The organism is Phnomibacter sp. (genome assembly GCF_036803085.1).
Taxonomy (GTDB): domain Bacteria; phylum Bacteroidota; class Bacteroidia; order Chitinophagales; family Chitinophagaceae; genus Phnomibacter.
On sequence record NZ_DAIRUZ010000002.1, the window covers coordinates 1 to 115,343 of the forward strand.

The 115,343-nt window shown below is 46.0% G+C and carries 97 protein-coding genes (1 of these 97 running past the window's edge); 43 read left to right on the top strand and 54 right to left on the bottom strand.

The window, feature by feature from the left end:
• Positions 1-6: 6 nt before the first annotated feature.
• The 4 genes from V7Q13_RS03905 to V7Q13_RS03920 form a co-directional block, all read right to left on the bottom strand.
• Positions 7-519 (bottom strand): DUF4468 domain-containing protein, encoded by a 513-nt coding sequence (locus V7Q13_RS03905; RefSeq protein ID WP_333799370.1) that lies wholly within the window; start codon positions 517-519, stop codon positions 7-9.
• Positions 520-628: 109 nt separating this feature from the next.
• On the bottom strand, positions 629-1,345 hold the full coding sequence (locus V7Q13_RS03910; RefSeq protein WP_333799371.1) for a hypothetical protein: 717 nt from the start codon (positions 1,343-1,345) through the stop codon (positions 629-631).
• A 142-nt stretch (positions 1,346-1,487) separates the two neighbouring features.
• Positions 1,488-1,844, bottom strand: coding sequence for a helix-turn-helix domain-containing protein (locus tag V7Q13_RS03915; protein WP_333799372.1), 357 nt, complete (start codon positions 1,842-1,844; stop codon positions 1,488-1,490).
• 3 nt (positions 1,845-1,847) lie between these two features.
• Positions 1,848-2,141 carry a type II toxin-antitoxin system HigB family toxin gene (locus tag V7Q13_RS03920; protein WP_333799373.1) on the bottom strand — a complete coding sequence of 98 codons (294 nt, stop codon included), beginning with the start codon at positions 2,139-2,141 and terminating at the stop codon, positions 1,848-1,850.
• Positions 2,142-2,223: 82 nt separating this feature from the next.
• On the opposite strand from V7Q13_RS03920, the gene V7Q13_RS03925 reads away from it, so the two are divergent.
• The 5 genes from V7Q13_RS03925 (at position 2,224) to V7Q13_RS03945 (ending at position 8,277) form a co-directional block, all read left to right on the top strand.
• Positions 2,224-2,985 carry a YdcF family protein gene (locus V7Q13_RS03925; RefSeq protein ID WP_333799374.1) on the top strand — a complete coding sequence of 254 codons (762 nt, stop codon included), beginning with the start codon at positions 2,224-2,226 and terminating at the stop codon, positions 2,983-2,985.
• Positions 2,986-3,212: 227 nt separating this feature from the next.
• The gene (locus V7Q13_RS03930; RefSeq protein WP_333799375.1) at positions 3,213-4,379 is read left to right on the top strand and encodes a trans-sulfuration enzyme family protein; all 1,167 of its coding nucleotides are present in this window, start codon (positions 3,213-3,215) and stop codon (positions 4,377-4,379) included.
• 104 nt (positions 4,380-4,483) lie between these two features.
• A complete protein-coding gene (locus V7Q13_RS03935; RefSeq protein ID WP_333799376.1) occupies positions 4,484-4,873 on the top strand; it encodes an HYC_CC_PP family protein in 390 nt (129 codons plus the stop codon).
• A 9-nt stretch (positions 4,874-4,882) separates the two neighbouring features.
• Positions 4,883-7,501, top strand: coding sequence for a TonB-dependent receptor domain-containing protein (locus tag V7Q13_RS03940; protein WP_333799377.1), 2,619 nt, complete (start codon positions 4,883-4,885; stop codon positions 7,499-7,501).
• Positions 7,502-7,674: 173 nt separating this feature from the next.
• Positions 7,675-8,277, top strand: a complete 603-nt coding sequence (locus tag V7Q13_RS03945; RefSeq protein WP_333799378.1) for a hypothetical protein — start codon at positions 7,675-7,677, stop codon at positions 8,275-8,277.
• 31 nt (positions 8,278-8,308) lie between these two features.
• Here the strand turns inward: V7Q13_RS03945 and V7Q13_RS03950 are convergent, their stop codons facing one another.
• The gene (locus tag V7Q13_RS03950) at positions 8,309-10,921 is read right to left on the bottom strand and encodes an MGH1-like glycoside hydrolase domain-containing protein (protein ID WP_333799379.1); all 2,613 of its coding nucleotides are present in this window, start codon (positions 10,919-10,921) and stop codon (positions 8,309-8,311) included.
• 94 nt (positions 10,922-11,015) lie between these two features.
• Here V7Q13_RS03950 and V7Q13_RS03955 point away from each other — a divergent pair, with 94 nt between their 5' ends.
• The 3 genes from V7Q13_RS03955 to V7Q13_RS03965 are packed head-to-tail and all read left to right on the top strand — an operon-like array spanning position 11,016 to position 12,752.
• The gene (locus V7Q13_RS03955) at positions 11,016-11,405 is read left to right on the top strand and encodes a protease inhibitor I42 family protein (RefSeq protein ID WP_333799380.1); all 390 of its coding nucleotides are present in this window, start codon (positions 11,016-11,018) and stop codon (positions 11,403-11,405) included.
• A complete protein-coding gene (locus V7Q13_RS03960; protein ID WP_333799381.1) occupies positions 11,402-12,016 on the top strand; it encodes a class I SAM-dependent methyltransferase in 615 nt (204 codons plus the stop codon). The genes V7Q13_RS03955 and V7Q13_RS03960 overlap by 4 nt, the downstream gene beginning before the upstream one ends.
• A gap of 58 nt (positions 12,017-12,074) precedes the next feature.
• Entirely contained in the window at positions 12,075-12,752 is a 678-nt protein-coding gene (locus tag V7Q13_RS03965; protein ID WP_333799382.1) for a hypothetical protein, read from the top strand.
• 28 nt (positions 12,753-12,780) lie between these two features.
• Here V7Q13_RS03965 and V7Q13_RS03970 read toward each other — a convergent pair whose 3' ends face one another.
• Entirely contained in the window at positions 12,781-15,564 is a 2,784-nt protein-coding gene (locus tag V7Q13_RS03970; protein WP_333799383.1) for an outer membrane beta-barrel protein, read from the bottom strand.
• Between the two features lie 223 nt (positions 15,565-15,787).
• Here V7Q13_RS03970 and V7Q13_RS03975 point away from each other — a divergent pair, with 223 nt between their 5' ends.
• The gene (locus tag V7Q13_RS03975; protein WP_333799384.1) at positions 15,788-16,834 is read left to right on the top strand and encodes an outer membrane beta-barrel protein; all 1,047 of its coding nucleotides are present in this window, start codon (positions 15,788-15,790) and stop codon (positions 16,832-16,834) included.
• Between the two features lie 59 nt (positions 16,835-16,893).
• On the opposite strand, the gene V7Q13_RS03980 is transcribed toward V7Q13_RS03975, so the two are convergent.
• The 4 genes from V7Q13_RS03980 to V7Q13_RS03995 form a co-directional block, all read right to left on the bottom strand.
• Complete coding sequence (locus V7Q13_RS03980) at positions 16,894-18,366, bottom strand: RtcB family protein (RefSeq protein ID WP_333799385.1); 1,473 nt, start codon at positions 18,364-18,366, stop codon at positions 16,894-16,896.
• Between the two features lie 72 nt (positions 18,367-18,438).
• Positions 18,439-18,615 carry a hypothetical protein gene (locus tag V7Q13_RS03985; protein WP_333799386.1) on the bottom strand — a complete coding sequence of 59 codons (177 nt, stop codon included), beginning with the start codon at positions 18,613-18,615 and terminating at the stop codon, positions 18,439-18,441.
• Between the two features lie 15 nt (positions 18,616-18,630).
• Entirely contained in the window at positions 18,631-18,885 is a 255-nt protein-coding gene (locus tag V7Q13_RS03990) for a hypothetical protein (protein WP_333799387.1), read from the bottom strand.
• A 463-nt stretch (positions 18,886-19,348) separates the two neighbouring features.
• The gene (locus V7Q13_RS03995; RefSeq protein WP_333799388.1) at positions 19,349-20,065 is read right to left on the bottom strand and encodes a 3-ketoacyl-ACP reductase; all 717 of its coding nucleotides are present in this window, start codon (positions 20,063-20,065) and stop codon (positions 19,349-19,351) included.
• 163 nt (positions 20,066-20,228) lie between these two features.
• On the opposite strand from V7Q13_RS03995, the gene V7Q13_RS04000 reads away from it, so the two are divergent.
• Positions 20,229-20,888: a carbonic anhydrase gene (locus tag V7Q13_RS04000; protein ID WP_333799389.1), complete on the top strand. Its 660-nt coding sequence runs from the start codon at positions 20,229-20,231 to the stop codon at positions 20,886-20,888.
• 4 nt (positions 20,889-20,892) lie between these two features.
• Here the strand turns inward: V7Q13_RS04000 and V7Q13_RS04005 are convergent, their stop codons facing one another.
• Positions 20,893-21,363, bottom strand: coding sequence for an Lrp/AsnC family transcriptional regulator (locus V7Q13_RS04005; protein WP_333799390.1), 471 nt, complete (start codon positions 21,361-21,363; stop codon positions 20,893-20,895).
• Positions 21,364-21,510: 147 nt separating this feature from the next.
• Here V7Q13_RS04005 and V7Q13_RS04010 point away from each other — a divergent pair, with 147 nt between their 5' ends.
• Positions 21,511-22,671, top strand: coding sequence for a histidine decarboxylase (locus tag V7Q13_RS04010; RefSeq protein ID WP_333799391.1), 1,161 nt, complete (start codon positions 21,511-21,513; stop codon positions 22,669-22,671).
• A gap of 94 nt (positions 22,672-22,765) precedes the next feature.
• Here the strand turns inward: V7Q13_RS04010 and V7Q13_RS04015 are convergent, their stop codons facing one another.
• A complete protein-coding gene (locus V7Q13_RS04015; RefSeq protein ID WP_333799392.1) occupies positions 22,766-25,231 on the bottom strand; it encodes a PKD domain-containing protein in 2,466 nt (821 codons plus the stop codon).
• Between the two features lie 489 nt (positions 25,232-25,720).
• Here V7Q13_RS04015 and uvrA point away from each other — a divergent pair, with 489 nt between their 5' ends.
• The 4 genes from uvrA to V7Q13_RS04035 all read left to right on the top strand — a co-directional run bounded on the left by uvrA (position 25,721) and on the right by V7Q13_RS04035 (position 30,895).
• Positions 25,721-28,621, top strand: a complete 2,901-nt coding sequence (uvrA, locus tag V7Q13_RS04020) for an excinuclease ABC subunit UvrA (protein WP_333799393.1) — start codon at positions 25,721-25,723, stop codon at positions 28,619-28,621.
• Between the two features lie 58 nt (positions 28,622-28,679).
• The gene (locus V7Q13_RS04025) at positions 28,680-29,333 is read left to right on the top strand and encodes a hypothetical protein (RefSeq protein WP_333799394.1); all 654 of its coding nucleotides are present in this window, start codon (positions 28,680-28,682) and stop codon (positions 29,331-29,333) included.
• Positions 29,334-29,444: 111 nt separating this feature from the next.
• Positions 29,445-29,996: a DUF4230 domain-containing protein gene (locus tag V7Q13_RS04030; RefSeq protein WP_333799395.1), complete on the top strand. Its 552-nt coding sequence runs from the start codon at positions 29,445-29,447 to the stop codon at positions 29,994-29,996.
• A gap of 11 nt (positions 29,997-30,007) precedes the next feature.
• Complete coding sequence (locus V7Q13_RS04035) at positions 30,008-30,895, top strand: hypothetical protein (RefSeq protein WP_333799396.1); 888 nt, start codon at positions 30,008-30,010, stop codon at positions 30,893-30,895.
• A 101-nt stretch (positions 30,896-30,996) separates the two neighbouring features.
• Here the strand turns inward: V7Q13_RS04035 and V7Q13_RS04040 are convergent, their stop codons facing one another.
• A complete protein-coding gene (locus tag V7Q13_RS04040; protein ID WP_333799397.1) occupies positions 30,997-33,303 on the bottom strand; it encodes a tail fiber domain-containing protein in 2,307 nt (768 codons plus the stop codon).
• Between the two features lie 87 nt (positions 33,304-33,390).
• On the opposite strand from V7Q13_RS04040, the gene V7Q13_RS04045 reads away from it, so the two are divergent.
• Positions 33,391-34,194 carry a LuxR C-terminal-related transcriptional regulator gene (locus tag V7Q13_RS04045; protein ID WP_333799398.1) on the top strand — a complete coding sequence of 268 codons (804 nt, stop codon included), beginning with the start codon at positions 33,391-33,393 and terminating at the stop codon, positions 34,192-34,194.
• Between the two features lie 69 nt (positions 34,195-34,263).
• Here the strand turns inward: V7Q13_RS04045 and V7Q13_RS04050 are convergent, their stop codons facing one another.
• Both V7Q13_RS04050 and V7Q13_RS04055 read right to left on the bottom strand, forming a co-directional pair.
• Entirely contained in the window at positions 34,264-35,088 is an 825-nt protein-coding gene (locus V7Q13_RS04050; protein ID WP_333799399.1) for an alpha/beta fold hydrolase, read from the bottom strand.
• Positions 35,089-35,144: 56 nt separating this feature from the next.
• A complete protein-coding gene (locus V7Q13_RS04055; RefSeq protein WP_333799400.1) occupies positions 35,145-35,606 on the bottom strand; it encodes a GNAT family N-acetyltransferase in 462 nt (153 codons plus the stop codon).
• Positions 35,607-35,706: 100 nt separating this feature from the next.
• Here V7Q13_RS04055 and V7Q13_RS04060 point away from each other — a divergent pair, with 100 nt between their 5' ends.
• Entirely contained in the window at positions 35,707-37,140 is a 1,434-nt protein-coding gene (locus tag V7Q13_RS04060) for an ATP-binding cassette domain-containing protein (protein ID WP_333799401.1), read from the top strand.
• Between the two features lie 115 nt (positions 37,141-37,255).
• Here V7Q13_RS04060 and V7Q13_RS04065 read toward each other — a convergent pair whose 3' ends face one another.
• The 7 genes from V7Q13_RS04065 to aspS all read right to left on the bottom strand — a co-directional run bounded on the left by V7Q13_RS04065 (position 37,256) and on the right by aspS (position 45,438).
• Entirely contained in the window at positions 37,256-38,533 is a 1,278-nt protein-coding gene (locus V7Q13_RS04065; RefSeq protein WP_333799402.1) for a replication-associated recombination protein A, read from the bottom strand.
• Between the two features lie 146 nt (positions 38,534-38,679).
• Positions 38,680-39,630, bottom strand: a complete 951-nt coding sequence (locus tag V7Q13_RS04070) for a transglutaminase family protein (RefSeq protein ID WP_333799403.1) — start codon at positions 39,628-39,630, stop codon at positions 38,680-38,682.
• Between the two features lie 86 nt (positions 39,631-39,716).
• Positions 39,717-40,661: an alpha-E domain-containing protein gene (locus tag V7Q13_RS04075; RefSeq protein ID WP_333799404.1), complete on the bottom strand. Its 945-nt coding sequence runs from the start codon at positions 40,659-40,661 to the stop codon at positions 39,717-39,719.
• 75 nt (positions 40,662-40,736) lie between these two features.
• On the bottom strand, positions 40,737-42,173 hold the full coding sequence (locus V7Q13_RS04080; protein WP_333799405.1) for a circularly permuted type 2 ATP-grasp protein: 1,437 nt from the start codon (positions 42,171-42,173) through the stop codon (positions 40,737-40,739).
• Positions 42,174-42,535: 362 nt separating this feature from the next.
• Positions 42,536-43,027 carry a hypothetical protein gene (locus tag V7Q13_RS04085; protein WP_333799406.1) on the bottom strand — a complete coding sequence of 164 codons (492 nt, stop codon included), beginning with the start codon at positions 43,025-43,027 and terminating at the stop codon, positions 42,536-42,538.
• 10 nt (positions 43,028-43,037) lie between these two features.
• Positions 43,038-43,586, bottom strand: coding sequence for a hypothetical protein (locus V7Q13_RS04090; protein WP_333799407.1), 549 nt, complete (start codon positions 43,584-43,586; stop codon positions 43,038-43,040).
• Positions 43,587-43,599: 13 nt separating this feature from the next.
• Entirely contained in the window at positions 43,600-45,438 is a 1,839-nt protein-coding gene (gene aspS, locus V7Q13_RS04095) for an aspartate--tRNA ligase (RefSeq protein ID WP_333799408.1), read from the bottom strand.
• Between the two features lie 300 nt (positions 45,439-45,738).
• Between aspS and V7Q13_RS04100 the strand changes: the two genes are divergently transcribed.
• Positions 45,739-51,543, top strand: coding sequence for a carboxypeptidase-like regulatory domain-containing protein (locus V7Q13_RS04100; protein ID WP_333799409.1), 5,805 nt, complete (start codon positions 45,739-45,741; stop codon positions 51,541-51,543).
• Positions 51,544-51,687: 144 nt separating this feature from the next.
• On the opposite strand, the gene V7Q13_RS04105 is transcribed toward V7Q13_RS04100, so the two are convergent.
• The gene (locus V7Q13_RS04105; RefSeq protein WP_333799410.1) at positions 51,688-52,080 is read right to left on the bottom strand and encodes a hypothetical protein; all 393 of its coding nucleotides are present in this window, start codon (positions 52,078-52,080) and stop codon (positions 51,688-51,690) included.
• A gap of 105 nt (positions 52,081-52,185) precedes the next feature.
• The gene (locus tag V7Q13_RS04110; protein WP_333799411.1) at positions 52,186-53,337 is read right to left on the bottom strand and encodes an acyltransferase family protein; all 1,152 of its coding nucleotides are present in this window, start codon (positions 53,335-53,337) and stop codon (positions 52,186-52,188) included.
• A gap of 341 nt (positions 53,338-53,678) precedes the next feature.
• Here V7Q13_RS04110 and V7Q13_RS04115 point away from each other — a divergent pair, with 341 nt between their 5' ends.
• On the top strand, positions 53,679-54,008 hold the full coding sequence (locus V7Q13_RS04115; RefSeq protein WP_333799412.1) for a hypothetical protein: 330 nt from the start codon (positions 53,679-53,681) through the stop codon (positions 54,006-54,008).
• Positions 54,009-54,035: 27 nt separating this feature from the next.
• Here the strand turns inward: V7Q13_RS04115 and V7Q13_RS04120 are convergent, their stop codons facing one another.
• Positions 54,036-54,359, bottom strand: coding sequence for a rhodanese-like domain-containing protein (locus V7Q13_RS04120; RefSeq protein WP_333799413.1), 324 nt, complete (start codon positions 54,357-54,359; stop codon positions 54,036-54,038).
• A 218-nt stretch (positions 54,360-54,577) separates the two neighbouring features.
• On the opposite strand from V7Q13_RS04120, the gene V7Q13_RS04125 reads away from it, so the two are divergent.
• Positions 54,578-55,315, top strand: coding sequence for a 3-keto-disaccharide hydrolase (locus V7Q13_RS04125; protein ID WP_333799414.1), 738 nt, complete (start codon positions 54,578-54,580; stop codon positions 55,313-55,315).
• Positions 55,316-55,586: 271 nt separating this feature from the next.
• On the opposite strand, the gene V7Q13_RS04130 is transcribed toward V7Q13_RS04125, so the two are convergent.
• Positions 55,587-56,675, bottom strand: a complete 1,089-nt coding sequence (locus V7Q13_RS04130) for a serine hydrolase domain-containing protein (RefSeq protein ID WP_333799415.1) — start codon at positions 56,673-56,675, stop codon at positions 55,587-55,589.
• Positions 56,676-56,817: 142 nt separating this feature from the next.
• Complete coding sequence (locus tag V7Q13_RS04135) at positions 56,818-60,468, bottom strand: amidohydrolase family protein (RefSeq protein WP_333799416.1); 3,651 nt, start codon at positions 60,466-60,468, stop codon at positions 56,818-56,820.
• Between the two features lie 193 nt (positions 60,469-60,661).
• On the opposite strand from V7Q13_RS04135, the gene V7Q13_RS04140 reads away from it, so the two are divergent.
• On the top strand, positions 60,662-61,930 hold the full coding sequence (locus V7Q13_RS04140) for a NupC/NupG family nucleoside CNT transporter (RefSeq protein WP_333799417.1): 1,269 nt from the start codon (positions 60,662-60,664) through the stop codon (positions 61,928-61,930).
• 12 nt (positions 61,931-61,942) lie between these two features.
• On the top strand, positions 61,943-62,470 hold the full coding sequence (locus tag V7Q13_RS04145; RefSeq protein WP_333799418.1) for a hypothetical protein: 528 nt from the start codon (positions 61,943-61,945) through the stop codon (positions 62,468-62,470).
• Between the two features lie 76 nt (positions 62,471-62,546).
• On the opposite strand, the gene V7Q13_RS04150 is transcribed toward V7Q13_RS04145, so the two are convergent.
• The 3 genes from V7Q13_RS04150 to V7Q13_RS04160 form a co-directional block, all read right to left on the bottom strand.
• Positions 62,547-63,533 (bottom strand): pyruvate dehydrogenase complex E1 component subunit beta, encoded by a 987-nt coding sequence (locus tag V7Q13_RS04150; RefSeq protein ID WP_333799419.1) that lies wholly within the window; start codon positions 63,531-63,533, stop codon positions 62,547-62,549.
• 132 nt (positions 63,534-63,665) lie between these two features.
• Complete coding sequence (locus V7Q13_RS04155) at positions 63,666-64,742, bottom strand: fasciclin domain-containing protein (RefSeq protein WP_333799420.1); 1,077 nt, start codon at positions 64,740-64,742, stop codon at positions 63,666-63,668.
• 31 nt (positions 64,743-64,773) lie between these two features.
• A complete protein-coding gene (locus V7Q13_RS04160; RefSeq protein WP_333799421.1) occupies positions 64,774-67,470 on the bottom strand; it encodes a TonB-dependent receptor in 2,697 nt (898 codons plus the stop codon).
• Positions 67,471-67,624: 154 nt separating this feature from the next.
• On the opposite strand from V7Q13_RS04160, the gene V7Q13_RS04165 reads away from it, so the two are divergent.
• Positions 67,625-68,551: a phosphoribosylaminoimidazolesuccinocarboxamide synthase gene (locus V7Q13_RS04165; protein WP_333799422.1), complete on the top strand. Its 927-nt coding sequence runs from the start codon at positions 67,625-67,627 to the stop codon at positions 68,549-68,551.
• 223 nt (positions 68,552-68,774) lie between these two features.
• On the opposite strand, the gene trhO is transcribed toward V7Q13_RS04165, so the two are convergent.
• Both trhO and V7Q13_RS04175 read right to left on the bottom strand, forming a co-directional pair.
• The gene (gene trhO / locus V7Q13_RS04170) at positions 68,775-69,812 is read right to left on the bottom strand and encodes an oxygen-dependent tRNA uridine(34) hydroxylase TrhO (RefSeq protein ID WP_333799423.1); all 1,038 of its coding nucleotides are present in this window, start codon (positions 69,810-69,812) and stop codon (positions 68,775-68,777) included.
• 2 nt (positions 69,813-69,814) lie between these two features.
• Positions 69,815-70,021 carry a hypothetical protein gene (locus V7Q13_RS04175; protein WP_333799424.1) on the bottom strand — a complete coding sequence of 69 codons (207 nt, stop codon included), beginning with the start codon at positions 70,019-70,021 and terminating at the stop codon, positions 69,815-69,817.
• Between the two features lie 20 nt (positions 70,022-70,041).
• On the opposite strand from V7Q13_RS04175, the gene V7Q13_RS04180 reads away from it, so the two are divergent.
• From V7Q13_RS04180 to V7Q13_RS04190, 3 genes are read left to right on the top strand one after another with little or no spacing between them, the layout of a single operon-like run.
• Complete coding sequence (locus tag V7Q13_RS04180; protein WP_333799425.1) at positions 70,042-70,518, top strand: DUF1572 domain-containing protein; 477 nt, start codon at positions 70,042-70,044, stop codon at positions 70,516-70,518.
• A gap of 60 nt (positions 70,519-70,578) precedes the next feature.
• A complete protein-coding gene (locus V7Q13_RS04185) occupies positions 70,579-73,308 on the top strand; it encodes an exo-rhamnogalacturonan lyase family protein (protein WP_333799426.1) in 2,730 nt (909 codons plus the stop codon).
• 57 nt (positions 73,309-73,365) lie between these two features.
• Entirely contained in the window at positions 73,366-73,863 is a 498-nt protein-coding gene (locus V7Q13_RS04190; RefSeq protein ID WP_333799427.1) for a deoxycytidylate deaminase, read from the top strand.
• A gap of 94 nt (positions 73,864-73,957) precedes the next feature.
• On the opposite strand, the gene V7Q13_RS04195 is transcribed toward V7Q13_RS04190, so the two are convergent.
• A complete protein-coding gene (locus V7Q13_RS04195) occupies positions 73,958-75,325 on the bottom strand; it encodes an alkaline phosphatase D family protein (RefSeq protein ID WP_333799428.1) in 1,368 nt (455 codons plus the stop codon).
• Between the two features lie 436 nt (positions 75,326-75,761).
• Here V7Q13_RS04195 and V7Q13_RS04200 point away from each other — a divergent pair, with 436 nt between their 5' ends.
• Positions 75,762-77,144 (top strand): KamA family radical SAM protein, encoded by a 1,383-nt coding sequence (locus V7Q13_RS04200; RefSeq protein ID WP_333799429.1) that lies wholly within the window; start codon positions 75,762-75,764, stop codon positions 77,142-77,144.
• 45 nt (positions 77,145-77,189) lie between these two features.
• Here V7Q13_RS04200 and V7Q13_RS04205 read toward each other — a convergent pair whose 3' ends face one another.
• Entirely contained in the window at positions 77,190-79,007 is a 1,818-nt protein-coding gene (locus V7Q13_RS04205) for a MutS-related protein (RefSeq protein WP_333799430.1), read from the bottom strand.
• Between the two features lie 141 nt (positions 79,008-79,148).
• Between V7Q13_RS04205 and V7Q13_RS04210 the strand changes: the two genes are divergently transcribed.
• Complete coding sequence (locus tag V7Q13_RS04210; RefSeq protein WP_333799431.1) at positions 79,149-80,087, top strand: NAD(P)-dependent alcohol dehydrogenase; 939 nt, start codon at positions 79,149-79,151, stop codon at positions 80,085-80,087.
• Positions 80,088-80,160: 73 nt separating this feature from the next.
• Here V7Q13_RS04210 and V7Q13_RS04215 read toward each other — a convergent pair whose 3' ends face one another.
• Complete coding sequence (locus tag V7Q13_RS04215) at positions 80,161-80,454, bottom strand: heavy metal-binding domain-containing protein (RefSeq protein WP_333799432.1); 294 nt, start codon at positions 80,452-80,454, stop codon at positions 80,161-80,163.
• Between the two features lie 157 nt (positions 80,455-80,611).
• Entirely contained in the window at positions 80,612-84,010 is a 3,399-nt protein-coding gene (locus V7Q13_RS04220; RefSeq protein ID WP_333799433.1) for a vitamin B12-dependent ribonucleotide reductase, read from the bottom strand.
• A 429-nt stretch (positions 84,011-84,439) separates the two neighbouring features.
• On the opposite strand from V7Q13_RS04220, the gene V7Q13_RS04225 reads away from it, so the two are divergent.
• From V7Q13_RS04225 to V7Q13_RS04235, 3 genes are all read left to right on the top strand, one after another.
• Positions 84,440-85,498, top strand: a complete 1,059-nt coding sequence (locus tag V7Q13_RS04225; protein ID WP_333799434.1) for a sensor histidine kinase — start codon at positions 84,440-84,442, stop codon at positions 85,496-85,498.
• Positions 85,499-85,537: 39 nt separating this feature from the next.
• Positions 85,538-86,272, top strand: coding sequence for a LytR/AlgR family response regulator transcription factor (locus V7Q13_RS04230; RefSeq protein WP_333799435.1), 735 nt, complete (start codon positions 85,538-85,540; stop codon positions 86,270-86,272).
• 153 nt (positions 86,273-86,425) lie between these two features.
• The gene (locus V7Q13_RS04235; RefSeq protein WP_333799436.1) at positions 86,426-87,718 is read left to right on the top strand and encodes a M28 family metallopeptidase; all 1,293 of its coding nucleotides are present in this window, start codon (positions 86,426-86,428) and stop codon (positions 87,716-87,718) included.
• A 68-nt stretch (positions 87,719-87,786) separates the two neighbouring features.
• On the opposite strand, the gene V7Q13_RS04240 is transcribed toward V7Q13_RS04235, so the two are convergent.
• The 4 genes from V7Q13_RS04240 to V7Q13_RS04255 form a co-directional block, all read right to left on the bottom strand.
• Positions 87,787-88,290 carry a hydrogenase maturation protease gene (locus V7Q13_RS04240; protein WP_333799437.1) on the bottom strand — a complete coding sequence of 168 codons (504 nt, stop codon included), beginning with the start codon at positions 88,288-88,290 and terminating at the stop codon, positions 87,787-87,789.
• Positions 88,287-89,066 (bottom strand): Ni/Fe-hydrogenase, b-type cytochrome subunit, encoded by a 780-nt coding sequence (gene cybH, locus V7Q13_RS04245; protein WP_333799438.1) that lies wholly within the window; start codon positions 89,064-89,066, stop codon positions 88,287-88,289. The genes V7Q13_RS04240 and cybH overlap by 4 nt, the downstream gene beginning before the upstream one ends.
• A gap of 109 nt (positions 89,067-89,175) precedes the next feature.
• Positions 89,176-90,900, bottom strand: a complete 1,725-nt coding sequence (locus V7Q13_RS04250) for a nickel-dependent hydrogenase large subunit (protein WP_333799439.1) — start codon at positions 90,898-90,900, stop codon at positions 89,176-89,178.
• Positions 90,901-90,926: 26 nt separating this feature from the next.
• Positions 90,927-92,051: a hydrogenase small subunit gene (locus V7Q13_RS04255; protein WP_333799440.1), complete on the bottom strand. Its 1,125-nt coding sequence runs from the start codon at positions 92,049-92,051 to the stop codon at positions 90,927-90,929.
• 68 nt (positions 92,052-92,119) lie between these two features.
• Here V7Q13_RS04255 and V7Q13_RS04260 point away from each other — a divergent pair, with 68 nt between their 5' ends.
• From V7Q13_RS04260 to V7Q13_RS04280, 5 genes are all read left to right on the top strand, one after another.
• Positions 92,120-92,404 (top strand): hypothetical protein, encoded by a 285-nt coding sequence (locus tag V7Q13_RS04260; RefSeq protein WP_333799441.1) that lies wholly within the window; start codon positions 92,120-92,122, stop codon positions 92,402-92,404.
• 3 nt (positions 92,405-92,407) lie between these two features.
• A complete protein-coding gene (hypA, locus tag V7Q13_RS04265) occupies positions 92,408-92,749 on the top strand; it encodes a hydrogenase maturation nickel metallochaperone HypA (RefSeq protein ID WP_157479532.1) in 342 nt (113 codons plus the stop codon).
• A 70-nt stretch (positions 92,750-92,819) separates the two neighbouring features.
• Positions 92,820-93,020: a hypothetical protein gene (locus tag V7Q13_RS04270; RefSeq protein WP_333799442.1), complete on the top strand. Its 201-nt coding sequence runs from the start codon at positions 92,820-92,822 to the stop codon at positions 93,018-93,020.
• Between the two features lie 2 nt (positions 93,021-93,022).
• On the top strand, positions 93,023-93,664 hold the full coding sequence (gene hypB / locus V7Q13_RS04275) for a hydrogenase nickel incorporation protein HypB (protein ID WP_333799443.1): 642 nt from the start codon (positions 93,023-93,025) through the stop codon (positions 93,662-93,664).
• A gap of 18 nt (positions 93,665-93,682) precedes the next feature.
• Positions 93,683-93,940, top strand: a complete 258-nt coding sequence (locus V7Q13_RS04280; protein ID WP_157479534.1) for a HypC/HybG/HupF family hydrogenase formation chaperone — start codon at positions 93,683-93,685, stop codon at positions 93,938-93,940.
• Positions 93,941-93,993: 53 nt separating this feature from the next.
• Here V7Q13_RS04280 and argH read toward each other — a convergent pair whose 3' ends face one another.
• From argH to V7Q13_RS04330, 10 genes are all read right to left on the bottom strand, one after another.
• Positions 93,994-95,289 (bottom strand): argininosuccinate lyase, encoded by a 1,296-nt coding sequence (gene argH, locus V7Q13_RS04285; RefSeq protein WP_333799444.1) that lies wholly within the window; start codon positions 95,287-95,289, stop codon positions 93,994-93,996.
• Between the two features lie 11 nt (positions 95,290-95,300).
• Entirely contained in the window at positions 95,301-96,368 is a 1,068-nt protein-coding gene (locus V7Q13_RS04290) for a M20 family metallo-hydrolase (protein ID WP_333799445.1), read from the bottom strand.
• 6 nt (positions 96,369-96,374) lie between these two features.
• A complete protein-coding gene (locus V7Q13_RS04295; RefSeq protein WP_333799446.1) occupies positions 96,375-97,031 on the bottom strand; it encodes an HAD family hydrolase in 657 nt (218 codons plus the stop codon).
• Positions 97,032-97,034: 3 nt separating this feature from the next.
• Positions 97,035-97,826, bottom strand: a complete 792-nt coding sequence (gene argB / locus V7Q13_RS04300; RefSeq protein WP_333799447.1) for an acetylglutamate kinase — start codon at positions 97,824-97,826, stop codon at positions 97,035-97,037.
• Positions 97,827-97,997: 171 nt separating this feature from the next.
• On the bottom strand, positions 97,998-98,978 hold the full coding sequence (locus V7Q13_RS04305) for an acetylornithine carbamoyltransferase (protein WP_333799448.1): 981 nt from the start codon (positions 98,976-98,978) through the stop codon (positions 97,998-98,000).
• A 168-nt stretch (positions 98,979-99,146) separates the two neighbouring features.
• Complete coding sequence (locus V7Q13_RS04310) at positions 99,147-100,301, bottom strand: aspartate aminotransferase family protein (RefSeq protein WP_333799449.1); 1,155 nt, start codon at positions 100,299-100,301, stop codon at positions 99,147-99,149.
• A gap of 62 nt (positions 100,302-100,363) precedes the next feature.
• Complete coding sequence (gene argC, locus V7Q13_RS04315; protein ID WP_333799450.1) at positions 100,364-101,365, bottom strand: N-acetyl-gamma-glutamyl-phosphate reductase; 1,002 nt, start codon at positions 101,363-101,365, stop codon at positions 100,364-100,366.
• Between the two features lie 11 nt (positions 101,366-101,376).
• Positions 101,377-101,736: a cupin domain-containing protein gene (locus V7Q13_RS04320; RefSeq protein ID WP_333799451.1), complete on the bottom strand. Its 360-nt coding sequence runs from the start codon at positions 101,734-101,736 to the stop codon at positions 101,377-101,379.
• A gap of 111 nt (positions 101,737-101,847) precedes the next feature.
• Complete coding sequence (locus V7Q13_RS04325; RefSeq protein ID WP_333799452.1) at positions 101,848-103,044, bottom strand: argininosuccinate synthase; 1,197 nt, start codon at positions 103,042-103,044, stop codon at positions 101,848-101,850.
• Positions 103,045-103,109: 65 nt separating this feature from the next.
• Positions 103,110-103,817: a GNAT family N-acetyltransferase gene (locus V7Q13_RS04330; protein ID WP_333799453.1), complete on the bottom strand. Its 708-nt coding sequence runs from the start codon at positions 103,815-103,817 to the stop codon at positions 103,110-103,112.
• A gap of 614 nt (positions 103,818-104,431) precedes the next feature.
• On the opposite strand from V7Q13_RS04330, the gene V7Q13_RS04335 reads away from it, so the two are divergent.
• The 3 genes from V7Q13_RS04335 (at position 104,432) to V7Q13_RS04345 (ending at position 106,934) form a co-directional block, all read left to right on the top strand.
• Positions 104,432-105,346: an extracellular catalytic domain type 1 short-chain-length polyhydroxyalkanoate depolymerase gene (locus tag V7Q13_RS04335; protein WP_333799454.1), complete on the top strand. Its 915-nt coding sequence runs from the start codon at positions 104,432-104,434 to the stop codon at positions 105,344-105,346.
• A gap of 109 nt (positions 105,347-105,455) precedes the next feature.
• Positions 105,456-106,025, top strand: a complete 570-nt coding sequence (locus V7Q13_RS04340; protein ID WP_333799455.1) for a hypothetical protein — start codon at positions 105,456-105,458, stop codon at positions 106,023-106,025.
• A 75-nt stretch (positions 106,026-106,100) separates the two neighbouring features.
• Positions 106,101-106,934, top strand: coding sequence for an SRPBCC domain-containing protein (locus V7Q13_RS04345; RefSeq protein ID WP_333799456.1), 834 nt, complete (start codon positions 106,101-106,103; stop codon positions 106,932-106,934).
• Here the strand turns inward: V7Q13_RS04345 and V7Q13_RS04350 are convergent.
• On the bottom strand, positions 106,909-107,109 hold the full coding sequence (locus V7Q13_RS04350) for a hypothetical protein (RefSeq protein WP_333799457.1): 201 nt from the start codon (positions 107,107-107,109) through the stop codon (positions 106,909-106,911). The two genes, V7Q13_RS04345 and V7Q13_RS04350, sit on opposite strands and share 26 nt — an antisense overlap.
• 152 nt (positions 107,110-107,261) lie before the next feature.
• Between V7Q13_RS04350 and V7Q13_RS04355 the strand changes: the two genes are divergently transcribed.
• Positions 107,262-109,538 (top strand): cation:proton antiporter domain-containing protein, encoded by a 2,277-nt coding sequence (locus V7Q13_RS04355; RefSeq protein ID WP_333799458.1) that lies wholly within the window; start codon positions 107,262-107,264, stop codon positions 109,536-109,538.
• A gap of 68 nt (positions 109,539-109,606) precedes the next feature.
• Complete coding sequence (locus V7Q13_RS04360; RefSeq protein ID WP_333799459.1) at positions 109,607-110,425, top strand: hypothetical protein; 819 nt, start codon at positions 109,607-109,609, stop codon at positions 110,423-110,425.
• Positions 110,426-110,524: 99 nt separating this feature from the next.
• Here V7Q13_RS04360 and V7Q13_RS04365 read toward each other — a convergent pair whose 3' ends face one another.
• Positions 110,525-111,280, bottom strand: a complete 756-nt coding sequence (locus V7Q13_RS04365; RefSeq protein ID WP_333799460.1) for a geranylgeranylglyceryl/heptaprenylglyceryl phosphate synthase — start codon at positions 111,278-111,280, stop codon at positions 110,525-110,527.
• A gap of 207 nt (positions 111,281-111,487) precedes the next feature.
• Here V7Q13_RS04365 and V7Q13_RS04370 point away from each other — a divergent pair, with 207 nt between their 5' ends.
• A complete protein-coding gene (locus tag V7Q13_RS04370; protein ID WP_333799461.1) occupies positions 111,488-112,396 on the top strand; it encodes a hypothetical protein in 909 nt (302 codons plus the stop codon).
• 85 nt (positions 112,397-112,481) lie between these two features.
• Here V7Q13_RS04370 and V7Q13_RS04375 read toward each other — a convergent pair whose 3' ends face one another.
• On the bottom strand, positions 112,482-113,420 hold the full coding sequence (locus V7Q13_RS04375; protein WP_333799462.1) for a hypothetical protein: 939 nt from the start codon (positions 113,418-113,420) through the stop codon (positions 112,482-112,484).
• 55 nt (positions 113,421-113,475) lie between these two features.
• On the bottom strand, positions 113,476-114,114 hold the full coding sequence (locus tag V7Q13_RS04380) for a bacteriocin fulvocin C-related protein (RefSeq protein ID WP_333799463.1): 639 nt from the start codon (positions 114,112-114,114) through the stop codon (positions 113,476-113,478).
• Positions 114,115-114,463: 349 nt separating this feature from the next.
• On the opposite strand from V7Q13_RS04380, the gene dxs reads away from it, so the two are divergent.
• A protein-coding gene (gene dxs / locus V7Q13_RS04385) for a 1-deoxy-D-xylulose-5-phosphate synthase (RefSeq protein WP_333799464.1) crosses the window boundary here: on the top strand, positions 114,464-115,343 show its beginning. 1,058 nt of this gene lie beyond the right edge of the window; only the first 880 of its 1,938 coding nucleotides appear in the window; it begins with the start codon at positions 114,464-114,466; its stop codon lies beyond the right edge, outside the window.

Genomic DNA, 115,343 nt, shown 5'->3' on the forward strand with positions numbered 1-115,343 from the left:
TTAAAATTAGACAGATACTCTAATTATTAACTGCCGAATTTTGGGTCCGCCTACAGAACAATAAGATTCAACTCTAGTAAGGAAAGCTGATTTCGACTCCATGAAAAGTTGATACGATTTCGACTTTTCTCCCAACTTATAATATTTGTAAAGTTCTGAAAGAGATACAGAATACTCCCCGCTATTTCTCCAAGGCGGACTGTAGACTAAAAAGTCGTAGAGTCGGAATCTGAACTTATTATCCTTAACATCAACTCTAATTGAAAATTTTAGATAATAAATAGCACTACCTGCAATACTTGGGGTGAGAACTTGTGATCCTTTACCTATGATGTAACCACTTTCCTTATCTGAGCTTTGAATGACTTCATTGCTACTTTGAAATGAATTTGCAAACCAAAGTTTTATGTTGTCGAAGAGTTGGTTTTTAGTAACGCTATCAGCAGCAATAACTTCTTCATAAACTATGCTGCTGTCTTGCAGAGGTAATTCTATTTGGGCAGCAGCAATTATAGACACAAAGCAGGATAGGATTGTTAGTGCTTTTTCACTGAGTAATATTTAATGAGTGTGAAGTTGAACATTACAATTGGCTGATAAGCTATTATACCATTATTAAAACCCTAAGTTAGCTATGTTGACTTTTTAAAATGGAACAAATTCTTTCGTCTTTTGGTGGAGTTAATTTTTTATGCCGAAGCAAAACTGTATATGTTTCACAAATTAATTTATTGAGATTTTCGAATAGATTGTCATCGTGATTTCTAAATGCTGGGTCATCATATATTTTTGCGAATACAGGCCAAATAATCTTTGAGTGAAACATTAGATATGCTCTTACAAGCAAATAGTTTCTAACACTCTCGTCACTCTCGGCAAGCTCCTTTATAGTAGTTATATGTATCGAAAAAGTATGTGCTATGAAGTTCAATGAGTTTACCACATTATTTGGCGTATTAGTGTGTGACTCGTTCCATGAATAAAGAGCATTAATACCTTTTTTATCGTCAAATGACAAATCATTAATGTCGTTAATTATCTGAGTATACTGAAGGTCTAAATAACGAACTTTTGATTCAAACGCCTGTAATTGAATCTGTTTTTTTTGACTCAAATAAGTTTCATAAAGCAGGTAGATTGAGATTCCTGATAAAGCAATCCCCAACGTACCTCCCAAATAGCTCCCAAAGTTTCCCCAATCACTATGATTTGATGAAAGCTTGAACGAATTGAATTTTGAAAAATAGGTAGCAACTAATAGAATAGATAAAAGCAGAACTGTTATCAAGTAAATGTTTAAGCATTTGCTAGATTTCAAATTTATTCGACCTTGCTGCTTTGTCATGTAAATAAATTTTTAGAGTATAATAACCCGAAAAAATGAAATTAAGACCCTTGCACCAGAACGCCGATTGCAAATCGGCCGCAGAAACATCGACTTTGCAAATCTCGAAGAGCTCAGAATAAATATTGAAGAACTTCACTCATCAATACGGCTGTATTAACACATCTGTTGGGATATGTAATTTTTCATGCAGTTGCCGAATCATTTCCAGCGATAGCTTCCGTTTTTTGTTCAGGATTTCGCTGGCCCTGCTTTTGAGTCCTACCACATTGGCAAGGTCAGCCTGATTATAGCCCAATTGCTCCATGCGAAATTTAATGGCCTCAATAGGGTCAGGAAATCCGATATCAACATGTTCATCCTCATATTTTTCAATCAGGATACTCAGCACTTCTAACTCATCACCTTCGGGAGTTCCTTTTTTAGCATCAAACAGCACCTCCAGTCGTTCCATAGCTTGCTGATATTCTTTTTTTGTTTTGATAGGTTTTACTGTCATGGCTTAGATTTTAGAAGCGTCAATATTGTCGTATTCGGCATGGGTTCCAATAAAGCGAATCCATACCATTTGATAATCATAATTGATTTTTACAATCAAGCGGTAATGGTTGCCTTTGATATTAAAAACAACCCTGTTACCTTCCAAAATGCTTGCCGACGGATACTCTCTTTTGATAAATGCCGGTGTCTTCCATGTGGCTTTGCTTGCTTCCTGATACCAAGCCTGTAACTGTTGCTGGCAGTCTGGATGCTTTTCCCAAAAGTCTCGTAATATTTTCTTCGCTATTACCCGCAAGCTTTCCGTTTTGACAAATGTAGCAAAAGTTCCCGTATTGGGAATTTTAATAGATGCATTACTTACGCGTTATTTTCGCCGCATGTTTTTCACCTTCTCAAAAATCCTGTACTTCCTGCTGGTGCCTTATCATTGGGTGCTGCTGTTGTTGGCAGGCATGTGGCTGCTGCGCAAAACCGTTTGGAAAAAACGATTGGGTTGGGCAGCACTCATCATTACGTTGCTGGCCAGCAATCAATGGTTGTACCAAACCGTGGCCTGGCACTGGCAACCCAAAGTGGAGCCACAAGTGCATCAGCGCAACTATCGCATGGGTATTTTACTGGGTGGCATGAGCTATGCCGATGATAGCCTGCAGCGGTATTTTGGCAGCACGGCCAGCCGTTTTATTCAGGCAGCCAGATTGTATCATACAGGCAAAGTGCAATACATTTTACTAAGTGGCGGCGATGGCAGCTTGCAACAAAACCGCCCCGGCGAAGCCCCTTTTTTACGCAAGGAATTACGGGCCCTACAGGTACCCGATTCTGCCATTTTAGTAGAAGACAAAAGCCGCAACACCTACGAAAGTGCCGAAGCAGCAAAACCTTTTTTAGTCAGCAAACAAGTGCAGGATACCAGTATACTTATTACCTCTGCCATGCACATGCCACGGGCCTTGGGTTGTTTTGCAAAAGCCGGCATTCCGGTAAAAGCGCATGTGGCCGATTACATATTGGTACGCAACCAATCCAATTGGGAAACAGTGCTCGTTCCCGACCTTTCTTTACTCAGCCAATGGCAATACCTGCTGAAAGAAATAGTGGGCCTGCAGGTGTACCGCTGGACGGGGAAAGCTAGCTAATTAGCTGATTAGCTAATTAGCCAATGTGCTAATGAAAAGGCAATAGGAAATAAGAAATAAAGAAGTAGGGAAAGCAATTACGAGGCTGTTCAACTCGTGAACCTATCGAACACTGGAACGCTCCAACTCTGGAACTTGTGAACTCTGGAACTTTCCAACCTTCCAACTTACGAACCAACCAACCATCCCACTTACCTTCGCATCCGCCATCAACAAAAACAAGCATCATGCATCCGCAAACAAAAGCCATCCGCATTCAAAACCCGCTGACAGATGAAATGGAACACAGCACTCCGCTGTTCCTCACCAGTAGCTTTCAGTTTGATACGGCGGAAGACATGCAGGGTGCATTTGAAGAAAAAAACGACCACAATATTTACAGCCGTTTTATCAACCCCACAGTACGTGAGTTTATTGATAAAGTGTGTGCCCTTGAAGGGGCAGAAGACGGCTTCGCCACAGCTACCGGTATGGCCGCCATCTTTGGCACATTCATGACTTTTTTGAGCAGCGGCGATCACATTGTGAGCAGCCCGGCTGTTTTTGGCAGCACCCATACCATCCTTACCAAATACATGGGGCGCTGGGGCATACAGTACAGCTACGCCGATTTCAGCAGCAAAGAAGCAGTAGCGGCAGCCATTAAGCCCAACACCAAAATGATGTACCTCGAAACGCCCACCAACCCCGGCCTTGACGTGTACGATTTGGAATGGATTGGTGCTTTGTGCAAACAGCATAACATTATGCTCGTGGTAGACAACTGCTTTGCTACTCCGCTGTTGCAAACGCCCATTCAGTATGGTGCCGATTTGGTGATTCACTCTGCTACCAAATGGATGGACGGACAAGGCCGTGTGCTCGGCGGCATTGTAGTGGGCAAAAAAGAACTGGTGCGGGAAGTGTATTTGTTTTGCCGCCAAACCGGCCCCAGCATGTCGCCGTTTAATGCATGGATACTGAGCAAAAGTTTGGAAACGCTGGATGTACGCATGCAGCGCCATTGCGACAATGCCGAAATACTAGCCGCTAAGCTGGAACAACATCCTGCCATCAACTGGGTAAAATATCCAACGCTGCCCAGCCATCCGCATTATGCCATTGCCAAAAAACAAATGTGCCGCGGCGGTGGTATTGTGGTGTTTGAGTTGAAAGGCGGACTGGAAGCCGGTATTCAATTCATGAACCATTTGCAATTGCTTACCCTCACCAGCAACCTCGGCGATACCCGCAGCATTGCCAGCCATCCGGCCAGCACTACTCACAGCAAACTCACCGAGGATGAACGCCTGTCAGTGGGCATTAGCAAAGGGCTCATCCGCATCAGCGTTGGTCTGGAGCACATCGATGATATTCTGGGCGACATTGTACAATCGCTGGATAAACTTGCGTAAACTTTGGAGTGAATTACCCAACATCTTCCTAAAAAAGGAATGAAAACACCCATTGAGTAAGCATTGCTTGGTGGTTTGGTAAAAGCCTGCCTACTTTTGCGCTGTTGAAAAAGCTACTCACCATATTGCTCCTGAGTTTGTACGGACTGTCGGTTTCCGGCATGTCGGTACACCTGCATTATTGCTGTGGCAAAGTAGCGGGTATGTCTATCGGTTACGAAAAGCAAACCGAAAAAGGCTGCAAGCATGGCATGAAAAAAACCATGCCCGGCTGCTGTATCGACGATCAAATCAATATCGATACAGACGACAATCAAGGCTCGGCGCATACCGTAGCCGTGCCCGAAGTACCGGTAGCTTTGCTGCAACACAGCTTTGCTACTATTACCGTTCCGGTGTACAATAGCAACAGTACAACCAACGCTGCTATTCGAGGTTCGCCTCCATTACACACAGTGCCGCTTTATCTGGCCAACTGTGTTTTCAGAAATTAATACTTGTTCATGATGCCAACCGCTCTCCCATTGGAGCAGCGGGTATTTCTATTGTTCATCATTGAACCAAGTATTATGAAAACACAAACTTATTTCCGTTATATTTTTTCTGTTGTATTAGTGCTGTTTTTTGTCGGCAAAAGCCTGGCACAAACTGCAGACACTACTGTTAATATTACCGTGCAAGGTCTTTGTGTAATGTGTAAAGACCGCATTGAGAAAGCCGCCAAAGGCAAGGGTGTTAGCCTCGCCGAGTGGAGTGCCGAAACAAAACAGTTGAAACTCACTTTCAACCCCAAGAGCACCACGCTGGATAAAATTGAAAATCGCATTGTTGCCGTGGGCCACGACATAGGCGAAAAGAAAGCCAACAACGCAGTGTACGAAGATTTGCCAGCCTGCTGCCACTACCGCGATGGCAGCGGAGAAGCTTTGATGAATGGCACTGGCAATGGTCCACTCATACAAGGTGTGGTACTGGAAGAGAATGACAAAGGCGCTTTCAAACCTTTGCAAGGCGCATCTGTGCTTTGGCTCGGTACCACACAAGGTACAGTTACGAATGAGCAGGGCGTTTTTTCTATTCATCAACTCAGCGGTGCCGACCAAATTGTAATCAGTTATACCGGTTTCAAATCAGACACCATTACCATTAATCCGCAAGAAGCCGTGATGGTTGTAATGGCCAAGAATGGTACACTGCAAGAGGTGAAAGTAACTGCCCGCCAGCGGTCGTTGTACATCAGCACCACCAATGCTTTTCGTACACAGGTAATGACGGAAAAAGAACTATACAAAGCAGCCTGTTGCAACCTCAGCGAAAGCTTTGAAACCAACCCTTCAGTGGATGTTTCTTTTACCGATGCGGTAACGGGCAACAAGCAAATACAACTACTTGGCTTGAGTGGCAACTACACACAGCTTACGGTCGAAAACCTGCCCGGGCCAAGAGGTTTGGCAACACCCATGGGCCTCAATTACATACCCGGCACATGGGTAGAAAGCATTCAGCTTACAAAGGGTGCAGGCAGTGTGGTCAATGGTTTTGAAAGCATTGCCGGACAGATAAATGTGGAAATGAAAAAGCCCGAAACGGCAGAAAAACTGTATGCCAATGTGTATGTAAACAGCATGGGCAAAACAGACATCAACCTGAACCTGGCACAAAAAGTGGGCAAGCAATGGAACACCGAATTGTTGCTGCACGATGCCTTCTTGTACAATAACATGGACTTCAATAAAGACATGTATCGTGACTTACCTACGGGCAATTTATTTACCGCACTCAACCGCTGGAAATACGAAGGCACCAATGGCTGGATGACACAGTTTGGTGCCAAAGTACTTACTGATAGAAAAGTAGGCGGCGACATGGATTTCAAAGCCAATCCGCACAGGGGTTCTACCCACATGTATGGTTTGGGTTTTAATACCGACCGCTACGAAGGCTTTGCTAAAATCGGCTATGTATTTCCGGAGAAAAAATACCAAAGCATTGGCTTGCAACTCTCAGGCTTCGACCACAAACAGGATAGCTACTTTGGCACTACCACCTACAATGCCAAACAGCAAAACTTTTATGCTAACCTCATCTATCAGTCTATCATCAACAACACCAATCATAAGTTTAGAACTGGCCTGAGTTATGTGCAAGACAAGTACCATGAAACCCTGAATGCGCAACACTTTCAGCGGACAGAAGCGGTGCCCGGCGCCTTCTTCGAATACACGTATGAATACCTCACCAAGTTTAGTGTGGTAGCCGGCATTCGTGCCGACCACAACAGTTTGTTTGGTTGGTTTGCCACGCCTCGTTTACACTTGCGTTATCAACCACTCCGCAACACAACGGTTCGGCTGAGTGTTGGTCGTGGCCAGCGTACCGCCAACATTATTGCAGAAAATACGGCTGTATTGGTAAGTGCCCGCCAGTTTGAAATACTGGGTACACAAAACGGTAAAGCCTACGGCCTCAACCCTGAAGTGGCCTGGAACAAAGGCATCAGCATTGATCAGAAGTTCAAACTGTTTAGCCGCGATGCTTCATTGGGTATCGATTTCTTCCGCAACGATTTTACCCAACAGGTAGTAGTAGACATGGAAGACCCACGCAAAACAAGCTTCTACAATCTGGATGGAAAATCTTACTCCAACAGCTTTCAAACAGAGTTGAATTTTTCGCCCTTGTACAAGTTTGACGTAAGATTGGCCTACCGTTTGTTTGATGTAAAAAGTACCTATGTTGGCAAGCTGCTCGAAAAGCCATTGCTGAGCCGCCACCGTGCATTTGCCAATCTGGCGTATGAAAAAAATGGCTGGAAATTTGACTTTACCATCAACTACAACAGCAGCAAACGCATTCCTTCTACCGCCAGTAACCCAAGCGCATTGGTGCAACCTACTCAGTCGCCAGATTATGTGCTGATGAATGCGCAAATCAGCAAAACACTGTCGGGTAAAAAACCATTGGAAATTTACCTTGGCGGCGAAAATCTGGGCAACTATTTTCAGCAGAATGCCATTGTCGACCCCATGAATCCGTTTGGCAGCTACTTCGATGCTTCGCTGATTTGGGGCCCAATCACCGGCCGCATGATTTACGCAGGTTTCCGTTTCAAAATCAAGTAAGCTTTTTTTTGCAGCATCCCTTTTAGTATGCATCGCATGTTTTCACAAAAACATGCGATGCAATTATTTTCTCTCACAACAAGATACCCTGCTAACGGTATTCAATGGTAACTGGCAATGTTATACATTAATGAAGTAGTTTTCTTGTATTCATTTCCAAAATTTCTCTTACAATGAGATTGAATATTCAAAGCAATAGCCCGTTGAAACCTGGCCAATTGAATGGCGCAAACTTGGGTGTTTACAACAGCATTGTCGGACTGCTGCTTAGTTGTTTGCTGCTGTTGGCCACAACCACAAGCCAGGCACAAACCCACCCGTTTGTAGGCTCTTATACCGTTATAATACAGTTGAAAGAAAGCCGTTTGCCCGCCAATAGCCATTTGGAACTAAGGGAGCTTTCAGTAGTATCCGATTCCTGCCGTTTTGAAACTTCACCAATACAAATACGTTTTCAAACTCCAGCCGACGTGCTCATTCAAAACCGTTACCAAAACGCCACCTGGACCCGCCAGGCAAAAGAATATGCAAAAAAAGCAGACTTCATGAAAAAAGGATACCTCGCTGTGGTACTCAACCAATCGGAAAGATATTGTATGATACCCCGAAACAATGATTACCTGTTTACGCCAAGAAGTTTTTACATAGTAATGGTAACTGGCGACACAGCTACAACCCTTGCGAAAGTACCTGCAGCAGAAGTGTTTTCGCTGAGCACTTTTCGAGGCCGATGGAATGAAATTAAGGCGATTCCATTGCAGCTTTCTCAGCATTAGCTCAACCTATGTTCATTAAAAAATTGTTTTGTTAAGCCACCAACTCACTCATCAATTCTGCCACCAACGCCGTCCAGCCGGTTTGATGGTTGGCACCCAATCCACGGCCGGTATCGCCATGAAAATATTCATAGAATAAAATGAGCTGTTGGTTTTCGGGCTTGCTGTAAAACCAGTTGTATTCTGCATGTAGTTTGCGATGCTTTTTCTCGTCGAGCTCAAACAAACTAATCACCCGCTTCGATAATTCAGCAGCAATTTGTTTCAAGTTCATTTGCACTCCAGAACCTTTGGGATATTCCATTTGCAAACTATCGCCATAAAACTCGCCATACTTTTTTACGGATTGTATCAGCAAAAAATTGATAGGCAACCACACAGGGCCACGCCAGTTGCTGTTGCCACCAAAAAAGTCGGATGTGCTGTCGCCGGGGTCGTACTGAATGCTGTAAATGTTTCCATCAATATTGACGGAGTACGGATGTTTTTTATGGTATTTCGACAAGGCACGAATGCCGCCTTCCGATAAAAATTCTGCTTCATTGATCATGCGTTCAATCAATGCCAGCAAGCGTTCTTTGGCAATGAGTGACACCAGAATTTTTTCATCTTCTGCCTTCTCTTCATTGGGCCAATACTTACCATTTCGTTTGCGGTATTTCTCAAACCAATTGGTACGGCGTGTAAAATCCGGCAGCAATTGCATCGTCTTTTTATCGATGATGGAAACTGCAAACAAAGAAGACAAACCTACCACCGATTGAATGCGCATCAGCAATGGTTCCGCACCCGGGCGGGTCAAAACATCATAGAAAAATTTGTCTTCAGGACACCATAAGCCCAGTTCGTTCAACGCTTCTGCTATCAACACAAAATGCTCAAAAAACTTGGTAGCACTGTCTTCAAAACTGCTGTCGGCTTTGGCTATTTCCAACGCAATGTCCATCATGTTTAAGGCATACATACCCATCCAGCTGGTACCATCTGCCTGGTCTAAACGTGCATCATGGCTAAGCTGAATGCTTCTATTGAACACACCAATATTATCGAGCCCTAAAAAGCCACCTTCGAAAATGTTGTTACCGTTCGTGTCCTTACGATTAATCCACCAGGTAAAATTGATGATGAGTTTGTGAAAGATTTTCTTGAGAAAATCAATATCGCCCTTCCCCGTTTTTTGCTTTTCAATATTGTACACCTGTAACGCTGCAAATGCATGTACCGGTGGATTCACATCGCTGAAATTCCATTCGTATGCCGGCAGTTGTCCGTCAGGTTTCATGTACCATTCCCGCATTAGTAATTGCAGTTGGTGCTTGGCAAACACCGGATCGACTATCGCCATGCTGATACAATGAAAAGCCAGGTCCCATGCGGCATACCAAGGATACTCCCATTTATCGGGCATCAAAATAATGTCCTGATTTTTCAGGTGTTTCCAGTCGTTGTTGCGACCTGTTTTTCTACTGGCATGCGTTGGGCTAATGCCATCGTTGCTATTGAGCCAACGTTCAATGTCGAAATGATAAAACTGCTTGCTCCACAGCAAACCAGCAAGTGCTTGCCGCTGAATGTTTTTCCAATCGGCACTGGCATTGGCTGGAAAAATACTGTTGTAAAATTCATCGGCTTCCCGCTGGCGCTTTTGAAAAATGCGTTCTGCATTGCCTTCAAACGGATCGGTTTGCAATTGATTGCTCAACCGCAGGTGATACACTTTGGTAGCACCCGCCGCAATAGTTGCCTGATACACCGGTGCAAACTTGGTACCCTTTTTTCTGCTGCGCAATGCTTCTTTGTTACTGCCATTTATTACTGCATCATGAAAAGCATCTTTAGTAAAAATGGAATCATTAGGCGTTCCATTCACCTTGTACATATTGGTGATGTTATCGGTAAATAACCACTCATCTGTTTTTTGAAAATACAGATAGTACGTACCCTGCCGTTGATGCGTCGCTTTCACCACACCCTCATCCATCCATTCAATGAGTGGTTGCTGTTCCAGCCTTTTGTTCGAATCACGATTATAAAACCACAGCGTAGGCAACAATGTTATCGGTGCTGCTTTTGCAGCCCGGTTAGTGACCGCAATTTTTATACCGATGTCTGTTTTGCTGTACTTAGCATAGGTGATACATACATCAAAATATTCATCGTAGTCGAACACACCGGTATCGAGCAATTCATATTCTGTTTCCAGCTTGCTGCGTCGTTTGTTTTCTTCCACCAACTGCTTGTACGGAAATGCCTGCTGCGGGTACTTGTACAGCATTTGCATGTACACATGCGTAGGTGTATTGTCGAGGTAATAATATAGCTCTTTTACGTCTTCGCCATGGTTACCTTCGCTATTGCCCAAGCCAAACAAACGCTCCTTCAATACATCATCTTTGCCATTCCACATGGCCACACCAAAGCAGAGGTTTTGAAAATAATCGCAGATGCCTGCAATGGCATCTTCGCCCCACTTGTAGGCACGATAATGCGATTGGCTAAAGGGCAGATAATTCCACGCATCGCCATTGGCGCTATAGTCTTCCCTTACGGTACCCCACTGTCGGTCACTAACGTATGGCCCCCATTGTTCGAGGGGCACACGGCTGGTGGCATTTACTTTCAGGCGTTGTAATTCAGCAGTCATAATCCGGCACTTGTGTTCAATAAATGAGTGCAGGCAATCGTTAAGCGATGAAATTAAGGGTTCACACTTACTTTTAACCTGTAATCATTTAAACATGAAGAAGTACAACTCAATTTTGATATTGTTGCTTGTGCTGCTTGGCTTTGAGCAGCAAGCCAGTGCACAAAAAACCGTTGCAGCTGTGGTGAAATTCACCGGCAACGATACCAGTGTAACCATACGCAAAGGCGACAACTTTTTGGTAGAGCTGTGGGTACCCAACCGCAAAGACTATGTGTGGAGCATGAGTAAAACGGCTGCCAATGTTAAATTCACCCGTTCGCAAATAGGTGAAGCGGCCACCATGCCCGGCCAGCCCGAGCAACAATTGTGGTTTTTTAAAGCCAGTGCTGTGGGTACCGACAGTAATCGATTTGTGTACAAAAGTCCTTACCAAAATGAAGCAGCGGTGGAAAAATTGCTGCGCATCATTGTAGAAAAATGAGTACCCAAATGACGGATATAGAATTGCTGCGGCATACAGATATTTACCTGATTGATCAGATTTTCAAAGGCCGGTATGTGCCCGGCCAACAGCTACTGGATGCAGGATGTGGCAATGGCCGTAACCTGCCTTGGTTTGTGCAGCATGGTTTTGAAGTAACTGCCATTGACAACAACGCTGAAGCCTTACAACAATTGCTTGCACAACTGCCCATGTTGAATCAGGAAAATGTACATTCTTGCTCCATCAACCAGATGCCTTTTGCGCCGGAAAGTTTTGACCACATTATTTGCAGTGCTGTTTTGCATTTTGCTAAAAGCGACGATGACTTCATGCAAATGATTCAGGCATTACACAGGGCACTGAAACCCGGAGGAACACTGTTCATTCGCATGGCTTCCAATTTTGGTATGGAAAAGGCCATGCCCGTAAACGTTACACAACCCATGCTGATGCCCGATGGCAGCTGGCGGTATATACTGCATCAATTTATGCTCGATGATCTTTTACAGCAGACCAGCTTTCAATTGATAGAACCTGTAAAAAGCACATTAGTAATGGGGCAAAGAAGCATGGCTACGCTACTGCTGCAAAAAACCGCTTCCACATAAACCAATCACCAGCAAGCTTCGTGGTACATTTATTGCAATACTTTCTCAAACCTTGATTATGAAAAATGCTTTGCTCCTTCTGCTCACACTGCCACTATTGGCGGCGCAGTGCAATAAAGAAACAACACCTGCGCCTGCTGCTACAGACTATCAGCCTGCCAAAGCTGGAAGTACCTGGACCTACGACACCAAGAATAATATCAGCAGCGCTACGGGTAGTTTTACATTTACCGCTACCAGCAAAGACAGCAGTTTCAATGGCCGTACTTACCGGGTAGTAAGCAGTACTGCGGGTGCAAATGTTTACTTTGGCAAAAGTGGCAGCGACTACTATCAGCTGGCCAATTTCGAGGCACTCAATCAACAATTAGAATTGTTGTATTTGAAAGACAATCTGAGTGCAGGATCCAGTTGGGAACAAAACGTAACCATTACCATTCCTGTAGTGGGCAGCACCACAGTAAAACTCACCAACACGGTGCAAGCCAGCAATATTTCGCACACAGTAAATGGTAAAGCCTACAACAAAGTGATACACATTAAAACAGTGATGGGCAATATTACCATTCCCGGTTTGCCAGTAGCTATCACTCCTGTTACAGATATCAATACTTACTATGCGGCAGGCGTTGGTCGTATTTACAATCGCTCCAAAGTAAACATTGTGATTCCTACACAGCCCACCATCAACACCGATGATGAAACTAGCTTGCGTACCTACACCATTGTTCCATAAGCAGCAATACAAAAGCGTTATATAGCCCCTAAATACCGGCAGGCTTACCTACGGCAGGTCTTGAAGTGGCTGGCCGCTGTGGTGCCTTCTTAGCACCTGCAGCAAACTTCATCAGTCTATAACTGAAGGTGAGAAAGAAGAAACGGCTCAGCCGGTTAGTGCGACTGTCTGTAATGGTAGTTTCGTTGATAATGCGATTGATGCCTGTGTTTTGATCCAACAAATCATATGCCTGAAAACGAACCGTTGCTACCTTTCCTTTCAGGAATCGATACTCGGCATATGTGTTGATGATAAAGGGATTGACAGCGCCTACACTTCCGAAACCGGAGTTGAAATTTTTATATAAATCATACCCGATTGTCAGGTCTTTAAAAAAGAAATGCTTGCCACTTACACCAATTCGATAAGTACGTGCTTCATTATTGGTGGTGTATGTACTGTACCGGGTGGTGGTTTTGTAATAGGTGAAGCCACCGTCAACATTCAGGTCAATTACATTCGGTATATCCATTCTGAAAACTAAGCCTGGCCGCAGATTCCAGTTCTGCCCTTTGTTTTGAAAACTATCGGTGAAAGAAACATTGTTATCATAGCTCATATCAAGCTTTGTTGTCACACTAAATATCCGTTTTTTAAATGGCTGTGTAAATGAACTATTGGTAGAAATTCTATAAAAGCCATCCGTATTCATGTAAGTGGTAGTTCGGCCGGTACCACTCACATTGTTGAAACGGGCACTTACAATTTTATCATCGGTAATATCATAATTCAAATTAGCAAAAAACACTTTCCCTGTTTTTCGATCTGATTTGTTGTAGCGGATGCTAAGGTTGTAGGTTGTTTCAGCATTCAAATCAGGATTCCCTTTTACAATATTATTAAGGTTGCTGCTATCGCTAATGGGTTGCAGTTGATTAAAACTTGGTTCCCGGCTGCGGCCTCCTACATTCATATTTATGGTGTGGTCTTTGCCAATATTGTACGCAAAACGAGCAGAAGGCAACCAGTTCATGTTGCGATAGTTGATGCGAATGTTTTTTTCTACAGATTCGCCATTGAGCAGGCTGGGCTGTGCCACTATGCCTATCAGATAATTGTATTTGGCATACACTCCTTTAAATGTAAGTGCGGTGCGGTGTGTGGTAAACTGATAATTCAACTCGTTGCTTTGGTTGATGTTGGGCATCGGGTCTTTGCTCGTTTGCAATACATCAAACACATTGCGATCGCTAAAGTTGGCAGAGCGGTTCCATTCATAACTCATCTCCAAAAACTTGTTGCGTTTATTATCGAGCGGTTCTGTGTACGATATTCTGGCGTTGGAAGTCAGGTTGTCGCTCAGTGTTTCGCTTTGTTGTTGTTGAATGGTATCGCGGATGCTGGGCGGCACATAACCAGAGTCAATGTTGCGATAATTGTTGAGGGTATTGCCTGCTTGAGTACGGGCACTAAAGTTGGAGCTCAACGAAATGCTCAAATTGCGTGACCGCTGATTGAATTTATGGTTGAACAAAACCGTGCCGCCGTAGTTGGGTGCATAGCTTTTGTTATCGCTTCTGCCCACATTGTATGTGTAATATTTGTTTCGCCGAAGCTGACTGTTGCTTTGGTTTTGACCTTCATTGTGGGAGTAGGAAAAGTAAGGCGTGATTTTCAGAAAATTCACCGAATCCATCCGGTAATCGAAGTTGAAGGTAAACCGATGGTTGCTGTTGCTCGATTCACTCACCCGGTTGCTTTTTGTAATGCGATTGATCAGCGGATTGATATCCTGACTTTGGTTTTCGCTAATGGTTTCGTTGCTGCTCCAGTTTACACTGTAGCTTCCATTCACACTCATTTTCTCGTTCCATTTATCGCGGTAGTTGATACCGCCAGAAATGGCCTGCGTAAGACCGTTGCCACCAAAGCCACCCCGCTCAGCGCCACCAAGATTGCCAGCACGGGCACCACCGCCCCGGCCGCCACCATTAAAGTTGAACGTAGCTACATTGGTGTTGTTGAATGAGCCGAGGAAACTAATCTGTTGCTCATTATCAAAAATATTGTACATGAGTCCGGCCATGTATCTCTCACGGGTGCCTACGCCCCCACTCATAGTGCCAAACTTGCCCTTGTTTTTATCCTTTCTTGTATTGATGTTAATGATTGTTTCGGGCTCTCCGGTTTTAATACCTGTAAGGTTTGCCTGATCGCCGTAGTCTTCAATTATCTGAATATTTTCCAACACTTCGGCAGGCAGATTTTGTGTAGCTGTTTGTACATCGCCACCAAAAAAGTCTTTTCCATTTACCCGAATCCGTTTTACCGGTTTGCCCTGGCTGGTAATGTTGCCATCTTTATCTACTTCGAGGCCGGGTAGTTTTTTTATCACTTCTTCGGCCATGGCACCTTCCCGCACTTTAAAAGCACTCACCGCATATTGTGTAGTGTCTTCCATTACTTTCACCGGTGTTTGCGCCACCACCACTACGCCTTCCAGTTCCATATCGTTTGGCAGTAATAAAATACGACCCAGTGCCAATGTCGTATCTCCTGCATTGATGCTGAACTTTTTTTGATATGCCGCAAAACCAACCATGGTAATCAGCATGTCAAATTGCGTACTACCCTGTAAGCGAAAATTGAAACTACCGTCTTTTTTGGTTTGGGTAAACAAACTGTCTTTGGCAAACTTTACTTTGATGGAGGCGTTGGGCAGCATGATGCCGGCACTATCTACCACAAAGCCTTTTACAACAACCGATGGTTGAGCAAAAGCCAACACTGAGAGTAAGCAGGCGATGGTGAGGAGTGAGCAATTTTTCATACAAGTGGCGGCTGCCAACCCAAAGTTTGTTTGATTAAGGTAAAAAAACAAGCTGACTTGTTTATTCATTTACGTACAAAGTGACGCCCGAATGAGCATATTCCATTGGTAGTGGCCGATGTATTAACCATAATTAACGAAAGCAGACAGTATAGGATAGTTCTGGTTAGTCGGAGTAAATGACTTCACTTGAAACTGAACGAGTGCAATTACCTTTACCAACATGAAATATGTTGCCCCATCAGCATTGTTTTTGTTGGCTGTATCGCATGCATTTGGACAGGATAGTATAAAGAACCATTCATTTCATTTCAGTGCATTTGCAGATGTTTACTTTCACACTACTTTCCCGCAGCAAAAGCCATTTGACAGACCCGATTTTTTATACAATCACAAACAGCAATACACCCCGGGTATCAATTTGGCCATGGCCAAAGCCAGCTACAAAGGCAAGCGGTTGCAGGTAAATGTTGGATTGATGGCCGGTGATTATGCCCGTTATAATCTGGCTTCAGAGCCGGCTCTACTCAGGCATGTTTATGAAGCCAATATTGGTTGGAAGTTTTCTTCTGCAATTTCCCTGGAAGCAGGCATACTTCCATCACATATCGGATTAGAATCAGCTATCAGCAAAGATGCCTTAACGCTGAGCAGAAGTTTTATAGCAGAAAACTCGCCCTATTACGAAACCGGTGCAAAGCTTAATGTAGCCTTTCATGCAAAATGGACAGCATCGGTATTGCTGCTCAATGGCTGGCAACGCATCAGCAATAACAATCGAAGCCTTGCCTATGGAACGCAATTACAGTTTCTCCCAAATGAAAACTGGCTTATCAATTCTTCTACTTTTATTGGCAACGAACAAAACAGCAGCCAACCGAAACAACTACGATGGTTTCACAACCTGTATGCCAACTATACGGCCACATCAAAATGGCGGTTTGCTTACATGTTTGATATAGGTACGCAACAGCAACAACAATGGTGGGGTACTGCATTGGTAGCTCAGCACAAACCAAGTACTCAGTGGGCAATAGCTGGCCGGGCAGAGTATTACAGCGATCCAGAGGGAGTAATTGTCAATCAATATTTACCCAATCATTTTAAAGCCACCGGCGCATCGCTAAACGTTGATTTTCTACCTGTAAAATGGGGCATGCTGCGCAGCGAGTGGCGATACATTCAACTTGCAAACGGCACCGCTTTATACAATGGCGTTTCAGCAACTTCAACGTTTAGCTGGCTGCTCTCTGCCAGTGTTTGGTGGTAAAAAAGAAAGCAACGATCATAGATGTATGCAAAATCCCGGACCATTTGTCCGGGATTGATTTATTCGCCTTCTACAAAATCATTGTGCCATTTTTCTCTCGGGCCTCTTCTCCAACCTCTTTGTGCATCGCCACACATTTGCACAATCTTAGGTTGAAATGAACCGATAATGTCTACCAAAGATGTTTGCTCCTGCATTACGGTATGGATGTCTTTGTAAGCAAATGGCGCTTCATCCAAATCACCACCCAGCAACTTCACACCATGCTTTTTCAGCTCGGCTTTCATGGCTTCGTGAGTAATGTTTTGCATGGCTTTACTGCGGCTCATCAGTCGGCCTGCCCCATGCGAAGCAGAATTGACAGACGCCATTTCTCCCCGGCCTTGCACTATAAAACCGGGAGCGGTCATGCTACCTGGAATGATGCCCAACACACCAGCGGCTGCAGGTGTAGCCCCCTTTCTGTGCACAATCACTTCTTGCCCGTTCCACGTTTCTTTCCAGGCAAAATTGTGGTGATTTTCTACCATGGTTAAGGGCTTGCGACCCAACTGCTTTGCTACTTTGGCATGAATGATGTGGTGACAAGCCGATGCATAATCGCCAGCTAAATTCATGGCCATCCAGTATTCGATACCAGCTTCTTCATCCAGTGTCAGCCAAGCCAGGTTGGCTGCTTCTCCGGGCAACCGCCGCTGTTGCTTGGCCAGTTTGGTATAATGTGCCGCAATGTTGGCCCCTAAAGCTCTCGAGCCACTGTGCGTCAGCAATCCGATATACGTTCCGGCAGGAACACCCGGCAAAGTATCTGCATCTACAATGTGCACAGCACCAAACTCTGCAAAGTGGTTGCCGCTTCCGCTGCTTCCCAACTGTCGCCAAGCCCTGTCTTTCAGGCTTTTGAGCAATGGCAATGCATCAAATACATCGCTATCCATCACCGCATGATTGGCAGGCTGCTTAAACTGCGCCCCGCTGCCAAACAAGGTGGCTTCCAGCAATTCCCGGGTAAAGAAATTTTCCCGCTGCGCCAGTTCTGTGGGCACAATATCAAAAATGCTCAGGCACATTCTGCAACCGATGTCAACGCCTACACCGTAGGGTATCACTGCATTGTTAGTGGCCAATACGCCACCAATCGGCAATCCATAGCCCTGATGCGCATCGGGCATCAAAGCACCGGCAACCGCCACAGGCAATTTAGCTGCTGTATACATCTGGTGCATGGCTCCTGCCTCAATACCATGGGCACCATAAATAGCAAATGGAATACCCGTGTTGTTCAGGCTGATATCACAACCTGTAGTAGTGTCTTCTACGGGTGGTTTCAGCTTCTGAGCAGCCGTCGCAAATACAGAATCGTTGTAAAAGTTTTCGGGTGCTTGCAACAAGGCTTTTAATTGTGCCTCGATGTCGGCGGATGCAGTGTGTTTCAAATGTTTTTTCACGGCCTCCAATACTACAGGAATCACGGGGCTCTCAGGAAAACCCATGGCCCGCAATGATTTGGCTGTAATGATGTTCGATTTCATACAATAGTTATTAAAGTTAAAATTTGTTTCCGCCGAAGCGGTAATCAACGCTGAGAGCAATTACCCCCAGCGTTAGTTTTCTTGAAAACGTCGGGCAAAACCCAACACAGTTAAAGGTTGAGCCAAAGCAATAGACATTTCAGCAGCGGGTTGTTGCAAAGCAGCCAGCTGTTGCACCAATTGCTTTGCCCAAGCCTGATGTTGTGGGCTGTACAACAGCTCTACATAGTTTGGGCCAATCTCAATCATCCGATTGTCAAACAACTAGATTAAGGTGATATTGAAACACAATTCTTTGGTATCCGCATCAAAATGGCTGTGCTGCCACGCCCGTTGTATGTTCCAGTTTTCTACCTCTTTCAGCATGCTTAAAGCATCGCCTCCATTGATTTGAGTGATGACCGCCATGCTGGGTAAATCATGGCACAAGTACATGAATACCGCCCGGCTATCGAGATACTGTTGGCTGAGCAAAGAAGATAGTGAACCAATCCTTCTTCGCCACAAAAATTGAAGCATAGATTCCTCCTGCTTTTGTACAGACCGCTGCAAAAGCAAACGCCCCGTGGTGATGAATATCCACGGGGCGTTGGGTATGGGCAAACCTTTACCGCATTACCACGTGGAGGTGATGATGAATGATGTAAGCAATAGCCACTGATGTATACAAAGTGTCACTTGCTTGCTGTTATGCACTGATAGCTGGTATCGCATAGGCATTCTTTTTTACTACAATAAAGCCATAAAAAAACCCCGCATGGTGCGGGGTTTTCCTACTCAGGCAGCGCTTACCTGAAATATGATAACATCCCGCAAACCCCTATGTACAAAGGGCTGTCAGCGTTGATATGTTTGAATTGTTGTAGCACTTGACGTGATCTTTTATTTTTTATTGATGCGCAAAGTTGTGTATTCATTTACATTCCATCCAAATTTTTTCTCAACTATTTTTTCAGCAGCAATACCTGCTCGTGATAGTTGCTTATGGATTGGTAGAAAACACAGTGGTTTCTTTTACCAGCATTCTCCGGTTAAGTTTCAACTGTGCAATCACCAGCTCTGCAAAGTCTTCCGGATGCATTACTCTTTCTGCATCACCCGTAATAAGATTAGCACTGTACGCCAAGTCTGTTACAATGGTGCTGGGTGCCAATGTAGTTACCCGAATGTTTTGCTTTCTTACTTCCTGCATCAAACTTTCAGACAAACCAAACACACCAAACTTAGACGCACTGTAAGCACTGGTTACCGCTGCCCCATTTTTTCCCGCAGTTGATGATACGTTGATGATATCGCCAGATTGCTGCGCTATCATTTGCGGCAACACCGCCCGGGTGCAGTAGTACACGCCAAACAAATTCACTTTGATTTGTTGCTCCCACTCATCAGGCTGCAGTTCCAAAAATTTTCCAAACTTACCGGTACCCGCATTGTTGATGAGAATGTTGATGTTACCCAATGCAGCAGTGATGTTTTGCACGGCACTTTCTACTGCGGCACGGTCACTCATGTCGGCAGTTGCATACGCTACTTTCACACCCTTGGCACTTATTTCATCGGCCAGTTTTTTCAGGTCGGCTTCTCCACGGGCAATCAAACCTACATGTGCTCCTTCTGCAGCCAAAGCTACCGCAATGGCTTTACCAATTCCTTTGCTGGCACCTGTTACCAACGCCACTTTATTCTGTAATGATTCCATACATAAAATTTTAGTGGGCAAAGGTACAGCCATTCATCGCTGTGTATTTTCGAGATACGCATTTTGTCGCCAGCTACCATCAGAACAGACATGATGCCACAACAACGGGCATACGTATTTTTACAACCGCAAACGACGTCTTGCGAAAGCCCAATACAACAACATGAATTTTTACGACCAAATATTTGACAACAACCGCCGCTGGGCTGCCAGCAAAAAAGCAGGTGACCAACATTTTTTTGAACAACTCGCCCAAAGCCAGTCGCCAGAGATTTTATACATCGGCTGTAGCGATAGCCGCGTATCGGCCGAAGAAATGACGGGCATTCACCCGGGCGAAATGTTTGTGCACCGCAATGTGGGCAACATCATTCCCAGCACCGACCCCAACTCAGCCGCCGTCATCGACTATGCGATTAAACATTTGCGGGTAAAGCACGTGGTGGTATGTGGGCATTACAATTGCGGTGGCGTAAAAGCGGCCATGCAGGCTAAAGACATGGGCATACTCAACCCATGGCTGCGCAATATCCGCGACGTGTACCGATTGCACAAAGAAGAACTGAATGCCATTGCGGATGAAGAAGAAAAATACAAACGCCTCGTAGAACTAAACGTGCAAGAGCAATGCATCAATGTGATTAAAACGGCGGCATTGCAAAAAGCCTATTTGCAACAAGGCTTTCCATCGGTACATGGTTGGGTGTTTGATATACACAGCGGTGAACTCATTGATTTGCATATCGATTTCGAAAGTATCCTTTCAGAAATACGCCAAATATACGATCTCGGCAGTGGCATGATGCAAGAGTCGAGTGAATAAAACATCAGGGCTCCATTAAAAAAGCCGTATCGTATTTTACTTCATTCAAGATAAAGTTGCTGTTGATGTTGGCAATGTGCTGAATAGGCGCCAGCCGGTTGCTGATGAAATGGTGAAACGATGGCATGTCTTTGGTAGCCACTTTTAAAATGTAATCCCAACCGCCCGACACACAAAGCACTTCCATCACTTCCTGCATTTGCGCCGTTTGTGCCTCAAAGTTTTGCTTGGTTTCGATGCTTTGCTCTTTGAGTGTAATCATGCAAATGGCCACCAGGTTTTTATCGAGCTTCTTGTTGTCGACCAAGGCTACAATTTTTTTGATATAGCCTTCCTGCTTCAGCTTTTTCAGCCGCTCAAAAGTGGGCGACTGACTCAGCCCCACCCGGGCTGCTATTTCTTTCACCCCCAGCGATGCATCCTGCTGCAGCAAGTTTAGCATCGCAATGTCTATATGATCCAATTTTACGCCCATCACTTTTTTCTGTTCGGTATTGTATAATGGCAAAAGTCCGCAATAAACTACTGAGCAAACCATGACATTCAGCATAATTTGCTGCGATGATAAACATCAGCCATAAATATTGTCTGCGAAAATAGATTTGCCCGAACAAGCAAGACCATGACATACGATTTAAGTGAGCAAGACCAGGCATGCCTCAATCATTTTACCGAACGCATGCAAGAACGCAGTGAACATTTCATTGGTTACCCATCCGCTACCGACATTGATTATTCAGAACTCTACCCGTTGCTCCGCTACCGGCTCAACAATATTGGCGACCCCATGGTAGGTTCTACCAGCCAAATCAACTCCCGCAAGTTTGAGCGGGAAGTGCTGAGCTTTTTTGCACAGCTCTTTCAGGCACCCGCACAAAACTGGTGGGGCTATGTTACCAATGGCGGCTCCGAAGGCAACCTGTACAGTTTGTACCTGAGCCGTGAGTTGTATCCCGACGGCATCGTGTATTACTCCGAAGCCACCCACTACAGCGTACAAAAAAACATTCAGTTGCTCAACCTGCGCAGCATTGTAATTCGCCAGCAGGAAAACGGCGAAATCGACTACGACGATTTACAACAAATGCTGATGCAGCATCGGGATAAACCAGCCATCATCATTGCCAATATCGGCACTACCATGACGGAAGCCATTGATGATATTCCACACATCAAAGGCATTTTAAAACAGTTAGCGATTAAGAGCCACTACATACATGCCGATGGAGCACTGGCAGGTATTTATGCAGCCTTGCTTAACAGCGGCAAGCCTTTCGACTTTGCTGCCGGCGCCGATAGCATCGCCATTAGTGGTCACAAGTTTTTGGGTGTCCCTATTCCCTGTGGTGTGGTTTTGGTTAAGAAGAATTACAAAGAACGCATTGGCAAAGCCATTCCATACATTGGCACCGTAGACACCACCATCACTGGTAGCCGCAACGGCCACAGCCCCATTTTTTTATGGTATGCCTTACGTAAACTGGGCAAAGAAGGCATGCGTCAAAGAGCCTTGGCCAGTCTTGATTTAGCGGCTTACACATTGCAGCAATTGCAAGAACTGGGCATACATGCCTGGTGCAATGAAGGAGCAATCACTGTAGTATTTGAAGCACCGTCAGAAAAACTACGGATGCAGTGGCAGCTGGCTACAGACGGCGAGTGGAGCCACATCATTTGCATGCCCGGAGTTACCAAAGCACAAATTGATGCTTTTATAGATGACCTGCGCAACGACTTGCAAAAGCCCGGCATACATACGAGTCCGTTATTGCATGTCAACTAAGAAGTGTTTTGAACCACAAAGACACGAAGGGAGATTAAGAAAATCACTTAGTGTCTTCGTGTACGCTTCGTGCCTTGGTGGTTAAATACATACGCTACCGAATCAACACACTCGTTCCTTTTTTGGTAATGATTTTTCCATCGAGGCCAATGCCTTCTACCATCCACACTACCGTTTGTGCAGGCATGGGCATGCCGCGGTGTGTGCCATCCCAACCGGGTTTGCTGTTTTGCGATTCAAACAGCAACTCACCCCAACGGCTGAATATGCGGAAGTATTTGATGGTAGCAACGCCCATGGGTACGGGACGCAAAAAATCATTGCGTCCATCGGCGTTGGGTGTAAAGGCATTGGGCACTTCAATATTGGCCTGCGACACAATTTGTACCAACATAGTATCTACGGTTTTACAACCACCAATAGTGGTGAGTACAATGGTATAATCCTGATCGGCCGCACCGGTAAAAATGGGTTTGTAAATATTGGCGTTGTTGAGCATCAACGCCGGCAGCCATTGAGCACTTACACCAATGTTGCGGGCATCCAATTGCAGTGGCACATTGCGTATAGCAAATGCTGCTGTGTAGCGTTGTGGTGTAGCAGGCCTTTCTACAACTAAATTTTTAGTAAGCGATTGTACCGGCGTGGGGCATTGTGCACTACTTACAGATAATGTAATGCTATATGTACCACTATTGGCAAACACCTTGGCATCTGGCGTACGCTTGTCTGACTCTTGCACATTGCCATAGCGCCAGCTGTACGTAATGGGCGAACCAATATTTTCATTGGTTTGATTGATTGGTACAAATGGTAAGCCAATGCAAGTAGTAACAGCATCAAATTGCGGCACAGGGTTGGGATACACCTGCACCGTAGCTACTGTACTATCAGCACATACATCATTACTATTCACCACCAGCTTTACCTGATAAGTACCTGCTGCAGGATAGCTGTAGCTCACATTGGTTGTAGTAGCCGTTGCTGCATTGCCATACTCCCAACGGTAGCGCATGGCACCTACGGCATTGCTACTATTGTTCGTAAATACAAACTGGTTACCTATTAAACATTGCGCAGCATTGGCCACAGCAAATGCTGCCTTGGGAATGCTGGCAATATCAATTACCTCATCGGGGGTGGTAGCACTGCAGCCAAACTCATCTTGCAAAAATGCCCGATACAAACCTGAAGTAGTTGGCTTGTATCGTTGGGTATTTTCTCCCGGCAGCACAACGCCATTTTTATACCATTGTATTTGCAATGCATTGTTCACCTCCAGCACGGCACTATCGCCACTGCCAATGCAATATTGTGGCTTGCCCAGCACCTGTAAGCTATTGCCCAGATTGCTGGCCGTTACTGTTACGGTATCTGTACTGATACAGCCACCTCCGGGGCTGCGTACCGTAAGCATGTAGTTGGTGGTAACGCCGGGTGTTGCAATCGGATTTGCTGCTGCCGGGTTTGATAATCCATCAGGTGGATTCCATTGATACAGTAAGCCAGGCCGGGCAGGTTCGCCCAAGCGTACGGGTGCAAGATTGCAGGATAAAGTATCGGGGCCGGCTACTGCAGCAAAATTCAGGTTGTCTTCCAACCTGGCCGTGAGTGTTTGCGGGCAACCGAAGCCTTCAAAGGGTTCGAGGCGCACCTGCAATACCGTGCCGGGCGGTGGTGGTGGCCGTAGCGTAATGGATTGGCCGGTACCAATTTGCTGCGTCATGTCGGCATTGAACCAGGTGTAGGTTTTAAAACCGAATGGAGCAGACACTGTTACTTCAGGATCTTTCGCACAAAAGGATGCTCCCGTAAACTCGCCACTGCAATCGGAAGCCACATCGATATAGGCGTAGCCAAAATGCCGGCGAAAGGTGCAATCTCCGGTGCGGAATGTGAGGCGAATGGTGCTGCCGGCATTGCCATCGAGATTGATGGTAACAGGTGTCCAATTTTTGCAATAGACAGGAGCGGTGCTCTGTGCTACCGGCGATTCGAAGAAGCCCGGCAATGTGGTGCCAAACGGGATGAAGGCAAAAGAAGCACATTCGATTTTTTCGCCCTTGGTAAGATTTTGCACTTCAATCTCCATGCGGGGTTGCTGTTGCTCTTCGTGGTTGGGGCCTTCAAACACCACGGCATAGTAATAGAGCAAACTGTAGGTATTTCTGTTGGCCGGAATGGTAAATTCGTAAGTGATAGCTTCGCCCTGGCCGCCGCCGGTATTGTTGCCAAGCATCACACAATAATCGCTGCCATTGGGGCTACGTGTCGGAAAATTACCAAACGGATCTATCCCGGCCCCGGAAGCAGGAATAATGGTATGTCGGCCATCAACCGGACCCGGCGTTTCTGTCAAATCAAAAACATTGACGCCACCCTGATCGAGCACACTTCCTGTGTAGCAGCGCCAGCCTTCGAGGGTTCCTTTTTCAAAATCGATATTGGGCGGGCAGGTTTGAGCATGAATAGCTAACTGTACAAGCATGCCAGCGCAGCAAAGCAGCCAGCGAAAGCTGTTGCTACACAACATGGATATAATACTACGAGGACTGCTCATATTTTGATGCGACAGATAGAATGGCTTTCTTTAGCTGGAGAACACGTAATGTACGCAAAAACATGTGCCAAAGGAAAGTGTGATGAGAGGAATGCTTTTGCAAGAATGAATAATTCAACTTGGCTCATGCCTGTGCTGGTGAAAAGCTTTTGCATGGATGGTTGCTCATTCCTGCACTTATGCAGAAGGGCTGCCGGGGCCGACGGGGTAGCCACGCCCTTGTGGCGGGGCCGTAGCGCAGCGAAGCCCACAGGCACCGGAACGGCTGCTGGGCTTTGTACAGGTGATGAGAGCCCCAAGGGAAATAAGGAATAGAGTGAGTAACGCTGTAACCATTGAATCGAAACCGTTGAACTTCCCTTCGACATCCTGAAAGTAAAAGGGGATGAGTGCTGCGGTGAACTTGTGAACGCTGGAACTTGTGAACTTTCAAACTCACTTTCTGCAACCTTTACTACTGCTGGTTGTTTTACATTCGCATCTCCAACTATGGCCAGCAAAAAAACTTCCCCCTCGGCTGCTGCGGCAGTCCATACCAACGACGTGATTGAGATTGTAGGTGCCCGGGAGCACAACCTCAAAAACATTGACCTGCGCATCCCTAAAAACAAACTGGTGGTGTTTACCGGGGTGAGTGGCAGCGGCAAATCGTCGCTGGCTTTTGATACCATTTACAACGAAGGCCAGCGCCGCTACATGGAAAGCTTTAGCGCCTATGCCCGCCAGTTTATGGGCGATATGGAACGCCCCGATGTAGACAAGATTACCGGCCTGAGCCCCGTGATTTCGATAGAGCAAAAAACCACCAACAAAAACCCACGCAGTACCGTGGGTACGGTCACGGAGATTTACGATTTCATGCGCCTGTTGTTTGCCCGTGCTGCCGATGCGTACAGCTACGAAACGGGCAAGCAAATGGTGAAGTTTAGCGAAGAAGAAATTGTAGAGAACATCAGCAGCAAGTATGCGAAGAAAAAAATAAGTCTGCTGGCGCCGATAGTGCGTGGCCGAAAGGGCCACTACCGGGAGCTGTTTGAAGACCTGCGCAAAAAAGGCTACCTGAAAGTGCGGGTAGATGGCGAAGTGAAAGACCTGGTGCCGAAGATGCAGGTGGACCGCTACAAAATTCACGACATTGAATTGGTGATAGACCGCCTGGCCGTAACGCCCGATATGAAAGTACGGCTGAGCCAGAGTGTGCAGAAAACACTGCAGCAAGGCAAGGGCCTGATGCAGGTGCTGGACAACGACACGGATAAAGTAACACAATACAGCAAAAGCCTGATGTGCGAAGACACGGGCATTAGCTACGACGAACCTTCGCCCAACTCTTTTTCGTTCAACAGCCCCTATGGTGCCTGCCCGCACTGCAAAGGCTTGGGCACGGTGTACACCATTGATATGGAAGCGGTGGTACCCGATGCCAGCATACCCATTGCCGAAGGCGGCATAGCGCCACTGGGCGAACAGCGGGATGCGTGGATTTACAAACAGGTGGAAGCACTGGCGAAGAAGCACAAAATCAATTTGAAAAAACCGGTTGGTGAACTCACGGAAGCTCAACTGAACATCATACTGCACGGCAGCGAAACGGCACATGAAGATTCATTGCTTGTAGTCCCGATAGCTATCGGGATTGAAGATGATGGTTTACCCAAACACAGCGGCGGCTATTACGACACGGTGTTTGAAGGTGTGGTGCCGATGATTAAGCGCTGGTTCAACAGCAGCAGCAGTGATAGCATTCGTGACTGGGCCGAAGGCTACATGAAGCTCGACACCTGCCCCACCTGCAACGGTGCCCGGTTGAAAAAAGAAAGCCTGTGGTTTAAAGTAGCGGGCAAAAACATTGCCGAACTCAGCAATATTGATTTGGATAAACTGGCCCTGTGGTTTGATGGCATTGAAACACAACTGAGCAACAAGCAAAATGCCATTGCCAAAGATGTGCTGAAAGAAATTCGGGAACGCCTGCAGTTCATGATTAATGTAGGCCTCACCTATCTCACTTTGAACCGCCCTACCAAAACGCTGAGCGGCGGCGAAAGCCAACGCATCCGGCTGGCTACACAAATCGGAAGTCAGTTACAGGGCATTACCTACATACTCGACGAGCCTTCCATTGGTTTGCACCAGCGGGACAACCACCGGCTGATTACAGCATTGCAACACCTGCGGGATATTGGCAACAGTGTGCTGGTAGTAGAGCATGATAAAGACATCATGCTGGCCAGCGATTTTCTGGTAGACATTGGCCCGAAAGCCGGACGGCATGGTGGCCGTGTAGTGGTAAGCGGCACACCGCAAGAGGTAATGCAAAACAGCAGCGAAACCGCCGACTTTTTGAGTGGTCAGCAAGCCATACCTGTGCCCGAACAGCGGCGCAAGGGCAATGGCAAAACCATTGAACTGAAAGGGGCCAGCGGACACACGTTGCAAAACGTTTCGGTGAAACTGCCGCTGGGTAAAATGATTGTGGTGAGTGGCGTAAGCGGCAGTGGCAAGAGCACTCTCATCAACGATACTTTGTATCCGCTGCTGAGCAATCATTCTTTTAAAGCCAGCCGAATGAGTGTGATGCCTTACAAGGCCATCAAAGGGCTGGAGCATATTGACAAAGTGATTGAAATAGACCAGAGCCCCATTGGCAGAACGCCTCGTAGCAACCCTGCTACCTACTGCGGTTTCTTTACCGAAATACGACAGTTGTTTGCCAGTGTGCCCGAAGCAAAAATCAGGGGCTATCAACCGGGGCGTTTTTCATTTAATGTAAAAGGCGGCCGCTGCGATGTATGTGAAGGTGGCGGTATGCGGGTGATTGAAATGAACTTTTTGCCCGACGTGTATGTGCCCTGCGAAAAATGCCAGGGCAAACGCTATAACCGCGAAACGCTGGAAATACGCTACAAAGGCAAGAGCATTGCCGATGTACTGGATATGACCGTGGAAGATGCCGTAGAATTTTTTCAGGCTGTGCCTTGGCTGTACCGAAAAATAAAAGTGTTGCAGGATGTGGGCTTGGGTTACATCACCTTGGGGCAAAGTGCCGTCACCCTAAGTGGCGGCGAAGCACAGCGGGTGAAGCTGGCCACAGAGCTCGGCAAAAAAGATACCGGCAAAACTTTTTATATACTGGATGAACCCACTACCGGCCTGCATTTTCAAGACATCAAAATGCTGCTGGATGTGCTGAACAAATTGGTAGACCGGGGCAATACGGTGCTGGTGATTGAGCACAACATGGATGTGATTAAAGTAGCAGACCACATCATCGACCTGGGCCCCGAAGGCGGCAGTGGTGGTGGCCGCATCTTATTTGAAGGCACGCCGGAAGAACTGGTAAAAGTAAAAGAAAGCCACACCGGCAAGTATTTGAAACTGGAGCTATAATTAGAAACAAGGCTTTTAAATAGGATAGTTTGTACCTACCTTGCTGCAAATTAGCCGCATGAAATACCTGTACACCCTACTCGCATCGGTTGCATTTTTAGTGGGCAATAGTCAGTCGGTGGGCATTGGCACACTTACACCAAATACCAGTGCTGTACTGGATTTGGGATCAGGCAACAAGCCGTTGATTATTCCAAGGCTTACCAATACACAAATGAATGCAGTAAGCAACGATGAATATGGTATGCTGGTGTACAACACCACACATCACCAGTTGTATGGATATATGCGGTTTAGCACCATCGTTTATAGTGGAAACACATTTGCATTAAACAGATGGCAACCAATTGCCACCGGACCGCAGATGATAGCATGGGGTACCATTGATAGTTTTGGTACAGAAAAAAATGGCAGTAATAATTTTGAAATTGCATTCGACGCTGTAAACAATTGGTACACATTAACTATGACTGGTCATCCATTTTATAGAGACAGCATGCTATTAATGATAACACCAGTTGGCAATGGCAGTTGGGATCAAACAGTGGCCATTGGAGAAATCATTGAAGGAAGCACACGTAGAGCCAGCATTAAATTTACCGATGTATCAAGGATTGCAGCCGGATGGTCGGCAACCTCGGCCCGCCGCAGAAGTTGGTTTTATTTCACCCTTTACAACATCAGGAAAAATCCCTACAATTTACCAGAATAAGCCGGATCATTGCTGCCAATTTGCTTCATAAATAATATCTACCTCTCAACTTAAAATTTATCTGGTGTGAAAACAATTGGCAATAATCTTCGCTTTCTTATATCAGCAGTTATGCTCATTGTAGCAGCTTTTTTTATTGGCAAATGGATGGGCACTCAAAAAGGTACGACCCGGTTAATTGAGAATTATGCTTTTGTAAAAAACATAGCCGAATTGGCAACTCTGGAAGTAAGTGGCACTACTACATACAAATCAACCAATGTAGATCAGCAAGCATCGTGGTGGAGTTCAGTGTCAGCATTTTTTACGGAGAAATCTGCTACCATTATGGTGCCCTACCAAGCCAAATATGGTGTAGATGTATCGAAAGATTCTATTACTATTTCACATCAAGACAGTGTACTCATTATTACATTTCCACCCGCAAAACTGCTGAGCTATGAGCTGCGCCTCGACCGCATGGAAACCAGCAATCGCAAGGGTTTATTGGTTTTTTCTGATGATGAGTTTTATACTGCTTTTCAACAACAGCTGTATGCGAAAAGCCGTACACAGCTTGAACAAAACCTCCGATACCTGCAGGCCAGTCGCGACAGAATTTGCGAGGTAATGAACCAATATGTGGCACCAACCGGATTAAAAGTGCAGTGTAAGTTTAAGTAACAGGTATTTACATGGAACAGTCACTCACCATTTTGTTTGAATACGGATTGCCCGACGACCGGCCTTTCTATGATTTAAGCGACCGCTTTTTCCAATTGTTTGACAAAAAGACCATTGGCGAATACGATGGCCATGAGATTGAAATGAACAATGCCGATGGCAGTTATTTCTTTTTCGGGCCCGATGCAAATGCCATTTTTGAAGCCATAGAACCCATACTGAAAGAATATGCATTTTTGAAAGGAGCCCGCATTATTATTCGTAACGGCGATGCCAAAGAGAATCTGCTCATCCGTGATTTTATTTTCAATGCACCTCCTGCAAAAGAGCCATCGCTGTTCAGCAATATGCACAGCATTAATCCCATACCAGATTGGGATGATGAACACTTTGCTGATTTGCGTAAATATCGCAGAGATGATGACGAAGGCGATGAGTGGAAACATCAAATGAAAGATGAACGTGCCGCTAACCTGTACAACCAGTGGCGGCAGGTGTATTCTTTGCTTCAGGCATTGGCCGCCAGTTTGCAAAAACCTGAAGCAAAACCTGGCGAAGAAACAGACGAACATCTTGCGTATGCCATCGAAAGCTTTGACGAACAGTTTATAGAAGACATGACTCACGAACTGCTAGACGACAGCATGATTATACCTGCTAAAATTCGAGGCGCCGAAGCAGCTGACATATATGTGCAACGTATGGAAAATGCAGCCATCATCCGCCAGATAGCTGCCGGCATTCAACAGTCTACTGCTAACATTGGTATGATGAAAGTAGCCAGCGATGAAGACATCGATTTGGTGCGTAATGAAATAGACAAATTCAGAGAACTGTTTAAAGAGTGGGTAGCGGGTTTTGAGAAAGATGAATTTGAAGATGAGTGGGGTTTGTTTTGAGTTGAGGGTTTTATTTCTCTTTCCAACAGTGCTGATTTGCAAATTATTGTTGTCTGCAAAAACCACTCTTAATATTCAACCAACATTTCTCAAGAGGGGAACTACTGTTTCATGTTCAAAGCCATTTGTTTTGCCAAAGCATTCACCATCTCTCTCAATGTTGCATTTTCTTCCATGAAGGCCGTTTTCAATAATTGAATTTCTTGTTTGAGTGATTCATTTTCTTTTATCAATTCTTCATATTTTCTGCTCCTTTTTTCCAAAGCTTGAATGGCAAGGGTATTAATACTTGTGAGATCGTGGGTATTGATGGTGGTATCGCTACCAATGGTACCATAGCCATCGCGGCCGAATGCTGCATAGAAATCTTGCGCCATAGGGCCGTAGTGGCGGTTTTGTTGCGCATTGTGGCCTTTCAGGTTCCAGGAACTAACAGGAACGACAACGAGTTTTTGCAACACTTCTTCTTCATTGGGCACTACAAAATTTTCCTTCAGGTTGGCATCGGAAGTAATGGTAGGAGCTACAGGAAGGTAAATGCCAACCACGGAACCGTTACCAATCGCAATAGAATTATCCCCCGCAAAAACGTTGTATCCAATGGCAATGCTATTATAAGTACACCATGCATTGCCCCCAATGGCAATGCTACCCTCGGCATGTGCCCGACTGTTTGTACCAATGGCAATTCCATAAGGAGCTTGCACTAAGACACTATTCGTAATGCTATCTCCAACCCTACTATTTTTTCCGATTGCAATGCCGAAGTTTCCTCTGTTTACAAATGCATTTCCTCCAATAGCAATAGTGCCCACATTAGCATTGCTCCAAGCCTGATAACCAACACATGTATTATCATTTCCTGTATTATAGTATCCTGCGTTAAATCCTAGATAAGTATTACGTGCACCAGTTACATTTTCATATCCAGTAAAATATCCAACACCAGTATTGTTGCTTCCCGTGGTGTTTTTGTAAAATGCGCCATTGCCAAAAAATGAATTGGCATTGCCAGCAGAATTTGATACACCAGCATAATGACCCATCATAGTATTTAAACTACCTGTGTTTGTGTTGCCGCCAGCCGAACGGCCTACAAAGGTGTTCTCACTTCCCGTGGTGCCAAATACACCTGCTTCGCGGCCTACAAAAGTGTTGAAGCTTCCTGTGGTATTGCTGTACCCTGCACCATTGCCAATAAAGGTATTACTGGAGCCGGTTGTATTGGCAAAGCCCGATGTGCGACCAAAGAAAGCATTGTTACTTCCAGTTGTATTTGTTTGGCCTGAGCCAGCGCCAACAAAGGCGTTTTCTGCACCGGTAGTATTGAATAAACCAGCCGCATGACCTATATACGTATTGAAGTTTGCGGTAGTGTTTCTTGATCCTGCGCCATTTCCAATTAAAGTATTTCCTGAACCGGTTGTATTGGCCAGGCCTGACCCTACACCAAAAAAAGAATTTTCGCCACCTGTTGTATTGGCGATGCCTGTACTATAGCCCACAAATGTATTGTTGGCACTGGTGGTTTGATACCCCGAACGCCAGCCTATAAAAGTATTGTTTACCAAATTGCTGCCAAGTAAACCTGCAGCAGTACCTATTATAACATTGTTTGATCCCGCTGTATTAACTGCACCAGCAGAGGCTCCAACAAAAACATTATCATTACCAGTAGTATTGCTTGTACCCGCTGCATTTCCAATAATGGTATTTGAAACACCAGTAGTATTTGCTAAACCAGCAGCAGACCCAACAAAAGTATGCGCTCCACCTGTCGTGTTTAACCTCCCTGCTGCTTGACCAATAAAAGTGTTATTTGTAGCAGTTGTATTAGAGAAACCAGCTTCTGTTCCAATAAAAGTATTAAAAGCACCAATGCTATTAAATTTTCCTGCGTGCTCACCCACAATAGTATTAGACTCGCCTGTAGTATTTCCCGCACCAGCTTCCGTCCCTATCACTGTATTTTTACTGCCGGTTGTATTAGAAAAGCCTGACGCATAGCCGATAAATAAGTTTCTTGAACCCGATGTAGTAGCATTTCCAGCCAAATTGCCAAAAAAGGTATTAGCGAAGCCATTAACCGAAACACCACCCTGACCGATTATAAAATTGTCGCCTTGTACCCTGGCAAATCTGGATCCTCGTAAATACAAAATACTATCCAAAAAAATATTGCCCATTACATTAATCCGCTTAAAACTACCGGTATCACTATTCACCTTGCCATCTTTGTTGATCACCATAATATTGTTGATGATAAGGCCACTGTCCAGTCGTACCATCCCCTTCACATCCAAAGGATATTGCGGGTTGGTGGTGCCTATGCCTACGTATTGGGCAGCCGTATTCAAAAAAGAAAAAGTAAGCACTACGGACAAAAGAAAGCTGATGATCGATCGCATAAAACTTTGTATTTTTCAAGACCGAAATACCCCTAAAAAAAGCATCGGCACAATAGCCCAATTGAGTCATTTTTAATAGTAGCATGTATGGCATTACCTGTAGCCCATTCTTATTGCGACCTTTTAAAACTGGCAAAGAACCATGAACTACTTGAGCCTTTAGATACACAAGAACTTATTGACCGCTTAGGCTTTCAAAACCTTTCACAACAGTCGCAGGCGCCGGTTTTATACATCGCCGACTATTCTAAAAACAAATACCTATATATTGATCCATCGGCTGAATTGATTTTAGGATTTAAGAACAGCTGGCTTGCAGATTCCGGACCATCTTTCTTTGTTTCACTAATGCATCCAGATGATTTTCACATCCTAAGCAAAAAAATCACTCCTGTAAATCTTCAGTTCTTAAAAACTTTTGTAAAAAAGGAATACGGATTATACTCCTTTACTATCAACTTTAGATTAAAAAGCTCAAACGGGACATACAGGAAATTTATTCAACGCCATAGCTATCCTGTAGTTGACAAATCCGGTATTCCAATAATCGTTGCCGGTTTTATCATTGATGTCACGCATTTCAAAAAAGACAATTCTATCATACATACGATTGAAAAAATAGCATCACCTACAATGCAAGCTGCTCCTGAACTCATTTACAAAAATGTGTACTTCCCAAGCAGTACCAAATCAGCGTTTAGTGAACGGGAGCTTGAAGTGTTGATGCTGATACTTGAAGGTTTAGGCAATAAGGTAATTGCAGACAAACTAAATATCAGTATACATACCATTCGGAATCACCGAAAAAGCCTGCTACGCAAGAGTGGCGCAAGTACCGTAACTGAACTTATCCGATATGCAATTGACAACGGACTTCTTGAATCAATTTGAACTAGTTTAGGATATTTAACATGCAGTGCCTTTCAAAAAAGGCCACGAATGTTTTTCCTAATCGGCGGACTAATTATCTATCAACACTTGCTTTGCAAAACGCAGCAATACATCATTGACGATCGCCGGTTGATCAATATTTACAAAATGGTTTGCATCTTTCACTAACATGACTTCTCCCTGAAATCTATTGCATTCGATATCATTCAAATAGTGAGGGTTCACAATGCTTTCCTCCTCACCAAATACTACTAAAACGACTCCTTTGAAATTCCTTAACTGTACAAATCCATCAGAAAATTGCCCAGCCAAATAGCTCTTTAAAATCAGGGATCGGAATGGAGATTTTACGCCAACATAATCTTTTAAAACCATTTTTTTAAAGGATGCCGGATGCCCTTTAAATACCTCGTTCAAAAACTTCTCAAATGCACCTATATCAACTTCGTCAGTAAACAAACAGGTAGCATCAACACTTTCAAGCATGATATCGGACAATCCTCGTTTATCTCCTGTAAATGAACTTCCAAATAAAAAGATCGCATTTGGACTAAGGTGATTCAACATTTCGATCACAAAGTTTGTACCCAACGAAAGACCACCCAAAATAAACTTATCTAATTGAAGCTGCATCACAGCATCTGCCATCAGTTTTCCAATACCAATCAACGTATAGTCTATATCAGGTTGCAAAGAAGCCTCGGATGCACCATGTGATGGCAAGTCAAAAGCAATTAACCGAAAAGCGTTGAGTGCTGGATTATTCAATTGAAACATCCAAGCTGAAACAGACTGAGAATTTCCATGGATAAATACAAGTGCCGGCCTATGAATCAAATCATTGTCCAGATAATGCAACCTGATTCCATTCACAATCAACGCTTTACTTTTCATAAAAGCTTGTCGTTTTAAAAAATAATATCCGTAAAATATTAACGATTAATGTAAAATTATAATCCCTTACCAAAACGTATCATGGGTATATGGCCAATGCCATCTTCATCGTACACATCGCCACATTGCGAAAAACCAAGCGACTCGTAGAATTTTTTGAGGTACAACTGAGCACCAATTTTAATGGGGCCTTCGCCATATAACAAAAACAAACGCTGAATGGATTCTTCCATCAGTTCTTTGCCCAATCCTTCGCCCCTTGCCTGTGGCGAAGTAACCACCCGGCCAATAGAAGGATACTCAGTATAAGAAACACCGGCCGGAACGATGCGGGTATAAGCAGCCAATAAATCCTCTTTATATCCCAGCAAATGATGACACAATTGATCCTTATCATCCATATCTAAGAACACACAATTTTGTTCTACTACAAACACTTCACTGCGCAATCGCAACAGTGCATACATTTCTGCAGCAGACAATGCATCAAATGTTTTGAATTTCCAACGAAGAGCCATAATCCAATTGTTTGTGTACAGGCATCAACACATGCTAATTAGCAAAGAAAGAATTGTAGTATGAAATCGGCAATTTTGCGAACAACTAATTCTGCAATCCATGCCTGCTGTGCTTTCACTTCAATCCTTTTCCATAGTTCGGGACGGGCATACCATTATACCTGCCTTCGACCTCAACCTGCAGGCAGGAGAACACCTCGCCATCACCGGCCCGTCGGGCAGTGGCAAAACCATGCTGGGACAAGCCATTTGCGGTGCCTTGCAGCACTTTGGCCACAAAGCCTTAGCTGCAGAGAAGCATCCGGTGTTTGTGTCGCAAATGCACCATTTTAAAAACAAATCCAATACCAGTGATATGTATTATCAGCAACGCTACAACAGTTGCGATGCCGATGATGCACTTACTGCCAGAGAATGGCTCGACAATATAGACAGCACAACACTGCAGCATATTGAGCAATTGTCTGTAGCACATGTATTGGATGAGCCACTTACGCATCTTTCCAATGGTGAACACAAAAAGATGCAACTGGTAAAAGCCCTGCAACAACACCCGGGCTTACTGGTGCTGGATCAGCCGTTTATTGGACTGGACGTGGCATCCCGCCAACACCTGCAAGGAATGCTGGAAACACTGGCCAACACTGGCGTAGCAATTGTGCTCATCAGCAGTGGCTATGATTTGCCAGCATGTATCACGCATGTATTACAATTGAGTAAAACAGCAACACCGGTTTACAGTAGTAAGGATGTATATCTACAAAACTTTCATCCGGTTGCGTTGCAAAATGACTTACAAGAGAAATTAGCACAACTGCAAAGTTTGTTACCAAAAGATATCAATACCAATCTTCATCCGGAAGCTTTGCACATGGAAAACGTGCAGGTGAGTTATGATGGCAAACCAGTATTGCAACACATCAACTGGACGGTGCAGCATGGCGAACGATGGTTGGTGTACGGCCCCAATGGTGCTGGCAAAAGCACGTTGCTCAGCCTCATCACCGCCGACCATCCGCAAGTGTATGCTAACAAAATTTACCTGTATGGCAAACGCCGCGGCAAGGGCGAAACCATTTGGGACATCAAAAAACAAATGGGTTTTGTATCGCCCGAATTGCACTTGTATTTTGAAACCACGGCTTCCGCTTTTGATACCGTCGCCAGTGGCTTGTTTGATACCATTGGTTTGTTCAGAAAGCTTTCGCCGGCACAAGAAGCAATGGTGCAGCAATGGCTGGCGCTGTTTGCTTTTAGCAACCGTGCACACAAATGGTTGCGCAGCTTTTCGGCCGGTGAGCAACGACTGCTGTTATTGGCCAGAGCCATGATTAAAAACCCACCCATGCTGGTGCTGGATGAACCCTGCCAGGGGCTTGATGAAACACAGGAAGCCAACATGCTGCAATGGATTTATGCCCTCTGCCTGCACTGCAACAAGACGCTGATTTTTATTACGCATTATCAACACAGCAAACCTGCTTGCATTACCAAAACCTTTCAGTTGAATAAAGGGAAAATGAATATTGAATAAGGAACAAAGAATGATAAATAAGGAATAAGAAAGTGTGGGGCAATTTTATGTTTGGATATTCTCGAATTTGTAAACAGGAATACTTCCAAAACAAAAACTAAAAACCCCAAACTTATTAATACCCATACTTCTCACCCCATCTCGATTTCAGAAACTTTCGCAGTTCTTCTTCCCGTGCATTTTTGCCGGGGTCGTACAGTTTGGTGCCCCGCAGTGCGTCCGGAAAATACTCTTGTGCAATAAAGTTGCCTTCGCCCATGTGTGAGTATTGGTATTCTTTTCCGTAGCCCAAATTTTTCATGAGCTTGGTTGGTGCATTGCGGATATGCAACGGCACAGGTTGATCGCCTGTTTTTTCTACCAATGCCAATGCTTCATCAATGGCCATATATGCCGCATTGCTCTTGGGCGATGATGCGAGGTAAGTACAACACTGGCCCAGTACAATCCGCCCTTCCGGATAACCGAGTTTGCGTACGGCATCGTAACAGGCATTGGCCATTACCATAGCGGTGGGGTTGGCATTGCCAATGTCTTCGCTGGCAAAAATGACCATGCGGCGGGCAATGAATTCAATGTCTTCGCCACCGGCAATCATGCGGGCCATCCAATACACGGCAGCATTCGGATCGCTGCCCCGCATACTCTTAATGAAGGCTGAAATAATATCGTAGTGTTGCTCTCCTTTTTTATCGTACAAAGCCACCCTGCTCTGAGCCGCATCCATCACTGCCTTGTCGGTAATGAGCAACTCGCCATTGCCAGTTTTGGATTGTAACGATTGTACGGTTATGTCGAGTAGATTGAGCAACTTTCGGCCATCACCAGCACTTATGCGAATCAGCGCTTCCGTTTCTTTCAGTTGAATCGGCAGCTCTTTCAGCACTTCATCTTTGCTGATGGCTATTTGCAACAGCTGCTCCAGTTCGCTTCGCTCCAATGCCTTCAGCACATACACCTGGCTTCTGCTAAGCAAGGCACTGTTTACTTCGAAAGAAGGATTTTCGGTAGTAGCGCCAATCAGGGTGATGATGCCTTTTTCTACCGCACCCAGCAATGCATCTTGCTGGCTTTTATTGAAGCGATGTATTTCATCAATAAACAAAATAGCACCGCGTTGTTTTTTGGCCACATCAATCACTTCCCGAATTTCTTTTACCCCACTGCTGATGGCAGAAAGCTGATAGAAAGGCAATTGTAAATGATGCGAAATCACATTGGCCAAAGTGGTTTTACCTACGCCGGGAGGTCCCCAGAAAATGATGGAATGAATATGCCCGTGCAGTAAGGCATTGCGAAGCACTGTGCCCTCGCCCACGATATGTTGCTGTCCCACAATTTCGTCGATGGTTTGCGGACGTAAACGTTCGGCAAGAGGTATGTTTGAAGACATGATTATTTATTGTTTGTAGTTTATAGTTCAGCAAGCCATGCAGTTTGACTCATTTTAAAGCTACCTAAAACTCGCAACAAGCAAACTGAAGGACATTGCAAACTGAAGAACAAAAAACCACAAACTAAAAACTTAAAACAAAAAATTTATTGCTGCTGTTGCTGGGCCTGCATCCAATCGTTTTGCCAGGGCTCCACTTCGTCTGATGATACCGTTTCGAGTTTTACTTCATTTACTTCTTCAAACACATGGCCATCTTCGTAGCCAACAGATACAAACACCGAAAGGGTTTGCCGGGCGATGCCTTTAAACGTACCCTTCACAGGTGAGCAATCATTAAAATCGCGGCCGGTTGCCAACACCACATGATAGCCATTTACCCATACGTTGTTGGTAGGGTCAATGCCTACCCAACCATCGCCGGGCGTATAAAATTCAACCCATGCATGGGTAGCACCTTCGCCACGCATGCCGCTTTTGTTGGGACAAATGTAGCCACTCACATAGCGGGCAGGAATGCCCAAGCTGCGCAGCATCTGCAATAGCACATGTGCAAAATCCTGGCACACACCACTTTTGTGTTGCAAAATTTCATCTATAGTAGTTTCAACAGATGTGATGCCCTTTTCATATTTGAAATGCCGGAAAATATATTCGCTGCAAGCCCATGCCATGTGGCGCACATGCTGCACCGGATTGGTAATACTTTGCACAATATCATTAATGCTTTCCTGCGCAGCAATTCGCTCCGGATCAGACAGCCGAAGCATTGAAATATCTGTGTCTATATGCTTACGTAAATCTGCAATCGTTATATCATCTTCTGGTGTTGCCGTTTTTTTCTCTATCGTTTCTACGGTTAGCCGGCTATCGATAGTCAGGCTTTGGTGCGGATGCAATACGGTAAAATCGCCGACTGTATTGCCAAAGTAATCGGCATAGGTAGCTACCACAGGATCGGATGTAATGAGCAATTCAAACTGGCGTATGTGCTGCGCCGGCGTAGCCAGCGGAAAAATGCGGATTTGACTAACGCTTTCCTTTACCGGTCGGTCGTACTGATACTGCGTAATATGATGAATTTGAAATACCGGCATGTGCTATATTGATGGCAATGCGCCGAAACTACAGGTATCAGCGGTTGCAGCAGCCTGATAATTATGCAGGCTGTTGATAATTAATACTAGGTATATGAAAAGAACAACCGCGAAAACTCTGCAGAAAAATCCCAGAGTTGATGGCGAATTTGCTTTACCAACTCTTTCAATTCCTGACCATTCATATTAGCAGTATCGGTAAACTCTACCATACTTTTCAAACGGCCAAAACGACGAATGATAACCGCAGCATCGGGATGTGGATTTTCTTCGAGCAGCGATTGCAGGTATTTTTCAATCCGCTTGAGACTGTAGATGACACTCCGTGGAAAATCAGCATTGAATATCACCTGGCATATTACCTGACGGCTGTGGTGTGAACCACGGTTGGTTTTGAGATACAGCTCGTAGCCCGACAACGCATACAGCAAACGCCTCCAGTATAGCAGGTTATCATTTTGCTCCAAATCGTACTGCATAGGGCTGAGGTAGGCATCAACCAAATCTACCGTTTGCAGGCTGCGTTCTATAAACTTACCGAGGTTCATAAATTCCCACCCCAGGCCACGGGGCATAGTGCTGTCAACAATGCCGTTATATAACAGGCAATGCTTTTCCAATTGGTCGAGCACTTTCAGTGTTTCTTCGCCTTTCAGTTTATTTACCAATCCTTCGTTGGTAATAAAATGATACATCGCATTTACCTGCTCCCACAATTCCTTTGTTACACGGTCTTGCGAGCCACGGGCATTTTCACGGGCCTTGCTCAGCAATACTTTCAGCGAGTTAATGTTGGCCGCATCCTGAATGACAAAGCGCAACAAATGCTGTGAATCTGCTTGCATGGTCACCCGTTCTTCTGCCGACAGCGAGGTGAAACTTTGCAACAAGGGGCCATAGCCCAGTGTGTCTCCTTCCCACGAATCGAAGCCAAGAATATAAAAATACCGGGTAGCCCTTGCCAGTCCGTCGGCCCGCTCCATATAGCGGTTCAGCCAAAACATATTGTCTGCAATTCTGCTTAGCATCATAAAAAACTATTTGATGTTTTTTGTTTTTGGTTTGCAGTTAATGGTTGATACCATTCTATTGTCAAACCAATCAACTTACTCCTCAATATCTACCACCCAGGTATCCTTACTACCACCGCCCTGGCTACTGTTTACCACGAGGCTGCCTTTACGCAGTGCCACCCTTGTTAATCCACCGGGTACAATCTCAATGCCATCCGGACCGCAGAGTGCATAAGGCCGAAGGTCTACGTGGCGGCTTTCCAGTTTACCATCTACCAGGCAAGGCACTGTACTAAGTTGTATAATAGGCTGTGCAATAAAATTGCGGGGGTTATCCAAAATAGCCACTTTCAATTCGTTCAGCTCGGCGTCTGTTGCTTTATTACCCATTACCAATCCGTAGCCTCCACTTTGGTTGGTCTGTTTTACCACCATGCTATTCAGATTATCGAACACATATTTACGTTCGTCTTCTTTTTCCATACGATAGGTAGGCACGTTCGACAAAATAGATTCTTCGTTCAGGTAGTACTTTATCATATCAGGCACGTAGGCATACACGGCTTTATCATCGGCAACGCCGTTGCCAATAGCATTTACCAGCGCAACATTGCCTTTTCTGTAAGCACTCATAATGCCGGGCACACCCAACACACTGTCGGGCCTGAAAACCAGCGGATCAATGTATTCATCATCAATACGACGGTAGATAACATCAACGGGTTGCAGACCGGCCGTCGTTTTCATAAATACCTTTTGGTTGTCCACCACCAAATCGCGGCCTTCTACCAGCGGGATGCCCATGGTACGGGCCAAAAAAGTATGCTCATAATAGGCAGAGTTGTATACACCCGGGGTTAGTATCACCACATTGGGTTGATCTACGGGCCGAGGCGAAAGCGATGATAAAATATTGAGCAACTTCATGGGATAGTTGTTCACCATCCGCACCTGGTTTTGCGCCAGCAAATCCGGAAAAATACGCTTGGTTACTTCCCGGTTTTCGAGCATATAACTTACACCGCTGGGTGTACGCAGGTTGTCTTCCAATACATAAAATTTGCCATCGTTGCCGCGTATCAAATCAATGCCACTGATGTGTACATAAATATCATGCGGCACTTTAATGCCAACTGCTTCTTTCAAAAAATGCGGACAACTGGCAATGAGTGAAGCAGGTATAATACCATCCTTGATGATTTGCTGCTCACTGTAAATATCTTTCAGAAACATGTTGAGAGCCTTCAGTCGTTGCTGAATGCCTTTCTCTACATGATCCCATTCTTTACCAGTGATAATGCGGGGAATAATGTCGAAAGGAAAAATGCGTTCAATCCCTTTATTGTCGCTGTATACGGTAAAGGTGATGCCCTGATTCATGAAAAAATCTGCAGCCTGCAAATCTTTAGCCTGCAGGGCGTCGCCACTCATTTGCTGAAGCGCTTCATACACTACTTTGTAGCGGTTGCGTACCCCTTCAGGCGCAAACATTTCATCCCAAATAACCTGGTTGGCAGGCATGTTGCTCATAGGCTGTTAGTTTTGATCATTTCAAAATGAATATCCTGCACTCATGAAGGGCAGCATTGATGCGGGTACATCTTGGGGCGGAAATCGCCAACCGCAAACGCTCTTGTAAAAGCCTTGTGCGGTAAGCGGTGCAGGTACGCCACCAGCACCTCTGCCCTGTAGCTGCCAGACTACATTATGTGAGGGATGACTGCTGTTTTGTTATTGCTTGCGGCAGCATCAAAACAGCTTTTTCTATGGCGGCTTTCGTTTGTTGGGAAATTAGGGAAAAAATAAATAGCAATTGAGCCTCCTCTTAAATTTGAGAGGATGGCAACCAATAAACATTTCAGAAAATGAATGGCGCTGCAGAAAAGAATATCCTACTTTGAAAAATAGGCAGCATATTTTTTTTGCAACACAAAGCCCAACACGATATGCACTACCAGCAGGCTGCTCAACGCTGTTGAAATGATGAGCACCCATTTTACCAACAATTGCAAATTGTAGGCAGGTGCACCGGGTGTTTGTGCCATTACTTCGGCCAACTGATCGATGACCAATTTAATTTGTTCAGGATTGAGCATGAGCAGCACACTTTGGCCAATGTTGAGCAATGCGATGGCTCCTGTTACAAAAGCATTTACCCGTATCCAATCCCGTAGCCTTGCTTTTACAGCCTGCTGTTGTACAATAGCTTTTTGTACAAAAGAAAAACTGGCAAACACGTAAATGATCATGGCAACAATAATAAACGTGGGCAACAACAATGCTGGCTGGCCAAGTGCCATCATAAAAAATGAAAGAGCACTCAAACTAAGTAATACAGCAACGGGCAAAAACAGATAGGTTAATATGCGGTAAATAAGCGTCATGATTGTTCGATTAATACAATGGTTTTTCTAAAGGATTGTTCAGTTGTGCCAGCATCAGTTCTTCGGCTTCCATTTTGGCAAACTGCAATTCGAAATAGGCTTTGATGCTGAGCAAATAATTTGTGAGTGCCAATAAGCCTGTGCACAACAGCACAATGAAAATGCGGTAGAAAGCTGCTTCTATCGGGCGTTGGGTAATCTTTTCCATTTGCAGGTATGCATAAAAGGAAGACCCTGAAATAAACAGCTGAATGACAAACGCAACTGTTGCTGCAGCCAGTGTCCAACCCATTTTCCGTAGCGAATACAAACCATCCATTCCTGCATCGCTACGCATCAGCGAAGCCACCGCTTTCAATTGTCCGTAAGCGCTACACAATACCAGCAAACCCCAAATGCAAACGGCCACTGTTGCCCAAAAATCTTCCGACCACCAATTGATTGGTTCGTCAGCCAAAGAATAAAATAATAAACCGAACAACAGCACTGCAAATGCGCATTGCAACAGGGCTGTTACCCTTAGCAAATACCATTTCCAGCGGTTGCGTTGTTGTTGCATATCGATTGTGCCTTTATGCCGGCTTTATGTGCAGCTCTGCGTATTGCTTGGCGGCTATTTCGCCCGGTGCATCCAGCATTACATCGCGGCCCGCATTGTTTTTGGGGAAGGCAATGAAATCACGAATGCTTTCGCTGCCACCGAGGATAGCACAGAGACGGTCGAAGCCGAAAGCTAAACCTCCATGCGGCGGTGCACCGTATTCAAAAGCGCCCAACAGGAAGCCGAACTTTTCTTTTTGCTCATGCTCATCCAAACCAAGAGCCGCAAACATTTTTTCCTGTAATTCTCTTTGGAAAATCCGGATAGAACCACCGCCAATCTCGTTACCGTTCAGCACCAAATCGTACGCATTGGCCTTGATACGTGCATACGGATGTTCGAGGTATTTGTCGAGGTCTTCCACCTTTGGCCCATTCTCAATCATGATGGAAATATGATCGGGCTTGGGACTGGTAAACGGATGGTGACGGGCCACCCAACGGCCTGCTCCACCGCCGTCCTGGTCTTCCAGTGCAAACTCAAACAGCGGGAAGTCTATCACCCACAGCATTTTGAAAACTTCGGGATTGCGGAGGCCCAAACGCTCTGCCATTTCGAGGCGTAGCGTACTGGTTGCTTTGCGGGTCAGCTCTTCTTTGCCTGCCAGTATCAATATCAAATCGCCGGCTTTTGCATTCGCAGCATCAGCAATGGCTTTCAGTTTTTCTTCGCTATAGAATTTATCAACGCTACTCTTGAAAGAACCATCGGCATTGCACTTAATGTTCACCAAACCCTGCATGCCAATTTGCGGACGCTTCACCCATTCGGTGAGTTCGTCTATTTGCTTGCGGGTATATTCGGCAGCACCAGGCACAGCAATGGCCAACACCGTTTCTGCATTGTCAAACACACCAAAACCTGCACCTTCAATCAGTTCACGGTTGTCTTTGTAATCTACCAATACATGGTGCGGTTTCTTCAGGTTCAACAACCGCATGTCGAAACGAATATCGGGCTTATCGTTGCCGTAGTTCCACAGTGCATCGTCATAAGTCATGCGCTGCACAGCTTCGTTATAGTCGATGCCTTTTACCGTTTTGAAAATGTATTTCACCAAACCCTCAAACATGTTAAGGATATCGTTTTGCTCCACGAAGCTCATTTCGCAGTCGATCTGCGTAAACTCCGGCTGGCGGTCGGCCCGCAGGTCTTCATCGCGGAAGCATTTTACAATCTGATAGTAGCGGTCGTAGCCACTCACCATCAGCAGTTGCTTAAAGGTTTGCGGACTTTGCGGCAGCGCATAAAACTGTCCTGCATTCATGCGACTGGGCACCACAAAATCTCGGGCACCTTCGGGAGTGCTCTTGATGAGAAAAGGCGTTTCAATATCCATGAAACTATTCTGGTGCAGATAATCACGTGTGGCACGGTTTACCGCATAGCGCAGTTCAATATTTTTCTTTACCGCATTGCGGCGCAGGTCGAGGTAGCGGTATTTCATCCGCAGGTCGTCGCCACCATCGGTATCGTCCTGAATGGTGAAAGGTGGCGTGGCCGCTTTGTTAAGAATGCTGAATTCGCTGATGGCAATTTCAACATCACCTGTGGCAATGTTGGCGTTTTTGCTGGTTCTTTCACGTACCACACCTTTTGCCTGCAGCACAAACTCACGGCCCAGCGGGTTGCTGTCGAGTTGGTCATTCAAAGTTTCGGCAAATACCAGCTGCGTAATGCCGTAGCGGTCCCTCAGGTCTACAAAGGTGATGGCGCCAAATTTGCGTACAGTTTGCACCCAGCCGGCCAGGGTTACTTCGGTGCCGGCATGTTCCAGTCTCAATTCGCCACAAGTATGGGTACGATACATAATGATGTCTGATTTTTTGATGTCTGATTTGTAGAATCACGTAAGATTCAATCCCAACGAGGCTTAGCCCCCTTTAGGGGGTTGGGGGTTGGGCCGCAAATGTACGGCAAGGCGGGCAAGCGGGCATGGCAAAACTGCCAGAAAACAGCAGTTGCCGGAGCCTGATGAATAAAAAAACCAGCAACCCTTCCAACCATCGTTCCTGTTTCGCCCTCTTTCTGTACAGCGAAGCTGATTTTTTGCCGTGCCGGCAATGAATGCCGGATAGCTGCTGCGGTAGTACGTTTCAAACAAATAGATATGCGAGGGATACTTTGTTGTTGTTGGATAATAGCTGTGATGATGATGCCTGCCCGGGCACAACGAGACCAGCAAAGCAGTTTGCATTTTTTACAAAACCAGAAAGCCTTCACGCACTACAAAGCCGCGTACCGCATTCCGGCTGACAGCATGGCCAAATGGACATTGCAGGAACACATCAACTTTGACTACATCAATCAATTGCAGCCCGTATGGGTAGGTTACGACAGCATTCAGTACAGCGATATTCCTTTGCCCAATGGCCACTTTGTGTGGGTACGTGCCGTGGCTGAAAGCCTGCATGCCTGGCTGGATGTTCGCACCGGATTGTCTTTCAACAACATTGCCAACGGCGATCAACGATTGCTCTCTGTGTACAATCTGCAAGGCGAAGTGCCTGCACAAATGCAAGCTAGTTTACAGGGCAAAAAACTCAAATGGTCGGCGCAGTCGGCCGGCTTTGTTTTGCCTAAGCGAAAGAAAGACATGGACGATCGCCTGCTGATCATTAGCACCGCTACAGATACACTCATTAGCTGGCTGAGTTATGAGGAATCATCTCGTTATCATTATCAAAAACCGTTGCGCCAATGGCCGGTCATTAAACAGGTGTTGAATACAGGCAGAAAAATTAGCCGCATTTTTTCTGGCGATACTTACTACAACAGCAACAAAAGCCGCCGCCAATTATACAGAGGCTTTGTGCTTTTCAACAAACCGCTGTACAAACCAGCGGATACCCTCAAATTCAAAGCATGGATTACTGACAGAAAAGGCAATCCCATACGCAGCACACAAACCGTGAGCATACAGTACTACTACAAAAACAGCAGCAAAAAAATAGAACTCGGCCAATTGGAACCTACCGTACCCGGCAGCTACCACATGAGCTGGCCACTACCCGACAGCCTGCCCATGGATGTGCATTACGACTTGCATTTACAAGGTCCAAAAGCTTACAACAAACTCAATAGCCGTTTCAAAACTGAAGAGTATCAACTACCGGATATTTCCAGCTTTAATGTAACTACGTTACAAAACTGGTGGCTGCGCAAAGACAGCCTGCGTATTACGCTGGAAGCTAAAGATGCCAGTGGCATTCTGCTGCCCGATGGTAGTGTGGAGCTGTTTCTTACCCGAAAAACGCTGCAACATTTTTACCCCGATAGTTTGTTTGTACCTGATACACTCTGGCGTAAAAAAATAGCCTTGCTAACAGATGGTCCTACGCTAGTGTACATTCCTGCGTATGCTTTGCCGGAAGCCAATATGGAAACACAGTTGTTTGCACAACTCCGCAATAGTTCGAATGAATTGAAGGAGCAACAACTCACACTTACCCACTATGCCCGGCAGCAGCGCATTGTAATAGAACGCAACAGCGATAGCCTGCACATTCGCTATGAAACGGATGGCATACCCACTGTGGCTACAGCACAAATAGAAAGTATGGGTGACTGGTACAACCTCGATACCGTTGTGCAGTTGCCATTGAACATGCGCATTCATCCAATGGCCAGCGATTATGATGTAACAGTGCTGGATGCGTTGGGAAAAAAGGTCGTTACAAAAAACTACGACCTGTCACAAATGCGCAGCACTCCTGCTATCAGCAACACTTCCAAAGGCGATACGGTAAGCTTTGTGCTCAACAATCCAACCGGCATGCCGGTGTGGCTGGCCATTACCAAAAACAAAGGCCGCATCCAACGCATGATGCTGCGCCAAACCACCTACAGCTGGCAACAACATGCCCGCAAAGGCGACCGCTATTTGGTACAGGTCAATTATTGGGAAGGTGATCAGGAACGATTGCTGACAGAACGATTACAACTGCAATACAACCTGCTACAGGTAACACCTACCGTTGCCCCGACAGCGCAACCAGGTGCAGCAGATACACTCACTGTAAAAGTGACCGACTACAAAGGCAAGCCTGTTGCCCATGCCAACCTCACTGCCGTGGCCAACAACACACAATTGCAACAGCATTTCCGCTACCCCGATATGCCCGTTCGCATTCGGCTGAAGCGCTACAAAAAAGTAGTGCAACCCGGCGAATTTGACAACAGTGAAATAGCATTCAAAACAGATACTGTGGCAACGAGATTTGCGCAAATACTTCATCAGCTGCATGGCGATACCATGTTTTATTACCAACGACTAATGGATACCGGCGCCATCCGCATTGTGCGTTCACCTCTTAACAATGCATATCCTGAGGCAAGCATTTACGCCATAGAAAAAGGAAAGCCCGCAGCTATTTATGTTACCCATATAAATAATCTTCCTGTACATATGTGGTGGCAAAATGCCATACAAGCCAACAGCAACATTGTCTATCCCGGTTACAGCAAAATCAGCCTGCGCACCTGGAACAAACTCATTGAGATAGACAGCGTATACATGCAGCCTTACCAAAAACACGATGTGTTTATTCAGTTGGATAGTGCGGCATGGCATCCACACGTACGCATTACACCCATGCCCGACACCTTGACCCATGCAGAGAAAACTCAGCTGCAGCGCTATTTCATACAAATTGAAAACGACCGCAACAGCAGCGGCGCCTGGTTGTGGAATTATAGTTTGCAAGCAAAACTTTCTTATGCCAATGGCACTTACATCGCAGGGCCATTCATGACATTCGATAGTATTACCATTTACAACAGCAGCACTAACCTCCACACCAAATTTCCTTTTGAAAGCAACTACCGCTACCGCATTTCACAACATCTGGTGCGGTTAGAAAAAACGGAACTACTGCCAGGTAAAATAAAACTGCGTAATCAATCTATGGCGTGGCGTTTGGGCGATACCACCTGGAATTATGAATTGCCGTTGATTGAAAAGAAAGTAGCAGACAACAGAAGAAATTTCAGTAACTATTTATTGCATTCTTACAGCACCGACCGTAGGCATGGCAGTCTGCATTTGCAATACAAAACAGACAGCAGCATTCGGTTTACCATCCTCATTAAAGCGGGTCAATACAATACGGCCATGGTATTTGGCGGGCAACCGAATATTATTCATCAACTGGATACCGGCTATTACCAACTGGTACTGGTTGACAAGCATGATTTGGCTTTCAACACAACTCCGTTTTACATACACACTGCAGGCGCCAATGCCTTGCGCATTCATGCAAAAGCATTTACCGCTACCAATACAGCAGCCTACGAAATATACGCTGCACAACTCCGCAGGGAATTTGAGAAATGGCAGCAGTCAGCCGCTAAACAAGAAGAATCACTCACCAAAATGGAAGAAGTGTTGCCGGGCTTGGCTAGCATTTCCGGTAAAGTAACGGACGCAGTAACGGGCATGCCACTAAGCGGCGTAACAGTGCAGCTGAAAAACACCAAACGTGCAGTAAGCACAGGAGCCGATGGCATGTATCAATTCAGCAATATTGCCAGTGCTCAGTATACATTAGTGTTTCAGTACGTTGGCTACGGCACTCTGGAACGCCAACGCTTTGCCCGGTTGTATGCCCACAACACGGTAGATGCAGCATTGCATGTATCACATAGTTCGTTGGAAGAAGTAGTGGTAATTGGCTATGGCACAACCAAAAAAAGAAGTATGACTGCCAGTGTAACTACTATTTCTGGTAACGCACTACAAGGGAGAGTAGCTGGTGTAAATGTAACGGGCAACAACGGCGCCATGGCTGAAACCAGCATTCAGATAAGAGGTGTCAACAGCATGAATGGCGATATCAGCCCACTCTATGTGGTAGATGGTATACTCATGGATGCCATGCCCGGCAACCTCGACCCCAACACGGTGAGCATTGAAGTGCTGAAAGATGCTGTGGCCACTGCTATTTATGGAAGTCGTGGAGCAAATGGTGTAATTGTGATTACAACAAGCGGCAACAAAGCGCCCAGCATTCGTACCCGCTTTAGCGACGATGCCTACTTTGTACCCGATGCCAGTACCGACAAAAATGGTTTGGCCCGTATACCTATCCGTTACCCAGAAAACATAACAGGCTGGCAGCATGTGGTGTATGCCGCTGCGCCCAAGGGTAAATATGGCAGTGCTGCCATTGTAAGCAAAACCTTCAAACTATTGCAAGGCATGCTGCAGGTGCCTGCATTCCTTACCGAAGGTGACAGCATTTACCTCAGTGGCAAAGCCATAAACTACAGCCAGCAAACAAAGCAGATCAAGACCAGCTTTGGCATGCGTGGACAACAAACTACTCAAACAGTGCTGGCCAACGAAGGCCAATCAGCCATTAGCTATTTTGGCATCAAAGCACCAGCTGCATTCGATACACTCAAAGTACAATTCACTGTGGCAGATAGTCTTCGCAACAGCGATGGTGAAGAAAGAACCATTCCTGTTTTGCCCGCCGGCACTCTCGATACCAAGGGACGCTTTTTTGTACTTGACCATGACACCAGCTTTACATACACACCGGCTTACACAGATGTACCACTGCAGGTGTACACCGAAAACAACCTGCTGAACGTGTTGGAAAAAGAGTTGGAATCGCTGCGCAATTACCCGCAGGCTTGTATGGAACAAACCGCCAATAAAATGTGGGGATTACTCATGATGAAACAAATCAATGAGCGGATGAACAAAGCATTCAAATACGACAAACAAATTGCACAACTGCAAACCCGTTTGCTCGAAAACCAGCAGTACGGTGGCGGCTGGGGCTGGTGGGAAAAATCTTCGCCCAACCTTTACATTACCACCAAAGTATTGCAGGCATTGCGCCATGCAGACAGCAGCGCAAGTGTGAAACAAGCCATTAGAGAAGGATACATTTACCTGCAAAACGAACTGCCCAAAAACGGCAGATTGGCTCAACTCGAAGCCTTGTACAGCCTGAGCGAAGGCGGCCATATTTATCCGTATCAGTTTGTGCTCGATAGCATTCCATTTGACAGCCTGCACATACATGCTCAATGGCAGTATGTACGCATTAAGCAAAAAGCAGGACTGCCGTACAGCAAAGAGCTGACCAAACTCTGGCAACAAAAACAACAAACTTTTACCGGCAGTATTTATTGGGGCGAAGACAACTGGCTGTGGTACCGCAACCGCCAAAGCACCATGGTGATTGCTGGAAAAACCATTGCCGCCGATAGTGCGTACCGTCAATATAGTCCGCAAATCAAACAATACTTTATAGCGGAAAAGCAATCGGTGTATTACCGCAATACAGTGGAACAAGCAGAAATCATCAACCTGCTGTTGAGTGATGCGTTGGCTAAAAAAATGCAAACGAACAGCAGCACCACACTGCAGGTAAACGAGCACAGATTTACGCAGTTTCCTAACAGCGCCAAATTGCCCGGCACCGGTACTGTACACATTCGTAAAGAAGGCCCCGGGTTGGTGTATCTTGGTCTGTCGCAGCAAAAGCATGTGGTGCCGCAGGTGGCGAAAGATTCCCTCTTTGCCGTGCATACCCGATTGATGAGCAAGCAAGGCGATACGCTACAAATGCAACAGGTAAAAAGCGGCACTACTATTATATTGGAAGTAACCGTGCATGCCAATAAAGACGGCGAGTATGTACAGCTCGATATTCCCATTCCGGCGGGTTGCAGCTACCACAGCAAGCCGTCCGGCTATTGGAATGAACACCGGGAATACCGCAAGGAAAAACTGAGTGTGTTTATTGAAAAATTACCTGCGGGCACCCACCGCTACCGCGTAGAACTCGACACCCGTTTCAATGGCATCTTCCGGCTCAATCCGGCACATATTGCTCTCATGTACTTTCCCGTGTTTGAAGGGTACAACCGGATGCAGCAGGTGAGCATAAGCCAATGAGGAATAAAAACCAAAAAATAAGAAATAAGGAAAGACAATCCACTTCTGCTTTCCATCAACTTCTACACGCTGGAACTTGTGAACACGTGAACTTTGGAACACGCAAACTTGTGCACTTGTAAACAAACCAACTCGTCAACCAAACTACTCCCCCTTCTTAAACGGCTTGTAATACAAATAGTAATAACCCAAAATGAGCAGTCCGGCTACAAAAGGCAATACGGAAATTTGTTTGTACGTGTAATGCGCAAACCAAATGTCTTCTGCAAATCCCAGAAACTCACTCACCATCCAATAGCTGTTGGCCGCAATCCAAATACTCACCGCCAGGTTGTGGCAGAGCTCACTCATAATGGTGCGGGTTCTCCACGCTATCACTACAGAAATAATGAACGTAGGGAAAATCATGGCGATGCCGAGTGGTTTCCAAATCATGCACCAGGCCAAATCTTTGAAGAGCCAAAACACGATGTGCAGGTTTTCCATCATGCGGTACTTCATGGGTATGCTATACGCAGTAGCGGGGCTGTTCTCCATCAGCGCAGTAGTTTTATTGCTATTTACAATAATACAATTTTGCCAGAAGCATAGAAACATACATCCGGCAAAGCTTTACCGGCAGCAACATTCCAACCTTTCCACCTAACCCCTCTTCATCCATTTGCGGGTTAGCCAGCGGCGTACCGGTTCATCGTACAGTTTGAGGCACAAGTAAGCCACCAAAATACTCACCAGCAGCACTGCCACACTCACCAATACAAGCACGATGTATCCCGAAGTTGAGCCAAACAGGAATTCTTTATTTACAATGGCCCAATTGGTGTACCAGTATATGAAGGGGTAATGAATGATGTAAATGGGATAAGAAATATCTCCGAGGAAACGGCTGATTTTTGATACAGCTCCATTGCCTAACTGACCACTGGCACCAATGTATACCACCGCCGGAAACACCAATAGTATCACCAAGGCATCGTACAAACCGTTTACCCATTTGGCATCTTCGCTGCCCACCCGTGGCCATGCCAATGCCAGCACCAGTATCAGGCTACTCCATGTAAAAGCATTCTGCAACTTTCCGGGCTTTGCCAAACGAGAAAGTAAGAGGCCTGCCAAAAACGGATACAGCAAACGGGTGAACCCAATGCGCAGTTGCTGCGGCTCCAGCGACCAGCCACCAATCACATCGCCATTTGGCCCCGTGAGGCAGTAATGCAGCAGGTTTGCACCGGCCAGCACTACCAAAATGCCGAGGATAACGTTTGGCAATTTACGCAGTACCAATGCATACAATATGTTGGCGATGTACTCAAAAAACAATGACCATGCTGGCCCATTCAGCGGGTGCATTTCTGACCAGCCCCGAATATCATACCGTGTAGGTAGGGGCAACAACGAGAAGCCAAACAGCATTATCAGCAGCATCTTCCAAACGGGCGTTTGCTCAATACCCGGAAAAACCAGCCCAGCCTGTGTGTAAAAGAGGATGCCGCCAATGAGCATACCCATTACAATCATGGGGTGCAGGCGAATGAGGCGGCGTTTAAAAAAACCGCTACGTGTCATTTTGTGCCAGCGATCGTCGTAGGCATACCCAATCACAAACCCCGAAAGCAGAAAGAAAAAATCAACCGCCAGATAACCGTGGTTGATGATTTGCTTACTGTGGTCGCCGCCAGCAAAGGTTTCCAAAATGTGGAAGACCACCACCATCACGGCGGCTACACCCCGTAGTCCGTCGAGTATTGGGTAATGTTGTTTGCTATCGGCAAAAGCAGTACTGGTTTGGTGCATGGCATTTGTCGTTGAAGGCAGTAAAGAAAAATGTAATGGGCCGAATATCGGGTAAACTGTTCAATAGCAGGATTGATGTAAATCGAATGGGCATGACGGCCAACTGTAATTTCATTATACTGTCCTTATCGGCTGAAGACACTAATACTCAATAAAAACAATATTGCCAATATTGGCTGTAGTTGACGCCTTCCGATAAATTTCATTGACATGGTCTGTACAACACTCAATATCCAACTCTACCACTCATCAAATTCCACCTTCCAGTTCTTGGCCGTCTCAACTTTCGCATTAACTTTGAATTTCAAAGCACTTTTACAAACAACTAAAATCTCCTCCTTATGTCTGCTGCAGTTAGCTCCGGCCGTTCTTCTTTATTGCTCAAAAGAGTACTGATTGGAGCAGGTGTTGCCCTGTTTCTGATTACCATTTTTATAATGCCCTCAATTCTTCACCCAAAGCCCGAGTGGAGCAAGCTGTGGATGCTGCGGCCCCTACTGGTGGTACCCGTTGCAGGTGGACTGGCTGCAGCTATTATACATGTATTGCTGGACTGGCAGGCCAAAAACAACTGGCCGAAATTTGTCGTGTACCTGTTGTGTTTAGTAGGCTACGTCATTGCCTTGTGGATGGGCACGGTGGCAGGCCTCGACGGCACTTTGTGGGATTGATGTGCAGTAAAAAAGTGTGCGTCTATTTTACTCATTGCATGCTGCTTTGTAGCGCAGCCATGCTGCAAAACCTCCTTCTAAACTGTAGAGTTGCATGCCCAGTCCGTGTTGGGCAGCCATGGCAGCAGCAGCAAGACTGCGATTGCCATGCTGGCTCACAAATACAATGGCATCGGCATCCAACTCGTCAAGGTGATCGGCCAGCACAGCCATAGGTAGTCGGCGGTCAGCAAATCCATCTATTACAGGCAGCTCGTCGTAATTGCGTACGTCTACCACTGCCACTTCGCTAGTATCGAGCAGTTCAAAAAAATCGTCTATTGACAGTTTGAATCGTGTATCAGCGGACATAAGTACAGTAGCAAGCAAGCTCAATTTTCATTTTCCTGTTACAGGCTTTTCCTCAATTAAAAGCATCAGAAAATCCCATTCACAAATTGCAATATATCACTTCCCTGTTTTGCTTCATACAGCAAGCCTGCAAATGTGTACAATTCTCCAATGCAACCATATATTTTCAAGATAATGCCCTTTCTTATGAATACCTTAATTTTCACAAAAACAACGGAATGAAAATTGTCTGCCTACTAGCTGTGGCTTTTGCTGCAAGTATTACTGCACAAGCACAACGCACCGGAGATCCGAAAATGACCGAACTCTGGGAACCCAAAGCACCCATTGTATCGCCGGGAAAAACTGCTGCGGATGCGCCATCCGATGCCATTGTATTGTTCAACGGCAGCAACCTTAATCAATGGGAAAGTGAAAAAGGCGGTGCTGCTCCATGGACCATAGCCGATGGTGCCCTAACGGTGAAACCCCAAAGTGGTGGTATTAAAACCAAGCAGGGTTTTGGCGATTGCCAGCTGCATGTAGAATGGCGGTCGCCTGCCGTGGTAAAAGGCGAAGGACAAATGCGGGGCAACAGCGGTATTTTTTTAATGAGCCGCTACGAACTGCAGGTACTTGACAGCTACAACAATACCACGTATAGCAACGGACAGGCAGGTAGTATTTACAAACAACATATTCCACTGGCCAATGCCAGCCGCCAGCCCGGTGAATGGCAGACCTACGACATCATTTTTACAGCGCCTCGTTTTTATGCCGATGGCCGGGTAAAATCTGCTGCCAGAATAACTGTGATACACAACGGTGTGCTGGTACAAAACAATGTAGAAATCTGGGGGCAAACGCAATACATCGGCATTGCCAATTATGAAAAACATGCCGACCTCGAACCCATTTTCTTACAAGATCATGGCGATCTCGTCAGCTTTCGGAATATTTGGATTCGGCCTTTGTAATTGCTTCGAAAAACTTTTAATGAAAGGGCTTGTTACTAAACAAGCCCTTTCATTTTTCCTTGCCATTCCTACTTATCAGCCTTGTTACTTTCTTTTTCTTGAAAAAAAGAAAGTAACCAAAGAAAATTCAAGGCAAACCCGATGCCTCCGGCCGTTTTGCCAAGCCAACGCCTCCCTCTGTGTAAGTTGTTTTTGCACTCAAAATGTACGCCCTTTTAAACGGTTCGGAGATAGGATTACCCTACACAGACTACACTAAATACAAAGCGCTTCACATTCTTTCTTCAGCCGCCAAAGCTTGCATAATATTGCTGAGTAGTTTTCTAAAAGATGGATGTGCATTGTTGCACAGCACAATGACTGTGTAACGTTTATCTATGCAACGAATAATTTGGGTACTGTAACCCGGATTGTCGCCATTGTGTTTTACAATATTGCCGAGTACAGGATGCGTTTCTATTTCCCAGCCAAAACCATACATGCTGAGCTGTCCGTTGTTGAGTGTTGCCGGTGTAAACGCCTGCTGCAAAGTGCTGTGCTGCACCAGTTTGTTTTTGTACAAGGCTTTGTCCCAACGCAGCAAATCGGTAGCGGTACTGCTGATACGGCCCGGTCCTTTGCGATTGCCCAACCACACCGTGTAATCGCTGCTGTGAAACTTGTTGGCATTGATGTACGTACCAGTTGCATCTTTTAAATGACCCGCAGCAAAATTTAATGTAGCTGCCTTGGCTTCCAACGTTCGGATATCCGAATGTTTCATTTTCAGTGGTGCAAAAATTCGTTGCCTTAAAAAAGAAATAAAATCTTCGCCACTTACTTTTTCTACCACACTGGCCAAAAGCAAATAGCCGGTATTGCTGTAACGGTATTGTGCACCGGGTGTAAACAGCATGGGCGGTTGGTACTGCCGCAACAAACGGATGCAATCGTCATTGCCCGCCACTTTCGTTTTGTCCCAATGCGCATCCATCACGGCCTGATAATCGGGCAGGCCGCTGGTATGATTGAGTAGTTGCCGAATGGTAATGCCGGTATATGGCAACTCAATGTATTTCGACAATGAATCATCGTATTGCAAGCGGCCTTCTTCCTGCAGCATCATAATAGCCATGGCGGTAAACTGCTTGCTCACCGATGCCAGCTCAAACACATCGCTAAACTGCAAGGGTGTTTGAGTTTCAAAATGACGAAAACCCGCAACACGATTTGCGATGGGCTTTCCCTTTTTGGCCACCAACAATACACCGCTGAAGCCCTGCTGCACCGCACTATCAAATGCAGCATCAATGGCTGTGCGTTGTGCTACACCTACAACAGTAAAAAACAGCACTGTAATAATCAAGCATACTTTCTTCATAAGCAAATACTAAAGGGGGTTATCTCATTTCTCCGAAAAAATTCATGCAGTCAAGATACATAGTTTGCAAGCAATGCTTACAACACAAAAAAGCGGCTGCCACATTTGATAGAGACAGCCGCTTTTAAAAACTATTCTACAATTACTCTGGTACCTGTGTGGTAACTTTTGGCGCTTCTTTTGTCCATAAACTCACGTCCAGTTTGCGTGGGGTGGGATAAATTTCGTCCAGCGTATTGCCATCATACAAGCGGCCGTTTTTCACTACATAGCGAATGGTATTGGTGTTGCGAATGTTCAGCAATGGGTTGGCATCCATAATCACCAGGTCGGCCAGTTTACCGGGTTCTACACTACCCAATTCCTGATCGAGGCCCAGTGCCGTAGCACCTAAAATGGTGGCCGTTTTCAAGGCATTGAGATTGCTCATACCACCGCTGGCTACACTCCACAGTTCCCAATGATAACCCAAACCTTGCAGCTGACCGTGGCTGCCCACGCCAGCCAAACCGCCTTTTGTTACAATGCTGTTCACACCCTTGGCATGCTTTTGAAACACATGATCTTCCGGTGTAAACCAACCACCCAAACCACCCACTCTGCGGCGAGATTTCTCACTCAACTCTTCGTATGGTGTAAAGCGGTTGAGCTTGGCATCGTGCACGGGGCTCTCGGTAGTGTAATAGTAGTTTTCGGCCCAAGGACCGCCGTACGATACCAGCAGTGTAGGTGTAACGGCCATCTTGCTTTCAGCAATGGTGCGGGTTACATCGTTGTACAACGGATGAATGGGAATGGCATGCTCATGACCCGGATAGCCATCAAACAATTGTGTCATGTTGAGTTTATAATCCAAGCCACCTTCGGTAGTAGGCATCAGCTGTTGTTCTTTCGCAGCCTGTATCACCCACTGCCTGTGCTGGCGGTTGCCCACCAAATACATTTTGATGTATTGCGTATTGAAATACTTGCTGTACTGCTTCAGTACATTTTTGGTTTGCTCGTAGCTCTGAAGGTTGTACATCCAAAAACCAACACCGGGGCCTGTGCTGTACACACGTGGGCCAGGCATCATGCCGGCTTCCACCATGTCGCTGTAAGTGAGCACATCGGTGGTAGCCGTTTGTGGGTCTCGGGTGGTGGTTACACCATAAGCGAGGTTGGCTGCATAAATCCAAACTGAGTTCTTGTGCATGCCCCACTGCGGCCACATGTGCGAATGCGTATCAACAAAGCCAGGCGTAATGGTTTTACCCGTACAATCAATCACCTGTGCACCGGCAGGCACTTGCAGGCTTCCTGTTTTACCAACAGCTTTGATGCGATTATTGACAATGAGTACATCACCATTTTCAATCACTTCATCGCCCTTCATGCTTACAATACGGGCATTTTTCAGCAAGATTGTTCCGGCAGGATTGTCTTTCGCAAAAAATACTTTCACCTGTGTTTCTTCAGGCGTGTATTTCTCTTTCTTTTTCAAATCTGCTTTGGCTATGCTGTCTGCCTTGGCTCTCACTGTATCGGCTTTGTACAAAGCAGTCAGTGAGTCTTTGGCTTTTTTCGCCAGGCTATCGGCCAGCTTTTTAGCATCGGGTCCTTTGGCCAGCAACGCTTTTACACTGTCGGCGGCACGGAGGCTTTCTGCTTTTTTCGCGGCCTTCACAGAGTCATCTACAAACTTGGCACGGGCCACATCATACACCCAGTGACCGTTACCCAAACTCCAGTGTACTTTTTTACCATCGGCTTCCCAAAAGGGCCATTCGCCACCAATTTCTGTGAGCTGCTTAGAAGGGAATGAAGCAGCAGAAGGTTCACCCACATTGATGCTGGGCACTTTGCCGGTTTCAGGTATCGTAACAACGTATACGTTATTGTTGACTTGTGCAACCGCCATGTTGCCCACCGGCGCCATGAGAATGGTACCTGCAGGTGAAGGCATTTGCTGTGGCTCTTTCATGCTGGCGCCTTCTGGCAGCATGCAATAGCTTACCGCATCGTATTGCATCATGGGTTTGCCCATTACATAGCGAATGCCGGGTAAGGCATCTGCGGCAGCAGGTAGTTCACTGGTGTGACCGTGATTGCTATGGTCATCGGCTTCTGCTACAGAACCAAAAGTGGTAATGCCGCTAATCCGCACATGTGTTTTTTCGTCGTGGCCTTCCCAGTTTACACTAATAAGGGTACCGCCACCGCCGTTCATAAATACACGATTCGTGTCTTTGGTAAAATGCACATTGCCACGGTCGTTGGGCACATCAATTTTTTTAGGCGTACCGCCGATGGCAGGTATCCACAGCAGTTGTGCTTCCGATCCGTCGAAAAAAGGATCTTCAGAATCTTTAAACACCCGCTTGGCTGCTTTGAAATAGGTAATGCGGTTGTTGAAGCTCCACGCAGGTTGCATGTAAAAAGCTGCTTCGCTGGAAAGCTTGCTCACTGCGGGTTTCGGTGCCAGCACGGCTTTCCACAAGTTGCCGCCATCTTTTTCATCCCAGCTCACAAATACAAGCTGGTTGCCATCAGGACTCCAGGCTGGCATGGCTTCTACAAAGTTGTGCGTGGTAACCCGCTTGGGTGTTCCATTTGGATAATCCATCACGTACAAACGGTTGAGCACCGTAAAAGCCAACTTCTTGCCATCGGGGCTGGGTACCGCATCACGTATTTGTGTAGCCAGCTTGTGCGATGTGTCTTTGATGGCATAGTTAAAATACAAGCGGGGGCCCATTTCCAATCGTACATCGGCATTGAAAGGAATTTCTTGTGCAGCGCTGCCGTCAACGGGCAGCTTCCAGATTTTACCACCGTAAGAGGCAATCACAAATTTGCTGTCGGGTGTAAAGCTCATGGCAGGCAACACACCTTGCGGCGCAATGCTTTCCTGCTCATCCCGCTGTACGGGATAAGCCAACCATTTTTCATCACCGTTTTTCATATTGCGCAGCACCAGGCCGGTTTTGTCTTGCCAGCGGCTGCCATACACCATCCAGTTGCCGTCTTTGCTCAGTGTAGGTGTAAAGGCCGAACCGTAGCGGGTGGTAATGCTGGTGATGGTGCCCTTGTCTCTGTCGTACGTACCAATCTGATATTGCGGCAACAAGGCGTTGTAATTCCATGAGCCGGTGCGCCAGCTGAAGTAAATCTTTTTACCATCGGGGCTCACTACGGGGTCGATGGTTTTCATGCTGGCCGGTGCATCGTTGAGCTGGGTGCCGCCGCCACCGTCTTTGTGGTAGAGGTAGAGCTTGCTCACCCTGCGTCCTTTTGATACCACAATGTAATCGCCATCGGGCGTCCATGCAGCACCGGGCACATCGCCCTGGCGGTCGCGGGTTACCTGCACGGTATCTTTCTTTTCCATGTCGATGTACCACAGGTTGTCGTTGCCGCTACGGTCGCTGGTAAACAACAACTTTTTGCCATCGGGGCTAAACCGTGGATGCGTTTCATACGCCATACCCGTGGTAACGGGTGTGGCCTTACCCCCTTCAATAGGCATGGTATAAATGTCGCCCATCAAATCGAAGGCAATGGTTTTTCCATCGGGGCTTACATCCACACTCATCCAGGTACCTTCCTGTGTGTTGAACTTGATTTCCCGTTCGGGCTTGAGCGGCAAATCTTTGAATGCCGTGTAAGACATCGTATCCTTTTTGGTGCTGTCTGCAGCCAGCTCTTGCCAGTTATCGGCAGCCATAATGGAAGGCAATGGCTGACCGGCCATCCACCATCCACCAGCAGCCAGTGCCAGCAGTGCAGCAGCAGCGGGAAGTTTGTTTATCATGCAACAACAATGTTTTTAATGAACGACCAAAGTAGTGAGGTTTTTGCTGAAAATGATGTGCTGCAAAAAGCGACTGCTTTCTTTTTACATGAATGGATAAGACCTGCGTAAAAACATGCGGGGAAACCATCAAGCGTAGTGGTTAATGCCTATTTTCGGCAGTCAACATTTTTTCTCATTCTAAGCAGTACTCATGGGTCGTTTTCATGGTATTATTGGCATTGTGCTGATTCTCGGCATCGCCTTTCTTTTTTCGAACAATAAAAAGCGCATCAACTTTCGGGTGATTGGCAGTGGCATGCTGTTGCAGGTCATCATCGGCATTCTTGTGTTGCAGGTACCATTTATGACGGCCATGTTTCAAAAGCTTGGGCATGGTATGCAAAAGATTGAAGAGTTTGCCAAGGCTGGTGCCAACTTTGTATATGGCGGCATTGCTACCATTGGGTTTGATGGACAGGCTGCGAATTACAGTGCACTGGGCATGTTTGTGTTTGCATTCAACGTTGTGTCCACCATTATACTTGTAACGGTTATTGTAGCTGTGCTGTATCACCTGCGGGTTATGCAACGCATTGTCTCCATCATAGCCAAGGGCATGAACTTCATCATGCGGGTGAGTGGTGCCGAGTCGTTGAGCAACGTCGCCAGTGCCTTTGTGGGACAGGTAGAAGCACAGGTAATGATTCGGCCCTACCTCGCCGGCATGACCCGCAGCGAACTGCTGGCCAGTATGAGCGGTAGCCTGGCTTGTATTGCAGGCGGCATTTTGGTGGTGTATGCCAACATGGGTGCCAAAGCCGGTATGGACCTGGCGCCAAAGCTTATCACTGCAAGTTTGATGGCTGCACCGGGTGCATTGGTCATTGCCAAAATTGTGTACCCCGAAACGGAAGAAAGCCAAACCATGGGCAAGGTAAAACTGGATGTAAAAAGCCAATACAGCAACCTGATAGATGCCGTAAGCCATGGTGCCAGTGATGGTATGAAAATAGGCATCAACGTGATTGCGATGCTCATCGGTTTCATTGCCCTCATCACCATGATTGACTATCTGCTGGTAAGTGTTGGCCACCTCATTTCTCCCGAGTTCGACCTCAGCCTCAACTATATTTTTGGTAAGCTCTTTACGCCATTTGCATGGGCCATGGGTGTACCTTCAGAAGACGTCACCAATGCAGCTACGTTATTCGGACAGAAACTCACCATCAATGAGTTTGTGGCTTTCAACAACCTCACCACCAAAACCATTCCGTTGGTTACAGAAAAAGGATTGCTGATTGTGAGTATTGCCATTTGTGGCTTTGCCAACTTTAGTAGTGTGGGCATGCAAATTGGAGGCATTGGAGAGCTGGCGCCTACCCGCCGTGCCGACCTTGCACAATTAGGCATGCGGGCACTGCTTTGTGGTACGCTGGCATCCTATCTGTCGGCTTGTATTGCAGGCATTATTATTGGGTAAAAGAAAAATACCATGGCCGATCTTGTAGTATTTGCCAAACCTCCACGCAGCACTGCATTAATCATTTTGTGTGTGATTACTGTGCTGGTGAGCAGCTACTACATATTCAGCAATATCCGGTTATACAACAATGCCGCTGAAGTAGCCCGTGTGGGCAAACAACAAATTGACCGCAGCCGTGCTGCAAACATTGGTGCATCGGGCAAGCAAGACCGGTACAATAAAGTGATGGAAGATGCACTGATGATGCTGGACGAAACCAAGCTTCGCCAGCAGGCAGTGGGTTTATTGGCAGGCAATTTGCTGACACTTGTTGCTGCCATCATCATGTTTACCCAGCGTCCCTGGGGCTTTGGATTGTATGTAGCGGGTTCTTTGTTACACATTGGCACACCGCTGTATTTGTTTGGTGTCAATACTATTCCGGGCATTATTTCCGCAGTGGCGCAAAGCATTTTTTCGGTAGCCTTTGTCATGATGTATGCCTTTCAACTTAAAGACATGCGGCCAAGAGAAATTGTAGATGACCTGATGTTGTAACAGAATAAATCGTAGCAATGCAAAAGCGCCGTCATGAAATACATCATGACGGCGCTTTTTATTTGACAGCAACAATTTACTTTTTCATGTACAGCACATCTTTTACCAGCTTTACGGTGCGGGGCACGTCGGGTATGGCCAATGCTGCCAGGTTGGGCGCATAGTGCATGGGGGCATCGACACTGGTAATACGCAGGATGGGTGCATCGAGGTAATCAAAGGCTTCTTTCTGAATGCGGTAAGCTATTTCAGAAGAAACAGAGCACATAGGCCACTGCTCTTCTACAATTACCATACGGTTGGTTTTCTTTACACTTTCTACCATGGTGTGCCAGTCCAGCGGACGAATGCTGCGCAGGTCAATTACTTCTGCACTAATGCCTTCTTTGGCCAGTTCATCAGCAGCGCCCAGGGCAACTTTCACCATTTTGTTGTACGATACGATAGTAACATCGGTACCGGCACGTTTGATATCGGCTTTGCCAATTTCAATCAGGTATTCTTCTTCGGGCACTTCGCCTTTATCGCCATACATCACTTCACTTTCCATGAACATCACGGGGTTGTCGTCGCGGATGGCGGCTTTCATCAAACCCTTAGCATCGTAAGGAGTGCTGGGGCTGATAACTTTAATACCAGGAATATTGGCCAGATAGCTTTCGAAAGCAGTAGAGTGCTGAGCACCCAGCTGACCGGCGCTACCGTTGGGGCCACGAAATACGATTGGGCAACCTACCTGACCACCACTCATGGCCATCATTTTAGATGCAGTATTCAAAATCTGATCCAGTGGCAATACGGCAAAGTTCCAGGTCATGAATTCTACAATCGGACGCAAACCATTTTGCGCAGCGCCTACGGCAATAGCCGCAAAGCCCAGCTCTGCAATGGGCGTATCAATAATACGCTTGGGGCCAAATTCGGCCAGCATACCCTGGCTTACTTTATAGGCGCCATTGTACTCGGCCACTTCTTCACCCATCAGCAATACCCGCTCATCGCGGCGCATTTCTTCACTCATGGCTTCGCGGAGTGCTTCTCTGAATGCTATTATACGTCCCATGCTTAGTTTCTCTGCTTTTTAGGATGGCAAAAGTAAAGGCTGGGGGGCAAAAAGAAAATTTTGATTAACCGCAATCGTGCCCACAAAAAAAGCCGGCTGTAAAAGCCGGCTTTTCTATACGCTGGTAAATGATTATTGTGGCAGTAATACTGCATCAACCACATGTACCACACCATTGATGGCGTTGATATTGGGTGTAACCACAGTAGCTGAATATGGAGTCGGCGGGGTGGTAGGCAATACATTGCCTGGTCCGCGAACAGTAACTGTTCCACCTGTTACATTTATTTGCTGTGCTACCCCCATAATGCTGGCTGCGGTACTGTTACCTGCTGCCAGGTTTACAGAAAATGCACGGCTACCCAACACGTGGAAGGCCACAATACCCCAAACAGTTTCGGTAGGCAAGGCATTGATAGTGGTAATATCTGTAGGCAAGCCCAACGCTGTAAACAGGTTTTGGAAAGCCTGATTGGTAGGCGCAAATACAGTAAGGTTGGCAGCAGCATTGCTCAAAACAGGAATGAGTTTTGGAGCACCAGCTGGCGGACCAGCATCGGCACGTTGCAAGGCTGCCATCAGGTAAGTAAGATTGCTATTGGCTGCAGCCACCTGAGCAATTACTTGTGATGGTGGAAAAAATACTCTGGATATATCATGTATCACGCCGTTTGAGGCGTCAATATCTGTAGCCTTAATAGCTATGTCGTTGAACCAGGCACCGCCGGTGCGACGGCTGGGGAACACAGGCATGCGGTACGGAATAGGTGGCGTAGAAGACAGCACCAAACCGCTTTGCAGGTACATATTAGGGAATGCCGTGCTCAGGTCTGCAGCTTTCAACTCAACACCCGGAATAACATGGGCATTTACAATGGATGCAACTGTAGCAGCAGGCAAGCCACCAACTACGGTTTCGTTAGGAATACCGCTGGCAATAAACGCATCATTATCCGGTGCAAAAACGGTGTATACTGCAGAAGCATCTGAAGGATTGAACGTAAGCGCAGTACCGGCACGGGTAATGGCTGCACGTAAAATGGAATATTTAGCATTGCCTGCAAGCAGCTGCGTAATGGTTTGGCCAGTGGGTGCTGGCGGTACGATTGGTGTAGCCTTCGGCAATTCTTTATTGCACGAAGACAGCATAGCAGCTCCCGCTACAAGTACGGTTGCTGTGCCCCACCATTTGCTGAAAATATTTTTCATACAGAAGTAGTTTTAAAACGTTGGGGTTGAATTACAAAACATTGTAGGCGAAACTTACGTAGTACAGGCCACCAATGCTTGGGTTGGCTACAGCTGTACGGTAGTAAGAGTTCAACAAGTTGTTGGCACCTACTTTGATAACCGATTTGATTTTTGGCGCTTTGAAGTTTACGCTGGCATCCACTGTGTGGTACGCTGGTAATTGCCCCTGAATGAAATCACTCTCATAAAAGAATGCTTCCTGCCAACGCCAGGTAAGGTTAAAGCCAACCAGTTTTTTAGCACCAAATCCGGTATTGCCAATCGATACGTTTGTACGGTACTTAGGCGCATTGAAGAAGGCACGGAAACCAGCCGGCACATCATTCAACACATCAGATGAAGCGTTCAAACCGAGGGTGAAACCCACAGGCAACAGGTAATCGATGCTGGCCCCCCAACCGTAGGTTTTTACATTGCCGGGAGCATTAACCACCAGGCTAAAGCCCTGCGATGCGCCACCTTGTGATGGAACGCCACTGGCAAACTGAATACCATCGCGACGGCTGAGGAAGTTTTGATAAGTTCCTACATAACCGTACACATCAAACAGCAACTTGCCCTTTACCACTGTTTTGTAACCCAGCTCGAAAGAGGTTACGCTTTCTGGCTTGGTTTGTACATATTGAATGCGTTCGCTGAGGTTGGTGGGGTTGTATGCAGGGTTGCTGATAAGGTTATACTTTTCATACAAAGCCCTGTTTTCGCCCAGCAAAATACCGGTACCCACGTTCAGGTTGATCCACTGCTGCTGAGTAGAGGGGAAACGATACGCTGTTTGATAAGAAAAACGAATATTGTGGTTTTTGGCAGGTTTGAAGAGAGCTGTAACCCGTGGTGTAAAGCGACCTTCGAAGTTTTCGTTTTTGTCGTAACGGCCCGATGCCAGCAAACGCAGTTTTTCGTCGAAGAAAGACTTGGCAATTTGGATATAGCCGCCAATTTCATTGATTTTGATTGGCTCACCTACTTTGTCGGCAAACAAGGTACCCTGGCTATTGAGCACATATTGCTTCCAGTTGCCACCCACCATAATGTCGGCAAACTTGATGATGTCGGCAAAGTTGTACTGACCTTCTACCATGTACAAATCACTGCGGTCGAGGAACAACCCGCCTTGTGGAATTGGCCTGCGACGAACCTGATCGAAAATAGTACGGAACTGTTGAGTACCTGCAGCAGGACGACCAGCATCGGCAACACCACGGGCTATGTTGTGGGCTTCCAAATCAGGACGACCACCCAACTTTGCATTCATGTATGCAATGGCATACTCAGGATACCAGGTGGTGCTGGGCTTCCAGGCTTCGTTGAATAGCTGTGAAGTAACAGTAAGGTTGTACGATTCGCCAGAGTTTTCCTGTGTGGTAAAGCCACGGAGGAACCAGTTTTTACCCTGGAACTCAAGTTTGTACTGACCAATTTTAAAATCTTTCAAAGAGTAGCGCTGGCTTCCGGTGTACACACTGTTGCCCGTACCCCAGTGGCCGGCCAAAATGGCTTCAACATTCTTAGCAATTTTATAGTGCATGGCACCAGAAAACTTGAAGTTGAAAGTATTCGGATTGGTCACTTCTTTTTCAGTATAGCCAGTGCGGCTTACAGGAATATTGGTAGGTAATGTATTGATATACCCTTGCCAGAACGGAGCCTGAGCACCTATCAGATTTAATACGCTACGTAGGTTAGTGCTGGTTTCATCGCCATACACGTTTACACCATCATAGTTAGGATCGGTGTTGCGGGTACCATCTACCAAAGAACCTGAGGTTGAACCTACCCTGCGGTAGTTGCGCATGTCATCTGCCAACCAGTCTTTGGCTTGTATAAATTCGGCACCAATTTTATAAGCAAATTTTTCGCTTACTTTTTTGCCATAACGCACCGCCCAGTTGTGATAGCCCGATGTAGGCCGCTGGCTACGGTCGGTGTGCATCAAACCGGTTTTAATCTGGAAAGACAGGCCCTGATATTTAAAGGGGTTTTTACCATTGATGAGGATGGTACCGTTCATACCGCCGGGGCCGTACAAAGCAGAAGAAGCACCCTGTAGCAGTTCGAAGTTGTCTACATCCAGTTCGGTAAGGCCGATAACGCTACCCACCGAAAAGTTAAGACCCGGTGCCTGGTTATCCATGCCATCCATCATTTGGTTTACACGGGTGTTACCGCTACCATTGAAACCACGAGTGGCTGGGGTTTTAAATGTAAGAGAGCTGGTTACTACGTCAACACCCTTGAGGTTGCTGATCATGTCGTAGTAGTTGGCTGCAGGTGCATTGCGAATGGCAGTGTTGCCCACCCGCTCAATACTTACCGGCGATTCTAAAATGCGGGAAGGCGTTCGGGTGGCACTCACCACAACCTCCTGCCCCAGCGCAGAGCTTTGTTCCAATTGAACTTCGTTACCCTCTGCCTGCGTAACCGTAATGGTTTTGGTGGCAAAGTTGACAGCGGATATTTCCAGTGTGACAGGAAGGGATTGTGAGGTGGAGAGTGTGAAGTTTCCTTTATCATCTGTGTAGGTACCAATGTTGGTGCCTTTAATTACAACAGATACTGCGGAAATGGTCCCTTTCGTGGTGGCGTCTTTTACGGTGCCCTTTATGGTCACCGCCTGAGCGATGGCTGCAATCGTGAATGCATTTACCATGATCAGCACTGCCACTAGTGGTAGCACTTTTCTCATAAGTATGTTTTTTATCTAAGCAAATATGGGGGTTTTAGGTACAATTGTGACACATACTTTACAAATGGTTTTAACCAATGCACAGCTTATGCAGATTTATGCGAAAACTTAAAGTGAAGATGCAGTAACCAAGCGAATCGTTTTTCTTTGCGGCATGAGCAATCTTACCATTTCTAATACTACCGCCTATTACAAAGGAAAGGTGCGGGATGTTTACAGCATCGGTCAAAACTTACTGGTGATGGTGGCCAGCAACCGCATTTCCGCCTTCGATGTGATTTTACCAAAACCCATCCCCTACAAAGGACAGGTGCTGAACCAGATAGCGGCCCACATGCTGCAAGCCACGGCCGACATTTGCCCCAACTGGCTGCTCGATGTACCGGCACCGAATGTGAGCATTGGCAAACGTTGCGTTCCCTTTCGGGTAGAAATGGTGGTGCGGGGCAACCTCACCGGCCATGCCTGGCGCACCTACAACAGCGGCCTTCGTACCCTTTGCGGCGTGGCACTGCCCGAGGGCATGAAAGAAAATGATTACTTCCCCACACCCATTATTACACCCAGTACCAAGGCCGAAGCTGGCCACGATGAAGACATCAGCCGCGAAGACATCATTGCACAAGGCATTGTAAATGCCGAGGACTATGCGGTGCTGGAGCAATACACATTGGCATTGTTTGAAAGAGGCAAAGCCATTGCAGCCAAGCAAGGATTGATACTGGTGGATACCAAATATGAGTTTGGAAAAATTGGCGACACCATCTACCTGATGGATGAAATTCATACCCCCGATAGCAGCCGCTATTTTTATGCCGATGGCTTTGAAGAAAGACAAGCCGCTGGCGAAAAGCAACAGCAACTCAGCAAAGAGTTTGTGCGGGAATGGCTCATCGCCAACAACTTCATGGGTAAAGAAGGCCAAACCGTGCCGGAAATGACTGATGAATGGATTGACACCATTAGCCAGCGTTACATTACCCTGTACGAAAAAGTAGTGGGTGAAAAATTTGTACCCCAAGCATGGAGCGATGAAGCAACAGTAGAAGCTATCGAAGCTTCGCTGGCAAAGTTGCAATAAGGATTAACTGCTACTGAAATACAGATACGTTACTTTGCGATAATAGTTTACTGAATAGCAAAGGGAGTCATTCAAATATTGAATGACTCCCTTTTTGTATTGAATACTTCAATCCATCCTCTTATCTGATGGAAAACGAAATGCCAGAAAGAAAAAATCCTCACCCGCCTTTCTAACATCCAACATCAGTCATCTAACAACTCTTCCCATCAACAACCAACTATCATCTACCATCTAATCTCGGTCTCAACCGCTCCCGGCTCTTGCTGAAAATATGAGCCCCATTGTCTTTGCCTTTGCGCAATTCTTTTTGTGCTTCTTCGGGTAAATGAATCACTTCCTGGCAAGCTGTACTGCAGCAGCCTTCATAGGTTGCTTTGCAAGCATCGCATTGTATAAACAGCAGGTGGCAGGCATCGTTGGCGCAGTTGGTATGCGTGTCAGCGGGCTGTCCGCACTGGTGGCATTTTGCAATCACATCTTCTGTAACTCTTTCGCCCAGGCGATTATCGAACACAAAGTTTTTACCAATAAACTTTTGCTCCAGTCCTTGTTCTTTTACCTGATGCACATAGTTGATGATACCACCTTCAATGTGAAACACATTTTTAAAACCACGGTGCAGCATGTACGCACTGGCCTTCTCGCAGCGGATACCGCCGGTGCAATACATAATCACGGGCTTGTCTTCGCGGCCCTTCATCATGTCTACCGCCATGGGTAGTTGCTCCCGAAAAGTATCGCTGGGTATTTCAATGGCGTTATCAAAATGGCCCACTTCGTACTCGTAATGGTTGCGCATGTCAATCACCAAAACGTCGGGGTTTTGCATGAGTTCATTTACTTCTTTCGCCTTCAGGTACTTCCCTTTTCGCTCCATGCTGAAGTTGGGATCATCAATACCATCGGCTACAATTTTATCCCGCACTTTTATACGCAGCACCCAAAAACTTTTACCGTCATCTTCTACAGCAATGTTCAGGCGCATGCCATTCATCCATTCGTAACTGTACAGGTATTGCCGCAATGCATCAAAGTTGGAAGAAGGCACACTGATTTGTGCATTGATGCCTTCATGTGCCACATAAATGCGGCCAAACACTTTGAGGGCATGCAGTCCCTTCCAAAGCTCATCCCGAAATGCCTGCGGATTGGCAATAGGATGGTACATGTAAAAACTGATGGTAGTACGCGGCTCGGTTTCTTGCATCAGCCGCTCTTTGAGTTCCTTGTTGGAAACCCGGTTGTGGAGTAACGCCATGGTCAATAAAATTTTAAGGTCACGCCGAAGCGAGATGTTGCATCCAACGCCAGTTGCAGGCTGGCCAAAATTTTTGGAAACGCCGCGAAGATACAGGATGCTGATAAAGAAGATTCAGCTTGCACCCACAGATAGTTGGCGGTGCAGTATCTTTCAATATTGACAATGCGGACCTGTAGCTTGTGCATCAATACAGCAACCATTCCCATTCTTGTAAAAATTATTGCTTATGCAACCCCTTCTTCCAGCACAAATAGCTGTTCATTTTCAGCAAGTATACCATGGTGGCAACTGGGCCAGCAGTCATTACAAAGCCGTGATGGCTGATGTTGACTGGACGATGGCCAACCAAACTATGGGCGGTTGCAACAGCATTGCCAGCTTGTTTTTTCACACGCAATATTACATTGGCATTGTGCTTAAAGTATTGCAGGGCGGACCACTGCAAGGCAGCGACAAAGAAAGTTTTGTACACCCGCCTGTACACAATGAAGCAGAATGGGAAGCCTACAAAACACAAGCCTGGCAGCAAGCTGAGGCATTTGCAGCGGCATTGGCCAATTTGCCGGAATGCCAATTGTGGCAAGACTTCATCAAACCAGCATACCATACTTACTACTGGCAAATGCATGGACTGATTGAGCACTTGCATTATCACCTCGGGCAAATTGTTGTGCTCAAAAAAATACTCCGCCATCAGGCATGACAGACACGGACAGACAGCCCGGTTGCAATGTGCAAATTTGATACACGTAAATGCTTTGCCATGGGTAAAAAGAAATTGTCCCGCCGATTGTTTGTACAGCAAACTTCCCGTCTTGCTATAGCCGCCCCTGTTGTTGGTTCGCTGTCCTCCTTTGCGGCATCCTCATCTCCCAAAGATGAAGGAATATACATTCCGCTACGCTGGATTGATGAACAAGAAAAAACAAACTGTGTGGGCAACACCTGGGGCGTGCCATGGCCAAAGGGCGTACTGACTGATACACGCAAACTGCAAGTAAACTCCGGCACCGAAAATATTCCTACACAAAGCTGGATTACCGGTCGCTGGCCCGATGGCTCTGCCAAATGGACAGCACATAGTATTCCTGCAGGTACCTATACCAACAACCTTGTATTGGTGCAAGAGCAAAAAGAAAGCAGCAGTAAAATATTGCAAGTTTCCAAACAACAAAATGGCTGGACGATTGACACGGGTGTGATACAATTAACCGTGGCGAATAGAGGCAACGTACTCATACCTGCTTTGCAACGCAATAACAAAACAATTGGGCAGCATGGCCGCTTGGTATTGCAAAGCCAACAACAAGCTACTGCTGCTGCTCATCACGCATTAACCACAACATCATTTGAAGGCATTATAGAACAAGCCCAACTGGAACAGCAAGGCCCCATAAGAGCCGTTGTAAAATGGACAGGTAAACACAAAAGCCAGCAAGGCCGCAGCTGGATACCATTTACGGTGCGTATGTACGTATATGCCGGCAGCGATTGCATTCGGTTGGTACACAGCATTGTATTTGATGGTAATGAGCTACAGGATTTTATTAGCGGCATTGGCATTCGCTTTGATGTACCTTTTGATACGCCAGCCTACAACCGGCATGTGCGTTTTTGTGGTGCCAATGGCGGTGTATTTGCAGAAGCTGTGCAAGGCCTCACGGGGCTGCGCCGCGATGCAGGCCCGAACATTCGTACTGCACAAATACAAGGCCGTGCTGTATCAGACAGCAACAGCTGGCCTGAGCCCATTCGTAAAGGATTGCCCTACATTCCACAGTTTGGCGACTACACACTATGCCAACCTACAGCAGATGGCTACAGCATCAAAAAAAGAACGGGCGAACAATTTGGCTGGATACAAAGTACTGCCGGGCACAGGGCCTTGGGCACGGCTTACCTTGGCTCACCCAATGGTGGACTGGCGTTGGGCCTGCGGCATTTTTGGCAAAGCCACCCTGCACAAATAGACATTCGTAATGCACATAGCAGTGTAGGCTCAATCACCTTGTGGATGTGGGCTCCCGAAGCGCCGGCCATGGACCTGCGCTTTTACCATGATGGCATGGGACAAGACAGCTACGAAAAGCAACTGGCCGGATTAGACATTACTTATGAAGATTATGAACCGGGCTTTGGTACGGCCATGGGCATTGCCCGCACCAGCGAATTGTTTTGCCAGGTATTGGCCGCAACGCCCGACAATGAAACCCTTGCACAAATAGCCAAGCGTAACGAAGCACCGCCGCAATTGCTGGCCACATCAGCCTACATGAAATCCGCAGCAGCATTTGCCGGATTTTGGAGCTTGCCCGATCCAGGTAATGCTGCCTTCAAACAAATAGATGAGCAACTCGATTTTTATTTTGCGCATTACCAACAGCAGGTAGAACAGCGCAGGTGGTATGGCTTCTGGCATTTTGGCGATGTAATGCATAGCTATGATACCGACCGGCATGTTTGGAAATACGATGTAGGCGGCTTTGCATGGGATAACTCAGAGTTGAGCACCGACCTCTGGTTGTGGTTCTATTTTTTGCGTACCGGTCGTGCCGATGTATTTCGATTTGCAGAAGCCATGACACGCCACACAGGAGAAGTAGATGTGCATCACTTGGGAAAATTTGCACCATTGGGCAGCAGGCACAATGTGCAACACTGGGGTTGTAGCGCCAAGCAATTGCGCATCAGCACCGTGGCCAACAGGCGCATCTATTATTACCTTACTGCCGATGAACGGGTGGGCAATTTGATGGACGAACAAGTGAATGCTTACAAAACATTAGCGCTGATAGCTCCCGGCCGCAAACTGCCAAAAGGCGATGTTCAACAAGTATCGGCAACAGCCAACCATGTAAACATGGGCTTTGGCACCGACTGGGGTTCGGCCGCAGCTGCATGGTTGATGCACTGGGAGCGAACAGGCAACGCAAAGGTATTGACGCTATTGCGCAACAGCATGGCCAGCATTGCAGCGCAACCCAAAGGTTTTTTCACCGGCGGTGCCCCCATGGATATAGACAATGGTAAATTCATCATCGACAAAACAGGCAAACTATCCGTTTCGCACCTGAGTGCTGCTTTTGGATTACCCGAGGTTTGTGCAGAGCTCATTCAAACGTTTGAAGACAAAGCATTTGAAAATGCATGGCTACAATACTGCCGATTGTACAACGCTTCAGCACAAGAACAACAAGCTGAATTGGGACAGGCTTTGAGCAAACTGAATCTGGCGCAGGGCCATTCCCGATTGACGGCGTACGCAGCGCAACGCTTGCAGGATGCTGCATTGGGTAAGCGGGCCTGGCAAGAGTTTTATGCTGGAGGTGCGGGCATTCGAAAACCCGTTTTACAAACCAACAAAATACTGCCGCCGGTAGTGATGAATGCCATTGATGAAGCACCGGGAGTAAGCACCAATGCAGTGGCACAATGGGGCTTGGCTGCCATGCAATGTCAGGCCTGTGCAGGCGATGTTGTGGTAGAAAAATAGCACCTGGTGGCAATATGATTGGCCTACGGTATATTGCAGTATCAGACAATTAACCTCATGGCAAAAAGAACCGATTACATTAGCTGGGATGAATATTTTATGGGCGTGGCGCTGCTGAGCGGCCGACGCAGCAAAGACCCCAGCACACAAGTAGGTGCCTGCATTGTAAACAAGCAAAACAAAATTGTTGGTGCGGGCTACAATGGCTTACCTATTGGTTGCAGTGATGATGATTTTCCATGGGGTAAACAGGGCGATTTTTTGCAAACAAAATATCCGTACGTGTGCCATGCAGAGCTCAATGCCATTCTCAACAATATTGGCATGGACCTCAGTGGTTGCCGCATTTATACAGCGTTGTTTCCTTGCAACGAATGCGCCAAAGCCATCATTCAATCGGGTATTAAAGAAGTAGTTTTTCTGAGTGACAAATACGCCGGCAATGATTCATTTGTCGCTTCCAAGCACATGTTTGATACCGCTGGAGTGAGCTATCGGAAAGTAACCACACAGGTAAAAAAAATTGAACTCTCTTTTGATGAAGGAGATGTGTAAGAAAATGATGATGCATTCAAAATTATAAAGAGCAAGAACATAAAGTCCTTGCTCTTTATATAAATACCTGAAGGTAAAGCCAGCGGTTGCGTTTTTAAAATCTTAGCTCCTGTTCTCCCACTTGCCACTGACCAAGAGCTTCGCCTTTGATACCCAAGAATTCCACTTTCATCACCCGCTTACTCCGTGGACCGCTAATGCTGATGCGACCGTAATTCTGCAATTTATCAATACCCAGTATCCGCCAAGGATTGTTGGCTTCTTTGCCACCAAATGCATGTGTACCACTAGTGAGTGGCGAACAAGTGATATCGTACATCGGATACAAACCGTCATGCTGTACTTTAATAATTTCTGTATGGTGCCTGTCGCCGGTGAGGAAAAGAATGCCTGGAATTTTTTCTGTTTTGATGAACTCCATCAACTCATTGTATTCAACGGGAAAATCGAGCAACTTGTCAAACGGGCTGCCGGGATTGAGCACCTGGCTTCCGGTTACAATCACACGAAAACTGATGTGTGGATTGTTTTTAGAATAACGCAATTCATTTTTCAACCACTCCAATTGTTGCTTGCCATACATGCGTTTGTGTGCATTGGGTTTGCCATTGAGGCTGTCGGGCAGTTCATCAAAATCACGCCACCAACGGTCATCCATCATAAAGAAATCGACGTCGGCATAAGTATACTTGCCATAAATCCCTTCATTGTTTTCTCCATAAGTCGGGTTCATCCACATGTGGCGAAACACCTCACGACTGGTTTGTTTGAATTGAAAACTTTTGCCATAATCATTGGGACCATAATCATGATCATCCCATATAGCGAGGTGCGGCATGTTGGCCCAAAGTTGTTTTAATGATGGACTGCTGCGGTCGCGGTAAGCACGGTACCACATGCCCCATTCATTGCTGTAATCCACATCGCGGGTATACCAGTTATCGCCGAGCCACATCATGAATGCAGCTTGTTCTTTGGCCATCGTTTCAAAGATGCTGCTATCGCCGCCGTAAGGTTTTCCGGGCCTGTCGAAGCGAGGTTCATTGAAGTACGCACAACTGCCTGTAATGAAACTAAAATCCGGTGCATTGCTTCGCCACTGAAACAAGGCTTGTGTGGTAAATGAGCCCTTGCCCATTACAACCGGCGGCTGGTGCGTGGGCCCATCTTTCAGCGTCACTTCGTATTCATACGTTGTAGCAGGTTCCAGATTAACGACCTCGAATTGCTGAAAATGATAGGGCGCATTTTTATCTGTGGGCAATGTTCTTACCACTTGCTTTTGTTGTGGTTTTCCTTTTGCCCACACTTGCACTGTAGCTATCGCAGTTTTGCTTTCAGTTGCGGCCCACAATTTTGCAGTCCGCATCGATACTGGCCCCAATACAGGACCAACTGCTGTTTGTGCCATGAGCCACAATCCGCTGCACATGGCCAACAATGTTATCCCTAACCGTTTCATTGTACTGAATTTTGTGGCAAGCTACTGCATTGTGTTGAATTACGGGAAACAGCAAAACCTGTTAAAAAAAATGATGCATTTGTGCTGCTCATCATTCATAGAAGGGCGACGACGAATCAAACAGTATCAAACTGTTTCAGCACTTTATCATGAACAAAAACACCTATTGACCGACTGTTAAAATATAGTCGCAATGCTGCTACCACTTGTAGCATCAGCTTGCCTAAAAAAGGCAGCTTGGCTATATTCGTTTGTACCCAACGTTGCAGCCTGAATGTATGTGTTGATGTTTTACGCATACATGTTCTCTTGTATTTTTTGCAGTTTTCGCTACTGTACTTTTTGTATTACAGGCTGCTTCACTTCACTCACCTGCATGCCCATGGTATGCCCACACTAAAGCAAATGTTTTCTTCACCAAAATCCCTTTTATCCAATGGAACAAATGCTCGACAACATCACCAACAGCATGAAGTACAAATCGTACGCCTTGCACAATTACAAAACCATTCCACAGGTACAAGCACTGCCGGAAGAATTGTTAGAAGCCATTGAAGTGGTTGGCCATGTGCTTCCTTTCAAAACCAACAACTATGTGGTGGATGAATTGATCAATTGGGATCAGGTACCTAACGACCCCATATTTACGCTGACATTTCCACGCAAAGAAATGTTGCAGCCGCATCATTACAAAAGAATGAAAGCTGCACTGGATGCAGGCTTGAGTAAAGACGAGATAAAAGCAGTTGCGAATGAAATACGCATGGAACTAAATCCGCACCCTGCCGGGCAGGATAAAAATGTGCCCATGCTTGGCGATGTAAAACTGAGTGGTGTACAGCACAAGTACCGCGAAACAGTGTTGTTCTTTCCCAGCCAAGGGCAAACCTGTCATGCTTATTGCAGCTTCTGTTTTCGATGGCCACAGTTTGTGGGCATGGATGAAATGAAATTTGCGATGAAAGAAACCGATCAGCTAGTGCAATACCTGAAAGAACATCGTGAAGTAACGGATGTGTTGTTTACCGGCGGCGATCCTATGGTGATGAAATCAAAACTCCTGCGGGCTTATATCGAACCATTGCTGAGCGATGAATTGTGGAATGTGCAAACCATTCGCATTGGTTCAAAATCGTTGGCGTACTGGCCCTACAAATACATTACAGATGATGATGCAGAAGATACACTGGCTTTGTTTACAGAAATTACCCGCAAGGGGAAAAATCTGGCCTTCATGGCACACTTTAATCATCCCGCAGAGTTGGATACCCCTGCTGTAAAAGAAGCCATCATTCGCATTCGCTATACCCGTGCACAAATACGTACACAGTCACCCATTTTGCGAGGCATCAACGACAAGCCTGAAATATGGACAGAAATGTGGCGCAAACAAGTAAACCTGAATTTGATTCCGTACTACATGTTTGCGGTGAGAGATACAGGTGCTCAACATTTCTTCGGCTTACCATTGGTTGAAGCACAGGAAATTTGGCGACAAGCTTGGCAACGTGCCAGTGGTGTTTGCCGCACAGTGCGTGGCCCCAGCATGAGCTGCACACCGGGAAAAGTTCAAATGCTGGGCACATCAGAAATCAACGGACAAAAAGTGATGGTACTCCGGTTTTTACAAGGTCGCAATCCCGATTGGGTGGGCCGTCCGTTCTTTGCCGAGTACAACGAAAAAGCTATCTGGATAGATGAATTGAAACCGGCTTTCGGTGAAAGCAAATTCTTTTTTGAAGATGAACTACAAGAAATATTATCAGGCAGAATCAGTTACAACTGTACAACAGATGAACCGCTACTATTGACAGTATAAAACATGTAAGCGCCGCATTGATGATGTATCAATGCGGCGCTTACATTACATATCTATCCCAATTTTTTTCATGAGGATGGAGGCATTGAGACTCTGGCAAATGCCCTGCTTCAATTGGTAATCGAAATACAATTCTTCACCCGACACCTGCACATCAAAATGATAATTGTGAATGTGATCGGGATATTGATGTACGAGCTCCGCCAACGCTAAATCATGTGTGGCTATCATACCACATGCTTGCTGCGCAATGAGCTGCTTAATGAGTGCCGCAGAACCAGCATGCCTGTCGCCACTATTAGTACCACGTAGTATTTCATCCAGCAACAAATACACAGGTTGCTGGGCTTTCACCGCATCAATAATGCTTTTCAACTTTTTGAGTTCGGCATAAAAGGTACTGGTACTTTCTGCCAGGTTATCAGCAATGCGCATGCTACTCATCACCTGCATGTAACTCATGCGGCAATGCAACGCACAAACCGGTGCGCCAGCCTGCGCCATCACCATGGCCAAGCCTACGCTGCGCAAAAAAGTACTCTTGCCCGCCATGTTGCTGCCGGTAATAATATTTACCTGTGCTACACCCTCCGTAGCTATATCACTCACTACTCTTTTGTCGGCAGCTATTAATGGATGCCCCAAGGCATTGGCCTCAAAACTGCCATGCTGTGCCAGCATTTGCGGAAAGCACCAATGTGGCATGTTGTACGCCAATGTGGCCAGCGATGAAGCAGCCTCCACTTCGCCCAACACTTCCAGCCATTTTGTAGCAGCTGCTGCATGTTGTTTTTTCCATTGGGCAAAAAGCAACATTTGCTGCAAGTCCCAAAACAGCAAAATGTTGAGTGGAATAAACGCCACCGGATTGAGCCGGTAATCAAAACGGCTGAGCAACTGATTTAGGCCGGCCACTGCTTTGCTGGCCATGGGTTGTCCGTTTACAACGAGTACAGATTGACGCTGTGCCAACCAGGGGCTGTTGCCCACCGGCATTTGCTCCACATATTGCAGCGAAGCAGCAAGTCCATTAATTTCTTTACTCATACGGCCGAGCATTTGCCAGGTAGGCGTAGCCAACTTGCTGATATAACCAGTACCTAAAAAGAAAACCAAAAAGTAAATATTGAACCAAAAGCCCGGCAAATAATCAAACCAATAAGCTGTAAACAAACCGATAGAAACAATGGGGCCTACCCAACGCAACAAGTACCAACCTGTTGCAGCAAATACATCTTCTTTCGATTGCATCCACTGCTGCAGCTTTTGCGCTGTAGCAGCACTCACCGGATGCTCCCGTCCACTGGCTTGTAAGTGCTGCCGCCAGCCTACATGTGGTGCCAATTGCTGCACAGCCGCTTGCCTCGCCGGCAATTCTTCGGGCGATGCCGGCTGCAACAACCAAGCTGCTAAAGTGGTTCTTCCGGCGTCACTTTCTGCCCGCTGCAAGTATTGGTACAGCGAGGCTTCGCCAAACACATCGAGGTCGTGGGCGTAAGCATGATTGGGCGGCAAATACGCAGCGCCATCATAACGGTCTTTGTAGTAGTGCTGTTGCAACTGCCGCAGTTCTGCCTGATTGATTAAAATGAGTTGCTCTACATGTTGCAGCTTATGTTGCACATTCATGCTCAGTACCACTAACCGAAGAAAAACAGCTATCAGGAAAACCGATGGCAATACAACCCACCAACTGCTGATTGGCCATTGCCAATACAGCCAAACAATAGCCAGCACCATAGTCAGTAACCGGCTCCACGACAACCAGCTACGTTTGCGCCGTAGTTGTGCCGCAGTGGTTTCATAATCGGCGGCGAATTGCTTGTATTGTACAACAGGATCGTGGAAAGACGTAGCAGGCATGCTGCAAAGAAACAGGTTTCACGGATGTATTGATGCTGGCTTATACAGGTGCATATGCCAATTATAGAAGCCTGTTTGCCACTCATCAATATCTGCTATAGAAAAGTATTTTTTTGATAACTGCCATGTATTTTACCACTCATGAAAGCTATCATCTGCACACAATACGGGCCACCAGAAGTACTGCAATTACAAACTGTATCCACCCCCACACCTCGCAATCATGAAGTGCTGGTAAAAATTCATGCAACAGCTGTTAACTCTGGTGATGTTCGCATACGAGGGTTAGCAGTAGAAGGTATGATGAAATGGCTGATGCTGTTGGTGATGGGCTGGAAAGGTCCTCGCAAAAAAATACTGGGCAATGTTTTTTCGGGTGAGGTTGTGGCCACCGGCATTGCGGTGACGAAATACAAAAAAGGGGATAATGTATTTGGGATGACTGGCTTTAGCATGGGCACTTATGCGGAGTATATGTGCATTGCCGAAACCAAAAACCTGCTGCTAAAACCCAACAATGCTTCACATGCTGAAGCTGCGGCCAATGTGTTTGGCGGACAAACGGCCATTCACTTTTTACTAAAAGCAGGTATTCAAAAAAGAACTTCTCCAAAAGTGTTGATTATTGGCGCTACAGGTGCCGTAGGTACTGCTGCCATTCAAATTGCAAAGCACTTTAACGCAGAAATTACAGCCGTGTGTAGTAGTAACGGTTTGGCATTGGTGCAGCAGTTAGGTGTAGAAAAAGTAATCCTGTACGACAAAGAAAATTTTACCGCCTGCACCGAAAAATTTGACATTGTATTTGATGCTGTAGGCAAAACCAACAAAAAACAATGCCAACCACTCTTGCTACCCAATGGCATGTACAAAACGGTGGGCGGATGGGAAGTAGCCACAGAAACCATTGCACAACTGCAGCTATTGAAAGACCTGTTTGAGCAAGATGCTTACCATGCGGTGATAGACAAAGTTTACAATATGGAGGATGTAGTTGCGGCACACCAGTATGTAGACAGCGGCCGTAAAAAAGGGAATGTGGTACTCCTCATTCATCAAGACTCAACTGAGAAAAAGTAAAACCAGCATGAAACAAAAAAGCATCGTCGGCTTTTGACCAACGATGCTTCGTCAATATAGGCACGTGATGTAGTTACGCTTTCTTTTTCAGGTCCATGCCACACTTGCCGCATTTGCCGGGCTTGTCTTTGGCAGGCTCACACTTCATGGGGCATTCGTATTGTGCTGTAGCTTCTTTTTGCTTTTTCAGTTCCATGCCGCATTTGCCACACTTACCGGGCTTGTCGCTGGGAGCTTCGCATTTCATGGGGCACTCATACTTTGCAGCTTCTTTCTTGCCATGCTTGTGTTGCTTTTCCTGAAAAGCGAATGCAGCTACAGAAACAATGGCCATTACGGCTACGAGGAATACACGGATTTTTTTCATATACAATCTTTTTTTTGTTGAATACAATTGAGCCACAAAGGAAAGAGGTTTGACTATTAGGAGGATGTGAAAGTGCATACTCTTTTTGCAACAGTGCAGCAAAAAAGCCACCGCCCTAAGGCGATGGCTCTGTATTGAAATGTTGGAAAAAGCTGGCTTAACTGCAACCACCCTGATTGCCACAGTTGTTGCACTTGTAGCAGGCGCCGCTGCGCATCATGATGGCTCCACACACGTTACAGGCTGGTGCATCGCTTTGGTTGCCTTTCATTTGCTCATTCATCTGCTTCAGCACGGTATCAGCACCGCTTACAGTTACCGGAGCCGGAGCGGGTTGCTCTACCTGTACTTTGGCGGGTTTAATCTGGCTGCTGCTTTTGGGCGTAATGCGAACACTGCTCAGTTCTTCAGTTTTTTTTTCAGCAACTGGTTCCGTTTTTACGAGCACCACTTCGCTGGCATCATCGTCATCGCCGGTGTTGCCAATTTCGGGGCGGTCGAGTACGTGCACCAAATCGGTACGGTTGAGGTATTCGTAAGCCAATGCACGGAACACAAAGTCTACAATAGAAGTAGTGGTTTTAATGTTCGGGTGGTCTACCATACCAGCCGGCTCAAACTTGGTAAACACAAATTTTTCTACAAACTCTTCCAGCGGCACACCGTACTGCAGGCCTACAGAAATTGCAATCGCAAAGCTGTTCATGAGGCTGCGTAAAGTGCTGCCCTCTTTGGCCAGATCGATGAAGATTTCTCCCAAGGTACCATCGTTGTATTCGCCGGTACGCAGGAAGATGGCCTGACCGTTGATTTTGGCTTTTTGCGTAAAGCCGCGACGCTTGGCGGGCAGTGTTCTACGCTCCACAATTTTGGCGAGTTGACGCTTCAATTGTGTATCGGGGCTAGCCTGCATCCGCTTGGTTACTTCCTGCAGCAGTTCTTCTACAGTCAGCTGGCCAAGGTCTACAATATTGCTGCCTTCTGCTGCCGTTGTTGCTTCTTCTGCAGCTTCGTCGGTGGCTTCTTTTTTCTTATCGTCGCTCTTGTTGCTCAGCGGCTGGCTCAGCTTGCTGCCATCGCGGTACAGGGCGTTGGCTTTTAGGCCAAGCTCCCAGCTCATGCGGTAACAGTCGCTTATTTCTTCAATGCTGGCCTCATGCGGCAGGTTGATGGTTTTGCTGATAGCACCGCTCAGGAAGGGCTGGCAAGCACCCATCATTTTGATGTGGCCATGCGCATGAATGTAGCGCTGTCCTTTTTCGCCGCACTTGTTGGCGCAGTCGAATACGGCATAATGCTCCTGCTTGAGGTAAGGTGCCCCTTCGATGGTCATGGTACCGCAGATGTACTCATTGGCGGCATCAATTTGCTCCTGGGTGTAGCCCAGTGCTTCGAGCATGTTCCAGTTCCAATCGTTGTATTCTTCTGGCTTAAAGCCCAACCGCTCCATGCAGGCTTCGCCGAGGCTGTACACATTGAAGGCAAACTTGATGTGGAAGGCAGAAGCCATGCCCGCTTCGAGTTTGGCTATTTCTTCGCCAATCAGGCCTTTTTCGCTCAGGCTCTGGTGGTTGATGTGCGGTGCACCATGCAAGCTGGCAGATCCCTTGGCGTAGTTAACGATGCTTTCAATTTCTTTTTCGTTGTAGCCCAGCTTTTTCAAAGCCGTTGGTACGCTTTGGTTGATGATTTTGAAGTAACCACCACCGCTGAGTTTCTTAAACTTCACCAAGGCAAAGTCTGGCTCTACACCTGTTGTATCGCAATCCATTACCAAACCAATAGTACCTGTTGGGGCAATTACGGTGGTTTGGGCGTTGCGGTAGCCATGCTTTTCACCCAGAATTACGGCTTCATCCCATGCTTTGCAAGCGGCTTTCAGCATGTAATCGGGGCAGTATTTGCTGTCGATACCCATGGGTTTGATGCTCAGGCCTTCGTAGGCATCGCTGGCATCGTATGCTGCAGCACGGTGGTTGCGCATTACCCGCATCATGTGGTGGGCATTTTCCTGGTAGCGGGGGAAGGCACCCAGTACTTCGGCCATTTCAGCAGAAGTTTTGTAGGCTACGCCAGTCATGATGGCGCTAATGGCACCACCAATGGCTTGTGCTTCGGGGCTATCGTAAGGAATACCGCTTACCATGAGCATGCTACCCAGGTTGGCAAAGCCGAGGCCGAGGGTGCGGTAGTCGTAGCTGAGCTGTGCTACTTCTTTGCTGGGGAACTGCGCCATGAGTACGCTTATTTCGAGCACTACAGTCCACAGGCGGCAGATGTATTCAAAACCGGCTACGTCGAACACCTGGGTGTCTTCGTTGAAGAAACGACGGAGGTTGGCACTGGCCAGGTTACATGCCGTGTTGTCGAGGAACATGTACTCTGAGCAGGGGTTGCTGGCGTTGATTCGGCCACCCTCGGGGCAAGTGTGCCACTCGTTGATGGTGGTATCATACTGTGTGCCGGGGTCGGCGCAGCGCCATGCAGCGTAGCAGATTTTATTCCACAGTTCGTTGGCCTTAATTTTCTTCATGGTGTGGCCATCGGTACGGGCTTTCAGTTCCCAATCGCCGTCTTCGTCCAGCACTTTAAAAAATTCATTAGGAATACGAACAGAGTTGTTGCTGTTTTGTCCGCTTACAGTGCGGTAAGCTTCTCCTTCGTAATCGTTGCTATAGCCTGCAGCTACCAGTGCAGCTACTTTATTTTCTTCCTCTACTTTCCAGTCTACAAAGTTCACAATCTCTGGGTGGTCCATATCGAGGCACACCATTTTGGCTGCACGGCGGGTAGTACCACCGCTTTTAATGGCGCCGGCTGCACGGTCACCAATTTTCAAGAAGCTCATCAGGCCACTGCTGGTACCACCGCCGCTCAGCTTTTCGCCTTCGCCACGAATTTGGCTGAAGTTGGTACCAACACCAGAACCGTATTTGAAAATGCGGGCTTCACGAATCCACAGGTCCATAATGCCGCCGTCGTTTACCAGATCGTCGCTAACACTGAGGATAAAGCAGGCATGTGGCTGAGGACGTTCGTAAGCCGAAGTTGATTTTTTCAGCTGGCCATCTTTAGCATCTACATAGTAGTGGCCTTGTGGCTTGCCGGCAATGCCGTAAGCAGTGTACAGTCCGGTGTTGAACCACTGCGGGCTGTTGGGTACGGCCATTTGGTTGAGGATGCTGTACACCAGTTCTTCGTAGAACACCTGTGCATCCTGGCTGCTGGCGAAGTAGCCATACTGCTCACCCCACTGGCGCCAGCAATCGGCCATGCGATGCGCCACCTGCTTACTGCTGGTTTCGCGGCCGGTGGTGCCGTCGGGCTGGGGTACGCCAGCTTTACGGAAATATTTTTGTGCTAAAATATCAGTGGCAATCTGGCTCCAGTGCTTGGGCACTTCCACATTGTCCATTTGAAAAATGATTTTGCCCGAAGGGTCTTTAATCATTGAAGTACGATAGTCGTACTCAAACATTTCGTAGGGGCTAATGCCTTCCCGGGTGTAGTGGCGGGAGAAGGCGAGGCCCTTAGCAGCGGTTTTTTTAGCAGCCATTGTTAATCAAATTTTTAGCGGGTTAGCGAGGAAAATTGTCTGTTACCAAAAGGTTAAGTGGATAACGAAAATATCCTCCTAACTCCCAAAAAACCCAATGTTAATCTGCACATTATCCACGGGCTCTGTGGATTTCGCAGCCCAGCCTTAGCCCCATCTGCATTCCGTGAATTTTCCCCAAACCATGTGAAAAAAATGGGGGTACACAAGTAGCCAAGATGTTGGGAAACCCCCTTTATAATTGGATTTGGCAGCTATCCGCCTGCTGCTCAACCCGAACTGCAACCTTTTAACCTTCAATGCCAACCAGTTACGTAGTAGCGGAGCTAAAAAGAGGTGCTGAGGGTAATTTTACCAGCAGTAGAAAAAGGATGCCTTTTTAAGGCCCCGGCCCTGCACTTTGCCCTAATTTGCCAGCCATTCTTCATTATGTTCAAAAAACGATTACCATATTACTGGATAGCCCAATTGGGTGGTTGGGGCTTCTACGTGCTCTTGTATACTTTTTACTATTACAGCATCAATGCTTACTATAGCGACTACCAGTTTTACTTTCATACGGTGTTTTGCGAAGCAGGAACCGGCCTGGTCATTTCGCACCTGATGCGTACCGTTATTAAAGAATCGAAACTGCTCGATTTAAGCCTGCTGAAACAAATTGTGTGGATGATTATTACCACCCTCATTTTTGGTTTGATATACAGCAGCGTAGTAGTAATAGTAGAAGACCAAATGGGTTGGGAACCCGAATACTTTATTGGCGCCACGTTTGAATACAAACTGGCCCGTACTGCTGTGGGCGGTGCTTTGTTTTTTACTATCTGGAGCTTGCTGTACCTCATGTATCATTATGTGGCCAGTACCCAGCGGCAGCGCCTCAATCAGGTAAAGCTGGAAGCCGTGGTAAAAGACCTCGAACTCAAAACCATTAAGGCGCATATCAATCCGCACTTTATTTTCAATGCCCTCAATAGCATACGTGCTTTGATTGATGAAAACCCCGACCGTGCCCGTACTGCCGTTACAGAACTGAGCCAACTGCTGCGCAGCAGCATGAATGCCGACAAAGAAGAATTGGTGAGCCTCGAACGAGAGTTGAAAATCGTGAACAACTATCTGGCCCTGGAGCAAATCAGGTTTGAAGACCGGCTCAGAGTACAACTCGATATAGACCCCGATACACTCAAGCAAAAAGTACCGCCCATGATGCTGCAAACTTTGGTGGAAAATGCCATCAAACATGGCATCAGTAAAGAAATGCATGGCGGCGAAGTATTTATTGGCTCCGATTTTGTAGCAGACCATCATGAGCTGGTAGTACGCAACACCGGCCACCTGGTAAGTACAGATTCTGAAGAAGGCTTCGGCATCAGCAGCACCACCAACCGGTTGCAATTGCTGTTTGGCAACAAAGCGTCTTTCAATATTCAAAACCTGGCTGGGCATACTGTGGAAGCAAAAATCATTATGCCTGTTACCGTCAACTAACATTACATCATTCCGTAACCGTTATAAAACTTTTTCGCCATGACAAAGAAAGCCATCCTCATAGACGACGAACGACTGGCCCGCAATGAGCTCCGCAAAATGCTGGCCGATTATCCGGATATTGAAATAGTAGACGAGGCCGGCAATGTAGAAGAAGGACTGGAAAAAATAGAGCTGCTCAATCCGGATATTATTTTTCTCGACATCAATATGCCTGGCAAAACGGGTTTTGATTTGTTGCAGGAACTCGATCATTCTCCGTATGTAATTTTTACCACAGCATATGATGAATATGCCGTAAAAGCTTTTGAAGTAAATGCACTTGACTATTTGCTGAAACCCATTGACCCCAAGCGGTTGGCCGATGCCATACACAAAGTGGGCGAACTGGTACAAAAGGAAAAACAGGCTGTACAAGAAGCTGCACAAAAAGGCAAACTCACCGAAGAAGATCAGGTGTTTGTAAAAGATGGTGAACGCTGCTGGTTTGTAAAGTTGGGCGATATCCGTTTGTTTGAAAGTGTAGGCAACTATGCCAAAGTATTTTTCGGCAACAACAAACCCCTCATTCTTAAAAGCCTGAATGCACTGGAAGAACGGTTGGATGAAAAGGTATTTTTCCGTGCCAACAGAAAACACATCGTCAATCTACGCCTAGTAGACAAAGTAGAAAACTACTTCAACGGCGGGCTGCTGCTCGAACTGAAAGGCGGCGATAAAATAGAAGTAAGCCGCCGGCAAACGGTGAAGTTTAAAGAGATGATGAGCCTGTAGGAAAGAAGAAAGTCAAAGGGAATTTGCAGTTTGCAATTTGCAGTGCGATGAAACCGGAACAGACAAATTAAAACGTCAAACCATACAATTAAAAACTTCGTGTTCCTTGAGCCTCCTTTGTGGCTTCGTGGTTCATAAATATCCAATCCGTTCATGAAATTCATTCTTACAACTGTATTTGTTATTTCCGCAGCAATTGCCTGCACTGCACAAAAAGCCGACAACGTTATTACGGCTGCTGAAGTAACCCGTGTATTAGGCACCCTCAGCAGCGATGCTATGGAAGGCCGTCGCACCTTTACACCCGGTATTGATAAGGCTGCAGCTTTCATTGCCGAAGAGTTTAAAAAATCGGGCTTGCAACCCGGTGGCACCAACGGAAGCTTTTTGCAAAGTTTCAGCATGTATCAGGCTTCGGTAGCTGGAGGCACTGCCAATGTTGATGGTCAGTCCGTTGCTACCACAGATATCATTTGCCAAACAACTTCACCAAAAGTAACGGTTAGCAATACCGGCAATTATGAAGTAGTAAGTATTAACGCCAAGGATAACTTTTTTGCTCAGTACCGCACCCTGCGCAACAAAACAAACAACCTTATCATTTTTGTAGACACCGCACACCGCAACAGTTTTCAGCGGTTGAAGTCGTTCGCAGGTGGCCCACAGTTTGCCAGCAACAACAGCCAGGTGTATGTGCTGAGCAGCCAGGTAAAGCCTGCTGCCTTCCAGCTTGACTTAACCATGCGCATAGAAGAAAAAAAGCTGGCTAACGTGGTAGCTGTGCTGCCCGGCAAAAGCAAGCCCAATGAGTATGTAATCTTCAGCGGCCACTACGACCACCTTGGTTATGGCAAGCCCAACGAAAAAGGTGACAGCCTGTACAATGGCGCCAACGATGACGCTTCGGGCACAACGGCTGCAATTTTGCTGGCGAAATATTTTAAAGCCTTGGGCAATAACGAACGCACATTGGTGTTTGCAGCATTTACTGCAGAAGAAGTGGGCGGCTATGGTGCCACTTACTTTTCAAAGCAGTACAAACCCGAACAGGTGATGGCGATGTTCAACATAGAAATGATTGGCACCGACAGCAAGTGGGGCACTAACTCTGCTTACATTACCGGTTATGAAAAAAGCAGCATGGGTACCATTTTGGAAAAGAATCTGCAGGGTACAGCGTTTAAGTTTTACCCCGACCCCTACCCCGACCAACAACTCTTCTACCGCAGCGACAATGCCACGTTGGCCCGACTGGGTGTACCTGCGCATACCATCAGCACTAGCAAAATGGATAGTGAACCTCACTACCACAAAGCCAGCGATGAAATTGGCACGTTGGATACGAAGAACATGGCTGAAATCATCAGGGCCATTGCGCTGAGCAGCCGCAGTATTGTAAGCGGCGCAGATTCTCCATCAAGAGTAGATACACAAAGCCTTCGTTAATCGCATTTGCATACATCAAAAAGGGCTGTTCACTTACGTGGCAGCCCATTTACCAACATCCATCAGCTTCATGCGCCTGAAACAGCCATTGCCGGCGAGGCAGGCTCCATTGCCTTTGCCACCAGCTGCTGTACGGTATTGGCCAATGCAGGAATTCGCTCCCTGATGGTTGAAGTCATTTCAATGCCTTGTTGCTGCAGCGATTCTATGCTAATCACCACCAGCCATACATCTGGCATTTTACCCAATATTTGTAAAGCATTAATGAGGTCTCGCATACCAATGTCGTGAGTGCTCATGGCCCTTGGAAAATCGGCTGCAAATTTTGGTCGTATTACCCGAATGGTACCAATGTCGTAATTGTCCAGCGCAGCATCAATAAGGATGACCACACCATACTGTTCAAAAAATTCGAGCAGGTGAAAGCCGCCTGTGCCGCCATCAATTACGTCTACGCCTTGGGGCAAAAGCTGCTGTTGCTGCAGGTATTCAGCGAGGTGAACGCCTACGCCTTCATCGCCCATCAGGTAGTTGCCAATACCCAACACCAATATGCGGGGAGTTACACTCATACAGTTGTTTCTTTTTGTGTGTTGTCTGTGTTGTCAGTTCCGGCGGCATTGGCTTTCTGCTCTTGGTGATGATCGAAATATTCTTGTTCAATAAACTTCCAGCCACCACCCATGCTGCTGATTTCGCCACGGCCTTCTACATAATCGTGGTAGAAAACCAGGTACACATGCACCACAGAAAACAGTACAAAAAACCAGGTAGCCCAATGGTGAATCTGGCGCATCATGATATCACCACCAAAGATGACTTGTACCCAGCCAAACATTTTTGGAAACCACCAGGTGCCCATACTGCTGTATAAGCCAAAGCCTGTGAGGCACTGAATCAGAAAAGCAATAAACGTGAGAAAATAAGTGAAGCCCGCCACTGCATTGTGTCCTACTTCCAGGTGGTGGCCTTTGTCTTTCATCATCAGCACATCAATTTTGATGACATGCATAAATTCTTTCCAATACTTTTTGGTGGTAGGAATAAAGTTGCGCCAGTTGGCGTATTTGTTTCCTACAAAACCCCAGTAGATACGAAATACAAAATTGAAAAAGAAGATATACGCAGCAATGAAGTGAATGATGCGCATATAGCCCATGTTGAATGTTTCGGCAGCTTCGCGGTTGCTTTGCACCGCCAGTGGGTTGCCTATGTACAATCCGGTAACGATGAGCACCAGTATCGCCAATGCATTCAGCCAATGGTAAATGCGCACCGGCAATTCCCACACAAACACCCTGCGCAGGTATTTGATGTGTGGCTTTTTTGTATTTACAGTTGCGTCCATACAAGTTGATTTAAAACAATCAGCAATGAAGTTGAAACCAACCCAAGTGCTGTGCAGCATACACAAGGCATGCCACACAACGAATTGGTTTGGGTTAGTTTATACCGTGTTATTCGCCCAGCACAGACACCCGTGATACATGGTTGCCGTGCTCATCGTAAATGTGTACACTGCAAGCCAGGCATGGATCGAAGCTGTGAATGGTGCGGATAATTTCAAGTGGCAAATTGGGGTCGTGTACAGGCGTATCGAGCAATGCTGCTTCGTAAGCCGACCGCTGGCCTTTACCATCTCTTGGCGAGGCATTCCACGTAGTAGGTACTACCAATTGATAGTTGGCAATTTTACCGTCCTTTATATTGATGTAATGTGCCAATGCACCCCTTGGCGCTTCACCAGTGCCTACACCTTTGGCTTCAGCAGGCCATGTAGATGGATCGAATTTATCGGTATTGGCCATGCGGGTATCGCCCTTCTTAATGTTGTCGATGAGCTGATCGTAAAAATCGAGTGCCCATATAGCTACGAGCTTGCATTCTAAGCCACGTGCAGCAGTACGGCCAAGTGTAGAAAACAGTGCGGTGGCAGGTACTTGCAACTGTGACAATGCTGCATCTACTACTTCTTTAAACGCTGGTACACCTTTGGCATAGCCAATGAGTACACGGGCCAGCGGACCTACTTCCATGGCATGACCTTTCCAGCGGGGTGTTTTCAAAAAGCTGTAAGCCTGCGAAACATCGAGCTGTTCAAACGGAGGTTTTGGACCGGTGTAATTGATTTTACTTTCGCCTTCCCATGGATGCAAACCTTTGTCTTTTCCACCTTCATAATCGTACCACGAGTTGGTGATGAATTCCTGGATTTCATCATTTTTTCTTACATCCACTTCGTGCACTTTCGACAAGTCTTTGTTGAGAATTACACCCGATGGGAAAAGGAATGTTGCAGGGTCTTTGCTGCCATTGGCACTCAAATCGCCATAAGCCATAAAGTTGCCCAAGCCGCCACCAATACCGCCCCAGTCTTTGTAGAATGAAGCAATGGCCATTAAATCAGGAATGTACACTTGCTCAATAAAATCTTTGCCCTGCTTCAGCAAATGATGCACGTATGCAAGGCGTTCTGCATTAATACCACTTACATCATCTGTAGCAATGGCACAAGCCATACCGCCCACCAAGTAGTTGGGGTGCGGGTTTTTACCACCAAAAATGGTTTGCACTTTTACAATTTCCTTTTGCCAGTCAAGGGCTTCCAGATAATGCGCCAAACCAATCAGGTTTACCTCGGCCGGAAGCTTGTAGGCGGGGTGTCCCCAATAGCCATTGGCAAAAATGCCCAACTGACCACTCTCTACGAACTTTTTAATTCTGTTTTGGATATCGGTGAAATAGCCAACAGAACTTTTGGGCCAATTAGAAATGCTCTGTGCCAGCTCAGATGTTTTCTTAGGGTCAGCTTTCAGGGCATTTACCACATCTACCCAATCCATAGCATGCAGGTGATAGAAATGCACTACGTGGTCGTGCATGTACAAGGCGCAGAACATGAGATTGCGCACCAGCTCTGCGTTGGGTGGCACTACAATGCCGAGGGCATCTTCTACACACCTTACAGAAGTAAGCGAGTGGGTTGAAGTACATACTCCACACACACGGCCCACAAACGCCCATGCATCACGTGGGTCGCGGCCTTTGAGTATTTCTTCGAGCAGGCGTACCATGGTACCACTGCTGTAAGCGTCTTTTATTTTCCCGTTTTCAATTTCAGCTTCTACCCGCAGGTGTCCTTCAATACGGGTTACGGGGTCAACAACTATACGTTTGGTCATAACAAATGAGTTAATCGTTCATTGAATTATTCGAGATCCTTTTCGCTTTGCTTGCCTTCTTTTTCAAGGTTGCTGACCAAGTTTTTCTTACGCAAGTTGGTAGCTACTGCATGTACTGCCAATGCACCGACTGTTACACCAAGGGCAGCCATACCTACCTTGTCGGCATCGGCTTCAATACCAAAGCCAGGGAAAGCTGAAGCTCTTTCATACAAACGACCATTGTCCCAATAATTTTCTTCGCTACAACCAAAACAGCCGTGCCCACTCTGAATGGGGAAACTCACCCCATTGTTCCATCGCATCACTCCACAAGCGTTATAGGTGCTTGGCCCTTTGCAACCCACCTTGTAAAGGCAGTAACCTTTCTTCGCATTTTGATCGTCGAATGATTCAACATACAAGCCTGCATCGTAGAACGGACGACGGTAGCAGGTATCGTGTACACGCTTGCTGTAGAAGGCTTTCGGACGACCGATATTGTCGAGTTCAGGCAAACGATCGAACGTAACCACGTGTACAATTACGCCAGCCATTACTTCACCAATTGGCGGACAGCCGGGCACTTTTATTACTGGTTTTCCTTTCACCAATTTATGTATAGGTGTAGCTGATGTAGGATTGGGTTTAGCCGCCTGCACACAACCATTGCTGGCGCAACTACCCCATGCAATAATTGCTTTGGCATTTTCTGCAGCTTCTTCCAGTATTTGTAAGGAGGTTTTACCACCAATCATACAATACACACCATCTGCCGCAGTTGGCACACTACCTTCTACACAGAGGATGTATTCGCCCTTGTGTGCTTCCATGGTATGCTTCATGGCTTCTTCAGCCTGAAAACCGGAAGCAGCCATCAATGTTTCGCTATAGTCCAGCGAAATTTGATCGAGCAGCATATCGGCTACCATTGGATGCGATGAACGAATGAAGCTTTCGCTGCAACAGGTACATTCCTGAAAGTGCAGCCAGATAACGGGCAAACGCTTTTTGGTTTCCAGCGCTTTGGTAACCTGCGCCACACCCGATGCCTCCAATCCCATGAAGGCGCCCATCATCGTACAAAACTTTGCAAAGTCGCGGCGGGAGTAGCCCTTGCGGGTTGCCTCTTCTAAATAAGTAGGCATTTCCCTGGAAGGAAAAAATGGCATAGACAAAAGTTGGAAGTGATAGAAGAAATACCGGATATAAGATTACTCATGACTATGAACTGTGATAAATGAGAACAATCAAATTGATGCATGACATTCGTCAGCAATTGCAGGTGAGGGCAGCTGGTAACTTAGAAACCATTTTAATGTATTGCCATATGAAAAACGCCCTCTTGCTTGTATTTGCAGCATCTCCATTATCGCTACTGGCCCACGAAGGACACGGACATGTAGCCGGCAACAATCCATTACACTATGTAGCAGAGCCAATGCATGCCATGCTATTGGTAATTGCACTTTTAGTAGTTGCTGCTGCAGTGTATGCCATCAAAAAGCAACGCAACAAATCATAAGCGATGCATGAATTGTCCATTGTACAAAGTATTGTACAAATTGTAACTGCTGAAGCTACAGCCGCCAATAGCCGGCAAGTAGATGAAGTGGAACTGGACATTGGCACCATGAGTGGTGTAGAATTATCAGCCTTTCATTTTGCATGGAGTCAGGCGGTGAAAAACACGGTGATGGCTGATGCAAAACCTATCATCAACAGCATAGAAGGCAAAGCCAAATGCATGATGTGCGACACTACTTTTTTACTGGACCATTATGCTACGCCCTGCCCCAACTGTGGCAGTCATTTTATAGATATACAACAAGGAAAAGAACTGAGGGTAAAAGCCATCAGTGTTCGATAACGGAAATTTTAAAAGCCCCAACTTATGTGTACCACCTGTGGTTGCGACGCCGGCGCCAGCATTACCTATCATGCCATCGACCCTGCCCAACAAGCAGCTCCGCATGAGCATACGCATGACCACCATCATGAGCACCATCATGAGCACCATCATCACGACCATCCGCATGAGCATGGTCATCATCACCACCATCATGGAGATCATGCGCATTCGCATCATCATGAACATGCACATGACCACAGCCATACGCACAGCATACAGCTGGAGATAGATGTGCTGCAACACAACAATAAATTAGCGGAACGCAACCGTGGCTATTTTGAAGCCAAACAAATACTGGCCATCAATTTGGTGAGTTCTCCCGGCAGTGGTAAAACTACTTTGCTGGAAAAAACATTGGTCCGATTAAAAGACAGCATGCCTTGTACTGTGATTGAAGGCGATCAGCAAACCATGCAAGATGCCAACCGCATAGCTGCAACCGGCGCTAAGGTGGTACAAATTAATACAGGTAAAGGGTGCCACCTCGATGCAGATATGGTAAACAATGCCTTAAAACAATTGAAGCCGGCTGACAACAGCATCGTGTTTATTGAAAACGTGGGCAACCTCGTTTGTCCTGCTATGTTCGACCTGGGCGAACAAACCAGAGTGGTGATTGCCTCTGTAACGGAAGGCGTCGACAAACCGTTGAAGTATCCCGACATGTTTCATAGTGCACAGCTCTGTATCATCAACAAAACGGATTTACTGCCGTACGTTCCTTTTGATGTAGCAGCATTTAAAGCCAATGCACTGAAAGTGAACCACCACTTACAATTCATTGAACTGTCGGCTTATAAAGAAGAAGGGTTGGAGGCATGGCAAGAATGGCTGCACAACCAGTTGCATGTTCACCATGTACATCATCATTAATCTACAACCGTTACACTTATGTGCTTAGCCATACCCGGAAAAATAGCCAGCATTGCCGGCCAGCTCGATGAAACCTTCAGAACTGGCAAAGTATCTTTTGGCGGTATTGTAAAAGAGGTCAATCTGTGTATGGTGCCCGAGGCGAATGTGGGCGACTATGTAATGGTACACGTAGGTGTAGCCATTAGTGTAGTAGACGAGGCTGAAGCGCAACAAACCTTTCAGTACCTGCAGCAGATGGGTGAAGTGGAAGAATTGGAACCCGATAAACATTAAGCGTAAAGCGCCACCATATTGTGTTGGTAAATTTGGTAATTGGTTAGTGCTTGCTAAAACTTAGCAAGCACTTTTTTCATTTCAGCGGTAATATCATCCAGACACAAATTGCTGATGCTGCCTTCATGCGTATGTAAGAGCTGCTTGTAGTCGTAACTGAAAGTGCCGGCATCTACCTGATTGCCCACTTCGCGGTAAGCATCTCTGTAAGAAACACCTTTGTTCACCAAGTCATTCATGGCTTCCACCGTAAAGAGGTACTTGTATTTTTCATCTTTCAAAATGTCTGGCTTCACTTCCATGTGGCTCAGCATGAGGCAGGTCATTTGCAAGCAAGCTTTCAAATCGCTGATAGCAGGATACAAAATTTCTTTGGTCAGCTGCATATCACGGTGATAACCGCTGGGCAGGTTGTTGATGAGCAGCGTCAATTCGTTGGGTGTAGACTGAATGCGGTTGCACTTGGCACGAATCAATTCAAACACATCCGGATTTTTTTTGTGCGGCATAATGCTGCTGCCCGTGGTGAGCTCATCCGGAAACTTGATGAAACCAAAATTCTGGTTGATGTACAGGCAACAATCATACGCCAGTTTGCTCAACGTGGCAGCAATATAACTGATGCCTGTAGCCACCGCTTTCTCAGTTTTACCACGACTCATTTGCGCATACACGCTGTTCCAGTTAAGGGTAGCAAACTGTAATTTTTCCGTAGTGCTTTTTCTATTTAATGGAAAAGAAGAACCATAACCGGCACCACTACCCAATGGGTTTTTATTGGTGATGGCATAAGCTGCAGCTAACATTTCCATGTCATCTACCAGGCTTTCGGCGTAAGCACTCAGCCACATACCAGCAGAAGAAGGCATGGCGATTTGCAAATGCGTATAGCCGGGAATGAGTTTGTCTTTGTGCTGTTCGCTTAGGGTGATGAGCAATGAAAACAAGGTTTCGGTTTCTTGCTTCACTTCTTGCAGTGTAGCCCTCAAAAACAACTTTATATCTACCGCCACCTGATCGTTTCGGCTACGGCCGGTATGAATTTTTTTACCTGCTTCACCAATGCGTTGGGTAAGCAGCAACTCTACGTAAGAATGAATGTCTTCTACATCTGCAGGCAGCACAAATCCCTGCTGCAATACTTCTGTATGAATATTGGCCAGTTCCTTTTGTACCAATTCATTTTCTTCAGCAGTCATCAAACCTTGCTCCTTGAGCATGGCTACATGTGCCATGGAGCCTTGTACATCAAACGGTGCCATCAGGGCATCAAATTCTTTGTCTCTGCCTACTGTAAACTGCTCTACCAGTTGTGAGGTTGCTGTAGCATCTTTCGACCAAAGCTTCATGATTGTAATTTTTAGCTGACCACTTTTGATACCAATTGAATATACGTATTGATGCCATCTTCAATTTCTGACAGATAAATAAATTCATCTGCAGTATGGCTGCGGGCACTGTCACCAGGGCCAATCTTCAATGTTGGGAAAGGCATCAAAGCCTTATCGCTGGTGGTGGGTGAACCGTAGTAGCCTTTACCCAATTCCAAACCTGCTTTTACCAACGGATGATCCAACGCAATAGAAGTACTCTTCATACGAGTGGTGCGTGGCTTAAAACTGCTCTTCAAATTTTGCCTGAGCATCTCCAGCATTTCTTCAAACGTATACAGTTCATTTACCCGCACATCAATCACAAACTTGCAGGTGGAAGGCACCACATTGTGCTGCACATTTTCTGTACCAATTACGGTAACGGTCATGCGACTGGGACCGAGCAAATCACTCACTTTATCGAATGTGCAATTGCGAATCCAGTTGATGTCATCCAATGCATTGTACAAAGCATTTTCGCCTTCATTGCGGGCTGCGTGACCTGCTCTGCCTGGCGCTACACAATCAATCACCATCAGGCCTCTTTCGGCCACTGCCATTTCGAGTTTGGTGGGTTCACCTACAATACCAAAATCGATATGACCTAAATAAGGCAACACCAATTCAATACCGTTAACGCCACTGATTTCTTCTTCGGCACTGGCCGCAAATACTACATTGTGTGATAAATGTTCTTTGTCGACGAAGTACAGGAAAGTAGCAATCAACGATACCAGACAACCGCCTGCATCATTGCTACCGAGACCAAACAATTTCCCATCTTTTTCAATGGGTGTAAATGGATCAACCGTATAGCCCTTGTTGGGCTTTACGGTATCATGATGAGAGTTGAGCAACACACTGGGCTTTGCAGGATTGTAGTGGCGGTTAAACGCATACACATTGTTGCCTACACGCTTGTAGGTAACACCATGTTTTTCAAAAAAAACACAGATGATTTCTGCTGTTTCATTTTCTTCTTTTGAAAATGAAGGCGTAGCAATGAGCTGCTTAAGCAGCGCCACGGCATCTTGAAACAGAATGGAGTTTTCCATAGTTGGTTAGAATAAAGAAGTGATATGATGTGTGGCAAGCGAACAATAATCTTTGATAACTTTTTGCACAGGCAATTGCTGCATGGCTTCTTCCGACAAACTGGTAGCCACACCAATTACTTTCATGCCTGCAGCGGTGGCTGCCTGAATACCGGATGCTGTGTCTTCAAACACCAAACAATTGGCAGGATTTACCTGCAACTGTTGTGCTGCATACAAATACACTGCCGGCGACGGCTTTCCTTCTTTCACAATATCACTCGTTACAATGCAGTCGAAATAATGGCGGATATGAATGGCATCTACAGTAAAATCAGCATTAGAAAAATCAGCAGCGGTTGCCAGTCCAATTTTCAATCCCGTAGCTTTTAATTGTTCCAGCCAATCAATCAATCCATCAATGGGTTTGATTTCATCTTTGTATAATTCTCTGAAAGCCGCTTCTTTCATGCTGCCCAAGCGAAACGATTCTTCATCCGTCAAATGATCGCCAAAAATGCGGGGCATGATGTCGAACAATGTACCATGATGAATGCGGTCAAATTCTTCGGGCGTCATGTGAATGCCTTGCTGCGCAAAAAACACTTCCCATGACTGATGGTGATAAGGCAAACTATCTACCAGTGTGCCATCCATATCGAATATGACTGCTTCTAATGCCATCGTTTATTTTATCAATGTACCCGATGTTTTTTCAGTTGTGTTTTGCAGCAGGTCATCTGCATGGCCAATCAATACTTCGTGCACACCAGCTTGAATGGCGGCAAATGCATTATCGATCTTTGGCAGAATGCCCGCAAATAATTTGCCTTCATCTTTCAGCTGTTGGTAGTTGTGTTGGGTGATGCTGGCAATAACAGAATTGTCATCATCCACATTTCCCAATACTCCTTTCTTTTCGAAGCAATACAACAACCTTACAGTATAGTATTCACTCAACGCAATAGCCAAAGAAGATGCAATAGTATCTGCATTGGTGTTGAGTATGTGTCCTGCACTGTCGTGAGTGAGTGGAGCAAACACAGGCTGCAAACCCAGTTGCAGCAAGCCTTGCAGCGTAGTGGCTGCAATTTGTTGCGGCGTTACATCGCCCACCCAACCATAGTCAATGGTTTTTACAGGACGCTTGGTGGCTGGCATCATGTTGGCATCGGCACCGGTAAGGCCAATGGCATTGCAACCCAAAGCCTGTAGCTGTGCGACAATCTTTTTGTTGACCAACCCACCGTACACCATGGTTACAATATCAATGGTATCATCATCAGTAATTCGTCGCCCGTCTACATAGTTTGATGTAACACCCATTTGATCGCCAATGCGGGTTGCAATTTTACCACCACCATGCACCAAAATGCATGGATGCTGAATGCTGGCAAAGTCATGTAGAAACGAAGCCAGCTTGGCTTCATCATCTATCACATTGCCGCCAATTTTGATGACGAATAATGGTTGTTTCATTCTAAAAGTTTCACTTATTCACTTGAAGATTTTACATGATGATCATATTTCATTTTTTCATTGCCATCTTTTACCCTGTCCACTCCGTGCCTCCCGTCACAATTTGTGACCGGATATTTCACCGTTTCAGATCATTGATATAAATACAAAATTGAATGGTTAATGATTCGACTATTTACGTAACAACGCCGCCAATACAGCTTGTGCTGCCCATACCCTGTTGCCTGCTTCTTCTGTAACCAAACTATTGGGGCCATCCAAAATTTCATCACTCAATTCTACATTGCGGCGCACCGGCAGGCAGTGCATCACTTTGGCATTATTCGTTAGTGCCAGCTTTTCATTATTGAGCATCCAAGCCGGATCGTTGCAGTAAATTTTTCCGTAGTCGCTGTAGGTGCTCCAATTTTTTACATACACAAAGTCTGCATCTTTCAACGCTTCATCCTGTTTATGCGTAATGGTTGCGCCATTGGTAAACTGTTCATCCAGTTCGTAATCTTCAGGATGAGTAATCACAAAATCAACTCCTTCTCCGTTGGGGCCATCCCATGCATTTACCCATTGGGCAAAGCTGTTGGCTACACACTGCGGCAATGGTTTTACATGCGGTGCCCATGTAAGTACTACTTTGGGTTTTCTACCAGCAGGCAATGGATTTTTGCGGAGCGACTCTGTCATAGTAGCAATATCCGTGAGTGACTGCAATGGATGAAGCGTGGCACTTTCTAAACTCACAATGGGAATGCCTGCGTATTTGATGAATTGATTGATGTAGAGTTCGCTGTAATCATCCGCTTTGTTTTGCAAGGAAGGAAATGTGCGAATGGCTAATATGTCAAAATACTTACCCATGATAGGCGCTGCATCTTTCACATGTTCTACGGTATCGCCGCTCATGATGGCTTCGTCTTCAAACTCCAGTTTCCATCCTTCGCCACCCACATTAAACACGATTGATTCCATGCTCAAATTAGCCGCAGCTACCTGTGTGCTCAATCTGGTACGCATAGATGGATTGAGGAATAACAAACCGATGCGTTTGTTCGCACCCAGTTGCTTGTCTTGCAATGGATTGGTTTTGTAGGCAAGTGCCTGCTCCACCATTTCCTTCACCGAAGGCACATCATGCACGGAAATAAACTGTTTCACAATCAAACTATTTTAATGTCAGTTACACGAATTACACAGATTATACTAATTACACGAATCAAAGCAAAGAAGGGCTGTTACCAAGATCTCAATCGCACCGCATTTCCCGCAAGCATCTACTACACCGCCATTCAATCAATCAACTCATTAACTAATTAACCAATCGACCTACTCCTCCTCTTTCTCCTGCACAGCAGCAATCGCTTCCTGCAGGGCTTCCAAAAATTCATCGGCTTGCTTACGGCTCAGCGCCAACGATGGCAGCAATCTAACTACGTTAGGTTTTGCTTCGCCGGTAAATACATTAAAATCATTGAGCAATACCTTGCGCAGCTCTTTCAACGACTCGGGCAGATCAAAGCCAATCATCAAACCACGACCGCGAATGTTGTCAATACCGTCAATTTTCTGCAACTGGCTTTTGATGTACATGCCGCGTTGCTTCGCCATGCTGATGAGGTTTTCCTTTTCTATCACTTCCAACACTGCCAAAGCAGCAGCGCATGCCAAATGGTTGCCGCCAAACGTGGTGCCGAGCATGCCATGCTTGGGCAAAATATGTGGTGCAATTAAAATACCACCAATGGGAAATCCATTGCCCATGCCTTTGGCCATGGTATAGATGTCGGCATTGACGCCAGCAATATCATGCGCAAAAAACTGACCAGTACGGCCATAGCCACACTGCACACTATCTGCTATGTACACGGCACCATGTGTATCACACAATTCACGAATGAGTGTCAGGAAACTCGCATCAGCTTCTACAATTCCCCCTACGCCCTGAATACCTTCGATGATAACGGCCGCGATGTCATCGCCTTGTTGTTGGAAACAGGCTTTTAATGCAGCGGAATCGTTGAAGGGTAGAAAAATTACATTGTCGGTTTCGTTGACTGGCGCTACAATTTTTGGATTATCAGTCACAGCGACTGCCAGTGAGGTACGACCATGAAAAGCTTTGCTGAATGCAATGATTTTCTTGCGGCCATTGTGAAAAGATGCCAGCTTCAATGCGTTCTCGTTAGCTTCTGCCCCACTGTTTACCAAAAACAATTGGTAATCGGTTTTACCACTTACCTGTGCCAGCTTTTCTGCCAACTGTTGTTGAATGGGAATACGAACGGAGTTAGAATAGAAAGCAATTTTATTCAGTTGTTCTTCTATGCGGCGCACCCAATGCGGATGTGTATGGCCAATGCTGATGACCGCATGGCCGCCATACATATCGAGATACTGCACACCATTGTTATCCCACACATAGCTGCCGGCTGCTCTTTCAATGGTGATGTCATTAATTGGATAAACGTCGAAAAGTTTCATGTTGATGTATTTGTTTTGAACCACCAAGGCACTGTGAAAGCACAATGGACACAAAGTGTTTTCTAGAAGTATGTTGCTTTAAGATTGAGTCCTGTTTTTTCAGCTAAGCCAAATAGCAGATTCATGTTCTGTACAGCCTGGCCGCTGGCGCCTTTGAGCAGGTTGTCGATGACAGAATGCACCACGAGTTTGTTGCCAATTTTTTCCAGCTGAATGATGCACTTGTTGCTGTTGACCACCTGCTTTAAAAACACCGCAGAACGGGTAACATGCGTAAATGCTGCTCCTGCGTAAAAGCTTTCATACATGGAGTATGCTTCGGGCAGTTCGAGGTCGCAAGGCAGTGTGCTTGAAATGAAAATCCCTCTGGTAAAATCGCCCCGCCAGGGCACAAAGTTTATGGCCCCCTCCCGGCCTCCCCCAGTGGGGGAAGAGAAAGTAGGTTGCAACTGCTGCAACGATTCGGTGATTTCGCCCAGGTGCTGATGCGTCAGTGTTTTGTATGCTTGAATATTATTGGCCCGCCAGCTGAAATGCGAAGTGGCACTCAGGCTTTGGCCTGCACCGGTGCTACCTGTAATGCCCGTTGTATAAACTTCTGTCAGCAAGCCGGCTTTTGCCAGCGGCAATAATCCCAACTGAATAGCGGTAGCAAAGCAACCAGGGTTGGCTATGTTTTGCGCATTGGAGATTTGCTCTTTATTCAATTCGGGCAAACCATAAATAAATGTGCGTTCGCCTTGCACCGCATCGGCATGCAAGCGAAAGTCGTTGCCAATGTCAATCAGTTTTACAGAAGCAGGAATGTCATTTGCCTGCACAAACTTTTTGGCTTCGCCATGACCGGCGCAGAAAAACAGCACATCAATATCGAAGTGATGCGTAGCGGCAAAAGTTTGCTCTGTATCGCCCAGCAAATCGGCATGTACCTGATGCAAAGGATTGCCGGCATTGCTGCCGCTCTGCACAAAGCTGAGTTCTACCTGCGGATGATTGATGAGCAAACGAATGAGTTCGCCGCCGGTGTATCCTGCACCACCAATAATGCCTGCTCTGATTTTCATGATTGTATTTTTTAAACGGCTATCCTGTCGGTACCAACAGCGGGCTGACTGGTCACCACAAAACGAAGAGTGCTGGTACCATGGTTGCAAATGCGATGCTTAGCACCCGGCGCTATCAACACACCTTCACTTTGTTTCAACTGAATGGCGTCCTCATCAATTTCCATGCTGGCTTCACCGGCCAATACATAAAAAAACTGCTGACAGTGGCGGTGAAAATGCACCAGCTCACAAGTACCAACAGGCATTTGCTCCAGCTTCACACTCAACTCCGGCTCATCTACCAGCACATAGGCATCACAATCATTGCCCCACTTGTATTGCTCAAGCGGTGCTGCGTCAGATACAATAATGCTTTTGTGGTTACTCATCAAGCCGGGTTGTTTGTCAACGTTTTTGGTTTGGAGTTTTTGGATTGTTGTGTGTAGTTGTTCCATTTCTCCACAACAACCCACACTTCCCACTTCCTTATTAATTATTCCTTATTCTTCATTCACCTTGTGCCAAATCACTGTTTGGTTGCCAAAGATTTTGCTAAAGCCACGCACATCATCGCCGGTAAATCCGGTATTCATTTCGCCGTACTTGCCAAACTTGCTGCTCATGAGGTCGTAAGCACTTTCAATGCCCGTTACCTGAAAATGATAAGGCTGCAATTGCACAAATACCTTTCCGGTTACATTGTGCTGGGTGCTTTCAAAGAAGGCTTCAATATTGCGCATCACCGGATCCATAATCTGGCCTTCGTGCAGCCAGTTGCCGTAGAACAATGACAGCTGATCTTTCCAGCTCAGTTGGTTTTTGGTGAGTACATGTTTTTCCAGCAGGTGGTGTGCTTTAATGATAATCATGGGAGCGGCAGCTTCAAAACCCACACGGCCTTTAATGCCAATGATGGTGTCGCCCACATGAATATCTCGACCCACACCATAAGGTGCTGCAATGCCGTGCAAGTGATTAATCGCATCCACCGGATGCGCAAACAACTGACCATCTACACTGGTGAGCTGGCCTTTATCGAAGCCCAATTCCAACGTACGGGTACCGGTTTCTGTTACCTGTGTAGGCCATGCGCTTTCGGGCAACCATTCTTTGCTGTTGAGGGTTTCGCGGCCACCCACGCTGGTGCCCCACAACCCCTTATTGATGGAGTAAGCGGCTTTTTCAAAATTCATGTCTACGCCTTTGCTTTTGAGGTACTCAATTTCTACCTCACGGCTCAGCTTCATGTCGCGGATGGGCGTAATGATTTCTACACCGGGAATCATGATGTGAAAAATCATATCAAAACGTACCTGGTCGTTGCCGGCACCGGTGCTGCCATGGGCTACCGCATCGGCCTTCAGGTTTTTGGCATGCTCGGCTATGTGCAGAGCCTGCATCAGGCGTTCGGCACTCACACTCAGCGGGTACGTATTGTTTTTGAGCACATTGCCATATACCAGGTATTTTATAATGCGGTCGTAGTAAGGCTTCACCGCATCTACGGTGGTGTGGCTTTTTACACCCAGCTTGTACGCATGGGCTTCAATTTGCTGCAGTTCGGCAGCACTAAAGCCACCAGTGTTTACAATCACACTGTGTATCTCGTACCCCTTGTCTTCACTCAGGTATTTTACGCAGTAGGTGGTATCGAGGCCACCACTAAATCCCAATACTACTTTTTTGGCTGTGCTCATGTTGGTCTATCATTAAAGGTTGAAATCAAAAAAGAATAACGCATGGAGGCAGGGGCAACCATTTGTTACCATTGCATAAAGAGGCTCAACAGCAAAGATTTTTTCTCTTTGCCGGCGGCTTCATTTTTTTTGCCCAGTATGCCACGCCAGGTTTGCTTAATGCGTAGCCAGCGTTCGTACACTTTGCTGTTGGCCCTAAACATTTCGGCGGTTTCTTCTGGCTGATAATGGTCTTTGGGATCGTAGAGCATGGCAGTGCACATGCAGTTCTTGCGTTCCTTACTCATCAGAATGTCGTAGTTCACACAGCTTTTGCAGCCGGCCCAAAAAGCATCATCCTGTGTCAGTTCGCTGTAGGTAACCGGCTCGTAGCCCAGGTCGCTGTTTATTTTCATCACCGCAAGACCGGTGGTCAAACCAAATATTTTGGCTTCGGGGTACAGTTTGCGGCTCAGTTTAAAAATCTCTTGTTTGATGGATTTTGCCAACCCAGCCTTACGGTACTGTGGTGCTACAATCAAACCACTGTTGGCCACATACTCGCCGTGGCTCCATGTTTCGATGTAGCAAAAGCCCGCCCAAATGCCGGTGGCTTTTTCAAAGGCAATAACCGATTTGCCTTCCAGCATTTTCTGTTTTACGTAGTCAGGACTGCGCTTCGCAATCCCCGTGCCACGGGCCTTGGCACTGCTTTCATATTCGTCGCATATTATCTGGGCAAAGTCTACATGCGTAGCATTGGCCGTCATAATCAAAAAATCATTCTGCTGCATATCCCAAATGGGGGAAAAAAGTAATGGTAATACGGTGAACGAACAAAGGCTACGCCCCGGCGCAGCTACCAACAAAACCTATGTGTTGATATACAATTGGGGAAATTATCGTCGCACCGCCACGGGGTATGGACGTACAAAAAAACCCGGCCTGCACGGCACAGTAAAAAACCCACGCTTGTTGAAGGCGTGCATGATCATTTCAGTGATCAGCTGTATGGGTGAGTTTTTTGACATTTTCAGTTCAGAATCAAAGAAGTCTGTAAAATTTCGATTGCGGGGCAAAGAAACTGAATTATTTCCATGCTTTGCCCCTTTTTCTTGAAGCAACCGAAAAAGTTTTGTGAAAGGGGCCGTGAGCCGCAACGACCTGAGCAACAGCAGTTCCGGCTGCTTCGGGGTGCCGTGCCCCCACTGCGTTGGGGGCACCCACGCCTGCAGCGTGGCCCTCCGCATCCGGCAGCCCATCAGCAGCACAACACACCTCAACCAACACCTTACTCAAACGTAATTGTATTTATGCAAGTCATTTTCGTATTACCCTGTCATCTCCCTCCTGTTTAAACATTCCGCACATTTGCCCGTCTTACCCTCCAATCCTCTTTTACCCTCTTATGAAAAACCAAATCACCTGCTGCCTCGCCGGCCTGCTGCTGTTGCTGGCCGCCTGCAAAAAAGATGACACACCTACTACCCCCAAAGTATACCGCTTTACCAGCAGCATATCCGTAGACGGCCTCACCCGTACTTACACTGTCAACCTGCCACCCAATTACTACGAAGCCAACAATTTGTCGCTGGTGATAGCCCTGCACGGCGGCGGTGGCAGTGGTGCCCAGTTCGAAAGCACCAATAGGCTCACCCCCAAGGCCAATGCCTCCGGTTTCATTGTGGTGTACCCCGATGGTACCGGCATCATCAAAACCTGGAATGCAGGCCGCTGCTGCGGCTCTGCCATGAACAACAAAGTGGATGATGTAAAATTCATCAGCCAACTCATAGATAAACTGCTGGCCGATTACAAAATCAATCCCAAAAAAGTGTACGCCACCGGCCACTCCAACGGCGGCATGCTTTGCTACCGCCTCGCCTGCGAACTATCCAATAAAATTGCCGCCATTGCACCCAATGGTTGCAGCATGGTGATGTCTACCCCATGCAACCCCGCAAGGCCAGTACCCATTTTGCACATGCATTCCAAACTCGACCAGCATGTGCCTTATCAGGGTGGTGTGGGCAATGGTGTAACCGGCATTTCAGTGCCGCCACTCGATTCCGTATTTACCGTGTGGTCGGGCAAAAACGGTTGCACCAATCCCAACCAGCTGAGCTTTAGCAACAGCAGCTATAGCCTTACCAAATGGCTGAACTGCAGCAACAACAGCAGCGTCCATTTTTACCTGACCAACGATGGCGGCCACGGCTGGCCCGGAGGATTGCCCGGCGGCCCCAGCTCCGATATTCCCTCCACCGCCATTAATGCCAATGATTTGCTCTGGGAATTTTTTCAGCAGTATCAACTGCCATAACAATCGCCTTTAGAAAGATGACGTTGTTACGAAGGGCTTCCCGACTGTAACAGCGGCGTGGTCGTTTATCGAACACTTTCTACTTTTGACGTTCATTATATTGAGGCGTATGAGAAAGCATTTGTATGTATTACCACTGCTGCTGCTGAGCATGCATGCAGCCATGGCACAGGGCATGAAGGAAGCCCCGGCCGACAAAGCCCTTGTGTATTTTCTTCGCCCTTCTGGCCTGGGGGCACTCATCAACTTTAGTTTTTTCGATAGTGCACAAGTCATAGGCCGCTTCAATGGCGAAAAATACATGCTGTATGAATGTGCACCGGGACCACATATTTTTTGGGCACGTTCAGAAAACAAGTCGTTCATCAGCGGGCATCTCGAAGCAGGCAAGGTTTATTTTATAGAGGCACAACCGCAAATGGGTGGCATTAAAGCCGGAGTTGAACTGGTACAGGTAGACCCGGCAGATACCAAGCGAATGGAACGGTTGTTGAAATTCATCAACAAACGTAAACCACGCACATTTACGCAAGAAGAATTGACAGAACTTAGCACCGACCTGGATGATGTACTTCGCCGCGGCATGAAGGAGTTGCAAAGCATACGTAGCAACGGTGAAATGATTCCGGTAATAGATAACAATAAACACATTGTAGTACCGCCACCAGCTACCCTCTGATTTTCTTTTTTACAACGCCATGCATTTCTTACAGCATGGCGTTGTACTTTTCAGCCCTTCCTTCAACCAACTGCTATGCAAACACTTTCTTTTTCCATTGACATCAATGCATCACCCGACACCGTATGGTTCGTACTCTGGAACGATGAGCTCTACCGTAAATGGACAACCGCTTTTTGCGAAGGTTCTTATGTGGTGAGCACCTGGGAGCCAGGCAGCCGCATCCATTTTTTATCGCCGGGCGGCCGCGGCATGTATGCCGATATTGTGGAGATGGAAGCACCACACAGCATGCGGTTCAAACACTTGGGCGAGATAGTAGATTTTGAAGAAACAACACCTCCGGAAAATTGGTCTGATGCCATTGAAGCGTATCAATTGGAAGCAACTGCTGCAGGCACCAAGCTGCATGTGTCGGTAGATACACTGGAAGCATACTGCGGTCCATTTGAAGACATGTTTCCAAAAGCTTTGGCCATAGTAAAAACATTATCAGAAGATTTTCAGATACACATCAGCACCCATGTGCTGGCTGATATTGAAACCGTATGGCAATGCTTTACACAACCCGAGCACGTTACACAATGGAATCAGGCATCTGACGACTGGCATACCCCACATGCCGAAACTGACCTGCGGGTAGGAGGTACTTTTACCCACCGCATGGAAGCCAAAGATGGTAGCATGGGATTTGATTTTATCGGCACGTTTGATGTGGTAGAACCTTTTACCCGCCTGGCGTATCATATGGAGGATGGCCGTAAGGTCAACGTTACTTTCACGGAAACAGATACGGGCACACAGGTACACGAATCTTTCGATCCGGAATATGAAAACAGCTTCGAATTGCAATACGCTGGCTGGGGTGCCATTTTGGAAAATTTCAGGCAATATGTGGAGCAAACTTAATGGCTGCATACATATTGCTCAATGAGCATTTACAGCTACTGCCATAGCGTTTTTTAACACTTTCATAAAAGCCTTCTACATACATATGTTGAAGGCTTTTTGCTTCGGTATCATCATCATGTTGATGTGCCCTACTAACTGGAAACAGTGGCTTTTCAACGATTTCTACTTTCATCTGATTGTTCCAATATTATATCAGCTATTTATTATCATCATCAATATTAAAAAGGCTGCACAGCTACTCCAACGGCATTCAATATTTTTTTCTATATTATTGCAACAATGGTGATTTCAAGTTTTAATTTTTTCACTTAAGTAACCTTGATTATGGCGCATTTACCAGCATTAATACATGACTTAGCATTAATACTGATTACTGGTGCAGTAGCCACATTGTTATTCCGGCAAATTAAACAGCCACTTGTATTAGGGTACATTATTGCAGGCTTTTTTGTAGGCCCGTATTTTCATTTTTTACCTACGGTAGCCGATACAGAAAACATTAAAACGCTGGCAGAAATTGGTGTCATCTTTTTACTCTTTAGCCTGGGTTTAGAATTCAGTTTTAAAAAACTCATGCGGGTTGGCGGCACCGCTTCCATCACTGCATTTGTTGAAATTGCATTCATTACCGTTGCCGGATTTTTTACAGGCAAATGGTTGGGTTGGTCATCTATGGACAGTTTGTTTTTAGGAGGTATGCTGGCCAGTTCTTCCACCACTATTATCATACGTGCATTTGATGAGCTAGGTGTAAAAAATAAACAATTTGCCCGCATCGTTTTTGGAGTATTGGTGGTAGAAGACATTGTAGTGATTTTATTAATGGTATTGCTATCCACCATTGCGGTTACACAACAGTTTCAGGGAAGCGAAATTATTTTTACCGTATCCAAACTGTTATTCTTCTTAGCTATTTGGTTTATAGCAGGTATCTTTTTGCTGCCTACAATTCTTAAAAAAGCCAAACACTTACTGGATGAAGAAACCTTGCTGATACTGGCACTGGGCCTTTGTTTGGGCATGGTGATACTGGCTACTCAAGTTGGTTTTAGTGCAGAGTTGGGTGCCTTTATTATGGGCTCCATTATTGCAGAAACAACCTTTGCCGAAAAAGTTGAACACCTGATAAAATCTGTCAAAGATTTGTTTGGTGCGATATTCTTTGTATCTGTGGGTATGATGATTAATCCGGAGGCTATTGTACAATATGGCTGGCCGGTATTTGCCGTTACCATGCTCACTCTTTTCGGAAAATTATTCAGCACTACATTGGGCGCTGTGCTATCCGGCCAGCCGCTCAAACAATCGGTGCAGGTAGGCATGAGTATGGCGCAAATTGGTGAATTCGCATTCATTGTGGCTACGCTTGGCTTATCGCTGGGGGTTATCTCCGATTTCCTTTTTCCGGTAGCCGTAGGCGCATCCGCTGTTACTACTTTTACCACTCCATACCTCATTAAATATTCTGAACCGCTGTACAATTGGCTGGAGAAAAAACTGCCGGCAAAGTGGACACAAAAGTTGAACCGATACGCATCGAGTACGCAAAAAATTCAAGCAGAATCTGAATGGAAAACAGTGGTTGCTGCTTATAGCAAAATCATGGTTAGCAATTTGATTATCATTGTTGCCATTGTAATAGCATCCATCCGGTTTATTTGGCCATTTTTCCAAACATCGATTGACAATATACAAATCAGCAATTTGCTAAGCATGATTGCCACACTGGTACTTAGTGCACCTTTCATTGTTGCACTCATCAATAAGCAACCGAAAACACATGCGCATAAAGAACTGTGGTTAAATAAAGCTTACAATAGAGGGCCGCTCCTTATTATCGAAATTTTCAGGGCATTGGCAGGCATCAGCATTATTGTATTTGTGGTGTTTAAAGTATACAATAATCTTACTGCTATTGTGATAGCGGTGCCCATAAGTGGTGTAATCATTTGGCTGTTTGCCAAAAGATTGCAACTGTTTTACCAACGCATTGAAAGTCGTTTCCTCCGCAATCTGCATGCCCGTGAAACGGAAGAGTATCAATCACTCACTGCTACCGTACAACGCAATCAAGATGCCCTGCAAACAGAGCTGTACAATTGGGATGCACACATTGTACAACTGGAAGTACCTGCACAAGCCTGGTACATAGGCAGAACATTGCAGGAGCTAATGTGGCGGGAGCAATTTGGCATCAACATCGTGTATATCAAACGAGGCGAAGGCGTCATTGCCACGCCAGATAAACAGCAGATTTTACTGCCTCATGATTTGATTGGTTTGATTGCTACCGACAACCAACTTCAAAACTTCAAACCGGTATTTGATACGTTGATTACTACCGACAATGCACAGCTCGAAAGCACCGACACTATTGGTCTTGAAAAAGTATTGGTGAATGAATACACGCAGCTGAAAGGTTTGTCCATTCGTAACTCTGGTATCCGCGAAAAAACAAATGGTTTGGTGATAGGCATCATTAGAAAAAACCAGCAGTATTTAAACCCAGATTCCTCCATGGTATTTGAATGGGGTGACATGATTTGGATTGTAGGCGACAAAAAGAAAATTCAGTATTTAAAAAAACCGCTTGCCTCCTAATGCTTCGGCAATCAACAGTCCTTTCAGTAAGATGTCGCCATGATTAACACTCACTAAAATGTTTTGGTATGGAAAAACGATTCATTGTGCTACTCGATTTAGGAGAACATTCAGCAGCGTTGCTTCGCTATGCATACGAATGGAGCCAATTGGCCAATGCAGCACTGTTGCTGCTGCACCAAACAAACATTGTTGTGCCGGGTCTTTCTCATGCCGAGTACAAACAAACACTCACCAACAACGGCAATGAAGAAGCCTTACGTGATTTGGAAGCATTGGTTCAAAACACATTGCCCCCAGAAGCTGTTGTTCAATATCGCGTTTCATCTACACACCTGCTCGAACAATTAGAAGAGCTGCTGGCAGCACCTTTTGAGCAAATGATTTTTGCAGGAGCAAAAACAACCGGACTCATCAAGCGGCTTTTTCTCGGAACAAAAACTGTCGATATTATTGAACATACCAATACCACTTTAGTGGTGATGCCTTCCGACTTTTCATCTTTTACCCATCGGCATTTGTGGGTAGCCATTGCTGAAAAGCATGCATTCAACACCAATTCTTTTCATCAGTTGCTGTCCTTATTTCCGAAAAATGAAACAAGCATTACCTTCTTTTCCATTGCTCAAAAAAACGAGAACATCTTCCCCATTGAGCAATCCTTACAAACATTGAGCAACCAGTATAGCAATACTTATACCAGCGGCATTGCCATTTATGAAGGGGCAGATACGGCTTCCGATTTGCAAATGATTATTCAACACCCCCGGCAAGAAATTTTGGTAATGCAAAAAGGTACACGTGATTTAACGGATATCTTCTTCAGAAAATTATTGGTGAATGAAGTAGTGTATGATGGTCGTACTCCGCTGATTATTCTTCCTTAAACTGTCAGTGAAACATCAATACAGCTACACATTACAGGCAAAGCAAAAAGAAGAATCAATAAATGAATTTGAAAACAAATAGTTGAGTACTGACTATGGTCAGGCATTTACGCGACTGCTGTGCACAGCAGCAGCAATTTCTTTTATCAGCAATGGATCTTTTTCAATGGCATTGCCCACCACAATTACATCGGCACCGGCCTTGCAATTGCGATACGCTTTTTCGGGCTCGGTAATGCCGCCACCAATAATCAGCGGGGCTTCAATTATTCCGGCCACTTTTTCAATCATGCTTTCAGTAATGGGCTTGCGGGCACCACTGCCGGCATCCATGTAAATGAGTTTCATGCCCAGCATTTCGCCAGCCATGGCAGTGCACATGGCAATTTCATTTTTATCGGCAGGTATGGGAGCTGCATTCGAAATGTACGATACCGTTGTTGGCGCACCTCCATCAATTACCATATAGCCGGTGGGCATTATTTCGAGCCCGCTTTGTTTTACTACTGGTGCACTTATCACATGCTGACCTATGAGCAACTCCGGATTGCGACCACTGATGAGGCTGAGGTACAACAATGCATCGGCATACTTGCTTACCTGACTAGGGCTGCCGGGAAAAAGAATAACGGGGATATCGGTTTGTGCTTTAATGTGCTGTACACAATCATCCAAATGGTTGCTGATGACCAGACTGCCCCCCAGCAAAAAATAATCGACCCTCGCATCAATAGCCAACCGCACCAGCTCATCCAAACCGTTGCGGTTCACTTTATCGGGATCAATCAGCACGGCAAAACTCTTTTGGCCTTTCTGCTTCCTCTCTACAAATATGTCGTACAGCCTGTGCTTCATTCGCATTGAGTGTGCAACAAAAATGCAATAAAAAACGGGACGGCTAACCTTCCCCTTCAATTTTCTTTACCCAAAGCCCCAACAACCCGCTGAAATTCAGTGCTCATTGTAGTTGTTTGCGGCTTTTCCGGCAGGTCTTTTCCCCAATGCTTTATTAATATTTACCTGCCGGAAGGGGTTTGGCGTTTAAATTGTACTGCCAACCTCATGATGCGTCATTTTTTCCTTACTCTTATAATGGGCTTGCTGCTGCAGGCGGCTTCAGCTCAGTATATAATTACCGGCAGCTGGTATGGCCGCGGCGAATCGAAAGCGGGCCTTACCTACAACAGCTACCTGTGCGAACTCATTTTGCTGAAAAAAGGCAACAACATTACCGGCACCCTCAACTACTTTTTTGGCCAGCACGAATACAGCACCAAGGTAAGCGGTGTGTACTGGCCCGAATCGGGCACCATTGAGTTCAAACCTTTTAAGCTCATCAGTTTTTTTGCCAAAGACAATAATGCCCCCGATTGCCAAATGGACGGCTCTCTCACTTTGTACACCAACGGGCCCGACAGTGTGCTCTATGGCCAGCTCAACCCACTGGAAAACTACCGCTACGGCTGCCCCATTATTAATATCAGCCTGCAAAAAGCCAAGCCCCAACCCACGGCCAGCCTCAAAAAAACACAGGCCGGTGCCGGTGCGGCCATTTCTGCAATGTCCGCCAAAAATGCCGATACGTCTATCGCACAACAGTTTCAGGTGCCCGCCTCCGTATCAGCCCTGCAGCAGCGAACTTTTGTAAAAGGCCCGCTGATTGAAGTGGATACCGACACCATTATGCTACACCTGTACGACAATGGCAAAATGGATTTCGACACGGTGTCGGTTTTCTTCAACCGGCAGCCGGTGGCCGAGCACAAACTACTGGGCCTCACCCCCATAGAAATACCATTGGTACTCGCCGCCGGCGAAAATGAAATAGCCCTGTTTGCCGAAAACCTGGGCGAAATACCGCCCAATACCGCCCTCTGCATTGTGTACGCAGGCACCCAACGCTACGACCTGAACCTCTCCAGCAGCCTGGCCACCAACGGTACCATAAGAATTAGGAAAAAGTTGAGATAGCTAATAAATTACGAGTTTGGAGATTGCATTTTGCGAAAAACGTAGGGAAATAAATAATGAGATAACACTATTGAATAATTCTTATTTATTCCTTCTGACTATAGTGCTTACCAAGCCAATTATTTATCTGTCCCAGTTTTTTTTTATAGATGATTAAGGAATCTTTCGCATCATATCCTAAAGCGCTTATTGAGTTTTCATATTTACCGAGAAACAAGAATTCCATAGGGAAAGAAGCCATTGGAGTATTTGTGATAGAATCCAATGCGTTATTGACGTCATACAAATAGATAATTCCTGGCGTAACATTTTTGGCCGCATGCTGCAAAAAGGATTCCCATTTGCTGACTTTCCCTGCACAAATCATGACAATATCAACCGAAATGGTAGATGTATTTTGTCTGAGCTTTTTGAGCATGTGTGCTTTATCCTCACAAGGGGGACATCCCACAAAGTAACATTCTACCAATCGCACTGGTGCACGGGCTGTATCCTGAAACTTAACCCATTTACCATCAACTGTTTTGAAAGTACTGTTTGCAATAGTTTTTAAAACTATCGGCGTCTTTTTAGCAATCATAGACTTCCGGGCCAATGGCACTACATAGAAGTTTATCACAAACAGAAAAACAATAGACAAAAAAAATGCAAGGGCAACTTTCACTTTGCTACAACTCTTATAAATAAATGCAAGGGCCGTTCCTAATATAGGAAAAATGGTTGCTAGTGGAGCCCGCAGAGGAACTAAATCCTGTCCATTAAAGAAAGTTAAACAATCAATTATTATAGGAATAATAATGCAAATGATAAATAACCTTAAAGATGGCGGGTAACCCCTTAACAAGAAAATTGCAAGAAAAAAATGAATAAATGTTGTTTGCACATAGACTTTGCCATAAGAGAATTTATAAGACATATTGAGTAAACCCAATATGAAGGTTGCATTATAGATAACCACAACAGATAGAAAAACAAATGCAAAAACTAATAAAGTTTTTGCATTTGAAATTTGCGAAGAGCTCATATGAATTAATTACCACTTGTGATGTCTTATGTGACAAGAATTTAAAATTATATAATCAGGGAAAAACTTCACAACGTCCTTTACAATTAGAAGTGCCTGTAAGACCGCATCCTCCATCTTTGGTAGGCTCACAAAAGCCAGCTGTTTTATTACAATTATTTCCTGAACCAGGGCATGAAATATTGTAAAGGCAATTGCAGGTTGCTGCAAGCATCGAAACGGCCAGTGTTTTAGGGTTAAGTTTCGCTAATATTTTCTCAGAATCCAATAAAGAAAAATCATTTGAGAAATAGGGTAATTCAATTAATAAAAATTGCTGAGATCTTGAAAAGTTTTCTTCGATTTCCGGACTATAGTGATCTATAAAAGATTCTCCCAATTCGGGATTACGAAACAATTTTTCCATTCCATGGAGACTGATGAAATCTAAAACTTTTTGTACAATTTCAATTTGCTTTGCATTTAAATCTTTCTTTTCATCTGTAATGATATGTTTTAGTTTGGCCTTCCACAGTAGCTCTTTTTCATTCATTGTTAAGTCTAAATAACGCTCCTTCATTTCAGGAATATTAGAAGAGGCTATTACTTTTTGGGTTGCAACACTAAGGTTTTCGATGTTAATGATATCAAATTTGACTTTAGAACACGAAGTGAACAAAAGCAAGCAAATGATAAAAGAAAATGAGTTTTTCAAAGTATATATTTTAGTTGATGCTAAATCGCACATAAGATGAAAAGGTATTTCTGACATAAATATACCATCAAAGTCTATTAATATTTAATTAACACCAAGCAATTGATATTGTCTATTAGTGGATTTGATTTACCCGTAACCCTAAATTGCCAAAGAATAAATTCGTTTGATTCTTTGGGGAAATCAGCGGAATTATATACTACGAAAAACCAGAATTGAGAACCAGGGATTTTACCGAATACGTCATAATGTAAACAACAATCCGTCAGATTGCCTGTTATGATGATGCTATTTGCATAAGCAATTTACCTACGTATTAATCCTATTTTTGCGCCTACCTCAATTGAACATGGAAATAACCCCCGGAGCATTACTCAAACAAATAGACAGCCCGGCCGATTTGAAAAAATTGAGCCGTGAGCAACTACACCAGGTGTGCAATGAACTGCGCCAATACATTATTGACGTGGTAAGTGTGCACGGTGGCCACTTTGGCGCCAGCCTTGGTGTGGTAGAACTGTCTGTGGCATTGCATTATGTATACAATACGCCTTACGACCAGCTGGTATGGGACGTAGGCCATCAGGCTTATGGCCATAAAATACTCACCGGTCGCCGCGATATTTTTCCCAGCAACCGCAAATACAAAGGCCTGAGTGGCTTTCCCAAACGCAGCGAAAGCGAATACGACACCTTTGGCGTAGGCCATAGTTCTACCTCTATTTCTGCAGCGTTGGGCATGGCACTGGCGGCCAAGTACAAAGGCGAAGACCGCAAAAGCGTGGCCGTGATTGGCGATGGCGCCATGACTGCCGGTATGGCTTTTGAAGCCATGAACCACGCAGGTGTCAGCGACGCAGACATGCTCATCATCCTCAACGACAACTGCATGAGCATCGACCCCAACGTGGGTGCGTTGAAAGAATACCTGACAGACATTTCGCTGAGCCCCACCTACAATAAGCTGAAAGATGACGTGTGGAATGCCATTGGCAAACTGCCCGTAGGCAAAAGCTTTACCCGTGCCATGGCCCACAAAGTGGCCGAAGGCATTAAAGGCGCCATCAGCAGCAGCAGCAACCTGTTTGAAGCATTGAAGCTCCGCTATTTTGGCCCCATCGACGGGCACAACATAGCCAAGCTGGTAGATACACTGGAAGACCTCAAGAAAATTCCGGGACCAAAAATCCTGCACATTGTTACGGTAAAAGGTAAAGGCTATGCCCTGG

Excerpts from the sequence above, each read along its gene's own strand:
- V7Q13_RS04230 (WP_333799435.1), top strand. The coding sequence starts at position 85,538 with ATGACAAAGAAAGCCATCCTCATAGACGACGAACGACTGGCCCGCAAT.
- V7Q13_RS04080 (WP_333799405.1), bottom strand. The coding sequence starts at position 42,173 with ATGAGCAACATGCCTGCCAACCAGGTTATTTGGGATGAAATGTTTGCG.
- V7Q13_RS04035 (WP_333799396.1), top strand. The coding sequence starts at position 30,008 with ATGGAACAGTCACTCACCATTTTGTTTGAATACGGATTGCCCGACGAC.
- V7Q13_RS04345 (WP_333799456.1), top strand. The coding sequence starts at position 106,101 with ATGCAAACACTTTCTTTTTCCATTGACATCAATGCATCACCCGACACC.
- V7Q13_RS04185 (WP_333799426.1), top strand. The coding sequence starts at position 70,579 with ATGGGTAAAAAGAAATTGTCCCGCCGATTGTTTGTACAGCAAACTTCC.
- uvrA (WP_333799393.1), top strand. The coding sequence starts at position 25,721 with ATGGCCAGCAAAAAAACTTCCCCCTCGGCTGCTGCGGCAGTCCATACC.
- aspS (WP_333799408.1), bottom strand. The coding sequence starts at position 45,438 with ATGTATCGTACCCATACTTGTGGCGAATTGAGACTGGAACATGCCGGC.
- V7Q13_RS04195 (WP_333799428.1), bottom strand. The coding sequence starts at position 75,325 with ATGAAACGGTTAGGGATAACATTGTTGGCCATGTGCAGCGGATTGTGG.
- argH (WP_333799444.1), bottom strand. The coding sequence starts at position 95,289 with ATGAAGCTTTGGTCGAAAGATGCTACAGCAACCTCACAACTGGTAGAG.
- V7Q13_RS04375 (WP_333799462.1), bottom strand. The coding sequence starts at position 113,420 with ATGAGCTCTTCGCAAATTTCAAATGCAAAAACTTTATTAGTTTTTGCA.
- V7Q13_RS04180 (WP_333799425.1), top strand. The coding sequence starts at position 70,042 with ATGCAACCCCTTCTTCCAGCACAAATAGCTGTTCATTTTCAGCAAGTA.
- V7Q13_RS04330 (WP_333799453.1), bottom strand. The coding sequence starts at position 103,817 with ATGCAGCAGAATGATTTTTTGATTATGACGGCCAATGCTACGCATGTA.
- V7Q13_RS04050 (WP_333799399.1), bottom strand. The coding sequence starts at position 35,088 with ATGAAAAGTAAAGCGTTGATTGTGAATGGAATCAGGTTGCATTATCTG.
- V7Q13_RS03950 (WP_333799379.1), bottom strand. The coding sequence starts at position 10,921 with ATGACTGCTGAATTACAACGCCTGAAAGTAAATGCCACCAGCCGTGTG.
- V7Q13_RS04125 (WP_333799414.1), top strand. The coding sequence starts at position 54,578 with ATGAAAATTGTCTGCCTACTAGCTGTGGCTTTTGCTGCAAGTATTACT.
- V7Q13_RS04335 (WP_333799454.1), top strand. The coding sequence starts at position 104,432 with ATGAAAAACCAAATCACCTGCTGCCTCGCCGGCCTGCTGCTGTTGCTG.
- V7Q13_RS04165 (WP_333799422.1), top strand. The coding sequence starts at position 67,625 with ATGAGCAATCTTACCATTTCTAATACTACCGCCTATTACAAAGGAAAG.
- argB (WP_333799447.1), bottom strand. The coding sequence starts at position 97,826 with ATGAAACAACCATTATTCGTCATCAAAATTGGCGGCAATGTGATAGAT.
- cybH (WP_333799438.1), bottom strand. The coding sequence starts at position 89,066 with ATGGACGCAACTGTAAATACAAAAAAGCCACACATCAAATACCTGCGC.
- V7Q13_RS03990 (WP_333799387.1), bottom strand. The coding sequence starts at position 18,885 with ATGCTTCAATTTTTGTGGCGAAGAAGGATTGGTTCACTATCTTCTTTG.
- V7Q13_RS04040 (WP_333799397.1), bottom strand. The coding sequence starts at position 33,303 with ATGCGATCGATCATCAGCTTTCTTTTGTCCGTAGTGCTTACTTTTTCT.
- V7Q13_RS03980 (WP_333799385.1), bottom strand. The coding sequence starts at position 18,366 with ATGAAATCGAACATCATTACAGCCAAATCATTGCGGGCCATGGGTTTT.
- V7Q13_RS04135 (WP_333799416.1), bottom strand. The coding sequence starts at position 60,468 with ATGATAAACAAACTTCCCGCTGCTGCTGCACTGCTGGCACTGGCTGCT.
- V7Q13_RS04290 (WP_333799445.1), bottom strand. The coding sequence starts at position 96,368 with ATGGAAAACTCCATTCTGTTTCAAGATGCCGTGGCGCTGCTTAAGCAG.
- V7Q13_RS04250 (WP_333799439.1), bottom strand. The coding sequence starts at position 90,900 with ATGACCAAACGTATAGTTGTTGACCCCGTAACCCGTATTGAAGGACAC.
- V7Q13_RS04370 (WP_333799461.1), top strand. The coding sequence starts at position 111,488 with ATGATGCGTCATTTTTTCCTTACTCTTATAATGGGCTTGCTGCTGCAG.
- V7Q13_RS03925 (WP_333799374.1), top strand. The coding sequence starts at position 2,224 with ATGTTTTTCACCTTCTCAAAAATCCTGTACTTCCTGCTGGTGCCTTAT.
- V7Q13_RS03940 (WP_333799377.1), top strand. The coding sequence starts at position 4,883 with ATGATGCCAACCGCTCTCCCATTGGAGCAGCGGGTATTTCTATTGTTC.
- V7Q13_RS03970 (WP_333799383.1), bottom strand. The coding sequence starts at position 15,564 with ATGAAAAATTGCTCACTCCTCACCATCGCCTGCTTACTCTCAGTGTTG.
- V7Q13_RS04320 (WP_333799451.1), bottom strand. The coding sequence starts at position 101,736 with ATGAGTAACCACAAAAGCATTATTGTATCTGACGCAGCACCGCTTGAG.
- V7Q13_RS04090 (WP_333799407.1), bottom strand. The coding sequence starts at position 43,586 with ATGCAACAACAACGCAACCGCTGGAAATGGTATTTGCTAAGGGTAACA.
- V7Q13_RS03945 (WP_333799378.1), top strand. The coding sequence starts at position 7,675 with ATGAGATTGAATATTCAAAGCAATAGCCCGTTGAAACCTGGCCAATTG.
- V7Q13_RS03910 (WP_333799371.1), bottom strand. The coding sequence starts at position 1,345 with ATGACAAAGCAGCAAGGTCGAATAAATTTGAAATCTAGCAAATGCTTA.
- V7Q13_RS03955 (WP_333799380.1), top strand. The coding sequence starts at position 11,016 with ATGAAGAAGTACAACTCAATTTTGATATTGTTGCTTGTGCTGCTTGGC.
- V7Q13_RS04210 (WP_333799431.1), top strand. The coding sequence starts at position 79,149 with ATGAAAGCTATCATCTGCACACAATACGGGCCACCAGAAGTACTGCAA.
- V7Q13_RS03965 (WP_333799382.1), top strand. The coding sequence starts at position 12,075 with ATGAAAAATGCTTTGCTCCTTCTGCTCACACTGCCACTATTGGCGGCG.
- V7Q13_RS04155 (WP_333799420.1), bottom strand. The coding sequence starts at position 64,742 with ATGAAAAATATTTTCAGCAAATGGTGGGGCACAGCAACCGTACTTGTA.
- V7Q13_RS04145 (WP_333799418.1), top strand. The coding sequence starts at position 61,943 with ATGGCCGATCTTGTAGTATTTGCCAAACCTCCACGCAGCACTGCATTA.
- V7Q13_RS04075 (WP_333799404.1), bottom strand. The coding sequence starts at position 40,661 with ATGATGCTAAGCAGAATTGCAGACAATATGTTTTGGCTGAACCGCTAT.
- V7Q13_RS04030 (WP_333799395.1), top strand. The coding sequence starts at position 29,445 with ATGCTCATTGTAGCAGCTTTTTTTATTGGCAAATGGATGGGCACTCAA.
- V7Q13_RS04015 (WP_333799392.1), bottom strand. The coding sequence starts at position 25,231 with ATGAGCAGTCCTCGTAGTATTATATCCATGTTGTGTAGCAACAGCTTT.
- V7Q13_RS03995 (WP_333799388.1), bottom strand. The coding sequence starts at position 20,065 with ATGGAATCATTACAGAATAAAGTGGCGTTGGTAACAGGTGCCAGCAAA.
- V7Q13_RS04105 (WP_333799410.1), bottom strand. The coding sequence starts at position 52,080 with ATGGAGAACAGCCCCGCTACTGCGTATAGCATACCCATGAAGTACCGC.
- V7Q13_RS04240 (WP_333799437.1), bottom strand. The coding sequence starts at position 88,290 with ATGAGTGTAACTCCCCGCATATTGGTGTTGGGTATTGGCAACTACCTG.
- V7Q13_RS04175 (WP_333799424.1), bottom strand. The coding sequence starts at position 70,021 with ATGGGAATGGTTGCTGTATTGATGCACAAGCTACAGGTCCGCATTGTC.
- V7Q13_RS04225 (WP_333799434.1), top strand. The coding sequence starts at position 84,440 with ATGTTCAAAAAACGATTACCATATTACTGGATAGCCCAATTGGGTGGT.
- argC (WP_333799450.1), bottom strand. The coding sequence starts at position 101,365 with ATGAAAATCAGAGCAGGCATTATTGGTGGTGCAGGATACACCGGCGGC.
- V7Q13_RS04200 (WP_333799429.1), top strand. The coding sequence starts at position 75,762 with ATGGAACAAATGCTCGACAACATCACCAACAGCATGAAGTACAAATCG.
- V7Q13_RS04295 (WP_333799446.1), bottom strand. The coding sequence starts at position 97,031 with ATGGCATTAGAAGCAGTCATATTCGATATGGATGGCACACTGGTAGAT.
- V7Q13_RS04065 (WP_333799402.1), bottom strand. The coding sequence starts at position 38,533 with ATGTCTTCAAACATACCTCTTGCCGAACGTTTACGTCCGCAAACCATC.
- V7Q13_RS04365 (WP_333799460.1), bottom strand. The coding sequence starts at position 111,280 with ATGAAGCACAGGCTGTACGACATATTTGTAGAGAGGAAGCAGAAAGGC.
- V7Q13_RS04110 (WP_333799411.1), bottom strand. The coding sequence starts at position 53,337 with ATGCACCAAACCAGTACTGCTTTTGCCGATAGCAAACAACATTACCCA.
- V7Q13_RS04000 (WP_333799389.1), top strand. The coding sequence starts at position 20,229 with ATGAATTTTTACGACCAAATATTTGACAACAACCGCCGCTGGGCTGCC.
- V7Q13_RS03960 (WP_333799381.1), top strand. The coding sequence starts at position 11,402 with ATGAGTACCCAAATGACGGATATAGAATTGCTGCGGCATACAGATATT.
- V7Q13_RS04270 (WP_333799442.1), top strand. The coding sequence starts at position 92,820 with ATGCCATCGACCCTGCCCAACAAGCAGCTCCGCATGAGCATACGCATG.
- V7Q13_RS04350 (WP_333799457.1), bottom strand. The coding sequence starts at position 107,109 with ATGAAAGTAGAAATCGTTGAAAAGCCACTGTTTCCAGTTAGTAGGGCA.
- V7Q13_RS04010 (WP_333799391.1), top strand. The coding sequence starts at position 21,511 with ATGACATACGATTTAAGTGAGCAAGACCAGGCATGCCTCAATCATTTT.
- V7Q13_RS04055 (WP_333799400.1), bottom strand. The coding sequence starts at position 35,606 with ATGGCTCTTCGTTGGAAATTCAAAACATTTGATGCATTGTCTGCTGCA.
- V7Q13_RS04115 (WP_333799412.1), top strand. The coding sequence starts at position 53,679 with ATGTCTGCTGCAGTTAGCTCCGGCCGTTCTTCTTTATTGCTCAAAAGA.
- V7Q13_RS04205 (WP_333799430.1), bottom strand. The coding sequence starts at position 79,007 with ATGCCTGCTACGTCTTTCCACGATCCTGTTGTACAATACAAGCAATTC.
- V7Q13_RS04070 (WP_333799403.1), bottom strand. The coding sequence starts at position 39,630 with ATGCCGGTATTTCAAATTCATCATATTACGCAGTATCAGTACGACCGA.
- V7Q13_RS04340 (WP_333799455.1), top strand. The coding sequence starts at position 105,456 with ATGAGAAAGCATTTGTATGTATTACCACTGCTGCTGCTGAGCATGCAT.
- V7Q13_RS03930 (WP_333799375.1), top strand. The coding sequence starts at position 3,213 with ATGCATCCGCAAACAAAAGCCATCCGCATTCAAAACCCGCTGACAGAT.
- V7Q13_RS04310 (WP_333799449.1), bottom strand. The coding sequence starts at position 100,301 with ATGAAACTTTTCGACGTTTATCCAATTAATGACATCACCATTGAAAGA.
- V7Q13_RS04160 (WP_333799421.1), bottom strand. The coding sequence starts at position 67,470 with ATGAGAAAAGTGCTACCACTAGTGGCAGTGCTGATCATGGTAAATGCA.
- V7Q13_RS04215 (WP_333799432.1), bottom strand. The coding sequence starts at position 80,454 with ATGAAAAAAATCCGTGTATTCCTCGTAGCCGTAATGGCCATTGTTTCT.
- V7Q13_RS04085 (WP_333799406.1), bottom strand. The coding sequence starts at position 43,027 with ATGACGCTTATTTACCGCATATTAACCTATCTGTTTTTGCCCGTTGCT.
- V7Q13_RS04005 (WP_333799390.1), bottom strand. The coding sequence starts at position 21,363 with ATGGGCGTAAAATTGGATCATATAGACATTGCGATGCTAAACTTGCTG.
- V7Q13_RS04045 (WP_333799398.1), top strand. The coding sequence starts at position 33,391 with ATGGCATTACCTGTAGCCCATTCTTATTGCGACCTTTTAAAACTGGCA.
- hypA (WP_157479532.1), top strand. The coding sequence starts at position 92,408 with ATGCATGAATTGTCCATTGTACAAAGTATTGTACAAATTGTAACTGCT.
- V7Q13_RS04190 (WP_333799427.1), top strand. The coding sequence starts at position 73,366 with ATGGCAAAAAGAACCGATTACATTAGCTGGGATGAATATTTTATGGGC.
- V7Q13_RS04235 (WP_333799436.1), top strand. The coding sequence starts at position 86,426 with ATGAAATTCATTCTTACAACTGTATTTGTTATTTCCGCAGCAATTGCC.
- V7Q13_RS04220 (WP_333799433.1), bottom strand. The coding sequence starts at position 84,010 with ATGGCTGCTAAAAAAACCGCTGCTAAGGGCCTCGCCTTCTCCCGCCAC.
- V7Q13_RS04280 (WP_157479534.1), top strand. The coding sequence starts at position 93,683 with ATGTGCTTAGCCATACCCGGAAAAATAGCCAGCATTGCCGGCCAGCTC.
- V7Q13_RS04140 (WP_333799417.1), top strand. The coding sequence starts at position 60,662 with ATGGGTCGTTTTCATGGTATTATTGGCATTGTGCTGATTCTCGGCATC.
- V7Q13_RS04130 (WP_333799415.1), bottom strand. The coding sequence starts at position 56,675 with ATGAAGAAAGTATGCTTGATTATTACAGTGCTGTTTTTTACTGTTGTA.
- trhO (WP_333799423.1), bottom strand. The coding sequence starts at position 69,812 with ATGGCGTTACTCCACAACCGGGTTTCCAACAAGGAACTCAAAGAGCGG.
- V7Q13_RS04360 (WP_333799459.1), top strand. The coding sequence starts at position 109,607 with ATGGAAAAACGATTCATTGTGCTACTCGATTTAGGAGAACATTCAGCA.
- V7Q13_RS04060 (WP_333799401.1), top strand. The coding sequence starts at position 35,707 with ATGCCTGCTGTGCTTTCACTTCAATCCTTTTCCATAGTTCGGGACGGG.
- V7Q13_RS04150 (WP_333799419.1), bottom strand. The coding sequence starts at position 63,533 with ATGGGACGTATAATAGCATTCAGAGAAGCACTCCGCGAAGCCATGAGT.
- V7Q13_RS04100 (WP_333799409.1), top strand. The coding sequence starts at position 45,739 with ATGCGAGGGATACTTTGTTGTTGTTGGATAATAGCTGTGATGATGATG.
- V7Q13_RS04355 (WP_333799458.1), top strand. The coding sequence starts at position 107,262 with ATGGCGCATTTACCAGCATTAATACATGACTTAGCATTAATACTGATT.
- V7Q13_RS04255 (WP_333799440.1), bottom strand. The coding sequence starts at position 92,051 with ATGCCATTTTTTCCTTCCAGGGAAATGCCTACTTATTTAGAAGAGGCA.
- V7Q13_RS03975 (WP_333799384.1), top strand. The coding sequence starts at position 15,788 with ATGAAATATGTTGCCCCATCAGCATTGTTTTTGTTGGCTGTATCGCAT.
- V7Q13_RS04260 (WP_333799441.1), top strand. The coding sequence starts at position 92,120 with ATGAGAACAATCAAATTGATGCATGACATTCGTCAGCAATTGCAGGTG.
- V7Q13_RS04325 (WP_333799452.1), bottom strand. The coding sequence starts at position 103,044 with ATGAGCACAGCCAAAAAAGTAGTATTGGGATTTAGTGGTGGCCTCGAT.
- V7Q13_RS03915 (WP_333799372.1), bottom strand. The coding sequence starts at position 1,844 with ATGACAGTAAAACCTATCAAAACAAAAAAAGAATATCAGCAAGCTATG.
- V7Q13_RS03985 (WP_333799386.1), bottom strand. The coding sequence starts at position 18,615 with ATGATTGAGATTGGCCCAAACTATGTAGAGCTGTTGTACAGCCCACAA.
- V7Q13_RS04120 (WP_333799413.1), bottom strand. The coding sequence starts at position 54,359 with ATGTCCGCTGATACACGATTCAAACTGTCAATAGACGATTTTTTTGAA.
- V7Q13_RS04025 (WP_333799394.1), top strand. The coding sequence starts at position 28,680 with ATGAAATACCTGTACACCCTACTCGCATCGGTTGCATTTTTAGTGGGC.